Origin of the sequence: Arthrobacter sp. NPDC080073 (genome assembly GCF_040686575.1) — a bacterium.
Taxonomy (GTDB): Bacteria; Actinomycetota; Actinomycetes; order Actinomycetales; family Micrococcaceae; genus Arthrobacter.
In genome coordinates this window covers 335830-451172 of record NZ_JBFBKR010000001.1, presented here as the reverse complement: position 1 = coordinate 451172, position 115343 = coordinate 335830, and the positions used below count along the sequence as shown (strand labels likewise).

At 64.3% G+C, this 115343-nt stretch carries 92 protein-coding genes and 2 tRNA genes (2 of these 94 only partly in view); 63 read left to right on the top strand and 31 right to left on the bottom strand.

Going from position 1 to position 115343, the window contains the following annotated elements:
• The 4 genes from AB0O52_RS02060 to AB0O52_RS02045 form a co-directional block, all read left to right on the top strand.
• A protein-coding gene (locus AB0O52_RS02060; RefSeq protein ID WP_364532612.1) for a S8 family serine peptidase crosses the window boundary here: on the top strand, positions 1-672 show its final stretch. It extends 717 nt beyond the left edge of the window; 672 of the gene's 1389 nt are visible here — the last part of the coding sequence; the start codon falls outside the window, past its left edge; the stop codon is at positions 670-672.
• A gap of 71 nt (positions 673-743) precedes the next feature.
• The gene (locus AB0O52_RS02055) at positions 744-2189 is read left to right on the top strand and encodes an FAD-dependent oxidoreductase (protein ID WP_364532609.1); all 1446 of its coding nucleotides are present in this window, start codon (positions 744-746) and stop codon (positions 2187-2189) included.
• A 154-nt stretch (positions 2190-2343) separates the two neighbouring features.
• Positions 2344-3264, top strand: a complete 921-nt coding sequence (locus tag AB0O52_RS02050; RefSeq protein ID WP_364532606.1) for an N-acetyltransferase — start codon at positions 2344-2346, stop codon at positions 3262-3264.
• 42 nt (positions 3265-3306) lie between these two features.
• A tRNA-Leu gene (locus AB0O52_RS02045) sits at positions 3307-3380 on the top strand.
• Between the two features lie 181 nt (positions 3381-3561).
• Here AB0O52_RS02045 and AB0O52_RS02040 read toward each other — a convergent pair.
• From AB0O52_RS02040 to AB0O52_RS02025, 4 genes are read right to left on the bottom strand one after another with little or no spacing between them, the layout of a single operon-like run.
• A complete protein-coding gene (locus tag AB0O52_RS02040) occupies positions 3562-5106 on the bottom strand; it encodes an alpha-L-arabinofuranosidase C-terminal domain-containing protein (RefSeq protein WP_364532603.1) in 1545 nt (514 codons plus the stop codon).
• A gap of 56 nt (positions 5107-5162) precedes the next feature.
• Positions 5163-6089, bottom strand: coding sequence for a carbohydrate ABC transporter permease (locus AB0O52_RS02035; RefSeq protein ID WP_364532600.1), 927 nt, complete (start codon positions 6087-6089; stop codon positions 5163-5165).
• Positions 6086-7024, bottom strand: a complete 939-nt coding sequence (locus AB0O52_RS02030) for a sugar ABC transporter permease (protein WP_364532598.1) — start codon at positions 7022-7024, stop codon at positions 6086-6088. The genes AB0O52_RS02035 and AB0O52_RS02030 overlap by 4 nt, the downstream gene beginning before the upstream one ends.
• Positions 7025-7029: 5 nt before the next feature.
• Complete coding sequence (locus AB0O52_RS02025) at positions 7030-8376, bottom strand: extracellular solute-binding protein (RefSeq protein WP_364532595.1); 1347 nt, start codon at positions 8374-8376, stop codon at positions 7030-7032.
• 264 nt (positions 8377-8640) lie between these two features.
• Between AB0O52_RS02025 and AB0O52_RS02020 the strand changes: the two genes are divergently transcribed.
• From AB0O52_RS02020 to AB0O52_RS01970, 11 genes are all read left to right on the top strand, one after another.
• Complete coding sequence (locus tag AB0O52_RS02020; RefSeq protein ID WP_364532592.1) at positions 8641-9822, top strand: LacI family DNA-binding transcriptional regulator; 1182 nt, start codon at positions 8641-8643, stop codon at positions 9820-9822.
• Between the two features lie 450 nt (positions 9823-10272).
• Entirely contained in the window at positions 10273-11331 is a 1059-nt protein-coding gene (locus AB0O52_RS02015; RefSeq protein WP_364532589.1) for a LacI family DNA-binding transcriptional regulator, read from the top strand.
• 283 nt (positions 11332-11614) lie between these two features.
• Complete coding sequence (locus AB0O52_RS02010) at positions 11615-12436, top strand: sugar phosphate isomerase/epimerase (RefSeq protein WP_364532586.1); 822 nt, start codon at positions 11615-11617, stop codon at positions 12434-12436.
• 26 nt (positions 12437-12462) lie between these two features.
• Positions 12463-13644 carry a Gfo/Idh/MocA family oxidoreductase gene (locus AB0O52_RS02005; RefSeq protein WP_364532583.1) on the top strand — a complete coding sequence of 394 codons (1182 nt, stop codon included), beginning with the start codon at positions 12463-12465 and terminating at the stop codon, positions 13642-13644.
• Positions 13645-13712: 68 nt separating this feature from the next.
• The gene (locus AB0O52_RS02000; RefSeq protein ID WP_364532580.1) at positions 13713-14042 is read left to right on the top strand and encodes a putative quinol monooxygenase; all 330 of its coding nucleotides are present in this window, start codon (positions 13713-13715) and stop codon (positions 14040-14042) included.
• A 362-nt stretch (positions 14043-14404) separates the two neighbouring features.
• A complete protein-coding gene (locus AB0O52_RS01995; protein WP_364532577.1) occupies positions 14405-15634 on the top strand; it encodes a branched-chain amino acid ABC transporter substrate-binding protein in 1230 nt (409 codons plus the stop codon).
• 78 nt (positions 15635-15712) lie between these two features.
• Positions 15713-16732: a branched-chain amino acid ABC transporter permease gene (locus AB0O52_RS01990; protein ID WP_364532574.1), complete on the top strand. Its 1020-nt coding sequence runs from the start codon at positions 15713-15715 to the stop codon at positions 16730-16732.
• A complete protein-coding gene (locus AB0O52_RS01985; protein ID WP_364532571.1) occupies positions 16729-17940 on the top strand; it encodes a branched-chain amino acid ABC transporter permease in 1212 nt (403 codons plus the stop codon). Before AB0O52_RS01990 ends, AB0O52_RS01985 begins: the two co-directional genes overlap by 4 nt.
• On the top strand, positions 17924-18811 hold the full coding sequence (locus tag AB0O52_RS01980) for an ABC transporter ATP-binding protein (protein WP_364532568.1): 888 nt from the start codon (positions 17924-17926) through the stop codon (positions 18809-18811). The genes AB0O52_RS01985 and AB0O52_RS01980 overlap by 17 nt, the downstream gene beginning before the upstream one ends.
• Complete coding sequence (locus AB0O52_RS01975) at positions 18804-19511, top strand: ABC transporter ATP-binding protein (protein ID WP_364532704.1); 708 nt, start codon at positions 18804-18806, stop codon at positions 19509-19511. Before AB0O52_RS01980 ends, AB0O52_RS01975 begins: the two co-directional genes overlap by 8 nt.
• Before the next feature lie 131 nt (positions 19512-19642).
• Complete coding sequence (locus AB0O52_RS01970) at positions 19643-20545, top strand: Bax inhibitor-1/YccA family protein (RefSeq protein ID WP_364532565.1); 903 nt, start codon at positions 19643-19645, stop codon at positions 20543-20545.
• Between the two features lie 26 nt (positions 20546-20571).
• Here AB0O52_RS01970 and AB0O52_RS01965 read toward each other — a convergent pair whose 3' ends face one another.
• The 3 genes from AB0O52_RS01965 to galT are packed head-to-tail and all read right to left on the bottom strand — an operon-like array spanning position 20572 to position 24163.
• Complete coding sequence (locus AB0O52_RS01965; protein ID WP_364532562.1) at positions 20572-21810, bottom strand: acetyl-CoA C-acetyltransferase; 1239 nt, start codon at positions 21808-21810, stop codon at positions 20572-20574.
• Between the two features lie 53 nt (positions 21811-21863).
• On the bottom strand, positions 21864-23033 hold the full coding sequence (gene galK, locus AB0O52_RS01960) for a galactokinase (protein ID WP_364532560.1): 1170 nt from the start codon (positions 23031-23033) through the stop codon (positions 21864-21866).
• Positions 23030-24163, bottom strand: coding sequence for a galactose-1-phosphate uridylyltransferase (galT, locus tag AB0O52_RS01955; protein ID WP_364532557.1), 1134 nt, complete (start codon positions 24161-24163; stop codon positions 23030-23032). The genes galK and galT overlap by 4 nt, the downstream gene beginning before the upstream one ends.
• Positions 24164-24266: 103 nt before the next feature.
• Here galT and AB0O52_RS01950 point away from each other — a divergent pair, with 103 nt between their 5' ends.
• Genes AB0O52_RS01950 through AB0O52_RS01935 form a run of 4 tightly spaced genes read left to right on the top strand, consistent with a single transcriptional unit; the run spans position 24267 to position 28472 of the window.
• Positions 24267-25217, top strand: a complete 951-nt coding sequence (locus AB0O52_RS01950; RefSeq protein WP_364532555.1) for an aldose 1-epimerase family protein — start codon at positions 24267-24269, stop codon at positions 25215-25217.
• A gap of 41 nt (positions 25218-25258) precedes the next feature.
• A complete protein-coding gene (locus AB0O52_RS01945; protein WP_364532553.1) occupies positions 25259-26584 on the top strand; it encodes an AI-2E family transporter in 1326 nt (441 codons plus the stop codon).
• 3 nt (positions 26585-26587) lie between these two features.
• Positions 26588-27826 (top strand): threonine ammonia-lyase, encoded by a 1239-nt coding sequence (gene ilvA, locus AB0O52_RS01940; protein WP_284752474.1) that lies wholly within the window; start codon positions 26588-26590, stop codon positions 27824-27826.
• A gap of 13 nt (positions 27827-27839) precedes the next feature.
• On the top strand, positions 27840-28472 hold the full coding sequence (locus tag AB0O52_RS01935; RefSeq protein ID WP_364532549.1) for a rhomboid family intramembrane serine protease: 633 nt from the start codon (positions 27840-27842) through the stop codon (positions 28470-28472).
• 58 nt (positions 28473-28530) lie between these two features.
• Here AB0O52_RS01935 and greA read toward each other — a convergent pair whose 3' ends face one another.
• Positions 28531-29025 (bottom strand): transcription elongation factor GreA, encoded by a 495-nt coding sequence (gene greA / locus AB0O52_RS01930; protein ID WP_364532547.1) that lies wholly within the window; start codon positions 29023-29025, stop codon positions 28531-28533.
• Positions 29026-29178: 153 nt separating this feature from the next.
• A complete protein-coding gene (locus AB0O52_RS01925; protein WP_364532544.1) occupies positions 29179-29637 on the bottom strand; it encodes a DUF4307 domain-containing protein in 459 nt (152 codons plus the stop codon).
• Between the two features lie 129 nt (positions 29638-29766).
• Here AB0O52_RS01925 and mca point away from each other — a divergent pair, with 129 nt between their 5' ends.
• The 3 genes from mca to AB0O52_RS01910 all read left to right on the top strand — a co-directional run bounded on the left by mca (position 29767) and on the right by AB0O52_RS01910 (position 33203).
• Positions 29767-30672, top strand: a complete 906-nt coding sequence (gene mca, locus AB0O52_RS01920) for a mycothiol conjugate amidase Mca (RefSeq protein ID WP_364532541.1) — start codon at positions 29767-29769, stop codon at positions 30670-30672.
• A 70-nt stretch (positions 30673-30742) separates the two neighbouring features.
• Positions 30743-30997, top strand: coding sequence for a hypothetical protein (locus tag AB0O52_RS01915; protein ID WP_364532538.1), 255 nt, complete (start codon positions 30743-30745; stop codon positions 30995-30997).
• A complete protein-coding gene (locus AB0O52_RS01910; RefSeq protein ID WP_364532535.1) occupies positions 30975-33203 on the top strand; it encodes a thioredoxin domain-containing protein in 2229 nt (742 codons plus the stop codon). Before AB0O52_RS01915 ends, AB0O52_RS01910 begins: the two co-directional genes overlap by 23 nt.
• Here the strand turns inward: AB0O52_RS01910 and AB0O52_RS01905 are convergent.
• Positions 33200-33841: a hemolysin III family protein gene (locus tag AB0O52_RS01905; protein WP_284981059.1), complete on the bottom strand. Its 642-nt coding sequence runs from the start codon at positions 33839-33841 to the stop codon at positions 33200-33202. The genes AB0O52_RS01910 and AB0O52_RS01905 overlap by 4 nt on opposite strands.
• Before the next feature lie 244 nt (positions 33842-34085).
• Between AB0O52_RS01905 and AB0O52_RS01900 the strand changes: the two genes are divergently transcribed.
• The gene (locus AB0O52_RS01900) at positions 34086-34847 is read left to right on the top strand and encodes an isoprenyl transferase (RefSeq protein WP_364532701.1); all 762 of its coding nucleotides are present in this window, start codon (positions 34086-34088) and stop codon (positions 34845-34847) included.
• A 249-nt stretch (positions 34848-35096) separates the two neighbouring features.
• Positions 35097-36494, top strand: a complete 1398-nt coding sequence (locus tag AB0O52_RS01895; protein ID WP_364532530.1) for a PhoH family protein — start codon at positions 35097-35099, stop codon at positions 36492-36494.
• A gap of 351 nt (positions 36495-36845) precedes the next feature.
• On the opposite strand, the gene AB0O52_RS01890 is transcribed toward AB0O52_RS01895, so the two are convergent.
• Positions 36846-37616, bottom strand: a complete 771-nt coding sequence (locus tag AB0O52_RS01890) for a hypothetical protein (RefSeq protein WP_364532528.1) — start codon at positions 37614-37616, stop codon at positions 36846-36848.
• Between the two features lie 59 nt (positions 37617-37675).
• Between AB0O52_RS01890 and AB0O52_RS01885 the strand changes: the two genes are divergently transcribed.
• On the top strand, positions 37676-38257 hold the full coding sequence (locus tag AB0O52_RS01885; RefSeq protein ID WP_364532525.1) for an A24 family peptidase: 582 nt from the start codon (positions 37676-37678) through the stop codon (positions 38255-38257).
• A gap of 164 nt (positions 38258-38421) precedes the next feature.
• Positions 38422-38895, top strand: coding sequence for an NUDIX domain-containing protein (locus AB0O52_RS01880; protein ID WP_364532522.1), 474 nt, complete (start codon positions 38422-38424; stop codon positions 38893-38895).
• Here AB0O52_RS01880 and AB0O52_RS01875 read toward each other — a convergent pair.
• From AB0O52_RS01875 to AB0O52_RS01850, 6 genes are all read right to left on the bottom strand, one after another.
• A complete protein-coding gene (locus AB0O52_RS01875; protein WP_364532519.1) occupies positions 38883-39083 on the bottom strand; it encodes a hypothetical protein in 201 nt (66 codons plus the stop codon). The two genes, AB0O52_RS01880 and AB0O52_RS01875, sit on opposite strands and share 13 nt — an antisense overlap.
• A 465-nt stretch (positions 39084-39548) precedes the next feature.
• The gene (locus tag AB0O52_RS01870) at positions 39549-41294 is read right to left on the bottom strand and encodes an MDR family MFS transporter (RefSeq protein WP_364532516.1); all 1746 of its coding nucleotides are present in this window, start codon (positions 41292-41294) and stop codon (positions 39549-39551) included.
• Positions 41291-41959 (bottom strand): TetR/AcrR family transcriptional regulator, encoded by a 669-nt coding sequence (locus tag AB0O52_RS01865; RefSeq protein WP_364532513.1) that lies wholly within the window; start codon positions 41957-41959, stop codon positions 41291-41293. Before AB0O52_RS01865 ends, AB0O52_RS01870 begins: the two co-directional genes overlap by 4 nt.
• Before the next feature lie 132 nt (positions 41960-42091).
• On the bottom strand, positions 42092-43528 hold the full coding sequence (locus AB0O52_RS01860; protein ID WP_284981051.1) for a class II fumarate hydratase: 1437 nt from the start codon (positions 43526-43528) through the stop codon (positions 42092-42094).
• A gap of 97 nt (positions 43529-43625) precedes the next feature.
• Positions 43626-44240, bottom strand: coding sequence for a carbonic anhydrase (locus tag AB0O52_RS01855; protein WP_364532510.1), 615 nt, complete (start codon positions 44238-44240; stop codon positions 43626-43628).
• Positions 44241-44249: 9 nt separating this feature from the next.
• Complete coding sequence (locus AB0O52_RS01850; protein WP_364532507.1) at positions 44250-44969, bottom strand: DUF4245 domain-containing protein; 720 nt, start codon at positions 44967-44969, stop codon at positions 44250-44252.
• A 204-nt stretch (positions 44970-45173) separates the two neighbouring features.
• On the opposite strand from AB0O52_RS01850, the gene glpX reads away from it, so the two are divergent.
• Together glpX and AB0O52_RS01840 are read left to right on the top strand one after the other, a co-directional pair.
• Positions 45174-46193, top strand: coding sequence for a class II fructose-bisphosphatase (gene glpX / locus AB0O52_RS01845; protein WP_171983398.1), 1020 nt, complete (start codon positions 45174-45176; stop codon positions 46191-46193).
• 143 nt (positions 46194-46336) lie between these two features.
• Positions 46337-47290, top strand: a complete 954-nt coding sequence (locus AB0O52_RS01840) for a hypothetical protein (RefSeq protein ID WP_364532504.1) — start codon at positions 46337-46339, stop codon at positions 47288-47290.
• A 36-nt stretch (positions 47291-47326) separates the two neighbouring features.
• On the opposite strand, the gene AB0O52_RS01835 is transcribed toward AB0O52_RS01840, so the two are convergent.
• From AB0O52_RS01835 to AB0O52_RS01820, 4 genes are all read right to left on the bottom strand, one after another.
• On the bottom strand, positions 47327-48262 hold the full coding sequence (locus AB0O52_RS01835; protein ID WP_364532501.1) for a peptidoglycan bridge formation glycyltransferase FemA/FemB family protein: 936 nt from the start codon (positions 48260-48262) through the stop codon (positions 47327-47329).
• Positions 48263-48265: 3 nt separating this feature from the next.
• Positions 48266-49516 (bottom strand): mannose-6-phosphate isomerase, class I, encoded by a 1251-nt coding sequence (gene manA, locus AB0O52_RS01830; protein ID WP_364532498.1) that lies wholly within the window; start codon positions 49514-49516, stop codon positions 48266-48268.
• Positions 49517-49592: 76 nt separating this feature from the next.
• Positions 49593-50186, bottom strand: coding sequence for a 5-(carboxyamino)imidazole ribonucleotide mutase (purE, locus tag AB0O52_RS01825; RefSeq protein WP_364532495.1), 594 nt, complete (start codon positions 50184-50186; stop codon positions 49593-49595).
• Entirely contained in the window at positions 50183-51370 is a 1188-nt protein-coding gene (locus AB0O52_RS01820; RefSeq protein WP_364532488.1) for a 5-(carboxyamino)imidazole ribonucleotide synthase, read from the bottom strand. Before AB0O52_RS01820 ends, purE begins: the two co-directional genes overlap by 4 nt.
• Before the next feature lie 170 nt (positions 51371-51540).
• Here AB0O52_RS01820 and AB0O52_RS01815 point away from each other — a divergent pair, with 170 nt between their 5' ends.
• Entirely contained in the window at positions 51541-52113 is a 573-nt protein-coding gene (locus AB0O52_RS01815) for a GtrA family protein (protein WP_364532485.1), read from the top strand.
• Here AB0O52_RS01815 and AB0O52_RS01810 read toward each other — a convergent pair.
• Positions 52100-52798: a TIGR03089 family protein gene (locus AB0O52_RS01810; protein ID WP_364532482.1), complete on the bottom strand. Its 699-nt coding sequence runs from the start codon at positions 52796-52798 to the stop codon at positions 52100-52102. The genes AB0O52_RS01815 and AB0O52_RS01810 overlap by 14 nt on opposite strands.
• A gap of 364 nt (positions 52799-53162) precedes the next feature.
• Between AB0O52_RS01810 and AB0O52_RS01805 the strand changes: the two genes are divergently transcribed.
• Genes AB0O52_RS01805 through AB0O52_RS01795 form a run of 3 tightly spaced genes read left to right on the top strand, consistent with a single transcriptional unit; the run spans position 53163 to position 58691 of the window.
• Positions 53163-53708 carry a WhiB family transcriptional regulator gene (locus AB0O52_RS01805; protein ID WP_364532698.1) on the top strand — a complete coding sequence of 182 codons (546 nt, stop codon included), beginning with the start codon at positions 53163-53165 and terminating at the stop codon, positions 53706-53708.
• On the top strand, positions 53708-57055 hold the full coding sequence (locus AB0O52_RS01800) for a glycosyltransferase family 2 protein (RefSeq protein WP_364532695.1): 3348 nt from the start codon (positions 53708-53710) through the stop codon (positions 57053-57055). Before AB0O52_RS01805 ends, AB0O52_RS01800 begins: the two co-directional genes overlap by 1 nt.
• Positions 57048-58691, top strand: a complete 1644-nt coding sequence (locus AB0O52_RS01795) for a DUF5719 family protein (protein WP_364532479.1) — start codon at positions 57048-57050, stop codon at positions 58689-58691. The genes AB0O52_RS01800 and AB0O52_RS01795 overlap by 8 nt, the downstream gene beginning before the upstream one ends.
• Here the strand turns inward: AB0O52_RS01795 and AB0O52_RS01790 are convergent.
• Positions 58685-59203 (bottom strand): metallopeptidase family protein, encoded by a 519-nt coding sequence (locus tag AB0O52_RS01790; RefSeq protein ID WP_364532476.1) that lies wholly within the window; start codon positions 59201-59203, stop codon positions 58685-58687. The two genes, AB0O52_RS01795 and AB0O52_RS01790, sit on opposite strands and share 7 nt — an antisense overlap.
• A 97-nt stretch (positions 59204-59300) precedes the next feature.
• On the opposite strand from AB0O52_RS01790, the gene AB0O52_RS01785 reads away from it, so the two are divergent.
• From AB0O52_RS01785 to AB0O52_RS01770, 4 genes are all read left to right on the top strand, one after another.
• The gene (locus tag AB0O52_RS01785) at positions 59301-59675 is read left to right on the top strand and encodes a DUF3499 domain-containing protein (RefSeq protein WP_364532473.1); all 375 of its coding nucleotides are present in this window, start codon (positions 59301-59303) and stop codon (positions 59673-59675) included.
• A 163-nt stretch (positions 59676-59838) separates the two neighbouring features.
• Complete coding sequence (locus tag AB0O52_RS01780) at positions 59839-60063, top strand: Trm112 family protein (protein WP_364532470.1); 225 nt, start codon at positions 59839-59841, stop codon at positions 60061-60063.
• A gap of 41 nt (positions 60064-60104) precedes the next feature.
• On the top strand, positions 60105-61598 hold the full coding sequence (gene ahcY, locus AB0O52_RS01775; protein ID WP_364532467.1) for an adenosylhomocysteinase: 1494 nt from the start codon (positions 60105-60107) through the stop codon (positions 61596-61598).
• 124 nt (positions 61599-61722) lie between these two features.
• Positions 61723-63084: an Ig-like domain-containing protein gene (locus AB0O52_RS01770; RefSeq protein WP_364532465.1), complete on the top strand. Its 1362-nt coding sequence runs from the start codon at positions 61723-61725 to the stop codon at positions 63082-63084.
• Positions 63085-63140: 56 nt separating this feature from the next.
• Here the strand turns inward: AB0O52_RS01770 and AB0O52_RS01765 are convergent, their stop codons facing one another.
• Positions 63141-63941: an RDD family protein gene (locus tag AB0O52_RS01765; protein WP_364532462.1), complete on the bottom strand. Its 801-nt coding sequence runs from the start codon at positions 63939-63941 to the stop codon at positions 63141-63143.
• A gap of 140 nt (positions 63942-64081) precedes the next feature.
• On the opposite strand from AB0O52_RS01765, the gene AB0O52_RS01760 reads away from it, so the two are divergent.
• Both AB0O52_RS01760 and AB0O52_RS01755 read left to right on the top strand, forming a co-directional pair.
• A complete protein-coding gene (locus tag AB0O52_RS01760) occupies positions 64082-65074 on the top strand; it encodes a stage II sporulation protein M (protein ID WP_364532459.1) in 993 nt (330 codons plus the stop codon).
• Between the two features lie 146 nt (positions 65075-65220).
• Positions 65221-66405: a TIGR01906 family membrane protein gene (locus AB0O52_RS01755; RefSeq protein ID WP_364532456.1), complete on the top strand. Its 1185-nt coding sequence runs from the start codon at positions 65221-65223 to the stop codon at positions 66403-66405.
• Between the two features lie 66 nt (positions 66406-66471).
• Here the strand turns inward: AB0O52_RS01755 and AB0O52_RS01750 are convergent, their stop codons facing one another.
• Positions 66472-68133 (bottom strand): phospholipid carrier-dependent glycosyltransferase, encoded by a 1662-nt coding sequence (locus AB0O52_RS01750; RefSeq protein ID WP_364532453.1) that lies wholly within the window; start codon positions 68131-68133, stop codon positions 66472-66474.
• Positions 68134-68303: 170 nt separating this feature from the next.
• On the opposite strand from AB0O52_RS01750, the gene rsmI reads away from it, so the two are divergent.
• Together rsmI and AB0O52_RS01740 are read left to right on the top strand one after the other, a co-directional pair.
• Positions 68304-69146: a 16S rRNA (cytidine(1402)-2'-O)-methyltransferase gene (gene rsmI, locus AB0O52_RS01745; protein ID WP_364532692.1), complete on the top strand. Its 843-nt coding sequence runs from the start codon at positions 68304-68306 to the stop codon at positions 69144-69146.
• Positions 69147-69334: 188 nt separating this feature from the next.
• Entirely contained in the window at positions 69335-70816 is a 1482-nt protein-coding gene (locus AB0O52_RS01740; RefSeq protein ID WP_364532450.1) for an NAD-dependent succinate-semialdehyde dehydrogenase, read from the top strand.
• 96 nt (positions 70817-70912) lie between these two features.
• Here AB0O52_RS01740 and AB0O52_RS01735 read toward each other — a convergent pair whose 3' ends face one another.
• The 3 genes from AB0O52_RS01735 to AB0O52_RS01725 form a co-directional block, all read right to left on the bottom strand.
• Positions 70913-73336: a DUF3488 and transglutaminase-like domain-containing protein gene (locus tag AB0O52_RS01735; RefSeq protein WP_364532447.1), complete on the bottom strand. Its 2424-nt coding sequence runs from the start codon at positions 73334-73336 to the stop codon at positions 70913-70915.
• A gap of 170 nt (positions 73337-73506) precedes the next feature.
• Complete coding sequence (locus AB0O52_RS01730; RefSeq protein WP_364532444.1) at positions 73507-74925, bottom strand: DUF58 domain-containing protein; 1419 nt, start codon at positions 74923-74925, stop codon at positions 73507-73509.
• A gap of 19 nt (positions 74926-74944) precedes the next feature.
• Complete coding sequence (locus AB0O52_RS01725; protein ID WP_364532441.1) at positions 74945-76021, bottom strand: MoxR family ATPase; 1077 nt, start codon at positions 76019-76021, stop codon at positions 74945-74947.
• Between the two features lie 187 nt (positions 76022-76208).
• On the opposite strand from AB0O52_RS01725, the gene AB0O52_RS01720 reads away from it, so the two are divergent.
• The 5 genes from AB0O52_RS01720 to AB0O52_RS01700 all read left to right on the top strand — a co-directional run bounded on the left by AB0O52_RS01720 (position 76209) and on the right by AB0O52_RS01700 (position 82374).
• Positions 76209-77093, top strand: coding sequence for a TatD family hydrolase (locus AB0O52_RS01720; protein WP_364532438.1), 885 nt, complete (start codon positions 76209-76211; stop codon positions 77091-77093).
• Between the two features lie 266 nt (positions 77094-77359).
• A complete protein-coding gene (locus tag AB0O52_RS01715; RefSeq protein ID WP_364532435.1) occupies positions 77360-78511 on the top strand; it encodes a transglycosylase family protein in 1152 nt (383 codons plus the stop codon).
• Positions 78512-78618: 107 nt separating this feature from the next.
• Positions 78619-79500 (top strand): 16S rRNA (adenine(1518)-N(6)/adenine(1519)-N(6))-dimethyltransferase RsmA, encoded by an 882-nt coding sequence (rsmA, locus tag AB0O52_RS01710; RefSeq protein WP_364532432.1) that lies wholly within the window; start codon positions 78619-78621, stop codon positions 79498-79500.
• Complete coding sequence (locus AB0O52_RS01705; protein WP_364532429.1) at positions 79497-80474, top strand: 4-(cytidine 5'-diphospho)-2-C-methyl-D-erythritol kinase; 978 nt, start codon at positions 79497-79499, stop codon at positions 80472-80474. Before rsmA ends, AB0O52_RS01705 begins: the two co-directional genes overlap by 4 nt.
• A 52-nt stretch (positions 80475-80526) precedes the next feature.
• A complete protein-coding gene (locus AB0O52_RS01700; protein WP_364532427.1) occupies positions 80527-82374 on the top strand; it encodes an ABC-F family ATP-binding cassette domain-containing protein in 1848 nt (615 codons plus the stop codon).
• Between the two features lie 609 nt (positions 82375-82983).
• On the opposite strand, the gene AB0O52_RS01695 is transcribed toward AB0O52_RS01700, so the two are convergent.
• A complete protein-coding gene (locus AB0O52_RS01695) occupies positions 82984-83583 on the bottom strand; it encodes a TetR/AcrR family transcriptional regulator (RefSeq protein WP_364532690.1) in 600 nt (199 codons plus the stop codon).
• 274 nt (positions 83584-83857) lie between these two features.
• On the opposite strand from AB0O52_RS01695, the gene AB0O52_RS01690 reads away from it, so the two are divergent.
• From AB0O52_RS01690 to AB0O52_RS01630, 13 genes are all read left to right on the top strand, one after another.
• Positions 83858-83929: transfer RNA gene (locus AB0O52_RS01690), tRNA-Gln, on the top strand.
• 153 nt (positions 83930-84082) lie between these two features.
• Positions 84083-85591, top strand: coding sequence for a bifunctional UDP-N-acetylglucosamine diphosphorylase/glucosamine-1-phosphate N-acetyltransferase GlmU (gene glmU / locus AB0O52_RS01685; RefSeq protein WP_364532424.1), 1509 nt, complete (start codon positions 84083-84085; stop codon positions 85589-85591).
• Entirely contained in the window at positions 85588-86568 is a 981-nt protein-coding gene (locus AB0O52_RS01680) for a ribose-phosphate diphosphokinase (RefSeq protein ID WP_028266439.1), read from the top strand. The genes glmU and AB0O52_RS01680 overlap by 4 nt, the downstream gene beginning before the upstream one ends.
• Positions 86569-86882: 314 nt before the next feature.
• Complete coding sequence (locus AB0O52_RS01675; protein WP_364532421.1) at positions 86883-87455, top strand: 50S ribosomal protein L25/general stress protein Ctc; 573 nt, start codon at positions 86883-86885, stop codon at positions 87453-87455.
• Between the two features lie 135 nt (positions 87456-87590).
• Positions 87591-88175 (top strand): aminoacyl-tRNA hydrolase, encoded by a 585-nt coding sequence (gene pth, locus AB0O52_RS01670; protein ID WP_364532418.1) that lies wholly within the window; start codon positions 87591-87593, stop codon positions 88173-88175.
• Between the two features lie 176 nt (positions 88176-88351).
• Entirely contained in the window at positions 88352-91072 is a 2721-nt protein-coding gene (locus AB0O52_RS01665; protein WP_364532415.1) for a LuxR C-terminal-related transcriptional regulator, read from the top strand.
• A 76-nt stretch (positions 91073-91148) separates the two neighbouring features.
• Positions 91149-93809 carry a LuxR C-terminal-related transcriptional regulator gene (locus tag AB0O52_RS01660; RefSeq protein ID WP_364532412.1) on the top strand — a complete coding sequence of 887 codons (2661 nt, stop codon included), beginning with the start codon at positions 91149-91151 and terminating at the stop codon, positions 93807-93809.
• Positions 93810-94021: 212 nt separating this feature from the next.
• Positions 94022-96808, top strand: coding sequence for a LuxR C-terminal-related transcriptional regulator (locus AB0O52_RS01655; RefSeq protein WP_364532409.1), 2787 nt, complete (start codon positions 94022-94024; stop codon positions 96806-96808).
• On the top strand, positions 96805-99486 hold the full coding sequence (locus AB0O52_RS01650; protein ID WP_364532406.1) for a LuxR C-terminal-related transcriptional regulator: 2682 nt from the start codon (positions 96805-96807) through the stop codon (positions 99484-99486). Before AB0O52_RS01655 ends, AB0O52_RS01650 begins: the two co-directional genes overlap by 4 nt.
• A gap of 497 nt (positions 99487-99983) precedes the next feature.
• A complete protein-coding gene (locus AB0O52_RS01645; protein ID WP_364532403.1) occupies positions 99984-101366 on the top strand; it encodes a nucleotide sugar dehydrogenase in 1383 nt (460 codons plus the stop codon).
• Positions 101367-101397: 31 nt separating this feature from the next.
• The gene (locus AB0O52_RS01640) at positions 101398-102402 is read left to right on the top strand and encodes a GDP-mannose 4,6-dehydratase (RefSeq protein WP_364532400.1); all 1005 of its coding nucleotides are present in this window, start codon (positions 101398-101400) and stop codon (positions 102400-102402) included.
• Between the two features lie 188 nt (positions 102403-102590).
• The gene (locus AB0O52_RS01635) at positions 102591-104450 is read left to right on the top strand and encodes an S-layer homology domain-containing protein (RefSeq protein ID WP_364532397.1); all 1860 of its coding nucleotides are present in this window, start codon (positions 102591-102593) and stop codon (positions 104448-104450) included.
• 271 nt (positions 104451-104721) lie between these two features.
• Complete coding sequence (locus AB0O52_RS01630) at positions 104722-105342, top strand: hypothetical protein (protein WP_364532394.1); 621 nt, start codon at positions 104722-104724, stop codon at positions 105340-105342.
• Between the two features lie 190 nt (positions 105343-105532).
• Here AB0O52_RS01630 and AB0O52_RS01625 read toward each other — a convergent pair whose 3' ends face one another.
• Complete coding sequence (locus AB0O52_RS01625; protein WP_364532391.1) at positions 105533-106693, bottom strand: chitinase; 1161 nt, start codon at positions 106691-106693, stop codon at positions 105533-105535.
• 518 nt (positions 106694-107211) lie between these two features.
• Between AB0O52_RS01625 and AB0O52_RS01620 the strand changes: the two genes are divergently transcribed.
• Complete coding sequence (locus tag AB0O52_RS01620) at positions 107212-108624, top strand: polysaccharide deacetylase family protein (protein WP_364532388.1); 1413 nt, start codon at positions 107212-107214, stop codon at positions 108622-108624.
• On the top strand, positions 108621-110000 hold the full coding sequence (locus tag AB0O52_RS01615; protein ID WP_364532385.1) for a glycosyltransferase family 2 protein: 1380 nt from the start codon (positions 108621-108623) through the stop codon (positions 109998-110000). Before AB0O52_RS01620 ends, AB0O52_RS01615 begins: the two co-directional genes overlap by 4 nt.
• Before the next feature lie 138 nt (positions 110001-110138).
• Here AB0O52_RS01615 and AB0O52_RS01610 read toward each other — a convergent pair whose 3' ends face one another.
• Entirely contained in the window at positions 110139-110876 is a 738-nt protein-coding gene (locus tag AB0O52_RS01610; protein ID WP_364532382.1) for a hypothetical protein, read from the bottom strand.
• Positions 110877-110904: 28 nt separating this feature from the next.
• Here AB0O52_RS01610 and AB0O52_RS01605 point away from each other — a divergent pair, with 28 nt between their 5' ends.
• The 3 genes from AB0O52_RS01605 to AB0O52_RS01595 all read left to right on the top strand — a co-directional run.
• The gene (locus AB0O52_RS01605) at positions 110905-111132 is read left to right on the top strand and encodes a hypothetical protein (RefSeq protein WP_364532379.1); all 228 of its coding nucleotides are present in this window, start codon (positions 110905-110907) and stop codon (positions 111130-111132) included.
• A 539-nt stretch (positions 111133-111671) separates the two neighbouring features.
• Positions 111672-114326 carry a LuxR C-terminal-related transcriptional regulator gene (locus AB0O52_RS01600; RefSeq protein ID WP_364532376.1) on the top strand — a complete coding sequence of 885 codons (2655 nt, stop codon included), beginning with the start codon at positions 111672-111674 and terminating at the stop codon, positions 114324-114326.
• Between the two features lie 122 nt (positions 114327-114448).
• Positions 114449-115343 carry the 5' portion of a cysteine desulfurase gene (locus tag AB0O52_RS01595; protein ID WP_364532374.1) on the top strand. 437 nt of this gene lie beyond the right edge of the window, so only the first 895 of its 1332 coding nucleotides appear in the window; its start codon is at positions 114449-114451; its stop codon lies beyond the right edge, outside the window.

Genomic DNA, 115343 nt, shown 5'->3' with positions numbered 1-115343 from the left:
ACGATTCCGGGCGTCCTGACCGTTGCGGGACTCGACCGGAACCGTACGGCCAGCGTCGACGCCTCTTCGCAGGGAATCAGCATCGCCGTCTCGGCGCCCGCGGAAAAGCTGGTGGGTGGCTTGCCCGGGGGGAGCTATGAAGATTGGGCCGGCACGTCCGGCTCCGCACCGATAGTCTCCGGCGTCGCAGCGCTGATCCGCTCGAAATGGCCGGAGATGAGCGCCAAGCAGGTCATCAACAGGATTGTGTCCACGGCCGGGGATGCCGGCGCGCCCGGCAAGGACCCCATCTACGGTTACGGCATCCTCAATGCCGAGGCGGCCCTGAAAGCCGATGTGCCCGAAGTGGCGAGCAATCCGGTGGGATCCATTGCGGAATGGATACGGGTCCATCGGCGCGGGGACCTCAGCAACCCCACGCCTCAGCCAACGTCGAAACCGAGCATCCCCGCAGCCACCTTGCCGGATCCCACGGTTCCCGCGGCGAAGGCGCCCTCGCAAGCCGACACTGCGGTTCCGGCCGCGGTGGTCATCGGCTTTGGATTGCTTTTCGTGGCGATCGTCGCGGGCGCTTCGGTCCACTTGAGGCGCGCCTACCGGAGCTCCCCGGAACTTCCCGACGAGCCCGCGACCGGCGTGGTGGACACCGTGGATCCGAGCGGCCCGAAATAGCCTCCGGGGCTGGTGTGTAGCTTCGGGAAATAGTTAGTGAAGATTTTCACAAGGTGCTGTACTCTATTGTTATGGCAACCACCCCTGAGCTCATTGACCGTCCCCGTGTTCTCGTTGTCGGCGGCGGATACGTCGGCCTGTACGTAGCACTCAAGCTGCAGAAGAAGATCGCGAACGCCGGCGGCATCGTCACCGTCGTTGATCCCCTTCCCTACATGACCTACCAGCCCTTCCTCCCCGAAGTGGCCGGCGGCAACATCGAGGCACGCCACGCCGTCGTCTCCCACCGCCAGCACCTCAAGCAGACGGAACTCATCCAGGGCCGCGTCACCAGCATCGACCACCAGAACCGCACCGCTGTTGTTGCTCCGGCCGACGGTGGAGAGCCTTTCGAGGTCCCCTACTTCGACGTCGTGGTTGCCGCCGGCGCCATTACCCGCACCTTCCCGATCAAGGGCCTCGCTGACGAGGGCATTGGCCTGAAGACCATCGAAGAAGCGGTGGCCCTGCGAAACAAGGTCCTTGAGCGCATCGAGGTCGCCTCCACGATGACGAACGCCGCCGAGCGCGCCAAGGCCCTGACCTTCGTGGTCGTGGGTGGCGGTTTCGCCGGTATCGAGTGCATCACCGAGATGGAAGACCTCGCCCGCGCCGCCGTCAAGAACAACCCGCGCATCCGCCAGGAAGAAGTCCGCTTCGTTCTTGTCGAAGCCATGGGCCGCATCATGCCAGAGGTCACCGCAGCCCAGGCCGAGTGGGTTGTTGAACACCTTCGCAGCCGCGGCATCGAGGTCCTGCTCAACACCTCCCTCGACAACGCGGAGGGTAGCCTCAAGCTCATCAACCTGCCGGACAAGTCCCCTGCGCAGGAGTTCGAAGCCGACACCCTCGTGTGGACGGCAGGCGTGCAGGCCAACCCGATGATCCGTTCCACCGACTTCCCGCTCGAGCCGCGCGGACGTGTCCGTGTCCTCCCGGACCTGCGCATTGCAGGCGACGAAGGCATCATCGACAACGCCTGGGCGGCCGGCGATATCGCTGCCGTTCCGGACCTCACGGGCAGCGGCCTGCCGGACGGCACCTGCGTTCCCAACGCCCAGCACGCACTGCGCCAGGCCAAGCGCCTCGCCAAGAACCTGTGGGCCTCCCGCTGGGACAAGCCCATGGCCGACTACAAGCACAAGAACCTCGGTGCGGTTGCCGGCTTCGGCGAATGGAAGGGTGTTGCCAACATCAACCTCCTGGGCCGTATCGGCCTCAAGGGCGGACTCGCCTGGCTGGCCCACCGCGGTTACCACGGTTTGGCCATCCCCACCGGTGAGCGCAAGGTCCGCGTGATCTTCAACTGGCTCCTGGGCATGACCATGGGCCGCGACACCACCCAACTGCTGGACCTCGACAACCCGCGCGGAGCCTTCGTGGCCGCGGCCACCCCGGCCCCCAAGCCGGCCGCCGCACCCGCGCCGGCTGCTGAGCCCGCTGCAGCAAAGGCCCCGGTCACGGCTGACGCCAAGTAGCGAACGCCAAGTAGTACCGCCGACGGCGGCCGTCTCCCCGCGGGGAGGCGGCCGCCGTCGTCGTTTACCCGTCGTTTACCCGTCGTTGGCCCGGGTCCTGTCCTCGACGGCGGATGCCGGCAGGGTCCGCGACGGCGGGTCCTAGACTTGCAGCATGGCCGGCGAAAGCGATCTGACGACTCTCCTGACATCCATGCAGCCCGTGCTTCGAGACGGCGACTACGTGTACGCATTGTGGCCGCACGGGAAACCGCTCGAAGGCAATATCGAAGCCGCAGTCCGCGAAGCGGAAGGCCTCACCGTGGTGCTGCGCCGAGAGGAAGCCGGGCGCCTGGGACTGTCCTACGATTTCGTGGCGGCGTGGATCACCCTTCAAATCCACTCTGCGCTGGAAGCCGTGGGGCTCACCGCGGCAGTCAGCTCCGCCCTCACGGCAGCCGGTATCAGCTGCAACGTCCTGGCCGGCTTCCATCACGACCACCTTTTGGTTCCATCCGCCGAACGCGGGCACGCCATGGAAGTCCTTGGACTGCTGGGCCAAGGCGTGGTGCTTCGAACGGAGCGGCCGGCCGACCGCGAGTCCGTGCTGGCGCTCACCGCTGCCGCCTTTTCCACCAGCCCGGTCACCGGGCTGCCGGTCGAAGGAGTCCCGGCCGAAGTGACGCTGCTGCGCGAACTTTTCGACTGCGATGAGTACCTGCCGGAGTTCAGCATCGTGGCCGAGATCGCTGGTGAGATCGTAGGCCACGTCATCAGTACCCGCGGCTGGATCGGTGAGCTACGGCTTTTGGGTCTAGGGCCCGTCAGCGTCCAGCCGCACCTGCAGCGGCGCGGCATCGGATCTGCGCTCTTGCGGGAAACAGCGCGACGGGCCGACGATGCGGGAGAACCGGGCATCGCCCTGCTGGGCAGCACCGCGTACTATCCGCGCTTCGGGTTTCTGCCCGCCCGCACCCTGGGCGTGATGGCCCCCGACGCCGGGTGGGGAGACCATTTCCAGTTGTTGCCCCTCAAAGCATGGCCCGACGGCGTCGGCGGAACCTTTCGTTATGCGACGCCATTCGAACGGCTCTAGGAGACCCAGGAGGGGAGTGCCCTGGGTTACCATTATCCGGGCGCCCCAGTAGCCCAATTGGCAGAGGCAGCGGACTTAAAATCCGCGTGTTGTGGGTTCGAGTCCCACCTGGGGCACGCGCCGGCACCGCATAGACGGTGCCCTTGAGGTAGTGGTGGTGCAGCTGTGGCAGCGGGCGACACCGGGGGAGAGGGCCTACCTCAGGGCGATCTCCCCCGGCGGAGACGAACCCTCAGCTCGGGGTTCCGATGTCAGCTGACACTCCCAAGGGCGCTCCTCCCGAGGGCAGCAGATGCGTCAGGGGGTGGTGGGGCTTGCCGTCCAGACTCCCATCGCGGTGCTCCACTGGTAGGGGTTGTGATTGGCCTTGAACTCGCCGATTTCGCATATGGAGACGCTGTGGGGCGGGAGGGTGGTCACGCCGTCGCTGAAGAGGAGTTCAACCGGTTCGGGCTTGACTCTCTCCGGGCTCTCGACGTCGTTGAATGCATCTGCGTGGGGGCCGGTCAGGATGACGGCGGTTCGCGTTCCGTTGACCGACTGGCCCTGTATCCCGATCCGGACTTGAGCGTGCTCAACATCGGATTTGTTCACCAGCGCTACCTTGATTCGCCCGGTTTCGTCGGCTGTGGCGATGGCGTCCACGAGCGGGACGGCGCCGGCGGGTGTGTTGAGGCTGGAGGACGATACGGCGGAATCGACCACCCGCGGGCCGAGGAGGTTCGCGTACATGCTCATGACATGGAAGGTGGTGCGCTTGACGACACCTTCCGGGTGGACGAACAGGGGCCCGCGGGTGTTGATCGTGGGGGCGAGGTTGGCCATTCCGACGATGTCACCATTGCGTATGCAGCTGTTGAGGAAGGCCGCTGAGAAGACCGCATCGGCCATCGTGTAGGTGGCGTTGTTGTCGTTGAGGTCGCGCGCGGCGATGGCAGCGTCGTCGTTCCCCCAGGGGTGGTGCCAGCCTCTCAGGTTCCATTCGTCAAAGGCGATCTTCACGTGCCGCTGCCCGGAGGCCTCGATAAGGGCGCGTGCCATGGCAATCTGCTTCTCGGGTGCAAGGGTCAGGCCCATGCAGTCCAGGTAGGACGAGGGGTTGTTGGAGTAGGCTAGCTTGTCCCAGTATCCGTGGATGCTGATGTAGTCGAGGTACTTCCCGGCCTGCTCGAGCAGCGGGATGGCCCAGTCCGGCTTCTCGACCGCGGCCGCGAGGAGTTTGACTTCTGAATCGATGCGCCGCATGAGCTTGGCGGATTCGGTGACGAGGGACGCCCATTCCGCAGCCGATTTCGCGCCGATTTCCCAATCTCCGTAGTTTTCGTTGCCGATGCTCCAGAACGGTACAGCGAATGGTTCGCTGTGGCCGTTGTCTGCCCGCAGGTTGGCCCACTTGCTGCCCTTCTCGCGGTTCGTGTACTCGAGCCAGCTTGCCATCTCCTCGGGCGTCCCTGTGCCTGCATTCGTGCAGATGTAGGGGTCGGTTCCCAGTTCGCGGCACCATTCCACGAACTCGTCAGTGCCGAAGGTATTGGGGTCAACCACTCGCCATGCGGGGTCGTAGACTGGGGACCTGTCGGGCCCGACTCCGTCAAGCCAGTGGTAGGCGGAGACGAAGCAGCCGCCGGGCCAGCGCACGTTGGGGATCTTCAGTTCCCGGAGGGCTTCGAGGACGTCGACGCGGAATCCTCGCTCATCCGACAGGTGCGAGCCGGGATCGAAGATGCCTCCATAGATCTGGCGGTGGAAGTGTTCGATGAACTGTCCGAAGATGTGCCTGCTGTACTCGACCTGCCTGCGCTGGGGGTCGATTTCCATAGAGGCCATAGGTGTCTGATTCACGATGCTCCTTTGAAAGCGGCGTTCGCTGCCGAATGGGTGGAGGTTGGGCTGGGTTTTTATTTGAGGGCTCCGATGGCAAGTCCGCCGCGCCAGTACTTCTGGAGCGAGAGGAATGCGATCACGAGGGGGACGATCGAGATCAGGCAGCCGGCGATGATCAGTCCCCAGAGGGAGTGGCCGCCTCCGTTGTTCGCGGAGGCCTGGCCTTCCCAGAGGCCGATTCCCACGGTGATCGGGAAGAGGTTCTTATCGGAGAGCATCGCCAGCGGCAGGAAGTAGTTGTTCCAGTTCGCGACGACCGACAGCAGCAGAACGGTCACGATCGCGGGCCGCAGCAGGGGCAGTGCCACTTGCACGAAGGTCCGGAATTCGCCCGCACCATCGACCCGGGCCGCGTCGAGCAGTTCCTCCGGAACGGCGTCCGAGGAGTAGACCAGCATGAGGTAGACCCCGAACGGGTTCAGCAGGGAGGGCAGGATCACGGCCCAGATTGTGTCCGTCAACCCCAGGTCCGAGAAGAAGGTGAACGTGGGGATCACGAGGGCGGTGGTTGGGACCATCACCGAGCCGAGCAGCATAGAGAAGCTCAAGCGGCGGCCGCTGAACTTGAACTTGGCGAAGCCATAGCCTGCGAGGACGGCGAGGGCGGTTGCGCCGAGGCCGCCGACGACTGCGTAGAGCACAGAGTTCAACAGCCAGCGGATGTAAATGCCCTCGTCATAGGTGAACAGATCGGACAGGTTCGGGATCAGGTTGAAGCTCTTTCCGAACCACAGCGCGCTGGGGCTGGTGAACAGGTCCTGTGCGTCCTTGGTGCTGGCGACGAAGAGCCACCAGATGGGGATCAGGAAGTAGACGATCAGGAACCCGAGGAACAGGTATGGGAGGACGGCGCTTTGGCCGCGGAGAGCCCGGACGGTGGATTCGGTGTTGCCGCGAGGGCGGACTCCGCTTGGCCCGGGGGCGAGCTGTGGGGATTTCACGACAGGATGCTCCCTCGCTTGCGAGTGGCGAACATGAAGATGTAGATGGCGATCAGCACGACGATCCCGAGGGCGAACGACAGGGCGGAGGCGTAATTGAAGTTGGCATACGAGAACGCCTGGTTGTACGCGTAGATGTTGGGGGTCGTGTTCGGCTGGATGCTGCCGTTGGAGATCGGGGCGAGTATCTCCGGTTCGGTGAAGAACTGAAGCGTGCCGATCAAGGCGAACACGACGATCAGCACCAAGGAGGACGCTACCATCGGCACCTTGAGCCGCCACGCGATCTGCCAGCCGTTCGCGCCGTCGATCCTGGCCGCCTCATACAGGCTCTTGTCGATCCCTTGGAGGGCTGCGTAGATGATGATCATGTAGTATCCGGCCCACTGCCAGGTGACGACGTTCACGAGCGCACCGAAGATGTTCGACGGGCTGAGCAGGGCGGGCGCGTTCGCTCCGAAGATCTGCTGTAGCGGCCCGAACGAAGGGCTGTAGAGGAAGCCCCACATCAGTGCGCCGATGACGGCCGGGATGGCATAAGGCAGAAAAATCATCAGGCGCGAGAACCGCACGAAGAGCGAGCTGAATGCGTCGAGGACCAGTGCCACTGCGAGAGACACCGCCATCTGGACTGGAATCAGTACGAGTGCGAAGAGCAGGACGAAGACGACTCCGTTGAGGAAGTTCGGGTCCGTGAAGGCCTTCACATAGTTCGAGATCCCGGCGAAGGTGGTTCCGGTCGCCAATCCCTTGTTGAACAGGCTCAGGTAGAGCGCATACAGGAGGGGCGCGACGAGGAACAGCACGAAGACGATTCCGAAGGGGGCGACGAAGAGCCAGCCGACGTTGCGCCGTCGGCCCCGGCCCGAACGTCTGGGCCCCGGATCCGAAACCGGCTTTTGCCGGCTCGGGGACGCAGAGAGGGTCGTAGCCATGTTTCTTACTCCTTGACCGTGAAGCCTTGGCCCTGGGCGTACTTCACAAGAGTCTGCTGAAGCTGGTCGGCAGCCTGGTCGCCTGTCAGCTGCTGGTGGTTCATCTTCGTGAGAACGTCCTGGAACTGGGCGTAGAAGTACGTCTGGAAGGGTGCATAGTCCATGCCCTTGTAGGCGTTCTCCGCTGGGATGTATATGTCCTTATTCGAGGTCTCTCCGTTGAAGAACTGGGTCTTGTTGTTGGCGAAATCCGGTGAGTCCAGAGCCTGCTTGTTCAGGGGGAATATGACCTGGTTCGACCAGCCGTCCTTCAGCGACGCAGGATCTGCGTAGAGCTGCTCGGCGACCTTCGCTGCCAGCGCCTTGTCGCCGGCCTGGTTCGTGACCGCGAACGTCGAGCCGCCCCAGTTGACGGAGACCGGGTTGGAGGGATCCCACTGGGGCATCGGAGCGACAGCCCAGGAGCCGGATCCGCTCTTCCCGATGCCGGCACCGGTCATGTAGCCGGGCGTCCACGCGGCCGACGGGAAGGTAGCGTACTTGCCGGCGATGAGCCCCTGGACGTAATCCGTAGTGAACTGGTCTGTCGTGCCTACGAGGCCGTCCTTCACCAGGCCCGCCCAGTAGTTCAGAACCTGCTTGGACGCGTCATCGTTGACCTTGATGGTGATGGTGTTCTTGTCGGCCAGGTTGTACCGGAATGGCACCGCCCCCTTCTGGATCATCAGAGCCATGACCTGGGCGGGCGAGTTGGCGCCAAGGTCGCCGAACATCGGTCCCCCGGCGTCTTTGACCTTCTTGGCGTTCGCAGCGAACTCATCCCATGTCTTCGGGGGAGTGAGCCCGTACTTCTGGAAGATGTCCGAACGGTAGATCAGCCCCATCGGGCCGCCGTCTACGGGGATCGCATACACGGAATCTCCCTGGGACACGTCACGCCACGCGCCTGCGCTGAAGTTCGACTTCACGTCGTTGGCGCCGTACTTGCTCAGATCGACGAGGGCATTCTGGATTTCGAAAGTGGGAAGGTGGTCGGCTTCCAGCATGACCACGTCCGGGAGCCCCTTCCCGGCTGAGACGGCGGTCTGAACCTTGTTGTACTCCTCGACGCCTTCCCCAACGCTGGACCAGCACACCTGGACATCCGTGTGCTGGTTGTTGAAGTTGTCGACGACGTTCTTCATGTTCGGGTACCACGCCCAGACCGAGACCACAGGTGCGTTCTTCTGGACGATGGTGTTGCTGCAGTTGGACTTTGCGCTTGCCGATGCTCCGCCTCCGGAGCTGCAGCCGGTTAGGGCAGTTGCAGCTCCGACGACGGCGACTACAGCTGTTGCGAGCCGTCTCTTCATGGGGTTCTCCTCCTGGGTGACTTCGTTGTCGCCTTCTCGATGTATGGAAATGTGTGGCGGCACATCCGAACCTAATGCTCTGTTCTCATGGTGTCAAGAACTTGTTCTTAGCTTGTATCTGTATTTGTTCTTTTCATTGTTCATGGCAACCGACTAGGATGTTCATGCTGGCTCCGGAACTGACGGTATAGACGACCGCTGCCTCGGCCCGCCTGAGGCTCGCGCCTTGCAGCAGCCGATGACTGGCAGCAGCGGGAAGCTCGAATGTTCCGATTTGTTCAGCTACTGTTCATGGTGAAGGTCCTTGTTGGTGTCGAGATCGGAGAATGTTGGATGACCGAGGGAACGTCTTACCGTCGTGCGACCATGCGTGATGTTGCAGCCGCAGCCGGAGTGCCCCTTTCGGCGGTGCCGCTCGCGCTCAATGGCAAGCCTGGGGTGTCTCCCGAGCGGCGTGAAGCTGTCCTGCGTGCTGCGGGGGCGATCGGCTATGACCACACATCCAAAGCCCGCAAACCCCTCTATGGCCTGGTCATGGAAGAGCTGTCGCCGCAGGCCAAGGCGGACGGCTTCATAGACACCTTGCTTCAGGGCGTCTACAGGGGTGCTCGTGAGATCGGCGCCCAGGTTGTCCTCGGCCTCTACCGCTCCGGCTCTGACCCGGTCGCCGAGCTCTCCGACATCGCCTCCCGTCCACTCGATGGGCTCCTGATCGCAAACGGAGGGGACATCGATGCCGAGGCTATCGATCAGATGGCAGAGGCGAAGCTGCCCACCGTCCTGATCGAGAACCGCGTCGAGCGCGCCATTTCCTCGGTGAGCTCGGACAACTTCCGGGCAGGCCTTGAGTCAACTCGTCACCTCATCGAGCTGGGCCACAGGAGGATCGCGATCATTCCCGGATCGGAGCGATACGAGTCGCTCCATGAGCGCCATCGGGGATATGTGGTGGCGCTGGCGGAAGCAGGAATCGCTCCGGACCCGAAGCTGATGATTCCGCAGCCCGCGCATGCGGCCCGCAAGGGCTACGAGCAGGCCAAGGCCCTCCTCGATCTTCCCGAACCGCCCACGGCAATCTATGCGGTCAGCGACAAGAGCGCGATCGGGGCTGCGTCGGCTATCCGGGAGCGGGGGCTCACCGTCGGCGAGGACATCTCCCTGGTCGGCACGGACAACGTCGAGGAAAGCGCATTGCACTTGCCTCCGCTCACAACCTTCGATACCTGCTCTGCAGATCTCGGACGCGTTGCAATCGATCAGCTGGGGGCAATCATCCGCGGCTTGGACGTCGTCACCCACGCGGTCGTAGAGGGCCACCTCGTTGTCAGGTCCTCCACGTCCGTCGTTCCCACCGTGGATGGACGGAAGGGGTCGCGTCCAGAGCCGAAGTCGAGAAGCATCGGTCATGACTCCTCTGAGCCGGCCGGCGCAGTCCCCAGGCGATGAGGCGCGAGCCGTAGCCTGATTGGTATCGAAGGTGCTGGCGAGCTTAGGAATGGTCCTGCTCCCGGGTCATGCCACACGGGACTTCCGGCGTCAATTCCGGGGGAGGGGACTTAACTCCGCCTTCCCGGTTCATACGCTCGTCTCCTCTGGCTCCTCCAGCAACTTGACCGCTGCTGTCGCCTGCGCCGCTCCAACCGGGAGCCGCATGGCGACGCAGTATTCGAGTTTCATTGGCTGGTTCCCTTTACTTGAGGACCGTGAACGTTCACGGGTATATTCATCGTGAAGGCGCGCGGTGCGTTGTGTCAAGACTCACTTCGAGCGTCTGAGCACCCCGGCCTTCACCGCCGAGACTCGGTGTTGCCCTGTAGCCTGATGGTGCGCGGCTAGGCTCTGGCTGTAGGCTTGGCCCGGTTTCCCTTAGTGGGAGGTCTTCGGAGAGGAGGGCGGTTGGCACAGGAATCGTGGCGTCCGGCGGCTCCCCCGCGACGGCGCAAGCCGAGCATCAATGATGTGGCGCGGCTCGCCGGGGTCTCGTACCAGACCGTCTCTCGCGTCATCAACAATGCCCCGGATGTGAGCGCGGTGACCCGGGACCGGGTGCTGCGTGTGATTCAGGAGGTCGGCTACCGTCGCAATCGGACGGCCACCGCCCTTGTCACCAGCCGGTCGACGGTCATCGGGATCCTGACGGACGGCTCTCCGCGTTTCGGGCCGGTCGGGACGCTCATGGCCCTAGAGAATCTGGCGCGGCAGAACGGCTACGCGACGACGGTCGTGACCGTCGTTGAGCCTTACGAGGAGAGTGTGCCCAAGGCGCTCGACACTCTCGACGATGTCGGCGTCGACGGCATTATCGTCATCGCGCCGCGTCTTGCCATGGCTGCCGCAGTTTGGAACGCGGATGTCCGGGTGCCGGTCGAGATGATCGCGGCCGGGGCCTCCTCGACGCCGAACGTCTTCGCCTACTCGGAGAACCAGGAACTGGGAGCCCGAATGGCGACTCAGCACCTCATCGACCTCGGCCACACGGACATTGCCCACATTGCAGGGTCGATGGAGTGGTTCGACGGCCGTGTCCGCAAGCGGGGCTGGGAGGCGGCGATCCGCGATGCCGGGCTGGAGCCCGGGCTGTGCGTTGAGGGCGACTGGAGCCCGAAGTTCGCCTACGAGACGGGACTGCGTCTCGTATCGGAGGGAAGGGTCCCGCAGGCGATCTTCGCTGTGAGCGACCACACGGCGCTGGGCCTCATCCGCGCATTCGCCGAGAACGGTGTGCGCGTCCCGGAGGACGTGAGCATTGTCGGCTTCGACGACGTCGAGGGCTCGGACTATTTCCTCCCGCCACTGACAACCGTGCGCCAGGACTTCCCGGCGCTCGCCCAGGCCGGCATCGAGGTGCTCCTCGGGGCTGTCGAGGGGCGCGAGGTCGACAGGACCCCGAATGTCCCCACTCTCGTGGTGAGGGCGAGCGCCATCCCGGCGCGCCTTCGCCAGACCAGCCCCTGAACCGGAATTCACCAACAGAAAGTCGGAGCGGGACTCTTGACACAACGCACCGTGAACGTTCACGATAGAAAAATCGTGAACGTTCACGGAACGCGAATACTCAACGAGGAGGAGCCGCTGATCGAGCGCGACGACGTCGACGTCGTCCACGTCTGCACCCCAATTCGAACCACGCCGCGCAGCCCAGCTCACGCAGGCGCTCGTCAGCTCAGCGGGGCGGCGGATGAGTCAGCGTTCCCGCGCACGACAAGATTTCCACCAGCATCTGAAAGGGCCGCAGCCAATGAAACTCGGATATTGCACCATCACCTGGGGCGGCGTGGTAGGCCACCCGGTCGGGGTGACGAGCGTCAAAGACCTCTTCTACATGACCCACGGGTCCATGGACCGGGCAGTGAAGGACATCGCCTCCGTGGGCTACGAGGGCGTGGAGATGTTCGACGGCAACCTCGCCGAGTACGCCGACCGGCCCGGGGAGCTGCGCGGCCTCCTCGAGGAGGCGGGCGTCTCGCTCGTGAGCGTCTACACCGGGGCGAACTTCATCTACGCTGACATCCTCCCCGACGAGCTGCACCGCATCCAGCGCTCGGCGGAACTGGCGGCCACATTCGGCGCCGAACGCCTCGTCGTCGGCGGCGGGGCGCGACGCGCGGCGGGCACGACCGGCGAGGACTACCGGCGCCTCGGCGAGGCCCTCGACCGCGTCGCCGACATCGCGGAGGGCTTCGGCCTCTCGGCCAGCTACCACCCCCACCTCACCACCATCGTCGAGGGCCCCGAGGAGCTCGAGCGGCTCATGGGCCTCACCAGGATCGGTTTCTGCCCCGATACCGCGCACCTCGCCGCGGGCGGCGCCGACCCCGCGGCCCTGATCCGCAAATACCCCGAGCGCCTCCGCCACGTCCACCTGAAGGACTTCCGCCAGGATCCCTTCACCTTCCTGCCCCTGGGACAGGGCGAGCTCGACTTCCCGGACATCATCCAGGCCGTCCGCGAGAGCGGGTATGACAGCTGGCTCATGGTCGAGCTCGACGAGTACGACGGGGACCCGCGCGCTGCCGCCGAGATCAGCAAGAAGTATCTGGACGCTCTCCTTCACTCCTGATGCCCCATCGAAAGGAACCCATCATCATGAAGAACCTCAACGTCGGCCTCATCGGAGGCGGCTTCATGGGCAAGGCCCACTCGCTCGCCTACTCCGCGATGCCCATGTTCTTCTGGCCCGCCCCGGCCATGCCCATCCGCCACACGATCGCGGAGGCCAATGACCAGCTCGCCGCCGAGGCGGCCCGCCGCTTCGGCTTCGAGAACTCGACCTCCGACTGGCGCCGGATCATCGATGACCCGAGCATCGACGTCGTCGACATCGCCACTCCCAACCACCTGCACGCCGAAATCGCAATCGCCGCCGCCCAGGCCGGCAAGCACATCATCTGCGAAAAGCCGCTCGCCCGCACCGGCGAGGAGTCCAAGGCGATGTACGACGCCGTCAAGGACGCCGGCATCGTTCACATGGTCGCGTTCAACTACCGCCGCACGCCCGCCGTCGCCCTCGCCAAGAAGTACATCGAGGAAGGGGCCATAGGCCGCATCACCAACTTCCGCGGCACCTACCTCCAGGACTGGAGCGCCGACCCTAATTCCCCTCTGTCGTGGCGCTTCCAGAAGTCCATCGCCGGCTCCGGCGCGCTGGGCGACATCGCAACCCACGTCATCGACATGGCCCGCTACCTCGTCGGCGAGTTCGCCTCCGTAAACTCGATGCTCTCGACCTGGATCCCCGACCGGCCCCTGCAGTCCGGAGGTGCCGACGCGCTCGGCAACGTCCGCGGCGGCGACGGCCCCCGCGGCGAGGTCGACGTCGACGACGAGGTCATGACCATGGTGCGCTTCGCCAACGGGGCCGTCGGCTCCATCGAGGCCACCCGCAACGGCTGGGGGCGGAACAACTTCATCACCTTCGAGATCCACGGCACCGAAGGCAGCATCGTGTTCAACTACGAACGCAGGGACGAACTCCAGGTCTGCTTCGCGAACGACGGCGACGACCGCCGCGGCTTCCGGACCGTCTACACGGGGCCCGCCCACCCGTATGGAGATGGCCTGTGGCCGATCCCCGCGCTTGGCGTCGGCTACGGAGAGACGAAGATCATCGAGGCTCACGACTTCTTCAAGGCCATCGCCGAGGGCACGAGCGTGAGCCCGAACTTCGCCGACGGCTACCAGACCGCCCTCATCGACGACGCGATCCTCGCATCGGCAGAGAAGGAAGCCTGGGTCGACGTAGCCCGCGTGGCGGAGCTCGCTGACTAGGGCGCACAACCCAGGGGGTGGGGGCAGCGGTTACGCCGCCCTCACCTCTCCCGCCAACAGGAGGAAAGATGAACCCCTCACCCCCAGCAGACCGCAATCCAGCAGGACCGGAGGCCCAAGAAGCCTGGTTGATGCCGGTCTTTACCCCTAAATCAGGCCGCGGAGCTGAGCTGCGCACCACTCTCCAAGAGCTCCAGCATACGAGCCGCAAGGACCAAGGCTGCATCGAATACAGCGTCTTTGAGGTCGATGGACGATTCGTCCTCATCGAGGGCTGGGACAGCCGCGCCGACCTCGACAGCCACAACGAGCAGGCCCACGTCAAAGAATTCGTACGCGGTTCGGTGGACCTGCTCGCAGAGCCGTTCACGGTCACCCCGATCACCCCACTGGGCTGACGGCCTAACTATTCGAGGAGATCCCATGCCCCGCCCGTCGGACTCATCGTGGAGACCCCGCGACCAGCGAGAAACCACGGTCTTCAGGGCGGGGCCAGGGCTCTCAAACTCTCTACGAAGGTGCACGCGAGATGCGAACCGCGCCGCCTCCCTTGTTGCGCCGGCTGGTGCCGTGAAAGGAATTTAACCCCGCGTTCATGCGAAGGGCTCTCCGAGCAGGGTGGTGATCCACCGTTATTAGATCCTGACCTGCATATATGTGTTCCAGGACACATATTTGGTAGTACTCTCATGGAACATGTTCGAAGTGAAAGTGACTTCGGGCGAATGACCACGAATCAGACGCACCGCGGAGGCTATTTATGTACAGGAAGAAAGTCATTTCGGCGATTGCAGCAGCAGCCACCCTTGGCATGCTAGTTGCGGGCTGTGCGAATCAGTCTGCCCCTAGCGGCACGGAGACCTCGGGCGGCGGCGGCAGGATCAATATCCCTGCGATTTCCAAAGTCGACGTTCCTGCCGGAGCTGTTTTGCCTGCAGGCGATGGCAAAGCAAATTGCCCGTCTACCACCACCATTGCCTATGCCGGTGCCGAGACAGGACCCAACGCCCAGCTGGGCATCAACATCTTCAACGGCATCCAGCTGGCTATTAACCAGCACAACACCGCGAACCCCGGCTGCCAGGTCCAGTTCAAGAAATTCGATACTGAAGGCGATCCGAACAAGGCCACAGGCCCGGTGACGCAAATTGTTTCCGAGCCGGACATCATCGGAGTGGTTGGCTTGCCGTTCTCCGGAGAGTCCAAGGCAACGGGCAACATCTTCGAACAGAAGGGCTTGGTGCACATCACGCCCTCCGCAACCAACCCGAGCCTGACGAAGAACGGCTGGACCACTTTCTTCCGCGCCCTCGGCAATGACGCCGTCCAGGGTCCGGCTGCAGCAAAGTTCCTCACGGACAAGCTGCAGGCAAAGAAGGTCTACCTGGTCCAGGACGACTCTGACTACGGCATCGGTCTGGGAACCACGACGTCCCAGGCTCTTGGCTCGGCAATGATCGGGTCCGACAAGGTCGTCACCGGCCAGAAGGACTTCTCGGCCGTGATCTCCAAGATCATGAACGCCAAGGCAGACACCGTCTACTACGCCGGCTACTACGCAGAAGGTGCTCCCTTCGACCAGCAGCTGGTTGGAAAGGGATTCACCGGCTCCTTCGTGGGTCCCGATGGCGTGAAGGATGACCAGTTCATCAAGCAGGCGGGCGACGCGTCGTCCAACGCATACTTCACCTGCCCGTGCATCCCCGGCGAGCTGATCCCGAGCTTCGAGTCCGAGTACAAGAAGCTCGCCAACGCTGAGCCCGGAACCTACTCCATTGAAGGTTACGACGCAGTCACCGTCCTGCTCTCGGGTATCGACAAGGGCAAGCAGTCCCGCGCGGACCTGCTTTCCTGGGTCAAGTCCTACGACGCAGCCGGCCTGTCGAAGCACTACAAGTGGGACTCAACCGGCGAACTGGCAACGCCTGATGTTTACGGCTACAAAGTTGAGAACGGCAAGATCGTTCCCATCGGCGTCATCGGAAAATAACACCGGGCCCAGATGAATGCTGGGGGTTAGCATCCATGCCGACCCCCAGCATTTCTTTTGATTACATCAGGAAGTGCCATGATCAGTGAAGTAATTCCCAACCTGCTCCACTCTGTACCCGTGGACGACACGTGGATCACCTTCGACGTAAACTCCTTTACCCAAAACTTCTGGAGTTCAACCTTTGACGGGTTGACCTTCGGGGCAATTTACGCGTTGGTGGCCCTCGGCTATACCCTCGTCTACGGCGTTCTCAACCTCATCAACTTTGCCCACTCCGAAGTCTTCATCACGGGCTGTTACGGGGTGTTCTTTACCCTCAGTGCCCTGAATTTCGGCCCTTCTGCTCCGAGGCTGGCTTTTTGGGCCATCGTGGGAAACCTTGTCCTCGCCCTCGTGGTCGCCATTATCGCCTCCGCCTTGATGGCAGTGATTGTGGAACGGGTGGCTTATAAGCCTTTGCGCCAGCGCAAAGCGCCTCGCCTGGCATTCTTGATTACCGCCATCGGTGTGTCCTTCGCTATTCAGTACACCATCTACTGGTGGCGCGGACCGAGCCCGGAGGCAGCGCTGACGATGTTCCGGCCGCTCGCGATTTTTGACGTCTTCGGGACCATCATCGATTCGCAGCAGGTGGTTATTGTGATCGCTGCGATTATCCTCATGATCGCCACAGACCAGTTCATTCGGCGGTCCCGGACCGGCCGAGGCATCCGCGCCGTGGCGCAGGACCCGGATACCGCAACCTTGATGGGTGTCAACAAGGAAAAGATCATCGTGACCACCTTTATCATCGGCGGTATCTTGGCCGGGGCGGCAGCTTTGTTCTATGTCATGAAGATCCCGTCCGGCGTGCAATACAACGGCGGATTCATCCTTGGCGTCAAAGCCTTCGCCGCCGCCGTCCTCGGAGGCATCGGCAACGTGCGCGGCGCGTTGCTGGGCGGCCTGCTGATCGGTTTGATCGGCAACTACGGCCAGGTGCTCCTGGGCAGTTCCCAATGGACGGACGTTGTGGCGTTCGTGGTCCTGGTGTTGGTATTGATTGTGCGACCCGAAGGTGTCTTGGGTAGCTCGCTAGGAAAGAGTAAGGCATGAGCACAACAGACGGCCCCACGCTAATTCCCGATGATGCTTCAGCTCAGGAGATCGCCGACCGTGAAGCCAGGATGCGGCGCCGCAAAGGCTGGTTCCCGGGCCTCAGCGACAAATGGAATGCGCTCCCGCGCCAAACCCAATGGCTGATCCTGATCGTCGTCGTTGTCATTGCGTACTTGCTTCCCATCCTTAATCCGCCGCTGATCACGACGGAACCGGGCAACAATTGGCAAATTGCGCTCGCGCAAATGTCCGTCTATGCCCTGGTGGCTGTGGGCTTGAACGTCGTGGTGGGCTATGCGGGACTCCTTGACTTGGGCTACGTGGCATTCTTTGCCCTGGGTTCCTACACGGCAGCAATGCTTACCAGCCCGGATTCGCCGTATGTGCACATTCCCTACTTGTGGACACTTCCGGTGGCGATGGCGGTGGCCATGTTCTTTGGCGTGGTCCTGGGTGTGCCTACCCTTCGCCTCCGCGGCGACTACCTGGCTATCGTCACGCTCGGCTTCGGCGAAATCGTGCGCATCTTGGCCACCATCATTCCGGCGATGAAAGGCCAGGTAGGCTTCCAGAATGTTGGCCACCCTCCTGGAACGGATTCAAACGGCCAACCGATCTTCCTGAACTCAAGCGGAACTCCGTGGTATTGGTTGACGCTGACCATCATCATTGTGGTGCTCCTGGCCGCCGGAAACCTGGAGCGCAGCCGCGTGGGACGCGCGTGGATTGCCATCCGTGAAGACGAAGACGCCGCGGAAATCATGGGCGTCCCCACCTTCAAGTACAAGGTGTGGGCCTTCGCGATTGGTGCTTCCGTTGGCGGACTCTCGGGTGCTTTGTTCGCCGGCCAGGTTGGTTTCGTGAACAACCAGAAATTTGACATCGCCACCTCGATCCTGTTCGTCGCCGCTGTTGTCATGGGCGGCACGGGAAACAAAGTTGGTGCGCTTCTTGGCGGTGCATTGGTGGCATATATACCCCTCCGCTTTACCGCAATTGCGGAGTTCAAGTATTTGATCTTTGGTGCGGCGCTGGTGATCATCATGATTTTCCGCCCAGGCGGTCTCCTGCCGGCACGCCAGAGCCTCCTCGCCTACGGACGCTTGGCCTACAACAAGCTCAAGGGCGCCTTGAGCGACATCCCTGCTTCGGGCAAAGTCGTTTTGGAACCTGGAAAGGGGGCTGGCAATGAGCGAAGCAATTGAGCCGGATATTGATGTGGACGCACTCAAGGAACAAGGTGTGGACCTTGAGGTCGCCGAGAAGGTAGCGCCTGAAAGGGAAATCGTCACCAAGGTGGGCGAAGCCTTGGTCCAGGTCCAAAACCTGACGATAAAGTTCGGTGGCCTGACAGCCTTGGACAATGTCACTTTCGATATCAACCGAGGCGAAATCCTCGGCTTGATCGGTCCTAACGGCGCCGGCAAAACCACGTGTTTCAATGCCATGACAGGCGTGTACAAACCAACGTCGGGAAAGGTCCTGCTCGAAGGCCAGTTGCTCAACGGACTGCCGCAGCACCGGATCACCAGGCGGGGTTTGGCCCGGACCTTCCAGAACATCCGCCTTTTTGGCGAGATGACAGCTTTGGAAAACGTGGTTGTTGGTCTCGATGCGCGCCACCGCACGAGCGTCGGCGGGGCACTCCTGCGTCTGCCCACCCATGTCAGGGAAGAGAAAACCGCGATTGAACGCGGCATGGCATTGCTTGAGTTCGTGGGCATCGCTGATCATGCGCATTTCTTGTCGCGGCACCTTCCTTATGGCTACCAGCGTCGCCTGGAAATCGCGCGGGCACTGGCCACGGACCCTAAGGTCCTGTGCCTGGATGAGCCTGCGGCCGGGTTCAATCCGGCGGAAAAGGAAGAGCTCATGGCCCTGATCCGGACCATCCGTGACGACGGCTACACGGTCCTGCTCATTGAGCACGACATGAAGTTGGTCATGGGCGTGACCGACCGGATCGTGGTCCTGGAGTTCGGGAAGAAGATCGCGGATGCGTTGCCCAAAATTATCCGCGACGACCCGAAAGTTATTTCCGCCTACCTCGGGGAGCCTGAAGATGACCTTGCTTGAGCTGAAGAACGTATCCGTCCACTACGGCCGGATCCAAGCCATTTCGGACATGTCATTCAGCGTGGAAGAAGGCGAAATCGTCTCGCTCATCGGCGCGAACGGTGCCGGAAAAACCACCACCATGAGGACCATCTCCGGATTGCTGAGTCCATCGGCCGGCTCCATCACCTTCGCCGGCAAGGACATCACCAGGATGAAGGCGCACATCCGCGTCGTCCAAGGTATTTCCCAGGCGCCTGAGGGACGCGGAATCTTCCCCGGCATGACGGTGGAGGAGAACCTGGACATGGGTTCCTACGGCCGCAAGGACCGGACCAAGGTGGCAGACGATCTGGAGCGTGTCTTCGACCTGTTTCCACGGTTGAAGGAGCGTATCAAGCAGTACGGCGGCACCATGAGCGGTGGCGAACAACAGATGCTCGCGATTGGCCGGGCGCTGATGTCCAACCCCAAGCTGTTGCTTCTGGATGAACCTTCCATGGGGCTTGCTCCGCAGTTCATCCGCCAGATCTTCAAGATCGTCACCGAGATCAACAAGCAAGGCACTACGGTGCTTCTGGTGGAGCAAAACGCCAACCAGGCCCTCGCCCGTGCGCACCGTGCTTTTGTCCTGGAAACCGGGTCAATTACGCACAGGGGCACCGGCAAGGAGCTCCTCGCCAACCCGGCGGTCAAGGAAGCATACCTCGGCGTCGGATAGCCGCATGTGCCGGCACCCTCACGACAACAGGGTGCCGGCATCAGCGGCGGTGGAACTTTCGGTGCGGACCAAGCGTGGAAATTGGTAGCGTGAACTATCACTTCGCACCCACAGCAAGAAGGACACCCACCATGGCACTCGGCGGCAACCCGATCTTCAACGGAAAGAATTTCCGTGGAGCCACACAGGCTCCGCCTGTTCCCAGCTACTCCCACGGCCCGAACCGATACGGCCAGAACCAATACGGCCAGAGCCAGTACGGCCAGCCCGCCTGGGCGGCACAGCCGCCGATGACGAGCGACCAGCTGCAGCAGATGTACAACCAGCCCGCAGCCGGTCCGGCCGAAACCGGCCGTATGACTTTCGACGACGTCATCGTCAAGACCGCGGCGTGCCTTGCGGTGCTGTTGCTTGGCGCAGCCGTCACCTTGTTCGTGGCTCCCGGCACGGCAAGCCTCCTCATGATTGTCGGTGCGTTGGGCGGCTTCACCCTGGGCATGGTCAACTCCTTCAAGAAGCAGCCGTCCCCGGCGCTGATCCTGACTTACGCCGGCCTTGAGGGATTGTTCCTCGGAGGCCTGACCCGCCTCCTGGATGGCATGTTCCCGGGAGTCGGCCTGCAGGCAGTCATCGGTACCCTCGCTGTGTTCGGCGTGACGTTGGCTCTCTTCAAGAGCGGCAAGGTACGCGCCACCCCCAAGGCGATCCGCTTCTTCATGATCGCCACGCTCGGCTACCTCGTCTTCGCCGTCATCAACATGGTCATGGTGTGGACCGGCGCCGTCCAGTCGCCGTTCGGCCTGAGCAGCAGCGTGCACATCTTCGGCATCCCGTTGGGCGTTTTCATCGGCATCCTGGCTATCGGCCTGGCCGCGTTCTCCCTGGTCATGGACTTCACGAGCATCGAGCAGGGTGTCCGTCAGGGCGCTCCGGAGAAATACTCGTGGACGGCCGCTTTCGGCCTGACCGTCACGCTCGTGTGGCTTTACGTGGAGATCATCCGCCTGCTGGCGATCCTGCGCGGCAACGACTAACTAACGCGGGGTGGTCTTCGAGCGGCTTAGGACAGCCGCTCGAAGACCACGGCCATGCCTTGTCCTCCACCGACGCACAGGGTGGCCAGTCCCAAGGTGCCGTCCCGTTCGCGAAGGCCATTGAGCAAGGTGGTGGTCATCCGGGCCCCTGTCATGCCAAAGGGGTGGCCAAGGGCGATGGCGCCGCCATGAACATTGAGCTTCCCGGGGTCGATGCCTAGTTCGCGGGCGCTCGCCACTACCTGGACGGCGAAGGCCTCGTTGAGCTCCACGAGGTCGATGTCTGCCATGCTCAGCCCCGCCAGGGCCAGGGCCCGGCGGGAGGATTCCACGGGTCCCATGCCCATGAGCTCCGGGGAAAGCGCGCTGACGCCTGTGGAGACGATGCGTGCCAGCGGTTCGATGCCAAGCTCCCGCGCCCGGATATCGCTCATGACCACGACGGCGGCGGCGCCGTCGTTGAGCGGGCAGGCATTCCCCGCGGTCACGGTCCCTTCCTTCCGGAAGACCGGCTCCAAGGCGCTGACCGCTTCCAGGGTGACGCCGGCGCGTGGTGAATCGTCCCGCTCCACCACTGTGCCGTCTTTGCGCGTGTACGGCGTGATCTCCCGGGCGTAGAAACCGGAGGCAATCGCCGCCTCGGCACGGTTCTGGCTCTGGACCGCCCACATGTCCTGCTCCTCGCGGCTGATTCCGTGGCTCGTGGCGACGTTCTCGGCGGTCTGTCCCATCGCGATGTAGACGTCCGGCATCCGTCCGCCCATGCGGGGATCCGTCCACGGGGTGTTGGACGCCGCCCGGGCCGCCGTGCGGGCACGCGCAGCTTCAAACAGGGGGTTGTGCAGGCTGGTGTCCGTTTCCCCGGCCCCGACCCAGTTCTGGTAGCGGGACACCGACTCGACCCCCGCCGAGACGAAGGCATGGCCTTCCCCGGAGCGGATGGCGTGGAAGGCCATCCGCAGGGTCTGCAGGCTCGAGGCGCAGAAGCGGTTGATCGTGGCCGCGGGGACAGTGTCCATGCTGGCCAGGACGGCCACCACGCGGGCCATGTTCGAACCGGCTTCGCCACTGGGCTCGGCGCAGCCGAGGTAGAGGTCATCGAGGCCGCGGCCGTCGCTTGCTCCCGGGTCGAATGCCGGAATCTTTTCCAGTGCAGCAGTCACCATCGCCGCCGCGAGGTCATCGGGACGTTCGTCCTTGAGGGACCCTTTGAAGGCCCGTCCAATGGGGCTTCTTGCGGTGGAAACGATGACGGCCTCAGTCATGCCCCCAGCTTACGCCGGGGGCCAGCTCGCCGAAGGCTGCGCATGCACTCCAGTCAGGCGAGGCGTTTGGCCCCGGCGGCCGGGGTCACCGTGAAGATGTCCGGCGTCGTGAAACCGGCCGCCGCGAAGGCGCGTACGACGGCGTCGCGCACCTCCCGCTCGTGGCCCACAGGGGTGAGGGCGATAGCCGAGCCGCCGAAACCGCCTCCTGTCATCCGGGCGCCGATGGCGCCGTGGGCACGGGAGGTTTCCACCGCGAGGTCCAGTTCCGCGCACGAGATCTCGAAGTCGTCCCGCATGGACGCATGGCTCGCATCCAGGAGCTTGCCGATATGGGCGGGTCCGTCCGTCGTGAGTCGTTCCACGGTCTGCAACACGCGGTCGTTCTCCGTGACGATGTGCCGCACCCGTCGGAAAGTCGTGCTGTCCAGGAGGCCGCTGGCTTCCTCCAGATCGCCGATGCCGACGTCGCGGAGGGCCGGGACCCCCAGTACCTGGGCGCCCAATTCGCAGGAAGCCCGACGCGAGGCGTAGCCGCCGTCCGCATGCGAATGGGAAACCTTGGTGTCGATGACCAGCAGCACGAGCCCGGCTTCCTCGGCGTCGAAGGGGACCAGTTGTACGCTCTGGTCGCGGCAGTCCAGGAAGACCGCATGGCCCTTTGACCCGCGAAGCGACGCCGATTGGTCCATGATTCCGGTGGGGGCGCCCACGAAGTCGTTTTCGGCCTTCTGCGTTGCCAGGACCATGTCTTCGGCGGCCAGCCCCGCACCGCTCAGCTCGTTGAGCGCCGAGATGACCGCGCATTCGATGGCGTGCGAGGAGGACAGGCCCGCGCCCAGGGGGACATCTGAATCCATGAGGAGATCGAAGCCAGGGACGAGGATGCCGCGCTGTTGCAAGGCCCAGGCCACGCCGAGCGGATACTTCGTCCAGCCCCTGGCCGCTTCCGGGACCAGCATGTCGACGTCGGCTTCGGCCAGGCCCTGCCCACCGAAAGTGGACAGCAGCCGGACGCGTGAATCACGGCGGATCCGGACTGCGACCTTCGCCGTCTTGTCGATTGCGAACGGCAAAACGAAACCTTCGTTGTAGTCGGTGTGCTCGCCGATCAGGTTCACGCGTCCCGGTGCCTGCCATACGCCGTCGGGGGCTGAACCGAACGTCGACTCGAAAAGCCCGGACAGGTCGCTCAGGGCGGGGGCGTCGGGAGTGGAGGTCATGCTGGTGCCCCTTCGGGAATGGCGCGCTGCGAATCGCTGGCGACGGCGCGCAGCCGTTCTGCCACGGATTCTGGCGTTGTGTCGTTGATGAAGGCTCCCATGGCCGCCTCGGAACCGGCAAGGTACTTGAGCTTGTCGGCGGCACGACGCGGGGAGGTCAGTTGCAGGTGCAGGTGGCCGGAGGATCTCAATGAAGCGTCGAGGGGCGCCTGGTGCCACGCGGAAATGTACGGCGTGGGAGTTGGATATAGGGCGTCCATGCGCTTGAGCAACTCAAGGTAGACGTGGGCCAGTTCGTCGCGTTCTTCGCCGCTCAAGGCTGCGAGGTCCGGAACCTGGCGATGCGGGACGAGGTGGACCTCCAGCGGCCAGCGGGCGGCGAACGGCACGTAGGCACTGAAGAGTTCGCCTTCGAGCACCATGCGGCTCCCGTCCTGCCGTTCGGCCTGGAGGATCGAGGACGTCAGCGATTCCCGGCCCTTGGAGTTCTCGAAGTGCCGGCTGGCAGCGGCGCCAAGGCTTGCCGCCCGTGGCGTGACGTAGGGGTAGGCATAGATCTGTCCGTGCGGGTGGTGGAGCGTTACCCCGATGTCCGCACCCCGGTTTTCGAACGGAAACACCTGTTGGATTCCCGGGAGCGCGCTGAGCGCCTCGGTCCTGTGCGCCCAGGCCTCAATGACCGTGCGCGCCCTGGTTTCGCCGAGCTCGGCAAAAGATCCGGTGTGGCTGGGGGTGAACGAAACAACTTCGCAGCGGCCGTACGCGGGGCCCGCCGTTCCCCAGGCCGGGCTGCCCGGAATCGTCCCGACCGCCGGTCCCAGCGACGGGAAACGGTTCTCGAAAACCACGACGTCGTAGTCCGGCGCGGGAATTTCCGAAGGGTTTGCCGGCGTAGTGGGGCAGATTGGACATTGGTCCGCGGGGGGCAGGTGGGTGCGGCTCTGGCGGTGTGCCGCGACGGCGACCCATTCACCGCTCAGCGCGTCATAGCGCAGCTCGCCCGGATCAGCGCGCGGCGGCAGCTCACGGTGATCCGTCAGCGAGCCGGGGTCGCGCTCCGGTGAGCCGGCGTCGTCGAAATAGATCAGCTCCCGGCCATCGGCGAGGCGCGTGCTGGTAAGGCGAGTCATGGATTTATGGTGCCACAGAGTGATCAAAAAGGCAAAAGAACTAACAAAAGTGAACATCATGCTGGGGAGTCAAGCAACACGCGGGATGCAGTACGGTGGTGCCATGCCTTCCACCACACCGCCTTCCGCGCCGGTCGGAGAGACCGTATCCCGCCGCTTTGCCAGCGGACGCCAGTTCGAGATCCGCCGCGGTGACGCACTCGCCGTCGTCACCGAGCTTGCAGCAGGCTTGCGGTTGTTCAGCCGCGGCGGCGTCCAGCTCACCGAGAGCTACGGCGACGGGCAACTTCCGCCCGGCGCCACCGGAATTACCTTGGCCCCCTGGGCCAACCGGATCGAGGACGGGATCTGGTACCTCGACGGCAAGAAGCAGCAACTGGACATCACGGAGGTGTCCCGCAACAACGCGAGCCACGGGCTCCTGCGCAACTCGTCCTACGCCCTCGTGGCCGAAGACCAATTCTCCGTGACCCTCGAAGGCGTGATCTTCCCGCAGCACGGATATCCCTTCCTGGCCCGGCACCAGGTACGTTACGAGATCGACGAGGCGCTCGCGTTGCGGGTTTCCCAGAGTTTCATCAACGATTCGGCGGCCCGCGCTCCCTTCGTGCTCGGGGCGCACCCGTATTTGCGCGTGGGGGACGTTCCGCCGGAAGAGATGGTCCTGACGGTCCACGCCGGCACGCGGCTCGTGGCTGACGAGCGGATGATCCCGCGTGGTTCGGTGCCGGTCGACGGCGATTTCGACCTCGGCGGCGGCCGGAGGGTGGGAGGCCTGGATCTCGATGTGGCGTTCACCGATCTGGAGTTCGACGGCGGCATCGCACGCCAAACGCTGTCGGCGCCGGACGGGCGGAGCGTTTCCTTGGAGCAGGACGAAAACTGCGCCTACGTCCATGTCTTCGTCACGGATACTTTTCCGGGCCGTTCCAAGGCCGTTGCGATCGAGCCCATGACCGGCCCGGCGAACGCCTTCAACTCGGGGGAGGGCCTCCGGTGGCTTGAACCAGGCGGAACCTTCACCATGAGATGGGGAATTGTGAGCGCGCTGTAGGTGGGTTTCCCATCCGGCACTCCCTGCGGAATTATGGGTGAATGACGCCAGCACAGGACGCCACACCACCAAGTGACCCCGTTTCGACCGGGCGAAGGCCTGTGCCCGAGCGTCGCATTGCACAGGACATCCCATACGGAGTGCGGATCGCTGCCGCCTGGGCCTGGCGGGTGGGCCTCATATTGGTGGTAGTCGGAGCGCTTATTTGGCTGTTGGGGAAGGTCAGCTTCCTGATCATCCCGCTCATGGTCGCCTCGCTGCTTGCCGGCTTGCTCTATCCGGTCACGGTGTGGCTCAGGAAGCTCAGGGTGCCCCATGGTGCGGCCGTTGCCATCACGGTGGTGGGATTCCTCGGGGTCGTTGCGGGGGCCCTGGCGTTGGTGGGCCGGCAGCTGGCTGTCGGATTTGGCGAGCTGTGGCAGGAAGCGCTCACGGGCATCCAGCAAATCCAGGCGTGGCTCGCTGACGGGCCGCTGCATCTGACCGCGGATCAGATCGACACCTACATCCAGAGCGCCACCTCGGCCCTGCAGAACAACAGCAGCAGCATCCTCAGCGGCGCCCTGTCGTTCGGCAGTATTGCCGGGCACTTTGCCGCAGGCATGGTACTGGCCCTCTTCATCCTGATCTTCTTCCTTCTGGAAGGTTCCAGGATCTGGCGGTTCATCGTCGGGCTCCTGCCCAGGACCGCACGCGCAGCCGCTTACGGCGCCGGCCGGCGCGGATGGTCGTCCATGGTCAGCTACGTGCGCATCCAGATGTTCGTGGCGTTCGTCGACGCTGTGGGGATCGGCGTCGGCGCGGCGATTATCCAAGTTCCCCTAGCCCTGCCGCTGGGTGTCCTGGTGTTCATCGGTTCATTTATCCCGGTGGTCGGTGCCCTCGTGACGGGAGCCATCGCCGTGCTGCTGGCTTTGGTGGCCAACGGTCCCGTCAACGCGCTCGTCATGCTGGCCATCGTGCTCTTCGTGCAGCAGCTCGAAAGCCATATCCTCCAGCCGCTCATCATGGGCAAAGCCGTATCGCTGCACCCTGTCGCCGTGATCTTGTCCGTTGCGGCCGGTTCCTATCTCGCCGGAATCCCGGGAGCGCTCTTTGCCGTCCCGCTCCTCGCCGTAGCAAATACGGCGGTTCGCTATATTGCCGCGCGGACGTGGGAACATGATCAAGGACTGATGACGGCGTACGCCGGCGCAGGGATTGCACCACCGGACTCCGATGAGGAACCCACCATCAAGGAAATCCACGGTCCCGGCGCCAACGCGGGCGCACGGTCCAACAGCGGCGAAGGCGCCGCAGGTCAGCACGCGGCTGCGGAACGGACATTCCCCAAGGATGCCGCAGAGCACACCAACAAAGGAGAATAACCCGTGAATACCCTCGATACCCTGCCCGTCACCCTGGACGATGTCCTTAAGGCGCGGGAGCTGCTCGAGGGCATTATTACCAAGACCCCCATCGAGTCCTCGCGGGCACTGGGAGCCATGGTAGGCGGAGAGGTTTTCTTCAAATGCGAGAACCTCCAGCGGGCAGGTTCCTTCAAGGTCCGTGGTGCCTACGTCCGGATGGCGCGCCTGTCCCCGGAGGAAAAGAAGCGCGGTGTGGTCGCGGCTTCGGCAGGCAACCACGCGCAAGGCGTTGCTGTGGCGGCGAAAAGCCTGGGAATCAAGGCACGCATCTACATGCCGCTCGGTGTAGCGCTTCCGAAGCTTGCCGCGACCCGCAGCCACGGAGCCGAAGTTGTCCTGCACGGACACAACGTCGACGAGGCACTGGCCGAGGCGCAGCGCTACGCGAACGAAACAGGTGCCGTCTTCGTCCACCCCTTCGACAACGTCGACGTCGTCGCAGGGCAGGGCACCGTCGGGCTCGAAATCCTGGATCAAGTCCCCAATGTCGACACTGTCCTGATGGGCGTCGGTGGCGGTGGCCTGCTGGCTGGAGTCGCCGTCGCGATCAAAGCGAGGGCCAGGGAGCTCGGACGCGAGATCCGGATCATCGGAGTGCAGGCCGAGAATGCGGCCGCCTACCCGCCGTCGCTCGCCGCTGATGCCTTGGTGCCGCTCAAGAAGGTTTCCACGATGGCGGACGGCATCGCCGTCGGTCGCCCCGGCCAGCTGCCTTTCAGCATCATCCGCGAACTCGTGGACGATGTCGTGACCGTGAGCGAAGACTCCTTGGCCCGGGCGCTCATCTTCCTGCTCGAGCGGGCCAAGATGGTGGTCGAGCCGGCCGGTGCTGTCGGTGTCGCGGCCCTCATGGACGGCAAGATCGAAAACCCCGGAACCACTGCCGTTATCCTGTCAGGCGGCAACATCGACCCCATGCTGATGCTCAAGGTCATCCAGCGCGGCCTCTCAGCGGCCGGACGTTACATGACCGTGCGCATGATGCTGGACGACCGGCCCGGTTCTTTGGCCACCATCGCCCGCATCATTGCCGAAAACGATGCCAATGTGACCGGACTGGACCACACCCGCGTGGGCGGCGCGATCAGCATGGGCGACGTCTCCATCACCGTCAACCTGGAAACCAAAGGCCACGAGCACAGTGAGCAGGTCCTGGCGGCCCTTCGGGCCGAAGGCTTCCACCCGATCGTGGTGCACTGACGGGCTGCTGACCATGGCGCTTTACCGCAACGGGGACGGGCAGATTCCGGCCAAGGAATCACTGGCAGCCCGCGCCAAGGGCGGATTGCTGGTCATGGGTGGCTTCGTGGCGCTGTTGGCTGTGATCGAACTGGTCAACACCTTGATGTCGCATAGCCTCAACGTCATCTTCGGGCTGCGGCCGCGGAGCGTGGACGGCGTGTTCGACATCCTGACGTTCCCCTTGCTGCACGCCAATTTCGGCCATCTTCTGTCCAATGCGCTGCCGTTGGTCATCTTCGGATTCCTGGTGTTCCTGTCCGGACTCCGGGTGTTCCTGACGGCTCTTGCGTTTAGCTGGCTGGGCTCAGGCCTTGCCGTCTGGCTCATCGGCGGGGGAAGCGTGACAGTAGGCGCGTCGGGCCTGGTTTTCGGGCTCTTCGCGTTCCTGCTGGTGCGCGGCTTCTTCAACCGCAGCTGGTGGCAAATCCTGTTGTCCGTAGTGCTTTTCCTCGCGTACGGCAGCATCTTGTTCGGCTTGCTGCCGCTGGTGATGGGGTTCGTTTCCTGGCAGGCGCACCTTGGCGGGGCCATTGGGGGAGTGGTGGCCGCACTGCTGCTGCGCCCGCGTCGCCGCGCCCTGGCCCAGCCCAGTGGGGGGAACTAAGCAAAACGCCGGCCCTCCCCGCGAAGGGGTGGGCCGGCGCCGTTGTTTTGCGGAACTATCAGCCGGCGAACGGCTTGGCGGAAACAATCTCCACCGGAATTTCCTTGCCGTTGGGGGCGATGTAGCTGATCTTGTCGCCTTCCTTGTGCCCCATGATCGCTACGCCGAGCGGGGACTTCTCGCTGAAGACGTTGAGATCGGAATCGCCGGCGATTTCGCGGGATCCGAGCAGGAAGGTCTCTTCGTCGCCGGCGATGCGGGCGACGACGACCATGCCCTGCTCGACGATTCCGTCATCGGCCGGAGCTTCGCCGACCTGCGCGTCGCGCAGGAGCACGGTCAGCTGGCGGATGCGGGCCTCGATCTTGCCCTGCTCTTCCTTGGCGGCGTGGTATCCACCGTTTTCCTTGAGGTCGCCTTCCTGACGGGCGGCTTCGATCTTCTGTACGATCTCCGCACGGCCAGGGCCGGAAAGGTGGTCCAGCTCTGCCTTCAGGCGGTCAAATGCGTCCTGGGTAAGCCAAGCTGCAGGCGCGCTGTTGGTGGTCGACACGGACTTCTCCTTATGGATCTGACAAGCAAAGACCCCGCCGGTGCAGGCCACTCGTGGAACTAAGCAACCAACTCAGCGGGGTTAAGGTATTGATCCAGTGTAGTCAATCCTGTGGACAAACCCAAGCTCACTGAGTCGCGCGTCACACCTTTGCTATTTGGTGCTGCCAACAATCCAGCAGTTGTCCACGACGGCGGACACGGCTTCGGACTCGGTGCGAAGGATGGTTCTTTGGGCGGTTGTCTGGCCGCCGTCGGCGCCTGCCTTGGGGGCGTTCGGGCCGATCTCGACGACTTTCCAGCCGACCACCGCGAACTTGGAGTCCAAGGCTTTGACCGCGCATTTTGCGGTGGCATCGGGGCTCTTGGTGACCTGGAAATCGACCGAAAGCTCGGTGGCGTCGGTGGCGCTGTAGCCGATGTCCTTGAAAGACACAGACGACTGCGAGGAAGACGTGGTGACCCAAAACAGCAGCCCGATGGCCACGAGGAGGACGGCAATGACGATGCTCCGTTTGGTTTTCCCTCCGAAGGCGCGCTTTTGGCTGCCGTAGCGATTGGCTAGGCTGGTAGTTGCCGGCAGCGCCGTGCCCGAGGGGTCTTCCGAAGTCACCCATCCAGTTTAGTGGGCTTCCGGCGCCTCCCCGCACACAGCGGAGTCGCAGACGTTGGAAATGCCGGATCGGTACACAGCTGCCAGCAAACACAGAAAAGCATTACCCGGAAAGAGGAACCGTACCGGATGAGCACATCCACCAGCCCCGACACGCAGCTCCGGCTGCTCGCCGTCCATGCACATCCGGACGACGAGTCAAGCAAGGGCGCGGCAACCATGGCGATGTATGCGGCTTCCGGCGTGGAGGTCATGGTGGCTACGTGCACCGACGGTTCCCGCGGGGACATCCAGAACCCCGCCATGGAGTCGGCTCCGCACCCGAAGCGGGACATGGCAGGCGCGCGCCGCCTGGAAATGAAGCAAGCTGCCTCGGTGCTGGGAATCAAGCAGCGGTGGTTGGGTTTCGTGGATTCCGGACTGCCCGACGGCGATCCGTTGCCGCCGCTGCCTAGCGGCTGTTTTGCGCTTCAGCCCCTTGAGCGGGCAGCGGCACCCCTGGTCCGCCTGGTCCGCGACTTCAAGCCGCACGTCATGGTGAGCTACGACGAAAACGGCGGCTACCCGCATCCGGACCACATCATGGCGCACAAGGTTGCCGTCGAAGCTTTCGACGCTGCCGGTGACCCGGAGCGCTACCCCGGGACAGGCGAAGCCTGGGAGCCCATCAAGCTGTACTACGACCGCGCCTTCAGTCCCGAGCGTTTCCGGGCGTTGCATTTCGCACTCGAAGAGGCCGGCCTGCAATCGCCTTATGCCGAACGCCTGGCCGCCTGGCTTGAAGCCGATGCGGAAGGCCATACTCCGCCGAGGCCGACGCACCTGACCACCACGCAAGTGGATTGCGGTGACTACTTCGAGGCCCGTGACGACGCACTCAGGGCGCATCGGACGCAGATTGATCCGCTCGGCTTCTTCTTCGCAGTGTCGCCGGAGATGCAGCGTAGGGCCTGGCCGTGGGAGGACTACACCCTGGTCCACTCCCGCATCCCGACCGAACTGCCGGAAAAGGACCTGTTCGCAGGGCTAAGATAGGATCGCCGGCGATTTCTATCAAGCGTAGAAGTCGCCAACCGGCTGGAAACTCCCATAGAAGGTTTGAACCGTGCACCACTTTCTCATTGCCCTGGCCACGACCCCGTCGCCTACCCCGACCCCGTCGTTGCGCCCCGGCTTGTCGGAAGACCAGGTGACCCCGGGGACCTGGGGCTTCGTCCTGACTGCCTTCATCGTGGTGCTCACGACCTTCCTGATCGTCGACATGGTCCGCCGGATCCGGCGGGTCCGCTACCGCGCCCAGGTTGAAGAGGCCCTCAGCGCAGAAGACTCCGACGGCGATGCCGGCTCCGGAGCCCGCTGACCCGGGAACCACCCGGGAATGGCCGGGGGCGTCCAACGCCCTCGGCTCGGAACCGTCCGCCTATCTCCGCCAGCATGCGGACAATCCGGTGCACTGGCGGCCGTTCGGCGATGAGGCCTTTGCGTTCGCGGCGGCCCGAGACGTTCCCGTTTTTCTCTCTATCGGCTACGCCGCGTGCCACTGGTGCCACGTCATGGCCCACGAGTCCTTCGAAGACCAGGACACCGCCGATTACCTGAACGCCCACTTCGTGGCCGTCAAGGTGGACCGCGAAGAACGCCCCGACGTGGACTCGATCTACATGGCAGCCACCCAGGCGATCAGCGGCGAGGGCGGCTGGCCGATGTCCGTGTTCCTGACGCCCGACGGCTTGGCCTTCCATGCAGGCACCTATTTTCCGCCAACCCCACAGCCCGGAAGGCCGTCCTTCCGCCAGGTGCTCGAAGCGGTCCGCGAGGCGTGGCTGGAACGCCGGGACGCCGTCGAGCAGAACGCGCGGGCGCTCGCCGCCGGTATGGCCAATGCCCAGCTCGCGTCGGCGGTGTTCCTCGATAGGCCGTCCGCAAGCGTTGACATAAGCCTGCTGTCGGAAGCCGTGCGTCTTCTCGCCCGTTCCGAAGACCCCGACGACGGCGGCTTCGGCGGCGCTCCCAAGTTCCCGCCGTCGGCCGTTCTTGAGTTCCTGATTCGGCACGCTGCCGTGCCGTCGGATACCTCGGACGCCGCCCGCGACATGGCGGGCCGCACTCTTGCCGCGATGGCCCGTTCCGCGCTGTGCGACCAGCTCGACGGCGGCTTCGCCCGGTATTCCGTGACCGCGGATTGGTCCGTGCCGCATTTCGAGAAGATGCTCTACGACAATGCCCAGCTCCTGCGCGCCTACGTCCACTGGGTCCGGCTCCGGGGCGACTGGGTCCTGCCGGCCGGCGAGGCCGCGAGTGTGGCGTCCCGGGTGGCGGACTGGATGCTGGATTCGCTCGGCGTGGGCGATCCCGCAACCCCGGACGGACTCGCTTCCTCGCTTGACGCCGATACCGTGGTGGACGGAGTGCATCACGAAGGTGCGTCCTATCTGTGGACTCCGGCGGCCCTCGAGGCCGTGCTCGGCCCCGGGGATGGCGCGGCCGTGGCCCGGCTGATGAACGTGGGGCCGTCGGGAACGGTCTCGGAGCTTGGATCTCCGCTCCATCCCGGGCGTCGGCTGTCCGGCGCGGAATCGCGGTTGTGGAACCGTGTCAGGCCCGCCCTGCGCGCCGCGCGCTCGGCCCGCCCCCAGCCGGCCCGGGACGACAAAGTAGTAGCGGGCTGGAACGGCCTGGCCATCGCGGCCCTTGCCGAAGCCGGTGTGGTCCTGGACAGGCCGGAACTGGTGGCCGCGGCCGAAAGCGTGGCCGCGTACCTCATGCGCGTGCATTGGCGTCCGGCGACCGGCTCCTCAAAACCCGGCGCGGGGGTGCTGATCAGGGTCTCGCACGATGGCTTTGCGAGAGGGATCAGCGGCCTGTTGGAAGACTATGCGTTTTGCGCCGAAGGCTTCCTGGCTCTCTACGCAGTGACCGGCCGGCGGCGCTGGTACGGGTTCGCAGAGGAGCTGATCAGCGGAGCCTGCGCGCGTTTCGTGGTGGACGGCAGGCTGTCGGACTCCGTGGGGGAGTCGGCCCAGGTGTTCAACGCGCAGGGCCAGCACGCGGGCCTGGACCCCTTCGACAATGCGGCGCCGAGCGGGGCAGCGGCCTTTGCCGGAGTGTTGCTGAGCTATGCGGCTTATTCCGGTTCGCATGAGCACAGGGCCATGGCAAGCAGCATCCTGTCGCTCCTGCCGCCGATAGCCGTGCGGGCGCCCAGGGTAGCTGGATGGCTGCTTGCAACCGCCCAGGCGGCCGCCGCCGGCCCCATAGAGGCAGCCCTATCCGACCCTACAGGCCGGAAGCAGCAAGAACTCCATCGCGCCCTGTTGACCTCGCCGAGCCCGGGCATGGTAGTCGCGGTCCAGCCCGGTGTGGCTGGCGGAAAAGAGGCCGACGACGGCGCGCCGCCCGGGTCCCGCACCACGGAACCGGAGGTGCCGCTCCTTGAGGCCCGCACGGCTGCCGCGGACGGCTCGCCACAGGTGTATTTGTGCCGGGGGATGGTGTGTGACCTGCCGCTTGGCTCTGTCGAGGAACTGGTGCAGCGACTCGAAGTGATGACGGAGGCCGCCGGCTAGCTCAGCACGGCAATCATGATTGCGGCGAAATGCGCGGCGAAGGCCAGCACCGTGAGGGCGTGGAAAAGTTCATGGAAGCCGAAGTTCAACGGACTGAAGTTGGGCTTCTTGATCCCGTAGAAAACAGCGCCGGCGATGTAAAGGGCCCCTCCCACACAGATCAGGATCGCGGCGGGAACGTTCGCCGCGAAGAACTCCGGCAGGTAGAACAACGCCCCGCAGCCCAGTGCGACGTAGATGGGCACGTAGAGCCAACGTGGAGCGCCGGTCCATAGAACCCGGAACAGCACTCCCAGCAGCGCTCCGGACCAGATCACCCATAGCAGGAGCACGGCCTTGGGGCGCTCCAGGAGCGACCACGCGAGGGGTGTGTAACTGCCCGCGATCACCAACATGATGTTGGTGTGGTCCAGGCGCTTGAGGACCATCCTGGTCTTCGGCTCCCAATTGCCGCGATGGTAGACCGCGGACACGCCGAAGAGCAGCACGCCCGTCAAAGCGTAGATGGCGGAGGCGATTTTGCGATCTGTCGTCGGCGCCAGCGTCACCAGGACGATCCCTGCCGCGATGGCGAAAGGCGTGGCCACAGCATGTATCCAGCCGCGCCACCTTGGTTTGGTTGTGAGCAGCTCCGACATCGTTAAAGCGTAACCCGGGTACGGATAAGTTACTGCTGAGTAATGCGCCTTGCGCTGGTTTTCGCCCGCCCAGGTGTGCCGACTGCCGAGCTTGGGAAGGTAGCCTTGGTGGTGCGCCTACGGCAGAGGTCCGGAGGTGTCGATTGTTGTTTGACTGAAGGTCGGGCTGCCAACCAGGGCAGCCGCCGTCGTCGTTTGTTTCGCTTTTTACGTGTTGTTCAAAGGAAGTCAGGTGAGTGTCCGGATGGAGTGGCCCGGCTTCCTCTACGGCTTCTACGAGCGCAAGCTGCTCCGGTCCCTCGAGCAGGAGAAGATTCCCCGGCACATCGGCGTCATGGTGGATGGCAACCGCCGTTGGGCGCGGCAATTCAACGCCCCAACCAGCGAAGGCCACCAAGCAGGCGCGGACAAGATCCACGAGTTCCTCGGCTGGTGCCAGGAGCTTGGGGTCAAAGTCGTCACGCTGTACATGCTCTCGACGGACAACATGAGCCGCTCCGGTGAAGAGCTCGAACTGCTCATGGGAATCATCGCCAATACGCTCGACCGCTTGGATGACGACGCCAATATCTCGGTCCACGCCATGGGCGCGCCCGAACTGCTTCCGGACTACCTCGCCGAGCGGCTCAACAAGCTCACGGCCCGCACTCCGGTCCGCGAGCGGCTCCATGTGAACGTGGCCGTCGGCTACGGCGGACGGCGCGAGATCGTTGACGCTGTGCGGGAACTGCTGCACGATGCCGTCGCGCACGGCCGCAACATCACCGAGCTGGCCGATGAACTTTCAGTGGACGACATCTCGCGTTTCCTCTACACGCGGGGCCAGCCGGACCCCGACCTGGTGATCCGCACATCGGGCGAACAGCGCTTGTCCGGCTTCCTCATGTGGCAAAGCGCCTACAGCGAGTTCTACTTTTGCGAGGCACTCTGGCCCGCATTCCGCAAGGTTGATTTCCTGCGCGCCCTGCGGGACTATGCCGGCCGCCAGCGCCGCTTCGGTTCCTGACACGGCGCCTTCCCCGTGCGCTCCCGTTTACGGGAAGTTCACAATCTGTCTTCACGAATCGCCGTTTGGGCTAACCGGAAATGTAATCGCACGGGAATACGTTATTCCCATCAGTAGGCAAACCGCCTGCTGATCGGGGAGGCCAGTAGATGGAGCGAATCATCGCACCAGTTACGTGGGGGGCCGCGCCCGGCCTTCCGGCCGAGCCGCCTCACGAATAAGCCGGGTTCGCCCGGGGCTGGAGTCGATGTGGCTATTTCTGAGCAACTGCCCGTAGTCGTTTCCGACGGGGAAAGTTCAGCTACCTCTCGCACCAAGCGGGCCAACAGTGGGCGGACTGCAAAGTCCGGGACCCCGACCGGCCGGAGCTATGTGATTGACACTTCCGTTTTGCTTTCCGATCCGCACGCCCTGTTGCGCTTCGCGGAGCACGAAGTCATTGTCCCGATCGTGGTCATCACTGAATTGGAAGGCAAACGCCACGATCCCGAGTTGGGCTACTTCGCCCGCAAGGCCCTCAGGCTCCTGGATGACTTGCGCATTGAGCATGGCGGGTTGAATCAACCCATCCCGATCGGATCCGACGGCGGCACGCTGCGTGTCGAAATGAACCATGTATCCACCGAAGTGCTGCCGGCAGGATTCCGCGGCGCGGACAACGACAGCCGCATCCTGGCAGTCGCCAAGAACCTCGCAAATGAAGGCCACAACGTCACGGTGGTCTCCAAGGACGTCCCGATGCGCGTCAAGGCCTCCGCCATGGGGCTGTTCGCGGACGAATACCGCAATGAACTCGTCAAGGACTCCGGCTGGACCGGCATGGCAGAGATCGAAGCCAGCGAGGACGAAATCACCACCCTGTACGGGCACGAACCGGTGTTCATCCCGGCCGCGGCCGAGCTGCCCGTCAACACGGGCCTGGTGCTGCTCTCCAACCGGGGGTCAGCCCTCGGCCGCGTGGGCGCGGACAAACAAGTGCGGCTGGTCAAGGGCGACCGTGATGTCTTCGGACTACACGGCCGCTCGGCGGAGCAACGGCTTGCGATCGACCTGCTCATGGATCCCAGCGTCGGAATCGTCTCGATCGGCGGCCGGGCGGGCACTGGAAAGTCGGCCTTGGCCTTGTGTGCCGGACTCGAGGCCGTCCTGGAGCGCCGGGAACACCGCAAGGTGATCGTTTTCCGCCCCCTGTACGCGGTGGGTGGACAGGAACTTGGCTACCTGCCCGGTTCCGAGGCAGAGAAGATGAACCCCTGGGCGCAGGCGGTCTTCGACACCCTCGGTGCACTCGTCAGCCAGGAAGTCGTCGAAGAAGTCATGGACCGGGGGATGCTCGAAGTCATGCCGCTGACCCACATCCGCGGACGTTCGCTCCATGACGCCTTCGTGATCGTGGACGAGGCCCAGTCGCTTGAGAAGAACGTGCTCCTCACGGTCATGAGCCGTATCGGCCAGAACTCCAAGATCGTCCTGACCCACGACGTCGCCCAGCGGGACAACCTCCGTGTCGGCCGGCACGACGGCGTCGCCGCCGTCGTCGAGACCCTCAAGGGGCACCCGCTGTTCGGCCACATCACCCTGACCCGCTCCGAACGCTCGCCGATCGCGGCTCTCGTGACGGAACTGCTTGAAGGGGCGGAAATCTAGGCTGCGTTTTCGCGGAGTGCCGTGGCCGGGTTCGCCTGGCCACGGCCATCCGCTGACACTCGGGCGCCCGTCCCCGACGCTCGCTCACGTATGTCGGGTTTTTCACCGACGCCCGCTCACGTATGTCGGGTTTTTCACCGACGCCCGCTCACGTATGTCGGGTTTTTCACCGACGCCCGCTCACGTATGTCGGGTTTTTCCCCGAAGGAGTCTGAGGTGAGGCGAACGCTTTGGACTTCCACGACGTCGGTGCCTCATTGGCCGCGGTACCTGCCGTTGGCGCTTATTTGTGCGCGGGGGTTTGTCGGAAGGGGGGTATATGTGAGCGGGGGTTTGCCGGAGAGGGCGGTCTTACGAACGGGGGCCGATGTCCCAGCTGATGTGCTTCCGGACATCGGTGAGGTTCATCGATTCGGCGAGGAACAGATCGTCCAGCATGTATTCGTCCACCCCCAGGATCCGCATCCAGTGCCCCTGGCCGGAGGTATCGCCGTCGAGCGATTGGCTGGAAACGCACACGCCCGTTCCTGAGTCCACGCGCAGGAGCGTGCGTCCGGGGAAACAGAGCGGCGTTGCCGCATCCGACGGCAGGTAGCTGGATCCGGGCGTCGCGATGGTTTCGAGGGCTGGACGCCCCTCGTGATCCACTTCCCGAATGGGGCCGAACGATACCCGGTTGGACTCGGGAAACTCCATCGGCACCGGCGCGTTCCCGGCGAGCTCGACAGGATCGAGGGCCGCTGCGAGCCGACCGTTCCCAAAGGACGGTTCGCCGTAGGCCGCCTCGGGGCGCCGGCGGACCAAGCCGGCGGAGTCGTAAACGGGGGTCACCAAATGGGCCGGCAACAGCCAGGACTTGCGCTTGGAGCCAAGGTAAAGTCCGTCGCGGGAGTCGTTGATGCCCGTGGTGCTATGCAGCAACGCGCCGTCAACGGTTTCGAGCCTAAGCGCTCCCGGTCGACGCAACCAGGCGCGCACTGTGGCTCCCGTGTCGCGCGGCCGGTCCGCGTATTCGAACCTCAGGCTGGTCCATTTCCACGGGGAGGAACGGCAGAGGTTTCGGAAGGTGGAGGACATGTCGGCGTCGGGATTGCCTTGGATTTCTGCACTGTAGCGCCCCATATCCACAGTCTAAGGGTGCGTGACCGGCGCAGCTTTGAGAAAACCGATAGCATCCGAGGGTGATCCGACGACTCGGCGAATTGTGGGGGACCAGTTTCCCGGCCTTCTGGCTGCTGCTCGCTGCTTGTGTTTACTTTGCGGTCATGGCCACTCGCCTCACGGTCATCGACGTCCGCCACCACTTGCTGCCCAACCGGATCGTGTTCCCGTCCTATGCCATCGCCGGTGGGTTGCTGCTCGGCGCGGCGATAGCTGTAACCCTGGCCGGAGGAGCGGCAGCGAACCTCAGTACGGGAACGGCAGGGTCCGTGCCCGACGGCGGTGCCTCCTTCCTCGGGGTGCCCGCCTTGGGAATCGTGGCCGGGGGAGCAGTGCTGTGGGTGTTCTACTTCATCCTGCGCTTGGTGTACCCGCCCGGGATGGGCTTCGGCGACGTCAAATTGGCCGGTGTCCTCGGCCTTTACCTTGGGTATCTGGGGTGGGCGCATGTTTTCGCCGGAACGTTTGCGGCGTTCCTCTTCGGCGGCCTGTGGAGCGTTGGAGTCTTGGCTGCCCGGCGGGGAACTTTGAAATCATCAATACCATTCGGGCCGTTCATGTTGGCCGGCGCCGCTGCCGCGATGTTTGCCCTGCCCGCGTGAGGATAGCCGTGAGCAAGCGGAGCGAGAGACGGCGGTTTGAGCAGCCTTCCCCGCTGTCATTCGGGCATCGCCGGTGGGATACTCGCCCTACTGGCGGATCCGATCCGGAAACGGAGGCAGAGCTCTTGTTGGTGATGACTGATTCAACGAAAGCGGGCTAGGCTGTGGCGGTCCCGGACTTCATCCGGCAAATCCGTGAGAAGATCGGCAACGACCCGTTGTGGCTGCCCGGCGTCCGGGGCGTGGTCCTGGACGACGAGAACCGGGTCCTGCTGTGCCAACGGGCGGACAATGGCCGTTGGACCCTGATCACCGGAATGCTGGAACCAGGGGAACACCCGGCCCCCGGTTTGCTCCGCGAAATCTTCGAGGAGACTGCGGTCGTGGCGGAAACCGAGCGCATCCTGGCAGTGGGCGTGATCGGCCCGGTCACGTATCCCAACGGAGACGTGTGCGACTTCCTGGATATTGCCTTCAAATGCCGCTATGTCTCTGGGGATGCCCGCGTCAACGACGACGAGTCAATCGCCGTCGGCTGGTTTGCCCTGGGCGAGTTGCCTGACATCAGTGCCGGCCACCGCGAAACCATCCGGCTTGCCCTGGAACCGGGCTCCGCCGTCGCGTATCAGCGCGATTGACGGGCGGCGACGATCGCGCGGGCAGCGAAGAGGCATGCGGCGGCGCCGCAGACAATAGCGCCGACGATGGTCCACCATTCGCCCTTGGCGGAGGCTGTGGAGACCGCCAGAAGGCCGAAAAGGACTGCCCCTAATCCCCATCTAACTGCCGGGCTGATGTTCGCGGATTCTTCGGGCTCTGAACTCATGGGTTCCAGCCTAAGCGAGACGCCCGTATGTGGGACGCCACGGGGCACCGCAACTCCCAAAGGTTGCAACGCCGTGTTGGCCGGGAAAGCCGACGCGCAATCCGACTTTCGGCCCAGTGGACATGCCCTGTTTTGCATCCGGGCAGTGGACATATTCCTCATATGTCCACTCGTCCGAGCCAGCGGGGGGCATGTCTCGGGCTCAGCGCCGAGCATGTCCACTCGTCCGAGCCTGCGGCGGGCATGTCTCGGGCTCAGCGCCGAGCATGTCCACTCGTCCGAGCCGGCGGCGGGAAAACACAGGGGCGCCGCAACCCCCATAAGATTGCGGCGCCCATGTTGGCTCGGCCAGGCGATCATGAAATCCCACGTTCGGCCCAGTGGACATGCCCAGCCTTGCATCCGGGCACTGGACATATTCCTCATATGTCCACTCGTCCGAGCCAAGGCCGGGCATGTCCCCGCTCAGCGCCGGGCGAGCTCGCCGTCGTTGTCGCCCACCGGACCCACCGGCTCGGACTCGGGCTCGGACTCAGGCTCGACGGTCCCCTCGATAGTCCCCTCGGCGGTCCCCTCGATAGTCCCCTCGGCGGAACCCTGAGAGGATCCTCCAATGCGTTCGGCTTCAAGGCGTTCCGCCTCCTCGCCCCCGACAGCCTCGCCCCGGGCCACCATTCCGGCGGTGTCGGAGAGCGGGATCTGCTTGAGGGTGATGGCGAGCAGGAGGGCGGCCGCGATGAACGGGATCAGGTACCAGAACACCGGTGCCAGCGAATCGGCGTAGGCATTGATGATGGCGTCCTTGACCTGGACCGGCAGTTGGGCCAAGGTCTGCGGATCAAGCTTGCTGGTTGACTGTGCAGCCTGCGCAGCGGAAGCCCCGGCGCCCGTGAACGCCTTGGTGAGGGACTCGGCCAGCCGTGTGGTGAAGATCGAGCCGAAGACGGCAACGCCCAACGATGCCCCGACTTCGCGGAAGTAGTTGTTGGTGCTCGTTGCCGTGCCGATCTGCCCGGCCGGTACCGCGTTCTGGACCACCAGGACGATGACTTGCATGATCAGGCCCAGGCCTGCGCCGAAGATGAACAGCTGGACGCAGATGACCCAGATCGGAGTTGCCGCGGTGAGCGTGGTGAGCCACAGCATCGCAGCGATCGTGAGGCTCGCTCCGAGGATCGGGAACATCTTGTACTTGCCGGTCTTGGAGATGCGGATACCGGAGTAGATGGACGTACCCATGAGTCCGACCATCATGGGCAGCATGAGCAGGCCGGAGACTGCGGCTGAGGTACCGGAGGACATCTGGAGGAACGTCGGCACGAAGGCGATCGCTGCGAACATGCCCAGGCCCAGGGTGAATCCGATGGCCGTTGCGTTGATGAAAATCCGGTTCTTGAACAGGCTCAGCGGAATGATGGGGTCTTCGGCCTTGCGCTCCACGAGGGCGAAGAGGAAAGCAGCAAGCACCATGCCGGCGCCGAAGGCCCACGTGAGCGGGGAGTCCCAGCCCTGGTCCTTCTTGCCGCCGAAGTCGGTGAAGAAGATCAGGCAGGCCGTCGCGGCGGACAGCAACAGGACTCCAAGGATATCGATGCGCTTTTCGGCCTTCTTGTTCGGCAGGGTGAGGGTGAACCAGGCGATGGCGAAGGCCGCCAGGCCGACGGGGATGTTGATGTAGAAGGCCCATTCCCAGGTCAGGTGATCGACGAAGAAGCCGCCCAGGAGCGGACCGGCCACGGCGGAGAGGCCGAAGATCGCACCGAGGGGGCCCATGTACTTGCCGCGTTCCTTGGCAGGCACGATGTCCGCGATGATGGCCTGCGAGAGGATCATCAGTCCGCCGCCGCCCAGGCCCTGGATTGCGCGGAAGACCACGAAGCCCCAGAAGTCGGTGGCGAAGGCGCAGCCGATGGAGGCTGCCGTGAACAAACCGATGGCGATCAGGAACAGGTTCCGGCGTCCCAGGATGTCACCGAACTTGCCATAGATCGGCATGACGATGGTGGTGGCCAGCAGGTAGGCCGTGGTGATCCACGCTTGGTTCTCCACGCCGCCGAGCTTGCCGACGATAGTGGGCATGGCGGTGGACACGATGGTCTGGTCGAGGCTAGAGAGCAGCATTCCGGCGATGAGCGCCGAGAAGATGATCCAGATTCGTCTCTGGGTCAAGAGCAGCGGTGCTGCCGCTTTGGTTTTGAGAGTGGTACTCACGGTTGATCCTTCAGGGTTTCGGCGGGGTCGGTGTCCAGCGGTTGGGCGAAGAGCGCGCGTGCTGCGTTGAGGTTCCGATCCAGCAATTCGCGGTACGGCCGGGTGTTCTCTTCGGAAAAGAACTGTTGGCTCGTCTTCTTGGTGACCGCGCCGAAGACCGCGGCGGCCATGATGATCCCGGGGTGGTCAGCGGTGAGGCCTTCCCGGGCGGCGATGAGTTCGGCGAACTGGCGCTCGCGGACTTCGCCTTCGCGGGTCAACCGGCCCAGGAGCTGGGGCTCGGCCGTGACGGCTGCGATGAGCTGGCGGATCTCAGAAGGGCTGACGGTGGACCGCTCGAGGACCGCCAGGGTGAAATGGCGGAGCGCGGACAGCAGCGAGTCGGAGATCGCGCCGGTGCTACGGGCAGGGTTCCGGCTGAAGGCCTCCAGCGCCTCTTCGGGAAGCTCGTCGGAGAACGAGCCGATCACTGCGTCTTCCTTGGTGTGGAAGTAGTTGAAAAACGTCCGCCGCGATATTCCGGCTTCTTCGCAGGCTTCCTCGACGGTGAAGCCGCTGAGTCCGCGCTGGGCCGTCAAGGACCTTGCGACGGCGGTGATCGCCGCGCGGGTCTGTGCGCGTTTGCGCTCCCGGAGTCCGCCGTCGATAGTTGCACTATTTTCCACAGAGTGAAGTTTTGCACTTTTCCAATCAAAGTGCAAGAAACTATAGTGAATGAAAACGACGACGGCGGCCGGCACCTTCCGTGGAGAAGGTGCCGGCCGCCGTCGGGCTGGCCAGTCGGGGCTGGCGGGAAGCTAGGCCTTGTGGGCCGGGCGGGTCATGGTGGTGACGTCGAGAGCCTTGTCGAGCTGCTCTTCGCTCAGTTCGCCGCGCTCAAGATACCCGAGGGAGATCACGGCTTCGCGGATGGTCAAACCCTCGGCAACGGCCTTCTTGGCGATCTTTGCCGCTGCTTCGTAACCGATGAACTTGTTCAGCGGGGTCACGATGGACGGGGAAGCCTCGGCCAGGAAGCGGGCGCGCTCCACGTTGGCGGTGATGCCGTCGATCATCTTGTCGGCCATGACGCGGCTGGTGTTGGCCAGGAGGCGGATGGATTCAAGCAGGTTGGCAGCCATGACGGGGATGCCGACATTGAGTTCGAAAGCGCCGTTGGTACCGGACCAGGCGATGGCGGTGTCGTTGCCGATGACCTGGGCGCAGACCATGATCGATGCTTCGCAGATGACCGGGTTGACCTTGCCCGGCATGATCGACGAGCCGGGCTGGAGGTCCGGGATGGAGATTTCGCCCAGTCCCGTGTTGGGGCCGGAACCCATCCAGCGGAGGTCGTTGTTGATCTTCATGAAGGAGATCGCGATGTTGCGCAGCTGGCTGGAACCCTCGATGAGGCCGTCGCGGTTGGCTTGCGCTTCGAAGTGGTCGCGTGCCTCGGTCAGCGGCAGGCCGGTGTCGGCTGCGAGGAGCTCGATGACGCGCTCCGGGAAGCCTTCCGGGGTGTTGATGCCGGTGCCGACCGCGGTTCCGCCCAGGGGGACCTCGGCGACCCGGGGGAGGGCTGCGTTGATGCGCTCGATCCCGTAGCGGACCTGGGCGGCGTAGCCGCCGAACTCCTGGCCCAAGGTCACCGGGGTGGCGTCCATGAGGTGGGTGCGGCCGGACTTGACGACGTCCTTGAACTCCACGGCCTTGCGGTCCAGGGAAGCAGCCAGGTAGTCGAGCGCCGGGATCAGGTCGTTGATCAGGGCCGACGTCGCGGCGACGTGGACCGACGTCGGGAAGACATCGTTGGAGGACTGGGAAGCGTTGACGTGGTCGTTCGGGTGGACAACTTTGTCGCTCCCGGCGGCCGCGAGGGCCCGCGTCGCCAGCTCGGCGATGACCTCGTTGGTGTTCATGTTGGACGACGTACCCGAACCGGTCTGGAAGACGTCGATGGGGAAATCGCCGTCGTACTTTCCGGCGGCAACCTCATCGGCAGCGCTGGCAATCGCCTCGGCGAGCTCGCCGTCGAGCACTCCCAGTTCAGCGTTCGCGAGGGCCGCAGCCTTCTTGACGCGGGCCAGGGCTTCGATGTGTGCGCGCTCAAGCGTCTTGCCGGAGATCGGGAAGTTCTCCACGGCGCGCTGCGTCTGGGCGCGGTACAGGGCGTTCACAGGAACGCGAACTTCGCCCATCGTGTCATGTTCAATACGGAACTCGGCCGTGTTGGATTCTTGAGTGGAAGTCATGGGGCTAGCTTATGGCGAGCAGCCGCTTGACCGAAAACCGTGGAGCAAAGCTACGGCCGCCGGATGCCGCCCCGTCGGGGGCGGCCCGGCATCCCGCTTAGAGCTCGCCGATCCCGGAAACAAGCGCAGCGCGGCCTTCGTCCAGTTTGTAGGAAAGGCCGACGACGGCGGCCCGGCCGTCGTCGATCGCGTCGGAAATCACACGGGAACTGTCGGCCAGCCGGCGGGCTGTCTGCTTGACGTGCTCCACCACCATCTCGTTGACGTCCGTCTGCTCGTTGCGCATTGCCGTGAGGACGGAAGGCGTGATGCGCTCCACGAGGGAGCGGATGAAACCAGCTGGCATGTCCCCGGTCTCGACCGCACTCTTGGTCGCGGTCACGGCGCCGCAGCTGTCGTGGCCAAGAATCACGATGAGCGGAACGCGCAGCTGGGAGATGCTGTATTCCAGTGAACCGAGGACGGCGTCGTCGATCACCTGCCCGGCCGTACGGACCACGAAGGCATCGCCCAGGCCGAGGTCGAAGATGATCTCAGCGGCCAGGCGGGAATCCGAACAACCGAAGATCACAGCAAACGGATGCTGGTCCTCGACCAGGGAATGCCGGCGGGAAGCGTCCTGGTTGGGATGCAGGGATTCCCCGGCGACAAAGCGTTCGTTTCCTTCGCGCAGACGGCGCCAGGCAAGGGCAGGAGTCAGATAGGTAGCCACGGCGCTACTTTACGGCTTAGCGGTGGCTGGCTGCGAAACTGTGTCGCCCGGCTTCGTGCCCGTGTCCGCGGAAGCGACAGGAGCTGCGTCCATTGCCTTGACCACGGCTGCGGCCAAGGTGGAAAACTCGTCCAGTCCTGCGCTGCCGCTCAGGATGATCGTGGTGCCCCGGTAGTTCAAGACCATGCTGCGGTTGCCCTTGGCCGTGTCATGGAGCTCCCAGTCGTGGCCGCCGGCGCTACGCGTACCGGTCACGGGAGCGCTGCCGGTCTGCTGGAAAATCCAGGTCGGATTGGCCTTGCGGGCCTGGACAATTCCGATGAACGCCTGCTTGGGGGTGACGTATCCGACCTCCCACGTGGGCACGCCATCGCCGGTCCCGGATACCCAGCGGGCGTAGTTCGGACTAAATGTGTCGCCGGTATCCGGCGCCACAGGTGTGAAACCCGCCACATCTTTCGCGTTGGCTGCGGTTGCGGCCACGTCGACGTTGGGCCGGTAACCGTTGCTCTTCGGCGCCGGATTCATGAGCACGATCGGCAGGAACGCCAGCACGCAGAGGAGCAACGCGATGAGCATGCCAATGACCGAGGCGTTGGCCCTTTTGGCTGCTTTCGCCGCGATAACGGGCTTGACGGCGGGCCGACCGGCGTCGTCGGTGCCGGCTGCGCCGGTGCCTCCGTTGTCCGAGGGGGCGGCGGCAATTGCTTTGTCCTGCGTTTCACTCACGCTTCAATAGTCTCCTATCCAAGCGGCTAATACACATCGGCGGGTCCGCGCAAGGGGCGTTCCGGGAGTTGGTCATCCCATGACCATGCCGCCCCGCCCCGACTATGATCTCTTGTAGAGGAATCATTCAGGCCGCCAAGCGCAGCCATTCCTGGTCCCACGAATCGCGTCATCGAAGAAGAGGTTCACGTGTCTCCAGCGCCAATGTCCCAGAAGTATTCCACGATTTCGCCGGCGCTCGCCGTCGGGACCGATGAGCCGGACCGCAACCTGGCCCTCGAACTTGTCCGGGTTACCGAAGCTGCCGCCATTGCCGGCGGCCACTGGGTTGGTTTCGGCGATAAGAACAAGGCAGACGGCGCCGCCGTTGACGCCATGCGCTCCTTCCTCCACACCGTCCATTTCAACGGCGTCGTTGTCATTGGCGAGGGTGAAAAGGACGAAGCCCCCATGCTCTTCAATGGCGAGCACGTCGGTGACGGCACCGGACCGGAGTGCGACGTCGCCGTCGACCCCATCGATGGAACCCGCCTGACTGCCCTGGGCATCAACAACGCCCTCGCCGTGCTGGCAGTTGCCGAACGCGGCACCATGTTCGATCCCTCGGCCGTGTTCTACATGGAGAAGCTCGTCACGGGTCCCGAAGCCGCCGACATGGTGGACCTGCGCCTGCCGGTGAAGCAGAACCTGCACCTGATCGCCAAGGCCAAGGGCGTCAAGGTCAACCAGCTCAACGTCATGATCCTGGACCGCGACCGCCACCGCCCGCTCGTGGAGGAAATCCGCGAAGCCGGTGCCCGCACGAAGTTCATCATGGACGGCGACGTTGCAGGCGCCATCGCCGCCGCACGTTCCGGCACCGGCGTCGACGCCCTGATGGGCATCGGCGGCACCCCCGAAGGCATCGTCGCCGCGTGTGCCATCAAGTCCCTCGGCGGCGTCATCCAGGGCCGTCTGTGGCCCACGAGCGACGACGAGAAGCAGAAGGCCATCGACGCCGGACACGACCTCGAGCGCGTCCTCTCCACGAACGACCTCGTCACGAGCGATAACTGCTACTTCGCAGCCACCGGCATCACCGACGGCGACCTCCTCAAGGGTGTGCGCTACTCCAAGGACAAGGTCCTGACCCAGTCCATCGTGATGCGCTCCAAGTCCGGCACCATCCGCTTTGTGGACGGCGAGCACCAGGCCAGCAAGTGGGAAGGCTACGCCCGCAAGTAAGACCCACAAACCTTTCGTGCGAACTGGCAGCAAATGCCCTCTGGATCGAATTTTGGAGGCATTTGCTGCCAATTCGCGTTAATCCGCGGAATCCGTCCTGTGGATAACTCAATTTAGGACTCGAAGCCGGGCAAGAATTGAGCATGTCCCGGACTCCGATGCCCCCGCAGCTTCCAAACGGTTCCTTTCCGGCGTCGGCCGCTGGGACCCTCGGATTGAGCCAGAAGCAATTGCGCCGCGACGGCATTCTCACGTTGTCGCGTGGGATGCGCCTGCCGCTGAACAGCACGGGGACGGTGGCGGAACACTTGCGGGGTTACACCGACCTTGATTCAGAGTGCTGCCTTAGCCATGGCTCCGCGGCGCGGATCCATGGCATCAGTTTGTCCAAAGCCCTCGAAGAGGATTGGCGGATCCACTTGGCACGCCCGGGAGGGCGGTGGAAACCGCGGAGACGGAATGTAGTAGGGCACCAACTCACGTTCAAGCCCGGTGAAGTGATAGAGCTCGACGGCGTCCGGCTCACCTCGCCTGCCCGGACGTGGCTGGACTTGGCCCAATTGATGAACATCGACGACACTGTCGCGGCGGGCGACTCGATCGTCGTCGAGCACGGCGAAAACCATCCCAGGCCGCGCGAGGCCTTGGCAACCATTGACGATTTGAAGGCGATGGTCGCAGCCCACCCGGGAATGCGAGGGGTCCGCAAGGCCCGGCTGGCCCTTGATCTGGTCCGGGTCGGCGCGGATTCGCCGCAGGAAACGCAAATGCGCCTCATATTGTTGCATGCAGGTTTGCGTGAGCCCGTGCTGAACCACGTCATCTTCAACGCGTGGGGCGCTCCCGCTGTGTGGCCCGATGCCGCTTACGTCAAGGAGCGGGTCGCCCTCCAGTACGACGGGCGGCATCATGGGGAAGCTGAGCAGTACCAGAGGGACATCAGGCGCCAGTCGCTGACGGAACGGCTGGGTTGGCGCGAAGTCCGGGTCCACCATGAGGATTTGCTCGGACCCCGGCCGGAAGTGGTGGAGAAAGTCCGCCGGGCGTTACGGGCTGGCCGCGAGTTGGCAGCAGATGCCCGCAGCATCGGATTTTGAGGGCATCTGCTGCCAGTTCGCGCGTCAGAAAGAGCCTCAGCGGAGCTTCTCGCGCAGCTTCCGGGCCAGTTGGTAGGCGCCGTAGCGGAACTTGTTGACGGGAAGGTCCCATGTGCCCGGGTAGGCCATTTCGCGGCCCCCGAAGGACTTCTTGAAGGCAGTGAATCCGGCCCACTTGTGGTCAGGCTCGTCCTCCGGGGCCACGCCCCACAGGTCGACGTGCTTGAGCCCTTTCTCCTTGGCGTCCGCCATGAGCGTCACGAGCAACGGAATGCCTGCGCTGAGCTTGCGGTGCGTGTCATCAAGTGCCGCGTGGGCGTAGGTGCGCGTGTCGGCGGAGTCGTACGCCAGGGCGGCCGCTATGGGCTCGCCCTCGAGTTCGGCGATGAACAGCGTGCCGGCACCGGCCGGCATGAGGGAGCGGGCCACGGAGCGTAGATAGTCGTCGCTCTGGGGTTTGAATCCGTTGCGTGCGGCCGTCATGTGCAGGAAGTTCAGAAGCACTTCGATCTCTTCAGGATCCTGCGAGGACCGGAAGGTGACACCCTTCTTGTGGATGTTGCGGTACAGGTTCCGGTTGGTGGGCTTCATGCCCGCGAGGACGTCCTTGAAATCGCCGTCCAGATCCACAATCCAGCTCAATTCCGGCTGCTGGTTGGACGGCGCAGGCACCATGCCGCGTTCCCGCAGTACCGCGCCGGCGTCGGCGGCTTCGAACCCGGCGGTGACGGGTTCCATCCGGACAAACACCGCCTTGCTGCGGCGCGCGATCGCCACCAGTGCTGCTACGGCTTCGTCGAAGGCTTCCAGCGAATCGGCCACCGGTCCGTAAGGGGTGTAGATGACTTTGCCGGCGGGGTTCCTTTCCTCCACGGCGAGGAAACGCCATCCCGGCCCGGACTCCTCATGCACGGTACGGCCGATGGATCGCTGGAAGGACGCCCAGGCGGGCGTCTGCAGGAAGTACTCCACCGCTTAGTTCCCGAGGCCTGTTGTGACGGCAAAGGCGACGCTGGTTCCCGTCGCACCGGCAACCGGGTGCACCATGACAGGCTCTTCGGATGCCGGGATGAACGCACTCCCGCCGCGCTCCACTGCGAGCTCGCTCTTGGGGGAGTCGAGTACGACGGATCCGGAAACCACGACGACGACGGCGGGACCCGCTTGCGCCATCGGCACCGGTTCCGCTCCGGGAGCCAACTCGATGCGCTGGAGCTGGAATTCCCGGAACGGCGGCACATACAGATCCTGGCCGAATCCGGAGGTCCTGGGCTCGATGCGCGGTACGCCGAGGGAAGCGAATTCGATCGTCTTCAGGAGTTCGGGAACATCGATGTGCTTGGGGGTGAGGCCGCCACGGAGCACGTTGTCCGAAGCCGCCATCACCTCCACGCCGAGACCTTTGAGGTAGGCGTGGACGTTTCCGCCCGGAAGGTACACCGATTCGCCCGGGGACAGGAAAACAAGATTCAAGAGCAAGGAAATCAGGACACCGGGATCGCCCGGGAACTCGCTGTTGATGTCCACCAAGGTGGAGAGTTCCGCGGCGTGCTGACCCATCGGCGCGCCCGACTTCAGGATGGCAACCACCTGATCCGTCGCCGCGGAGACGGCATCCCCGCCGGTAATCAGCCGGGTGAAGGCGGCCTTGAGTGCCGAAGGCTCATCGGAGCCGGAGAGGTCCGCGATGACTCCGGTGATGACGTCAGGAACGTCGAGGGCGGCAAGGTCCAGAAGGCTCGCGAGGTGCTCGAAGACGCGCTGCGAATCGGTGGCCGGACGGAAACCGCACAGGGCGTGAAACGGGGTCAGCGCGAAGATCATCTCCGGCTTGTGGTTGTCGTCGCGGTAATTGCGCTCCGGTGCGTCCGCGGCCAGGCCTGCGGCATTTTCCTTCGCGAACCCGTCCCGGGCCTGCTGCAGGCGCGGGTGGACCTGCAAGGACAGGGGCTTGTCCGCCGCAAGGAGCTTGGTGAGGAACGGCAAGCGGGGACCGAATTCGGCCAGGCTGGCTTCACCGAGGAAGTGCTCGGGATCCAGGCTGATCAGGGCGTCCAAGGCGACGGAAGACCCGTCCGGACGGATGGCCACGGACGGCGAGTCCGGGTGCGCTCCGATCCACAACTCTGCCTCCGGACCGCCCGAGGCGGGCCTTCCCAGCAGAGTGGCGATCGCCGTCGTCGATCCCCATGCGTAGGGGCGGAGAACATTCTCAAGCTGGTACACGGCAGGGGATCCTTGTCATTGCGGGAGGGTTCATTCGGGGACGCCGGGGATGACCTCCGGGCGGCTGGCCGGTCTCCTAGCGGCTGCTGCGGGCGGAGACGTTCGCGGTGGAAAAGACTTCGGCGACCTTGTCGCGGAGCCTGGCCCCTTTCTCGGTGGCGGTGTTGTTGAGTTCCTGGGCGAATTCGATCAGCCCGCCGCGAAGCCGGACGGCCAGCTCGTCGGTTCCGGACGCCAAGATGCGCACTGCCAGGAGGCCGGCGTTGCGGGCGCCCCCGATGGAGACGGTGGCGACGGGAACGCCGGCGGGCATCTGAACGATGGACAGCAAGGAATCCATGCCATCCAGGGTCTTCAGCGGGACCGGGACGCCGATGACGGGCAGCGGGGTGACGGAAGCGAGCATGCCCGGCAAGTGGGCTGCGCCGCCTGCTCCGGCGATGATGACACGGATGCCGCGCCCATGGGCGTTCTGGCCGTAGCGGATCATTTCCGTGGGCATGCGGTGGGCGGAGACGACGTCGGCTTCGAACGGGATGCCGAATTCGGCCAGGGCGTCCGCCGCAGCCTCCATGACGGGCCAGTCGGAGTCTGAGCCCATGACGAGTCCGACGATCGGGGTTGCGTTCGCCGCACCAGCGTTTTCGGCATCCATGTTTTCTGCGCTCATGCACTCTCTCCGGAGGTGGTCTCGGCCGGCATGCGGCCGTTGCGGATGATATCGGCCACTACGGTGGCGCGGTGTCGGATCGAGTCGACGTCCGCCGTCGAGTTGCCGACGAGGTTCACGTGTCCGATCTTGCGGCCGGCCCGCACGGACTTGCCGTAGCAGTGGACCTTTGCGGCCGGTTCGTAGGCGAGGGCCTTGGGGTAGGCGCTGAAGAGATCCTCATTGTCGCCGCCCAGGAAGTTCTTCATGACAACCACCGCGCCCAGGGCGTCGGTGGCACCGAGCGGGAGGTTGAGGACTGCGCGCAAATGCTGTTCAAACTGGCTGGTGACCGAACCGTCCTGCGTCCAGTGGCCGGTGTTGTGCGGCCGCATGGCGAGTTCGTTGACCAGGAACCCGACTCCGACGCCCGGCGTTTCGAAGAGTTCCGCCGCCATGACGCCAGTGACTCCGAGTTCATTGGCGATCCGCAGCGCTGCTTCTTCGGCTGCCGCGGCGACCTCCACGGGAATGTCCTGGGCCGGCGCAATGACTTCGTCGCACACGCCGTCCACCTGCACAGTGTGGACAACAGGCCAGGCGCGGGATTCGCCGCCGGGGGTCCTCGCAACGAGCGCGGAAAGCTCGCGGCTGAAGTCAACCTTCTCTTCGGCCAACAGCGGGCTCATGGCTTCGAACCAGTCCGTGGTGCTCCGGGCGTCGTCGGCGGAATGGACGATGCGCACGCCCTTGCCGTCATAGCCGCCGCGGGGGGTCTTCAAGACGATCGGCCATCCGGTCTGCTCGCCGAAAGCCACGAGGTCTTCGACGCCGTTGACGGCAGCCCACGCCGGGTTGGGGAGCCCCAGGCGGTCGATCGCGGCGCGCATCACGAGTTTGTCCTGCGCGTGCACCAGGGCATCGGGGCCGGGCTGGACGTTGACTCCGGCCTCGATCAGCGCCCTCAGGTGCTCGGTGGGGACGTGCTCGTGGTCGAACGTCATGACGTCCAGGCCCTCCGAGAACTCAAGGAGCGCTGCGAGGTCCTTGTAGTCGCCAATGGGAGCCGTTGCCACGGCCTGGACCGCGGAAACGTCCTCACTTTCGGCAAGGACCCGGAGTTCAAAGCCAAGGGCGGTTGCGGCCGGGGCCATCATTCGTGCGAGCTGGCCGCCGCCCACCACGCCAATTACAGGAAAAGTCACAAGGTTCAGCCTACCGAACCAGCAGCTGGTTCCCAGATTCCGCCCGCCGCCGGGTCCTCGGCACCCCGTTCGAGGCCCTAGGCACGGAACAATTGGGCAAGCTCCAAGAAATCGGAGCTAAAATGGAGGCTTCGGCCCTTCGGCCCCTAGAACAACGGCCATGGAGGGTCATGATCAACACACTTGCAGATCGCATCCGCGGGCTCGCCTCGCTCTTTTGGCGCGAAGTAGCCAAGTTCGGCGCTGTCGGCGGTGTTGCGTTCGTCATAGATAACGGTTTGACCTACTATCTCATGCACGGCCCGATGTCGGACAGTGAGGCGAAGGCCCGTTTCGTCGGCGCCACCGTGGCCACGGTGTTTTCCTGGATCGCCAACCGCTTCTGGACCTTCCGCCACCGCCGCCAGGCGAACGTGGTGCGCGAGTTCGTGATGTTCATCATCATCAACGGCATTGGCATCGGCATCTCCACCGGCCTGACCGCGATTGCCAAATACGGCATGAACATCCAGGACAAGAACGTCCTGTTTGCTGCCGGAGTCGTCGGCATCCTGGTTGCCACCGTTGTGCGCTTCTTCGCCTACCGCTTCCTGGTGTTCAACCAGGAGCTCGACGAAGAGCCGGCCTTCTCGCATGACCACGAGATCATCGAAGCCCACCACAAGGCCAAGGCCAAGGCCATCCATGCCGCTAGCACCGCGGCTGACTCCGATGATGGCGAAGGCGCGGTCAAGCGCCGCTGATGCGCTCGTTGTCCAGCAGGTGCTGGGTGACGACAACGTCCGGGTGCACCAGGACTACTGATCCATCGTTGTTCCATGCGCCCAGTGCGTCCGCGAGGGCTGACTCCAAACCGTCGGCAGCGCGGATCAGAAGTCGAACGCCGGCGTCATGTTCCTTGGCGAAGCCGTCCAGCAATTCACCGTGCGAGTGTCCGGTTTCAGGGCGCCGCAGGGCCGGCATTGCCGCGTCCGGTTCGGCGTGCGCCATGAACACGTCGCCGTGGGAGCGGACTTCTGCCGCGTAGTCCACGACGCCGGGCGGCAGCTCTCCGGGCCAGCGCATCGCGAGTGCCGCGAGCGGCACGGCGACGACGGCGTCAAAGCCGGCTCCAGCGGCGACGTCGGGGGTGTCCGTGACAAGCAGGTCTGCGTTGCCGCCGTCGAGCACCAGCTCCATCCCCAGCTGCCACGCGGCAAGCGCCCACACGAGGGATTTCCAATGGGCCGGCAGGTCCAGGCGAAGGCTCATGCCGGGTTCAGCGTCGAACTCGTCCTGGAGCAGGTTGCTGGTCTTGGCCACCCAATTGTCCAGGACCCGCCCTGAGAGCTCCACCCGTTCGGCGTCCGGCCCGTACCAGATCAGGCGCGGGGAGGTGGCGTGTCCGGAACGCAGGGCTGCCATCAGGCTCATCGCGGGGGTGCTCATGGCTACATCTTGCCACGGGGCGCCCGGCCGGCGCCGGGCCGTGTGAATTGCAACACACGGTGGCAAGGGGTGGCGGCAGTGCGGCGTTCGTGGGGTCAAGTAATTTCCCTGAAATTCAATGAAAATACATCTTAAGTGAGGTGAAGCTTCCGTTTTTGCGCGGGGGCGCGCGGACGGGGCCGAAAAACCGCGGGCGTGGCGTGGCGGTAGTTAGTGCGGAAAGTTGATTATTATCCCGGCGCGGCTTGACTGCACGGTAGTTACACGCGTGTAATTAGATATCGAACGCCGCTGCGGGAGTATCGGGTACACAACCGAGTACCGAATGAGCACGGCAGCAGCTGCACACATCAGGAGGGACGCCATGGGGCAAGCGTTGCGTATCCAGGAAGATGCAGTCGTCGCGGAATATGCGTCGGTGAAGTACCGGTCGCGCGAAGTTCCGGGGGATTGGTATGTTGACCCGGCAGATCCGCAGGCGGCGGACCGCTATATAGAGACCACTAGGGAGTCGCTGGAAGACGAGGCCACGGCCTTTCTTGCTGCGCACGAGGCTCTCGTAGGAGGCACTCCGGCTGATCCGGAGGACGATCTCGACGATCCTCCCATGGAGCTGCGCCGTCCGCTCGACAACCCGGCCCAGCCGGTGTGGATCGGACTTCCGGGCCACGGGGACTTCGACGACGAAGGCGAACTTGGCTGGCAGACTGACGCTTTGTGCGCCCAGACGGACCCGGAGGCGTTCTTCCCCGAGAAGGGCGGCTCCACCCGGGATGCCAAAAAGGTTTGCGGTGCGTGCAATGTCCGTTCGCAGTGCCTTGAATACGCACTCGCCAACGATGAACGTTTTGGTATCTGGGGCGGGCTCTCCGAGCGTGAACGCCGCAGGCTGAGGAAGCGAGCGGTCTGATTCTCAAGGCAGTACACGTTACCGCCGTTGTCGTCTCGCATGACGGCGGTAACTATCTCCCCAGAACCCTGGCGGCTCTGCTGGACCAGACGCGTCCGGCAGATGCCGCCATTGGCGTTGATACGGGCTCCCGCGACAAGTCCGCCGCGTTGCTGGAGCGGGCTCTCGGCAGGGCCAATGTCACCAGCACTGGCGAACACAAAGTAGGTTTCGGTGCGGCCGTCATGGCCGGCCTGGCCCGTTCCGCTCCTTCGCAGGATCAGGGGACGGTGGAATGGATCTGGTTGTTGCACGACGACGCCGCTCCCGCCCCGGACGCACTCGCCGAGCTGCTTCAGGCAGTCGAGCGCGCTCCTTCGGTCACCGTGGCCGGCTGCAAGCAGTTGGCCTGGGATGCCGAACGCAGGCTCATCGACGCCGGGCTGTCCACGAGCCGCTGGGCCGAACGGCTGACGCTCATTGAAGCCGACGAACTCGACCAGGGCCAGTACGACGGGCGTACGGACACCTTCGCGGTGAATTCCGCAGGCATGCTGATCCGCCGCGACGCTTGGGAGCAGCTGGGCGGCTTCGACCCCGCGCTTCCGGGCGTCGGAGACGACGTTGATTTCTGCTGGCGCAACTGGCTTGCGGGCAACAGGGTAGTGGTTGTTCCGGCGGCGCGCATGTTCCATGTTGAGCACCGTCCCCACAGCCTCGCGACACCCGCGGCCGAACGCAAGAGCCAAGTCCATTTGAGGCTCACCCACGCTTCGCCGTGGAAGGTTCCGCTGCACGCGCTCGGCGCGTTGCTCGGGAGCATCGTCAGGCTCGTCTTGAGCATCCTGGTCAAAGAACCCGGTCACGGCATTACCCAGCTTGGCGCGACCGTTGCTGCGCTCGGCCGCCCCGGAGCGATCTGGCGTTCCAGGCGGAACGCGGCCCGGACGCGACGCGTGCCACGGTCAATGGTCAAGGGCCTGCAGACTCCGCGCCGCGAGGTCTGGGCCCACCGCCGCTCCCTCGTCGAGGCGATTGGCGCGGACGAATTCCAGGAGACGGATTCGCTCGCTCCGGAACCGAGCGGCGACGCCGGTGACGATTTCGCAGCCCTCGCAACGAACGAACGGGGTTGGATCGGAACGGGCGCTGTGGCCGCCGCGTTTGTTGCGCTGGCAGCTTCCATCGTGGGGCTGTCGGGGCTCCTGGGGGCAGGCACGGTGACGGGCGGAGGCCTCTTGCCGTTGTCCGCCGTGGGCGACATCTGGCGGTCCGCGTCCACTTGGTGGATTGGCTTGGGTGCAGGCTTCCCCGGCCATGGCGATCCCTTCGCCTACATCCTGTGGCTTGTGTCCTTGCTCGGGGGAGGTAACTCCAGCACGGCCATCGTGTGGCTGTTGTTGCTCGCGATGCCCCTGGCGGGCCTGGGCGCCTGGTTTGCCGCGGGCGCGATGACCACGCTGCGCCGCTACCGTTTCATTGCGGCGCTGATCTGGGCCGGAGCGCCGGCCCTCCAAGTCGCATTGAACCAGGGAAGGGCCGGCGCCCTCGTAGCCCACGTCGCGATGCCCCTGCTGGTGCTGGCCCTCCTCCGGGCCACCGGATCGGCACTCGGGCCGGGCACTACGTCGGAGCAGCAACAGAATCACCTTCGGCCCCAGGCATCCGGCTACGCCGCAGCCAAGCCGTTGACGGGCAAGCCGGGCGTCAACGGCACTCCGTCGTGGACGGCGGCCGCCGCGGCCGGCCTGGCGCTGGCCGTGGTGACGGCCTCTGCACCCTCCCTGCTGCCTCCCTTTGCAGTCCTCATTGTCTTTTGCGGCATCGCCTTGGGGCGGCGCGGGCGGACCATCTGGTGGTCACTCCTTCCGAGCGCCGCGCTTTTTGCACCGTACGTCCTCTCGGTCCTTGAACGGCCCCGCAGCCTGCTCGCCGATCCCGGCCTCCCGCTGGGATTCGAAGCCGCACCGTTATGGCAGCAATTGCTTGGCCAACCCTTGAAATTCGACGTCAACGGCGGTTTGGCCGGCTTGGGACTATTCGGTCCGTCGGGTATTCCGTGGGCGCTGGCGCTTGCCCTGCTGCTCGGTGCCCCGCTCCTGCTACTGTCAATTGCCGCGCTCTTTGTGCCCGGACGGCGATCGCGCGTCACGCGTTTCCTCTGGGCCGGGGCCCTTTTGCACCTCGCATGGGCATGGCTCGCCGGACACGTGGCAACCGGTGTCGACGGCAACCTGCTCGTCGCCCCTTTCACGGGGCCGGCAGTTTCCGCCGCCGGGTTCGCGTTCCTGGGAGCGGCGCTGATCGGCGCCGACAACCTCTTCCAGCTGAAAACCACGGCAGAGCACGGCCGCCCGGTCCGGCGCGCGGCAGTGCGGATCGTCTCCGCTGCAGCAACGCTTCTGCTCATTGCCGGCCCCCTGGCCAGCATGGGCCTGTGGGCAACCCAGAACGTGCTGGGCAGCGCAGGCACCTCGGCTTCGGCCAGCGGGGCACTTGGCACGCCGCGCCTGGTCCAGCCCGCAGGGCAGGGCACCTTGCCGGCCACCGCCGTCGACCACGGCCAGGGCCCGGCACAGACCCGTACGCTGGTCATCACCGCCGGTGAGAACGGTGGCTACACGTCATCCCTCATGCGCGGAGCCGGCACCACATTGGACTCGCTCTCGACTATTGCTGCGGGTCGCTTCATCGTGGGATCACCCGGACAGGAACGCCTCGTAGCCGACGACGACGCTACCGCGTCCATCCGGAACGCCGTTGCCACGATTGTCGCGGGAACAGGCGTAGACCCCCGGCCCGCCCTTGAGCAGCTCGGTGCCGGATTCGTGGTCCTGAAATCAGCCGACACCGCTGCCCAGCTGATGGCCAACCGGATCGATTCCGTTCCCGGCCTGGTGGCTGTGGGCAAAACCGATTCGGGGTGGCTGTGGCGGGTCACGCCGCTCAACCAGGCCGCCGCAGCCGACGCCGAGACGGCGCACCGCGTCAGGGTGGTGGATGCCAAGGGTGCCGTTGTTGCGCTCCTGCCCTCCTTCGGAACCTCTGCCGCCGGCAACATCCCGGCCGGCGGGGACGGACGCCTGCTGGTGCTCGCTGAGCGGTCAGACGCCGGTTGGAGCGCTTGGCTGGATGGCCGCCGACTGAGCCCGACGACGTCCGGATGGGCCCAAGCATTCACCTTGCCGACTACAGGCGGCCAGATCGAGATCCGCTACACCACCGTTTGGGAGCCTTGGCTCAGCATTCTTCAGGCCGTAGTGATTGGATTGACCGTCCTGCTGGCCATCCCCATGCCTGCCCGCAGGCCGCAGGCCAGTCTCCTGAAGGAACAAAACTCCCTCCGTAAGGAGTACAGCAGTGTCTGACAACCAAGGCCCGGCACCCGAGGCCAGAGCGGGGTCGGGGAAGCGCAGCCAGCGCAAAGCCGGGAACAAGAACAAGGCCGTGGTGTTGGGAGCGCTTTCGGCGACTTTGCTCCTTGCTGCAGGCGCCGGGATGGTGTCGGCGGCATCCATCCTGCCGGCCCCGTCGGGAAGCAAAACGCTGGACATGTCCCTCGCGGATGTCCCGGCGGGCGGGACAACCGCAGTGTGTCCGGCACCTCCCCGGCTCCCCGAGGGAACCGCCGCAGGCACCGACAGCCAATTCAGCCCTGTTTCGCGTTCGGCGAAGAGCTTCCTGGATGCGGTGGTGCTCAGTGACGCCTCCGGATCCGTTCCCGGGAGCAACCTCGCCGCGCTCGGAGGCTCGGCGATCGCGGAGATTGCCAAGCCCCCGGCCCCCGCCCAGCCCTCGGCGTCGGGGCCTCCGGTGCTGAACGCCGGCGTCGTTGCCCAGAGGCCCACGGGCGACGTCACCGTGGTGGGCGCCGATCCAGTCAGCGGCCAGAAGGCCGCGGTGGCGGGTTTGATGAGCTACACCGCGGGCGACGGCGACCTCCGCGGGATGGCTGCGGCGCCCTGCCAGCAGCCGGTCAACGATGCCTGGCTCCTGGGTGCAAACACCGCCCTGGGGCGAACAGCGGTTTTGACAATCAGCAACGCTTCGGGCACACCGGCTACCGTCAATCTCGAGCTGTTCGGACCCCGTGGACAGATCCAAGCCCCGGACAGCCGCGGCTTGCTGGTCTCGCCGGGCGCTACCCGGTCCATCAACTTGGCCGGACTGGCCCCGAACGAGGGCCAGCTCTCGGTGCATCTGCGCAGCAACGGCGGCCCGGTCTCGGCAACCATCCAGCAGAGCGTTCTCCGGGGCCTCACCGCCGGTGGTGTCGAGCTCATTACGCCCGGTGCCGGAGCAGCCGACACCCAGGTCATGACCGGGGTGGACGTCCAGGACCCGGCCGCCGTGAAGTCACTCGCGGACAAGCCCGGCTTTGCCGACGTCGTACCGGCCCTGCAGATCACCGTCCCCGGTCCTGTGGACGCCGTCGTGGACGTGCGTTTGTTCGGACCGAACGGCCAGCGCGCTTTGCCAGGCGGGGGAGCGGTGACCGCCAAAGCGGGTTCGGTTACAGAAGTGCCGCTCACGGGCGTTCCGGCCGGCATGTATACCGTCAGCGCTACTTCGGATATTTCCTTCGCAGCGTCCTCCCGCGTAACGCGGGGGCTCAAAGCCGAGGATCCCGTCGATTTCGCCTGGTCTCCGGCCGCGGTCCGTTTGGGTAGCCAGCACGTGATCGCGGTGCCCCAAGGCGGAAGCCGCTTCCTAAGCTTCGGCGTGCCGACGGGCCGGGCCACGGTCAGCTACACGCCGGTCACCTCGGACGGCAAGGTACACAAGGCGCAAACGGTCGATATCGCAGGGGGAACCACCGCGGTGATCGGCGTTCCGGACAAGTCCGACGGCGCCGCGGTCTCGGGGTATATCGTCTCGGCGGCAGGTGACGCGGCCTACGGCGCGCTGGTGCTTGGCCAGGGCGAGCAGGCCGGCGTTTCGGTCGTGGCCATCCAGGATGGCGCTGCGGGCCACGAAAAAGTACAGGTTACGCTGGGTTACTGATACCGACGGCGGTAAACGGGGTCCAGGGTCTCCGGCGGCACCCCGAGCATCTCGGCGGTGTACTCGACGACCACGTCGTGCACCAGGTCCTGGAGGTCCTCGCGGCCGCCGGTCGTGTGCTCGACGACGCGCCGATAGATGGTGATGACGGGTCCTGCGCCGTGGGCCGCCGGGGTGTAAGAACCCAGCGGTGCCGCGGCTCCCTCGGCCACCAGTTGCTCAAGGTTCGGCGGGATCTCGTCGACGGCGAACGCGACGCCGTCCAGCCGTTTGCCCCACATGTCCTGCAGCCGTTCGGCGGAATCGAGCACGAGATCATCGAACCTTTCGGCCCGCGTCCGGTAGCCGGGAAGGTTGGGAAGGATGATTTCCCCGCGCAGCCCCCGCCCGTGGCGGTTCCGTCGGCGCTCCCTGAAGCCGCGTGCGGGCGTGCCCGCCGTTGGGGTTTCCTGGCTGTCCCCGGTGTCGGACAGATGGACTGTGAAGCCCGGAACGTGGTGCTGTGACTGCATATATCGACTTTAGACCTGTGGTTCCACCAACGCGACATAATGCACGCAAAGCGGCAATGCGCCGCGCCGCGGGGAAGTGCGGCTAATCTGGGATGTTGTGGGTGCAATTCGTCAGTGTTCCAGATCAGCCTGCCGCCAATCCGCGGTGGCTACTTTGACGTACGTCTACGCCGAGTCCACGGCGGTGCTGGGTCCGTTGGCCACCTATGCCGAGCCGCATTCCTACGATCTGTGCGCGCAGCATGCCGAATCGCTGACTGTGCCGAGGGGTTGGGAAGTCATGCGGCTCGCGATGCCGTCCTCCCCGCCCCAGCCCGGGCCGGACGATCTCCTTGCCCTGGCGAACGCCGTGCGCGAAGCCGCATCCGCGCCGGCCGCGCCGGAACAGCGCACAGTCCGGGCCCCGTTCGACGGACCTGTCCCTGCAGAGGGAACAAGGCGGCACCTGCGCATCCTGCGCGATCCTTCCTGAACCCCCGGACACCAGGAACCGCGCGTCTTGTGGCCCTATATGTCGCCGCTCCCTGTGTGACAAGCTTCGTGACACCGTGCGCTGCGCCCCCGGGTTGTAGTCTGGAAGCTGCCATATCTGTCCAAAGCGGCGTCCGCGAGATGCCATCCAGGGAGCTTCAACCATGCCAAAGGTCAGTCCTGATTTGTTGTCCATCCTGCGGTGCCCTGTCACCGGGTCCCCGCTGGAGCAGGACGGCGAGGAGCTTGTCTCAACGACGGCGGACGCCTCGGGTGAGAAGCTCCGCTATGCCATCCAGGACGGAATCCCCTTGCTGCTGCCCCCGGAGCTGCTCGCCGCCGCCAACGGTGCGGCCTCAGACCAGCATGACGGCCCCCGCGACGCCTGAGCCCCCCTCACTTGACCATTCGGTACTTCCAAAGGACTTCCATGACTTTCGACTACAAGGTTGCAGACATCTCGCTGGCTGAAGCCGGACGCCACCAGATCCGCCTGGCCGAGCACGAAATGCCGGGCCTCATGTCGCTGCGCGCCGAATTCGGTCCGAGCCAGCCGCTCAAGGGCGCACGCATTGCGGGATCCCTGCACATGACCGTGCAGACCGCGGTGCTCATCGAGACGCTGACGGCCCTTGGCGCCGAGGTCCGCTGGGCTTCGTGCAACATCTTCTCCACGCAGGACGAGGCCGCTGCCGCCGTCGTGGTCGGCACGGGAACCGTCGAGGATCCCCAGGGTGTTCCCGTGTTCGCCTGGAAGGGCGAGACCCTCGAGGAATACTGGTGGACCGCGGAGCAGATCCTCAGCTGGCCGGGCGCGGACGCCAACCCGGAACTGGGCCCCAACATGATCCTCGACGACGGCGGCGACGCCACGTTGCTGGTCCACAAGGGCGTCGAGTTCGAAGCTGCGGGTGCGGTGCCGACCGCCACGGAAAGCGATCCGGAAGAGTATGCACTCGTCCTTGACGTGCTGCGGAAGAGCCTTGCCGCCGACCCGAAGAAGTGGACCCGCATCGCGGCCGGCATCCGCGGCGTGAGCGAGGAAACCACCACGGGCGTGCACCGCCTCTACCAGCTCGCCGAACAGGGCAAGCTCCTCTTCCCGGCCATCAACGTCAACGACTCGGTGACCAAGAGCAAATTCGACAACAAGTACGGCATCCGCCACTCCCTGCCGGACGGCCTGAACCGCGCCACGGATGTCCTCATGGGCGGCAAGGTCGCCGTCGTCTGCGGCTATGGCGACGTCGGAAAGGGCGCCGCCGAGGCGCTCCGCGGCCAGGGTTCGCGCGTGATCGTGACGGAGATCGACCCCATCTGCGCGCTCCAGGCAGCCATGGACGGCTACCAGGTGGCCAAGCTGGATTCGGTGGTGGAACACGGCGACATCTTCATCACGACTACCGGCAACAAGGACGTCATCATGGCCTCCGACATGCTCCGCATGAAGAACAAGGCGATCGTGGGCAACATCGGCCACTTCGACAACGAGATCGACATGGCCGGACTGGCAAAGGTCCCCGGCGTCCGGAAAGTGGAAATCAAGCCGCAGGTCCACGAGTGGGTGTTCGCTGCAGCCGACGGACGCGAAGAGCGATCCATCATCGTGCTTTCCGAAGGCCGCCTCCTGAACCTGGGCAACGCCACCGGCCACCCCTCGTTCGTCATGAGCAACTCCTTCGCAAACCAGACCATCGCCCAGATCGAGTTGTGGACCAAGAAGGACCAGACTGGCTCTGGCCCAGGGGCCACGCGCGAATACTCGAACCAGGTCTACGTGCTGCCTAAGATCCTCGACGAGAAGGTCGCCCGCCTGCACCTGGATGCTTTGGGCGTGGAATTGACCGAGCTAAGCAAGGAACAGGCTGAATACCTGGACCTTGACGTTGCAGGGCCGTACAAGCCGGAACACTACCGGTACTGAGGACATTGACATTGGCTGGGAGCACGCCGGCAGGCGCGCTCCCAGCCAATGTCAAGCCGCGCCCTTTAGGATGCGGAAGTGGGGCGTGAGGTTTTTGGGGGGCGTGAGTTTGGAGAAAACAGGAATGGGTCTTAATCCCGACGACGAGCAAGCGGACACTTTCGAGCATGTGGACGCTGCGCGGCTCTTCGACACCGAGCAGGACAGCGGCAGTGCCCGGCACTTGGACACCGGGCATTTTGACACCGCTCATTTGGACACCGCGCAGCCGAAGCGAAGCAGGTTCCGCAAGGTCGCCTGGATCGTGGTTGTCTGCCTCATTGCCGCGCTCAGTGGCACGTTTGCCGCAGTGGCGCCGCGTGCGGCCAGTGCGGCAATCGAGTCCGAGGGATCATCAGGTGAACGCAGCGAGGCGGCGGCAGTGCTGCCCGTCGTGAAGCCTGCCACGGTGCTCGCCTCGCCTGCGAGCGGTGCCAAGCAAGTGAACCCGGCTGCGCCTGTCACGATCAGCGTCAAGGACGGAACCCTGGACAGGGTCTCCCTGACGAGTTCCCGGGGAAAGGCCGTTGACGGGGCGTTGACCCCGGATGGACTGAGCTGGACCGCATCCACGCCCCTGGAATTCAACTCCTCCTACACGTTCAATTACACCGTTGCGGATGCTGCCGGCCGCGCAACGTCGAAGACCGGATCCTTCACGACGGTTTCCACGCAGAACGAGGCCGATGCCGCCATGTACCCCCTGGACGGGGCGAAGGTAGGTGTGGCGCAGCCGCTCCAGCTCACGTTCAGTGAACCCGTGGTCAACAAGGCCGCCGTCGAGAAGGCCATCAAGGTCACCTCCACGTCAGGGCAGGTCGGGGCCTTCCATTGGTTCAGCGACACCATGGTGCGCTACCGTCCTGAGAACTTCTGGGCTGCGAACAGCACCGTCACGGTGGACCTCAAGCTGTTCGGGGTGGACTTCGGCAACGGCCAGATCGGCAACTTCAACAAGACGAACACCTTTAAGATCGGCGATAAGAAGGTGGCCATTGCCGACGCGGTTGCCCACACGTTCACGGTCAGTGTCAACGACCAGCAAGTGGGCCAGTGGCCGGACACCATGGGCGACACCAGGTTCCCTTCCGCGCGCGGCTACTTGGTGCTTATGGAAAAGTACCGGGTGGAGCACATGGATGCCTCCACCATCGGCCTCAAGCCGGGGGATCCGGCGTACTACGGACAGCTTGACGTCAACTACGCCACGCGCCTGACGCCAAGCGGCGAGTTCATCCACCAGGCCACCGACGCGGCCTTGCCGTACGTCGGGGTCACGAACCTCTCCCACGGCTGCATCGGACTCGGACCTGACGGCGCGAAATGGGTCTTCGACAACATGACCACGGGAGACGTCGTCCAGGTGGTCAATACGCAGGGCGATTACGCCAATTTCGACGACGGCTTTGGCGACTGGAACATCCCCTGGGCCCAATACGCCAACTGACCAATACGCCAACTGACAGGGCGCGCCCAGCACTGTCCGGGCTGCCATGCGCTTGGCTAGCGCACGAACGGCAGCCTATTGAGTCGATCCCCGACAATGGCGCTGCGTTGTTCTGCGCGGCGCAACCGTTCCAGGTCCCGGTTCCGCCGCTCGCCCAACACGGCGTGCAGGTAGGCTTCCGGCGTCGTTCCGGGCGGCGGCGGTGGGGCGACATAAGCTGCCAGTTCGTTTGCGAGGGCCGCGGCCAGGCGGGCGCGTGATTCCGGCGCCATCCGCGGGGCCTGCTGGATGAACTGTGATGCCCGCCGTGCCGTGCCGTCCGGAACCCTGCCGATATCCGCGAGTCCCACCCAAGCCTGCAGGTACGGAGGGGCATAGGGGAGGATTTTCGGTTCAGCGGGAACGCGCTGCCTGAGCGAATAGGTTCCGGCCACGACGTCGCCGAGCCTCTTCGATTTGTCGTTGAAAAGCGCCACGGCGATGGCCAATCCGCCGAATGTAGCGTAGATCTCCAGGAAGCCGATCAACCCGCGGATCACCGCGTGCCGGAAGCGGATGGATCCGCCGTCGTCACGCACGATCCTGAGCCCGGTAGCCAGCTTGCCCAGCGAGCGGCCCCGGCTCAGCGTTTCCACCGCCACGGGGACGACCACGAGGCACAGGACCACGCTGGCCAGGGCCATCGCGCGGCCCGCGGCCGCGTCCACATCCGGCGCAGCCATGCTGAGCAGGAACAACAGACCCAACAACAACACAACGTGAACCACGACGTCGAGCATGAGCCCCAGGGCCCTCGCCCCGAACGATGCCGGCCGCAGTTCAAGGACTACGGCCTCGCCGGTGATGATCGAACTCAAGCCCGCCCCCAAGCATTGCCACGCTGTCTGCAGGACCGGACGGCCCCCGCTGGATCGAGTCTAACCGCGGCCACGGAGGCGGAGGAGGGGTTTGCTTGGATGTAGGACTGTTTGGGGAGGGTTGGGATTAGGGTAGAGCCGTGGACATGGATGCCTTCTCCGTCGTGAACGGGACAAAATGGTCCCGCTTGCACGAGCTCGCGCACAAACGACGCCTCGACGGCGGTGAAGCCGACGAGCTTCTGCGTTTGTACCAAGTGGTCTCCTCACACCTTTCCCTCATCCGGTCCCTGGCCCCGGAGAGCGCACTCTCCGCCTCTTTGTCGGCGGCCCTCGCCCAGGCCCGTACCCGCTTCACCGGGGCGCGGTCGAATTTCATGGAAGACCTCGCCCGGTTTTTCGTGGCGTCCCTGCCCGCCGCGTTCTACCGCTTGCGCTGGCTCACGGTCTGTTGCGGGGTTTTCTTCTGCCTTGTGGCTGCCGCATACACGCTCTGGATCGGAACGTCCCCGGACGCCTTGAGGGCCCTCGGGAGCAGCAACGCCGTGAAGCAATACGTCGACCATGACTTCGTTGACTACTACTCCGAGAACCCTGCTGCGTCCTTCGCCGGCGCCGTCTGGACCAACAATGCCTGGATCGGGGCACAGGCGGTGGCCCTGGGCATCACTGGGTTCTGGGTGCCCTACATGTTGTTCTCGAATGCGCAGGGCGTGGGAGTCGCCGCGGGCGTGTTTGCAGCCACGGGCAAGATGGACGTGTTTTTCAGCTACATCCTTCCGCACGGCCTCATGGAGCTGACGGCCGTATTTATCGCCTCAGCGGGCGGTCTCCGCATTTTCTGGGCCATGGTTTCCCCGGGCCCGCGGCGCAGGATGCAGGCAGTGGCTGAAGAGGGCCGTTCCCTGATCACGGTGGCCCTGGGCCTCGTTTTGGTCCTGTTCGTTTCCGGACTCGTCGAGGCCTTTGTGACGCCCAGTCCGCTTCCCGTGTGGGCCAAGATCCTTATCGGTTCGCTCGTTCTCGCGGCATACTGGGTCTATGCCTTGGTGCTGGGCGGGCGGGCATTCCGTGCCGGCGCCACGGGCGACCTGGACGCAAACGATGCCGGCTACCGGGAGATAGCCGCCTGACGGAGCCCGGGTCCGGCCGCAATCCGACGTTCGCCGGGGTGGCTCACCGCCTCTGCGCAAAGGCTGACGGTAGGCTCGAAGGCAGAGAAGATTGCCAGCAGACCGTTCCTGCTTCGGCATGTGAATCCTACGGAAGTGAAATCGAAGTGACCGAGAAGAGCCCGATCCCCCAAGACCCGGACGCGGATATCCACGACGACGGCGATGAGCCGGCCTTCGAATGGATGAAGCCCGCCCCCAAGGCCGCGGCCGCTGACGCACGCCCGGCAAGGGCCGCTGACGGAGCGCGGGACTCTTCGATGAAGCGGGTGCCCGAAGAGGGCAAACCGGGAGCCGGGCCCGCGCCGGGGGCAGCTGCAGGCGAAGCGGCACGGCCGCCCGCCGGACGGCCGCCCGCCGAACGGCCCGTCGCAGGACAACAGCCGGAGAGCCGGGCAGACCGCAAAGCCGCCGAGGCTGCGGAGGCCGGGCCGGAACCGGCCCTCTTCGCAGAGCCTCTGCCGACGTCGGCCCTTCAGGTCCGGCCACCGGAGGCCGAGGTGGAACGCCGCAACCACGAGCGGGAGCAGGCTGCAAAGGCCAAGCCGCTGGCGCCGCGCATCTTCCAGGTCCTCCTTGCCGTCTTCTACCCGGTAGTTCTCCTGGTGCTGGCAATCCGCGCGGTGGCGAGTCCGCTGTTCCTGTGGGTGGAGTACTACCGGCCCGGATTCCCCGGCGACGGCTATGGCTTCAACGCCGATGACCGGATGACCTATGGTTCCTATGCACTGGACTACCTCAGCAACTGGTCCGGGCCGCGCTACCTGGGCGAACTTGTCAACCAGAACGGCGAGAAGCTCTTCAAGGAGGGCGAAGTCTCCCACATGGCCGACGTCAAGACCGTGATGCTCTCCGCATTCGGTGCCGGCGCCCTCATGATCATCATCGGCATCATCGCCATGATGTATCTGCGCAAGCGAAGCACGGGCGGAATCCGCCGGGGATTGTTTGCCGGTTCGATCGTCACCTTGGTGCTCATCCTGGGACTGGGCACGCTTGCTGCACTCGGCTGGCAGCAGTTCTTCACGGACTTCCACCACATCTTCTTCGCCAACGGCACCTGGACATTTGCGCTCGACGACACGTTGATCCGCTTGTTCCCGGGGCAGTACTGGATGGACTCCGGAATCGCGATCGGCGCCTTGGTCTTCATCACTGCCCTGCTGACCCTCATCTTCACCTGGCCTACCCGCCGTCGTCGCGGACTGCCTCCCAAGAACGCAGCCGCTGCGGAAGAGAGCGTAGACACCGACCCCGAGGCCCTCACGGAGGCCGGAGCGCCGGAGAAGTAGCGCCAGCGAGAACCGGCCCTTCCAGTTTCAAAAAGGGTCACGACGGTAGGGGCAGCGAAAAACGCCTTAGATCCAGGACGGCATCCACATACGCATGCGCCAGTCCTGGTAGCTGATCACTTCCGCCGTCCACACCGGATAGAAGAACGCCGACAGAAGCACTGCAAGGACCAGCACCAGGCCAACCACGTACAGGCCGGAGCGGCGACGCCACGGAGGAGCCCCGCTCCTGCCCAGCACCAGTCCCAATCCATACACGAGAGCCAGCACGAGGAAGGGCTCGAAGGAAAGCGCGTAGAAGTAGAACATGGTGCGCTCCGGATACATGAACCACGGCAAATACCCGGCGGCGACGCCGGCCAGGATGGCCCCCGCCCTCCAGTCGCGCCGGCCCGCCCACCAGAACAGCACAACGAAGAGCGCGATCGTGGCACCCCACCAGATCACCGGGTTGCCGACGGACAGGATCGCCGAAGTGCAGTTAGGCAGATCGCAGCCAGGGGTTCCCTGCTTGGGGGACTCGTAGTAGAACGACGTGGGCCGCCCCATGACGAGCCAGGTCCACGGACTCGCGGAATACGGGTGCGGCGAGCTGAGGCCCTGATGGAAGTTGTAAGCCTCCATGTGGTAGTACGCCAGGGAGCGCAGCGGCCCGGGAATCCATCCCCACGTGTCGGAGGGATTCGCGTCCGCCCAGTGCCGGTAGTAGGCGTCCTTGGAAAGGAACCAGCCGGTCCACGTCGACAGGTACACGGCTCCGGCCACGGGGATCATGGTGAAGAACGCCGGAATTCCGTCCTTGACGATCCCGGCGCTGGGCCAGCTCCTGATGCCCGCAATGCGCCGCGCGCTCATGTCCCAGAACACGGTCAACAGGCCGAAAGCAACCACGAAGAACAGTGCCGACCACTTGGTGCCGACCGCCAGTCCGAGGCAGACACCGGCCGCCAGCCGCCACCACCGGAATCCGAGCCACGGCCCTGAGGCGAGGTGCAACGCCGTCGGCCGGCCGTCCTTGGAAGAGCCCGCCAGCGCGGCAAGCCGTGCCGCCAGCCGGCGCCGTCCGTCGTCGCGATCCATCAGCAGGGCGCCAAAGGCGGCGAGCAGCCAAAACATCAGGAAGATGTCCAGCAGGGACGTCCGCGACATGACCAGGTGGTGGCCGTCGACGGCGAGCAGCAGCCCGGCGGCCGCGCCGAGGATGTGGGAACGGAACAGCTTCAGGGCGATCAGGGCGATCAAGGCGATGGAGAGGGTGCCCGTCAGGGCCGCGGAAAACCTCCAGCCGAAGGAGTTGTCCGAACCGAAGAGCCACATCCCGAAGGCGATCATCCATTTCCCTACCGGCGGATGTACCACGTACTCGGGGGAGTTGAGCAGGACGTTGGGATTGCCTGCATTGAAGGCGTCGTTGGCTTTGTCCGGCCAGCTTCGCTCGTATCCGCTGACCAGGAACGAGTAGGCGTCCTTCACATAGTAGGTCTCGTCGAAGACGAGGCTGTGCGGTGCGTCGAGGCGGACAAAACGCAGGATCCCGCCGATCACGGCCGTGATGGCGGGGATCAGCCAGAACCACAGTCTCAAGGACGGCGGATAATCCCGCCAGCTTTGGATGCTGCCAATGAGCCGCGTCCGCAGGGCCTCGGCTGTGAAGGCGTCCTCCGGCCGGGTCAACCAGCGCCGTATCAACCAGGTTTGCGGGGCAGGGCGCACGGAGGTATCGGTCACTTAGCCCATGCTACCTTTTGCCTCCGGCAGCTCCCTGAAAGCGGCAGCCGGGGCATTAGGCTTGTTGGGTGACTGAACAGCTGAGCTCCCCGGATGAAACCACCGTTCCCGACTCGGCGGAGTCCCTTGAGGCCGACGCGGGGCCTTTTGAAGCGCAGGCGCTTCCCGCCCTGCCCGACGGGGTAGGCCGGATCGTGCTGGCTGCCACTCCCATCGGCAACGTCGGCGATGCCTCCAGCCGGCTCATCGAGCTGTTGCAGACGGCAGACATCGTCGCCGCTGAGGATACCCGGCGCCTGCATCGCCTGGTCCAGTCGCTCGGCATCACCGTGTCCGGCCGGGTCATCAGCTACCACGAGCACAACGAGGCCGTCAAGACCGAAGAACTGCTGGATCACGTCCGGGCGGGCAAGACCATCATCATGGTGAGCGACGCCGGTATGCCCGCGGTGTCCGACCCCGGCTTCCGCCTCGTGGAGGGAGCCGTGGCAGCAGGGCTCTTCGTCACCGCCTTCCCCGGCCCGTCTGCAGTGTTGGCAGCCCTGGCGCTATCAGGGCTGCCCACGGACCGGTTCTGCTTTGAGGGATTCCTGCCCCGCAAAGCCGGCGAACGCAGCTCCCGGCTTGCGGACCTCGCCAACGAACGCCGGACCATGGTGTTCTTCGAGGCACCGCACCGGCTCGAGCCAATGCTCCGTGCCCTTCACGAGCGGTTCGGTTCGGACCGCCGCATCGCAGTGTGCCGCGAATTGACGAAGACCTACGAGGAAGTCATCCGGGGAACCGTCCGGGAACTGCTCGAATGGGCTGAAAACAACGACGTCCGCGGCGAGATTGCCGTCGTCGTGGCCGGCGCCCCCGAACAAGCGCCGGGCAAGCCTGAGGACCATGTTGCCGCGGTCAATGAACTCATTGCCAAGGGCGTCAGGCTCAAGGAAGCGGTGGCCGCAGTGGCCGAGGACGCCCGCATCAGCAAGCGAGAGCTGTACTCTGCCGTGCTCGCGGCGCGGTAGGGGCCGTGCTCGCGGCGCGGTAGCTCGGGCTCAACCCGGCGCTGTGCAACTGCACAAACCGGTGCTCCCGCGGCAGTGCGCGAAGGCGTAGACACTGCTTCGCGGCGGGCAGTACCGTGACAGTAATTCCACAAAAATCAAGTGTTGGTGCACCCCTACAGGGTGCGCCGACTGACGAAGGAGTCACTGTGACTGTTACCGCCGATCGCGAAAGCGAACTTCTCGCCTCCGTTCCCACGGGTCTGCTCATCAACGGCCAGTGGCTGCCTGCCGCATCCGGCAAGACATTCGACGTCGAGGACCCCGCCACCGGCAAGGTGCTCGTGAGCATCTCCGACGCCGGAGCGGAGGACGGCGCCGCGGCGCTGGACGCTGCTGCAGGGGCCCAGGCCTCCTGGGCCCGTACCGCTCCCCGCGAGCGTGGCGAAATCCTCCGCCGCGCGTTCGAGCTGGTCACGGCACGCGCCGAAGACTTCGCGCTGCTCATGACCCTGGAAATGGGCAAGCCCTTGGCCGAAGCCCGCGGCGAAGTAGCCTATGGCGCTGAGTTCCTGCGCTGGTTCTCCGAGGAAGCCGTCCGCGTCAGCGGGCGCTACTCCGCGGCCCCGGACGGCAAGAACCGCATCCTGGTCCAGAAGAAGCCGGTTGGTCCCTGCTTGCTGATCACCCCGTGGAACTTCCCGCTGGCAATGGCTACCCGCAAGATTGCCCCCGCGGTTGCCGCCGGCTGCACCATGGTGCTCAAGCCCGCCAACCTGACCCCGCTGACCAGCCTGCTCTTCGCGCAGGTCATGCAGGAAGCAGGCCTCCCCGCAGGCGTGCTCAACGTCATCCAGACCTCCACGGCAGGCGCGGTCACCGGGCCGCTCATCAAGGACGACCGCCTGCGCAAGATCTCCTTCACCGGTTCCACCGCCGTCGGGCAGTCCCTCATGCGCGAAGCCGCGGACAAAGTCCTGCGCAGCTCCATGGAACTGGGCGGCAACGCCCCGTTCGTGGTCTTCGAGGACGCCGACCTGGACAAGGCCGTTGAAGGCGCGGTCGCGGCCAAGATGCGCAACATGGGCGAGGCCTGCACCGCAGCCAACCGCTTCATTGTGCACGACTCCATCGCCGACGCCTTCGCCGACAAGTTCGCTGCCAAGATCTCGGCGCTGAACACTGTCCGCGGTACCGAGCCGGACTCCACGGTCGGCCCGCTGATCGACGGCAAGGCCCGCAACGGCGTGCACGCCCTCGTGTCCGACGCCGTTGCCAACGGCGCGGTCGCCGTGACGGGCGGTGCCCCGGTGGACGGCCCGGGCTACTTCTACCAGCCCACCGTGCTCAAGAACGTGTCCGCCGACGCCCGCATCCTGAAGGAAGAAATCTTCGGACCGGTGGCCCCGATCATCACCTTCAAGAGCGAAGACGAAGCCATCAAGCTGGCCAACAACACCGAATACGGCCTGGTCGCCTACGTCTACACCAAGGACCTCAACCGGGGCCTGCGGGTCAGCGAACGGATCGAGACCGGCATGCTCGGCCTCAACGCCGGCGTCATCTCCAACGCCGCGGCACCCTTCGGCGGCGTGAAGCAGTCCGGCCTGGGCCGTGAAGGCGGCTTCGAAGGCATCGAAGAATACCTCACCACGCAGTACGTCGGCATCGCGGATCCTTACGCCGACTAGTAGAACTTCGGCGGACCTCTCGCAACGGGGAACTGCCGTTGAATGAAGGCAGGGCACTGGACCATCGGGTTCCAGTGCCCTGCCTTTGCCGTTTCGTCAGCGCCGCCAGCGGATGGCTTCGAACAGTCTCGCCACGGAGGCTGCCGCCCGGCGGGCCGCCGCCGCGGAAATGCCGCCCAGCCAGCGGAAGGGCGACGACAGGAGCTGGAACCACCTGGACATCAAGGACGGCGGGAACCAATCCGCGCGGAAGACCGCGAACCAGGAGGCATTGCGCCGGAACGCGGCACGGACTGCCGCGATCCGGACCGCCGCTGCGCTCGCCTGGTCCGCTGCGGTATTCGCAGGGGTCGGGGGACCGTAACGCTGCCGTTCGAAGTCGCCGGTGAGCGATGCGACCGCACGCTGCCCGGCGTCGTCGTCGGTTCCCGACGGCGATGCTGCCGCCGTCGGCGCTCCGAGTGCAGCCGAGTTGCTCAATCGGGCCGCGAAATGCCGCGGCGTTTCGCTGGGCACGGGCGGTACGCCGTAATCCGTCGCGAGGTCCTGAAGCTCAGTCCATGCCAGAACCGGACCATCCGGGGGCGGGGCCGGGCCGGCCGCGCCACCCGCGCCGGTCTGCCTGGTCCGTGCCGGCCTCAGGCGCCGCGCCCGGATGCCGGAGCGGACCAGCCGCGGGGACGCCGCCAACACCGCCACAAGAAGCGCTGCGGCGGTGACATAAAGAACGGACGCGGAACCGGTGGCTGCGCCCGGTCCACCCCCGGGCCCCGCAACGGGCGGTACAGCAGCCGTGCTCGGCGGGGGAGTCGGGGAACCCTGGGCCAGGTTCTCGTCGTGCAGGTTGGTGCTGGGGCCGCCCGGGGCCACAGGCTCGCTTGCATAGGGCGGGACGACGCCGCGGGACGGGGTTGGCTCGAAGGCGACCCAACCGACGCCCTCGAAATAGAGCTCGGGCCAGGCATGGGCATCACGGGCATCCACCTCGTACTCCGGCAGGGGTTCCTGTCCCGCCACGGCAACTGTGGCTCCTGTAGCGTGGCCCGGCGCGTAGCCCACGGCGATGCGGCTCGGGATTCCCTCGAGCCTCGCCATCACGGCCATGGCAGAGGCGAAATGGACGCAATAGCCGCTCTTCTGCTGCAGGAAATCGGCCAGCACGGACATGCCGTTGCCGTCATAGCCGCCTTGGACCGGGGCCTGCAGGGAGTAGCTGAACTGGGATGAACGCAGATAGTCCTGGATCGCCATCGCCTTGGCATAGTTGCCGTTGGCGCCGGCCGTCACTGTCTTGGCTGTGTTCTTCACAATGTCCGGGACATTGCCTGGAAGCTGGATGAAATCCTGCGAAATGGAGGTGGGCTTGGCGTTGTCCTGGCTCAACGTTGCGGACGTCAGGGCCGGCAGCGCCGAATACACCGTGTACTGCTGGTTCCTCGTCGTGCCGTCCTCGCCTCGGATACTGAGCGTTGCGGGGTCCCACGACCAGCGGCCGCTCAGACCGTTGACGGCTGTCGGGGCATAGGGGACCGGCAGATACGGACTGGTGAATTGTCCGGCATCGACCACCGTCACTTGGCGGACCAGATCGGAGGGAAGCGGGTAGTCCGGGGCCATACGGCCCGGTCCGATGCGCCGGGAGGCTTCGCGGTCGTCCGGTGCCCAGGTATCGCCGTCGAACTTGTCGATGGTGACGGAGCGCAAGTACACGGGGGCCGTGGAACTCGTTGCATAGGTGATGCTGCCGTCGCCGCTTGGATTCCGCAGGCTGTTTCCGAGCGTGATCATGGGGTTCAGGCCGTTCGAGACTCCCCACGGATTCAGCCGCGAACCGACGGGAAACGTCCCGCGTTCGAAGCCCGGAACCGCCAACGGCAACAGGAGCCCCAGCACCAGGGCCACTCCACCGATCACTATGGAGCGTTTGAGCTGCCCTGTGCCATGGGCGTTGTCGGTCTGCAGCCGCGAGTCCGGTGCGAACCACTGGCTGCAACCCAGGATCAGGATGAAGCCGACGGCGGCGGCGAGGAATCCGGGCAGCCCGCCGCCTTGCGGCTTGATGATCGCCGGGAACACGAGGACAGCCAGCAGGCCCAAGCCACTCGTTGCAGGCATGCCGAGCGGGACTGCCAGGGCATCGATCAGGACAGCCACCAAGCCCAGGGCCGCACAGGCCACGAACACTATCCCGGCGTTCGGGGAGACCGGCGCAGTCTCCGAGACGACCGTTTCGCCGGCCCGTTTCAGGAATTGGCCCAGCGTGTCAAGGGTCGCGCCGGAAGGAATGAAACCGGCGATGCTTTCCGGCCGGAAGAACGTGAAGTCGAGGATGAACAACAAGGCCAGCACGCCGCCCAACGTGGTGAGCACCGGGTGGACCCTCAAGGCACGCAGCACAGCCAGGGTCAATCCGACGACACACACCGTAGTGATGGCAGGAACCAGCCACGCCCAGCCCCTGAACACCCCGTTGAGCGACAGCGAGGCACCGAGCACAGCGAAAGCGATGGCCGCCGACATAGCCCATGGGTAGGCTCCGGGTCCTGGCGTTCGCGGGCGGGCCGCCCTTCCCTGGCCGGGAGAGCCGCCTGGACCGCGGGCCCGCCCCGGACCACGCCCCGAGGGGTCACCTGTCCCTGCCGGCTCCGGGCCGGGGGAGCGTCCCGGAGGGCCGTTCCTAGAGGTGGTGGTCATCGTGGCACCGCCGCGCCACGGCGGACGTCCATCGCTGCGGCAGCAGCCGCGAGGATCTCTCCTTGGTCGAAACCTGCCCATGCAGCCGGCAGGTCCGTTCTCGAACTCACGGCGACGGCACGCCAGCCGCCCAGCTTCAGGGCTTCAATGACGGGCTGGATATGGTGCGGGTGGTCGGTGACCACGAGGGCAAAAGCGTTGGCCCCGTAGCCGGCGGCCGGCGCCAACGCGCGGGCCTCGGAGAGCGGCATGTTGCCAAGCAGCGCGATAACGGGGCCGCGCAGGCGGTGTGCCGCCAGCTTGTCCATCAGGTGGTCCTCGAAGGGCGCCTCTGCACCCTCGACGGCGGCCGCTTCTGCGCGGCCGCGCTCGCCGTGGACGTGCCGTGGGCCGCTGAGCTGGATGGCGGCGAGGCTGTCGGCAATGGATTGCAGGCCTCCCAAACCGCTGAATTCCTCGGTCTCGGGATACGGGGCGGAGCGGGATGCGCGAAATGCGGGGTGTCCGGCAGCATCGAGGAATCGCAGCGAATAGTTGCGGTCGGCAAGGTGGGCACTGATCGACATCGCTGCCGTCACGATCCATTCGAAGTTCTCGTTGCTCACCAGCTCAAAAGCGTCCTCGTGGGCCGGGCCGAAGACCGCGGCCGAGGCCGACACGAAAGCGGAATAGCGCTGGTCCATGATGATGGTCGCCTCCGGCGTCGTGACGGATTCCTCCTGCCGCACCATGAGTTCGCCGTGCCTCGCCGTCGCGGCCCAGTGGACGCGTCGCATGGGGTCGCCGTGCCTGTATTCGCGTGTCATCACGTCGTCGTCGCTGGGATTGGCGCGGATCCGGGTGGCCGTCACGCCGTCGTTTCCGCGTGCGCCGGCGAGGCCGGTGGCGGGGAGTTCGACGGCGGCAGGCGTCACGGTGAGGATGTCGCCGTCGTCGATCTGGTGCCGGTGCAAAGACAAACCGAACGGATCGCAGAACTCGGCAGTGACCGGACCGATCCTGAACTGGCCGCGCTTGCCGGACCGCAAATGGTATTCATAGCGGCTGGTGCCGCCGGAAGCGCCTCGGGCAGGAAAGCGAAAAGCCGGAGGTTCGCCGAAGCGCGGCGGCAATTGCTCCTCCATGATCACCGGCCCGGCGGCCGCCCCGGTCCGGGCCACCGCCAAGCGCACCGTGGCCGTGGAGGACGTCTCCACGGAAGAGGGGTGGAATTCGCGGAACACCTGGAACCGCGGTTTGAGGATACGGACCCCGGCAAGCGATACCAGCGGCAGCACCAGCAGCAGGATCCCGAGGGCCAACAGATCCCGCCGGCCCATGATCTGGGCAAGCAGCAAGGAACCCACACCGCTGGCCAGCAAGCCCCAACCACGGGAAGTGAACAGATGCTTCGGAAGTAGATCGATCAGAGCCACGCCTGCCCCTCCTTCGCCCCTAGCTGCCGCGGCGTTCCGCGCCAGTGTCCTGGCTTACAGGGAGGTTGGCCAGGATGGCCCGGATAACGCTCTGCGGAGTATCACCGGAACTCGCGGCCTTGCGGTCAAGGATGATGCGGTGTGCCAGAACCGACTCGGCTACGGAAATGACGTCGTCGGGCAGGACGAAATCCCTTGCGTCAAGGGCTGCGGTCGCTTTCGCCGCGCGCAGTAGTTGCAGCAGGGAACGCGGGCTGGCCCCGAGACGCAGTCGGGCGCTGTCCCGGGTGGCCCTGCCCAAGGCAACCGTGTACTCCTTGACCGATTGGGAAACGTAGACCTGCTGCACCGTGGCGATCATCGCGGCGACGTCCCCGGAAGTGACCACCGGGGTGACTTTGGCGAGGGGTGAAACCGCCTGATGCGTCTCGAGCATCTCGATCTCCGAGAGCTTGTCCGGGTAGCCCATCGAGATGCGGGCCATGAAACGGTCCCGCTGCGCCTCCGGCAGCGGATACGTTCCTTCCATTTCGATGGGATTCTGCGTCGCGACAACCATGAACGGCTCGCTCAGCTGGTAAGAATGGCCGTCCACCGTGACCTGGTGTTCCTCCATGCATTCGAGGAGGGCGGACTGCGTCTTGGCGGAGGCGCGGTTTATTTCGTCTCCGATCACGATGTTGGCGAACACCGCACCCATCCGGAACTCGAACTGCCGCGAGGACTGGTTGTAGATGGAGACGCCCGTGACATCGGAAGGAAGCAGGTCCGGGGTGAACTGGATACGGCTGACCTTGCAATCGATGGTGCGGGCGAGGGTCTTGGCAAGCAAGGTCTTGCCTACGCCCGGCACGTCCTCCACCAGCAGGTGGCCCTGGGCGAGGAGCACGGTGAGGGCAAGCTTGGCGGCCTCGGCTTTGCCGTCGATGACCTTGTTGATGGCCTTCAGGATCTTCTCGCTGGCAGCATGGAATTGCTCAGGATCCATGACCGACGGCTTGTGCCCGTTGAGGGACTCGCGCTCAGGCGGCAAGGCAACCACGGCCTCGTCCGGCAGCAATTGTTCATCAACGGTGCCGTGTCGCTTTGAGTCCATGGACAATCCCCTCAGCCATGACAGAACCTCAGCCGGGCAGCGGTGCCCTGGCCGGGATATACCGCCTTTTGTACCAGACTACCCAGCCTAGGCCCGCCGCAGACAGAGGCAGCCTCCCGAGGGAGGAACAGTGAAGGGATGCAGGAGTGACCAGGAAGGCGCCGGCAGGGAAAGATAGGGTGGATTCATGTGCAATTCCCTCCCCCCGGCTACCTACCGCGCGTCTGAAACCGGCGATTCCCGCAAGGAATACCCGCCTGCTCCCGAGCCCCTGCCGGTCCCCGTGATGGACAACCACACGCACCTCGACTTCCGCCACGGCCTGCTGGAAGTCGCCGTGGCGGATGCCCTCGACGCGGCCGAGGCCGTAGGTGTCCAGGGGGCGGTGCAGGTAGGGTGCGACCTTGAGTCATCGCGGTTCACGGTCCAGGCGGTTGACGCGGACCGGCGGCTCCTGGGAGCGGTCGCCATCCACCCCAACGATGCCCCCGTCTACGCGGGCCGCGGAGAGCTGGAATCGGCGCTCGCGGAAATCGAGGAGCTGGCGGCCCACCCGAGGGTCCGTGCGATCGGCGAGACCGGACTTGATTTCTTCCGCACCCATGGCGACGGCCTGGCGCACCAGCGCCAATCCTTCCGCCGCCACATCGACATCGCGAAGAGGCTGGACCTCACGCTCCAAATCCACGACCGTGACGCCCATGACGACGTCGTCCAGGTTCTCCGGGAGGAGGGGGCCCCTGAGCGGGTGGTGTTCCATTGCTTCTCGGGCGATGAAGAATTGGCGCGGATCTGTAACACGAACGGCTGGTACATGTCCTTTGCGGGCACCATGACGTTCAAGAACGCCGCAAACCTGAGGGACGCGCTAGCCATCGCGGATCCGGAACTCGTGCTCGTCGAAACCGACTCCCCGTTCCTCACGCCGCACCCCTACCGGGGCCGTCCGAACGCGAGTTACATGGTGCCGTACACCGTTCGTTCCATGGCTGAAGTGACCGGAACAGAGCTTTCCACGCTGTGCTCGCAACTGGCTCAAAACACCGTGGCGAGCTATGGGTCCTGGGACTGAACAGAACCGGCGTTGCATACCCGGTATGTAAAAATCTTGGCCACTTTATAACGCTTCGGTTACAGTGGGTAACCAGTAGCCGGGGTCGGGGAAGGCCTTCGGACAACTAACTCCGTTCGCAATTGGTGTTTTCAGTTGAATTGAGTGTGGCGGCGCACAACTCCGCTGCAGTCCTCACGCATGCTTCGGCCTGCATCCGGGACCGCGGCAGGAGGCCCCTGTGCGCTTTTCCCCGTGCCCGGATGGTCTAAAAGTTACGGGCAAACATGGTTAAGTTCTTCACCACGGACGGCAAGTTCAGTTTCGTCAAGGTCGGTGCGCAGCTGCTGGTGCTTTTGGCACTGGTACTGGGAGTCGTTGCTTTTACCGGCAACAACAAATCAGTCACCCTCAACGTCGACGGCAAAGTGAGTTCCGTCCAGACCTTCGGCAACACCGTTGACCAAGTGGTCAAGGCAGCCAAGGTTGATCTGAAGGCTGAAGACCGGGTTTCCCCGGCCTTGGACGCCTCGGTGCAGAACGGCTCCATCATCAACGTCAACCTCGCCAAGGCCGTCACCGTCAGCCTTGATGGCGCCCAGCGCACGGTCAACACCACGGCCCCGAACGTCGAAGGCCTCGTCTCCGAACTCGGCGTCGCGAGCGCGTCCGCTGTCTCCCAACCCAAAGACACGCAGCTGGCCGTCTCCGGATCCTACGTTTCGATCCTGACCCCCAAGACGATCAGCCTGATCGTGGACGGACAGAGCTCTTCGAAAACCACGACGGCGGCAGACGTGGGAACGGTCCTCAGCGACGCCGGCGTCTCGCTCGGCGCGAACGACAGGGTTTCGCAGCCCAACTCGGCTCCCGTTGTCCAGAACATGGTGATCAAGGTTTCCCGGGTGGACACCAGCAAGACCGCCACCGAAACGGAGAACGTCCCCTTCGACACGGTCACCACTGAAGACGCCACCCAGTTCAGCGACCAGAAGACCGTAACCCAGGAAGGGGTCCTCGGCCTGCTCAGCAAGACCTTCAAGCTCGTGCTGGTGGATGGTCGTGAAGCTTCCCGGACTTTGGTCTCCTCTGACGTCACCGTCAAGCCGGTCTCCGCGAAGGTGACGGTCGGAACCAAGGAACGCCCCAAGCCTGCCCCCGCCGCGGCTGTTGCCTCCGGACCGACTGGCGCACCGAACGAGGCAATGTGGGACAAGATCGCACAGTGTGAGTCCGGCGGGAACTGGGCCATCAACACCGGCAACGGTTACTACGGTGGCCTGCAGTTCGACATCCAGACCTGGATCGGTTCCGGCGGTGGCGCCTACGCCCCCAACGCCGCCGCCGCCAGCAAGGCCCAGCAGATCGACATCGCCAACCGCGTCTACGCGCAGCGCGGCCTGTCGCCCTGGGGCTGCGGATGGGCAGCTTCGAGCTAAGCGAAATGAAATCGGCCGGGTCCGGAATCTTCCGGGCCCGGCCTTTTCGCGTGCTGAAGATGGAGGGCGGGCGTCCCCGCGAGGCGCTCAGACGATACGATACCTAGGTGATTGAACCGAATTCCGAACCCGCCGCCGTCGCACCCCTTCTGGGAGCTGCGGACATCCGACGGCTCGCCGAGGAAATCGGTGTCCGCCCGACAAAGACCCTGGGCCAGAACTTCGTCATCGACGGCAACACGATCCGCAGGATCGTCTCTGCCGCCGGTATCGATCCCGATGAAACCGTGCTGGAGGTCGGGCCGGGGCTGGGTTCCTTGACGCTCGGCCTGCTCGACGCCGCCAAAACAGTCGTCGCCGTTGAAATCGATCCCGTACTGGCCGGCAAGTTGCCGGACACCGTGCGCACCTGGCGCCCCGAGGCCGTGGACGACTTCCATCTCGTCCTCTCCGATGCCATGAAGGTCACCGAACTTCCAGTACAGCCCACCGCCCTCGTGGCCAACCTGCCGTACAACGTGGCGGTCCCGGTGGTCCTGCACCTGCTCCAACATTTCCCGAGCCTGCAGCACGGGCTGGTCATGGTCCAGGACGAGGTGGCGGACCGGCTGGCCGCAGGTCCCGGCTCCAAGATCTACGGAGTGCCCTCGGTCAAGGCCGCCTGGTACGGCCACATGCGCAAGGCCGGCGTGATCGGCATGAATGTCTTCTGGCCCGCGCCCAAAATCCACTCCGGGCTCGTGTCCTTCACGCGCGGCGCGCCGCCGGCGACGCACGCCACGCGCGAACAGGTCTTCGCGGTCATCGACGCCGCATTCGCCCAGCGCCGCAAGACGCTCCGCGCGGCACTGGCAACGTGGGCCGGGAGCGCGGCGGAGGCCGAACGTTTCATCGTGGCTGCCGGCGTTGATCCGACGGCCCGCGGAGAAGTCCTCGATATCAACGCGTTTGTCCGGATCGCCGAGGCACGCCACCCCCTGGACGCATGAATCCGGCAATCAGCGGTGCGAACCGCGGGCGCTTCGTCGCACGGACCGTACGCGTCCGGGCGCCGGGCAAGGTGAACGTGTCCCTCAACGTCGGTCCCTTGCGGCCCGACGGCTACCACTCGGTGGCCAGCGTGTATCTCGCGGTGTCCCTGTACGAGGAGGTCGCCGCCACGAGCACTGAGGAGCCCGGTATCACGGTCAGCGTCGGTCCCTCGAGCACGTTGGACCTCGACGGCGTGGACATCCCCCTGGACGAGCGGAACCTGGCCTACAAGGCCGCCGCCATCATGAGGGATGTCTCGGAGAACGCCACGGGCGTGCACTTGGAAATCACCAAGCGCGTTCCCGTTGCCGGAGGGATGGGCGGGGGCTCGGCCGATGCCGCGGCGACACTCCTGGCCTGTGATGCGCTCTGGAACAGTGGTTTGTCCCGCGAAGAACTGGCCCACCTTGCAGCCGAGTTGGGCGCGGACGTGCCGTTCTCGCTCCTTGGAGGCACCGCCGTCGGGCTTGGCGTCGGCGACGAACTCTCACCCGCCCTGGCCAAAGCGCAAATGGACTGGGTCCTGGTCTGCGCCGACTACGGACTCTCCACCCCCGAGGTCTTCCGCACCTTGGACAGGCTTCGGAACATGGAGGGACTCGACATCCCTGAACCGCTTGAAGTGGACGCCAAGATCCTCCAGGCGCTGCGCGACGGGAATCCCGACGCCCTGAGCAAAGTCCTTATCAACGACCTCCAGCGCGCCTCGATCGAGCTGGCTCCGCAATTGCGGGACACCATCGGATTAGGGGAGTCTAACGGTGCCCTCGCCGGGATTGTTTCCGGTTCCGGCCCCACCGTGGCTTTGCTCGCCCAGAACCCCCGGGCGGCGGAGGGGCTCGCCGAGGACCTTCGGCACCTGGGTCACAACGCCCTTGCCGTGCACGGCCCGGTTCCCGGTGCCAGGATCATCTCCGATACCCTCCTTTGACGAGTCGCCAGTAGCGACTCTCCTGACTATCCACACCAGAAAGTAGTACCCATTGGCCCACCTGCTCGGCGGTGAAAACCTCACCGTTTCGTTCGCAACCCGCACCATCCTCGACGGCGTAACCCTTGGTTTGGAGGACGGCGACAGGATCGGCATGGTCGGGCGCAACGGCGACGGTAAATCCACGCTAATGCGCTTGCTGGCATTGCGCTCGACCCCCGACTCCGGCCGTGTCACCAAACGCGGCGACGTCAATATCGGCTACCTCGACCAGTCCGACGTGCTCGACAACGACCTCACAGTGGGGGCCGCGATCGTCGGCGACCAAGCCGACCACGAGTGGGCTGCGAACCCCAAGATCCGGGAGATCATGGGCGGCCTCGTGGCCGACGTCGATTGGCACGCCAACGTCCATGCCCTTTCCGGCGGACAAAAACGCAGGGTCGCCCTGGCCAAGCTCCTCATCGAGGACCACGATGTGATCATGCTCGACGAGCCCACCAACCACCTCGACGTGGAAGGGGTCGCCTGGCTCTCCCGGCACTTGAAGACCCGCTGGCGGGCCAACCAGGGCGCGTTCCTTGTGGTGACCCACGACCGTTGGTTCCTGGACGAAGTCTGCAACCGGACGTGGGAAGTGCACGACGCCATGGTTGACCCGTTCGACGGCGGCTACGCGGCCTACGTGTTGGCCCGCGCCGAGCGCGACCGCACCGCATCCGTCGTCGAGAGCAAGCGGCAACAGCTGGTCAAGAAGGAATTGGCGTGGCTGCGCCGGGGCGCCCCGGCCCGCACCTCGAAGCCGAAGTTCCGCATCGAAGCCGCCAACGAGCTGATCGCCGATGTTCCTGATCCGCGCGACTCCGTGGCCCTGAGCAAGATGGCAACCGCACGTCTCGGCAAGGACGTGCTGGACCTTGAAGGCGTCTCCCTGGACTTCAAGGGCGACGACTCTGCCAGCGGCACAAAGCGGAAGCTGTTCGACGACGTCACCTTGCGCTTGGCGCCCGGGCAGCGGCTCGGGCTGGTGGGCGTCAACGGCGCCGGGAAGTCCACGCTGCTGAGGCTCCTCAACGGCGAGATCACGCCGAGTTCCGGAAAGGTCAAGCGCGGAAAGACCGTTGTCACCGCGGTGCTCAGCCAAGACGTCAAGGAGCTCGACGACGTGTCCGACCTTCGCGTGATCGAGGTCATCGAACGTGAGAAGCGCTCCTTCAGCGTTGGAGGCAAGGAATTCACGGCCGGCCAGCTCGTGGAGCAGCTCGGGTTCACGAAGGAAAAGCAGTGGACGCCCGTCACCGACCTTTCCGGTGGCGAACGGCGCCGCCTGCAGCTTTTGCGCCTGTTGGTGGGCGAACCGAACGTCCTGATGCTCGACGAACCCACCAACGACCTCGATACCGACACCCTGGCTGCCGTCGAAGACGTCCTGGACGGCTGGCCCGGCACGCTGGTCGTTGTCAGCCACGACCGCTACCTGCTGGAACGAGTCACGGATTCCCAAATGGCGCTCCTGGGCGACGGCAAGCTGCGCGGACTTCCGGGCGGCGTGGACCAGTACCTGGAATTGCGCGAAGCCGCGTTGGCGAGCGGCGCGGTGACCGGCGGCGCATCGAGCGGGAGCGCCAGGCCGACGGCGGCAAGCGGCTCAAGTGCCGCCGCTTCCGGGCCGAGCGAAGCAGAGAAGCGTGAAGCCCGGAAGGACCTGAACAGGATCGACAGGCAGCTGGGCAAGATCGCGCAACAAGAAGAGAAGCTCCACGTCCAAATGGCGGCCAAGTCCCAATCCGGCGATTTCGACGCCCTCGGCGAACTGAACACCAAGCTGCAGGAGCTCCTCGAAGAAAAAGAAGGCCTGGAGCTCGAATGGCTCGAGGCGGCGGAGATCCTGGGGGAGTAGGCGGGGTGGGACGTCGCGCCTGCTTCCGGATTCCCGCGGTCACTTTGGGTGCCGGAGGCGGCCCTTCCGCGTCGCTTAGACACGGCCCATGTGTGGGCTTGCGGTCGCTGAGCGACCTCCGGCCCACTATGCGCCGCGATGCGCTCCTTTCGGAAGAACCGCCCCCGGCGAGGAAGGTCACCTCGCGGGGGTGGACTGCCGGCGCCGTCCGCTGAGGTGCAATGGTACGGGGGCCGTGGAACTCGAGGCATGGTGGAATTTTGCGCGTCGAGGGAATCCCAAACGGAAGATTGGCAGGAGCGGCGCTGCGGGCCTTCGGGTAGGAGCGCATCGCGGCGCATCGGGTTTGGAGGTCGCTCAGCGACCGCAGGTGCCCCTATGCGTCGAAGCGGCGTTCCGAGGGCCCCGAAGCGAGCTTGCGAGCTTTGGGAAGGAACATCCGCGCTAAGCGACGGCGAAGGGCCGTTGCGCTGCGGAGGTGACCACGGACAGGCGCGAAGGGCCGTTGCGCTGCGTAGGTGCCCACGGAAACCCGGAGGCGACCACAGAAACGCAACCATGGACACGACCATGGGACGCAACCCCGGGAACAAAACCCACCCAGCCGCCCTAGCCCTCGCTCCGCAGTTCGGGCTCTTTTTGCAGGCCTGTCAGGCCGTTCCATGCCAGGTTGACCAAGTGGGCTGCTACTGCGCGTTTGTCGGGCTCGCGGTGGTCCAACCACCATTGGCCGGTCATGGCCACCATGCCTACCAGCATCTGGGCATACACGGCGCCGTCGGCTGCGCTGAATCCGCGCCGGGAGAATTCGTCGGCGAGCAGGTTTTCCACGCGATCCGCCACGTCGGAGAGCAGGGTGGAGAAGGCGCCCTCGGGCTGGGAGGGCGGGGCGTCCCGCGTGAGGATCCGAAAGCCATCGCTCCGCTCTTCGATGTAGCCAAGCAAGGCAAGGGCCGCCTGTTCAACGAGGACGCGTGGTTTGGCCTCGGCGGCGAGGGACTCGTTGATGGCGTCGAGCAGGATCCGGAATTCGAACTCCACAACCTGCGTGTAGAGGCCTTCCTTCGAGCCGAAGTGCTCGTAAATCACGGGTTTGGACACGCCCGCGGCGGCTGCGATTTCGTCAATGGTCGTGGCGTCCAGGCCGCGGGCGGCGAAGAGGCCCCGGCCAATATCGATGAGCTGGGAGCGGCGCTGGGAGCCTGTCATCCGGGCACGCGCAACCTGGCCAGCGGGTGCGTGGTTGATCACCGAACCCGTGGATTGCCGGGGAATCCCTGTGCTGTTGCTCACGCATCCATCATGCCTCATGTCAAGCGTGAAGCGGCCTCGGGAGCGCCTGCAAGTACCGCTGAAAAAGAATCAGGAATGCACCAAGTCGCGAACACCGCAATCCTCATGGCAAACTAGATTCTTGTGTGTGCGACCCGGTCAATCGGGAACCCCCGCGGACCCTGCGTCCGCAAGGGCCACGTGCACACGGTCCGCTCTGGTGTAATGGCAGCACCCCGGCCTTTGGAGCCGTGGAGTATAGGTTCGAATCCTATGGGCGGAACTTGTCGGTGTCTGCCGGCACCGCCTCTCAAGGCACCGTCTCTCCCGAAGCTGTCCACTGGCTGCGCGGAAGGCTGTGAACCGGCGAGAGTACGATAGAGCAGATGCCGCAGCCGGGTTCGCCCGGACTTAACCGAGCAAGGAGAGCGACTTCGTGAGCCCCGACCCTACTGGTCCCGCCGCTGTAATTGTCCTAGCCGCCGGAGCCGGTACGAGGATGAAGTCGCGGACTCCCAAGATCCTTCACGAAATCGGCGGACGCTCCATGGTGGCGCACGCCATCCTCGCGGCCCGCTCCATCGATCCCCAGCGGCTGGCCTTGGTGGTCCGCCACGAGCGGGACCTCGTCGCCGCGCACGTCGGACTGATCGATCCCGACGCCGTCATCGTGGACCAGGACGATGTTCCGGGAACCGGGCGGGCAGTGGAAGTAGCGCTCGACGCCTTGGACGCGAGGGGCGAACTCAATGGCACCGTGGTGGTCACATATGGCGATGTGCCCTTGCTGACCGGTTCCCTTCTCTCCGAACTTGTCGCCACGCATGAATCCGAGGGCAACGCGGTGACGGTCCTGACGGCGATCCTCGACGACGCCAACGGTTATGGCCGGATCCTTCGTGCCGAGGACGGCACCGTGCTGGGCATACGCGAACACAAGGACGCCAGCGACGCTGAACGCTCCATCCGCGAGGTCAACTCCGGCATCTACGCTTTTGACGCAAAAGTGCTTCGCGAGCAGCTGCACAAGGTGACAACTGACAACATCCAGCGCGAAAAGTACCTCACCGACGTGCTCGAATTGGCGCGCGACGCCGGAGGCCGGGTTTCCGCCGTCGTCACCGAAGACCGTTGGCAGGTAGAAGGCGCAAACGACCGGGTCCAACTTGCCGCACTCGGCGCCGAGCACAACCGCCGCATCGTCGAGGCCTGGATGCGTGCCGGCGTCACGGTCGTTGACCCGGCCACCACCTGGATCGATTCCACCGTCACTTTGGACGAAGACGTCCGCCTCCTGCCGAACACGCAGCTCCACGGGACCACCACCGTGGCGCGCGACGCCGTCGTCGGCCCCGACACGACCCTCACCGACGTTTCGGTGGGCGAAGGCGCGAAGGTGACCCGCACCCACGGCTCAGGATCCACTATCGGTGCCGGCGCCAGCGTCGGTCCGTTCACCTACCTGCGCCCCGGCACTGTCCTTGGGGAGACCGGCAAGATCGGCGCCTTCTACGAAACCAAGAACGTGACGATCGGCCGCGGTTCGAAGCTGTCCCACCTCGGCTACGCCGGCGACGCCGAGATCGGCGAGGACACCAACATCGGCTGCGGCAACATCACGGCCAACTACGACGGCGAGAAGAAGCACCGCACGGTGATCGGCTCCGGTGTGCGGACCGGTTCCAACACCGTTTTCGTGGCCCCCGTAACGATTGGCGACGGCGCGTACACCGGTGCCGGCGCCATCATCCGCAAAGACGTTCCTGCCGGAGCCCTCACCCTGAGCGTCGCTCCCCAGCGAAACGCCGAGGGCTGGGTCATCGCCAACCGGCAGGGCAGCAACTCGGCCCAACGGGCGCAGGCTGCGCAAGCCGCGCATGGCTCCACTGCCACCCCCGATTCCTCAAGTACTCCGGCAACCACAGAAGAGGGCACACAGGCATGAGCGAAATTACCGCACACGGCGAGAAGAAACTAGTTCTCGCCGCCGGACGGGCGCACCCCGAGCTGGCGCAGGAAATCGCCAAGGAGTTGGAAACAGAACTCCTGCCTATCGACGCTTACGACTTCGCGAACGGGGAGATCTATGTGCGCTCAGCGGAGAGCGTCCGTGGCACCGATGCCTTCGTCATCCAGGCGCACCCGGCCCCGCTGAACAACTGGCTCATGGAGCAGTTGATCATGATCGATTCCCTGAAGCGCGCTTCGGCGAAGCGGATCACGGTTGTTTCGCCGTTCTACCCGTATGCCCGGCAGGACAAGAAGGGCCGCGGCCGCGAGCCGATCTCCGCCCGTTTGGTGGCTGACCTCTACAAGACCGCCGGCGCGGACCGCATCATGTCCGTTGACCTGCACACTTCCCAGATCCAGGGGTTCTTTGACGGCCCCGTGGACCACCTGATGGCCATTCCGTTGCTTGCCGACTACATCCGCACCAGGGTCGAAGCGGACAACATCACCGTTGTCTCGCCGGACACCGGCCGTGTCCGCGTTGCGGAGCAGTGGGCCGAGCGCCTGGGCGGCGCGCCGTTGGCGTTCGTCCACAAGAGCCGCGACCTCACGGTGCCGAACCAGGCTGTCTCCAAGACCGTCGTCGGGCAGATCGAAGGCCGCACGTGCGTCCTGATCGACGACATGATCGACACCGGTGGAACGATCTCCGGCGCTGTCCAGGTCCTCAAGAACGCCGGCGCCAAGGACGTCATCATCGCATGCACCCACGCCGTGTTTTCCGAGCCGGCGGCCCAGCGCCTGGCCGATTCCGGTGCCCGCGAAGTCGTCGTCACGAACACCCTGCCGATTCCGGCCGACAAGCGCTTCCCGCAGCTCACGGTGCTGTCGATCGCACCCTTGATTGCGCGCGCCATCCGCGAAGTGTTCGACGACGGCTCCGTCACCAGCCTCTTCGACGGCAACGCCTAGCTCAACTCATATCAGCTGGCCGGCTGAGTAGTCCCCACCCGGACAATTGGTCCCCGGCCGGGGCCGTTTTCCCTTTGGCGGGACGCGGCTGCTAAACTCTTGGGGATACCTTGGCGAGGGAGAGCACATCCGGGTTAGTTCCGGATTGCGGGTCTCCGTTATCGACTGGGTCTGAATCTCCTTCAACGAAGGCGGACTGAACCTGCTGCTGAGCGGCTGGCATTCCGCCGGGCGTGGAAGGTCACCACAGACCTCCGCCCTTGCTGATCGACTTGCCGGCAATTTGCCGGCGCCACAGTAATCAAGGAGTACACATGTCTGAGCAGAAGCTCGCAGCAGAACTGCGCACCGAATTCGGCAAGGGTTTCGCCCGCCGCGCCCGTGCAGCCGGCCAGATCCCGGCCGTCATCTACGGCCACGGCGCTGAGCCCATCCACATCAACCTCCCGGGCCGCGCCACCACCCTGGCCGTCCGCGTTTCCAACGCCCTGCTGTCCCTCGACGTCAACGGCGAAGAGCACCTGGCACTCGTGAAGGACATCCAGCGCGACCCGATCAAGCAGATCATCGAGCACATCGACCTCCTGACCGTCCGCAAGGGCGAGAAGGTCACCGTTGACGTGGCCGTCCACGTTATCGGTGAAGCTGCCATTGGCGCAGTCGCCAACCAGGAAGCCACCACGGTTTCCCTCGAAGCCGAGGCCACGCACCTGCCGACCTTCGTCGAAATCAGCATTGAAGGCCGCAAGGCCGGCGAGCACGTCCACGCTTCGGACATCGTCCTGCCGAGCGGCTCGGAACTGCTTACCGATCCCGAGACCCTCATCATCAACATCTCGGAGGCCACTTCGGAGGCTGAAGAAGAGGCAGCTCCTGCCGCTGAGTAGTCTTTCTCTTTATTAGTCGTTCGGTTGAGTAGTCGTTCCGACTAATCGAGGCGTTTGCCTTTGCGAGTGGCCGGGTCCTGAGGGGCCCGGCCACTTCTTTTTCATTCCACCCTCTTGATTCCCTAGGATGACTCCATGACAGACACTTGGCTGATCGTAGGCCTTGGCAATCCCGGCGCTGAATACAGCCACAACCGCCACAACGTCGGCCAAATGGTCCTGGACGAGCTTGCCTCGCGCATGGGCGGAAGCTTCAAGGCCCACAAGGCCCGGGCCCAGGTGGTCGAGGGCAGGCTCGGGATCGGGGGGCCTCGGGTGGTACTGGCGAAACCGATGAGTTATATGAATGTCTCCGGGGGACCTGTTTCCGGCCTTGCCAGGTTCTTCGATATCGCTCCGGATCACGTCATTGCCGTCCACGACGAAATTGATATTCCCTTCAACACCGTTAAATTGAAGATCGGTGGCGGGGAAGGCGGGCACAACGGCCTGCGGGATATTTCCAAGGCTTTGGCGACAAAGGACTACTTCCGGGTTCGCGTGGGGGTGGGCAGGCCACCCGGGAGGATGGACACCGCGGATTATGTCCTCAGGGATTTTGGCGCCTCCGAGAAGAAGGAGCTTCCCTTCCTCCTGGATGAAGCGGCGGATGCTGTGGAGGTATTGATGACCGAAGGTTTGCTTGCCGCCCAGCAGAAGTTCCACCCCGTCAAGGCCTAGCCCGCTGACTCAATTCAGTGGTTAACAAGTACCCTGATCGTTCGTCCGCGACTAATTGATTCGCGCCGATCGCTATGATACTTTGCAAATCACTCTGGGGGTGAAGAGGAAATACAAAAGCAAACGACCCGCTGAACGTCACGTCCGCCAGAGCTGCGAAGGTAGCGTGATCTAAATTGCGAGCAACATCGGAATCTGAAACAGAGCGGCACGCGACGGAGCGGCAAGCCCTGGGCGCTGCAGAACGTCGAAAATGGTCGTCGCTGGTCCGGCAGGATCTCCAGAACAAGGTTATCGAAGCGCTCGGCGACCCGTCGTTGTACGGAGTGGTGGTGGTTGGCGCGCCGGGCGTCGGCAAGGCGACTTTTGCCCGTTCAGTAGAGGCCCGGCTCACTCCAAGGACCCACGTACTGCACCTCCACGGCTCCACGGACGTCACTACTCCGTTTGGCGCGGTGGCCCATCTGGTCGCCCGGCTGCCCGCCGACGCCGCGGATTCTCCTGCCGCGATCATTTACGGCATCTCGCATTTGATATGTTCGGACGCCGCGGGACGCGAAGTGCTTTTGGTCCTGTCGGAACTTCCGGCTTTGGACAGCATGAGCACGGCCCTTTTGGTGCACTTGTTAATCAGTGGGACTGCAAAAGTCCTCGTCACTGTCCGCCAAGCCACAGACATGCCGGAAGACCTGGTCAGGCTATTGAAAGACGGCCTCCTGGAGGAGGTCCAACTTCAGGTTTTTTCCCGCGCGGAAGTTGCCAAACTGCTCAGCGGCGTCCTTGGAAAACGAGTGACCGCTACGGCTGCAAGCGCCTTGCACGCCTCCAGCGGTGGAAACCCCCTGGTACTCCAAGCCATCGTGACTGAACAGCTCCGCTCAGGCAACCTGCATCTGGCCGGGCAGGTTTGGGCAATGAAGGGCGAAATCCACCTTTCTTCCGCGGAAATCCTGACCGACCTGGTCCGCTCGCGCCTGGCCCGGGAGAGCCCTGCGGTCCAGGAAGCGCTGGAGCTGCTCGCCCTCATTCGAACCGCCCCTCTGGCCGTGCTGTTGGACGTCCTGGAAGCTGACGTGGTCGCCGAGATGGAGTGGTCCGGATACCTGCGCATCGAACCGTCAGGCGCCCGCAGGGTGGCGCTGCGCGACGAGTACATGGGTGAGGTCATTCGGGGCTGGATGGACCTGCCGCGGCGGAATGAACTGCGGCGGCTCGCCGCCGGGGTGATCGGCAGCATTACCTGGGACCTGGATGCCGAGGCACTCCTGGGCTTTGCCTCCTCGACGCTGAACGTCCGCGAAACCCTTGAACCCGGAGTCGCCCTGGCGGCTGCGACGGCAGCGAACAGGCAGTTCGATCCTTGGTTCGCCTTGGAATGCGCCCGGCAGATCGGGCGCGAGGACAAGGAATGGGTGGCTGCCGCACAGCAACGCTGTGTTTCCCACGTCATTCTGGCCGAGCACGAGGCCGCGGTGGCAGCTTTGAAGGATGTGACGCCCGAGCAGCTTCGGCGCCTCCCGGCATATGACTATGCGGACTATGTCCAGGAGCTCTGCAGTGCGCTGTTGTGGATTCCGGGTGGGCACCTCCAGATACCCGGCCTGATCGCCGAGGCCGCGGAGGACCTTTCCCGCCGGTCGCAAGAGGTCGGAGCGGATGCCACGGAAATTGAACGGGCACGCGGCATGCTCAGGCTCGCGAGTTTCGAGCTCCAGGTCCATCAGGGCGAATATGCCGAGGTCGCAGAGGCCTTGGAGCAGGAGTACCGGGATGGGAATGATCTTCAACAAAGGTTGAGCTGCGGGAGCCTGCTGACCATGGCCTGGGCAGTGCTCGGCAGGGAAATGGAAGCCATCGAGCTGGCGCGCGAGTTGAAGCACAAGATACAGCGCGCAAAGGCGCGGCCGCGCTTGCACAACTGGTTGTCAGAAGGCTTGTTTGCCGCACTCCTTTGCAGCGGACAGTGGGAAGAACTGGCCCGGATGCTGACGGCGACCCTCGATCAGCAACCAAAGAACATCCACTACCTTGGCGGTGCCGCCGAACTGGCCCTGGGCGTTTCCTACACCTATGCCGGACGGGCTTCAGTCGCGATCGACACCCTGCTGGGGGCCCAGGCGCAGCTGGAGATCAGGCGCAACTACTACGGACCAGCCTTGGCCTACTCCGCGCTCGCTTTTGCCTACGCCCAGGCCGGCGACGTGAAGGAATCCCGGACTTTCCTCGAACTGGCTGAGAATGGACAAGGGGAAACGGCGTGGTTTCCCGCCTGGATGGCCGAATTCTGCGTCAAGATGGCAAGGCGCTGGCTGAAGGATCCCGGGGCGAAACAGAGTCTCATCGAGTCGGCCAACCGGGATTTGGCGAAGGGACGGATCACCACGGCATCGATCAGCCTTTTCGGCGCGACCGTCCACGGCACCGAAGAGGAGCTGTTGCTCCTGGAGCAGGTCTCATCCCGTCGCCAGGGCAAGATGGCCGCAGTGAACCGGATGGTCGCGGAGGGAACACGCAAGAAGGACCCGAAGACGCTGCTTCTTGCCGCTTCGGTCGCTCAGGAACTGAAGTTGGACGCCGTGGAGTCGCGCTGTGCCGTTCTGGCCTTGGACATCGCCCGGGAAGCCGGCGATTCCGGGTCCGCCAGGCTGGCCCAGCAACGGCTGGACCGCCTGATCGGTACCGTGCCGGTACTGCCCTTGACACCGCACACTTTCGGACCGGAACTGACGGAAAGGGAGCGTCAGGTTGCAAAGATGGCCAGTCAAGGGTTGAGTAACAAAGAGGTAGCCAACCAGTTGCAAGTTTCGGTTCGCACAGTCGAAGGCCACCTCTACCAAATCTTCACGAAAATGGGAATCTCATCGAGGAGCGAGCTTGAAGGAACCGCGCAGTCATGACAACGCTGCGATGGTGCACGGTCATGTCGGAGAAAGCGGTACTAGGCCGCCTGAACCCTGGCTCGATTTTGGGCACTTGCTTCCTGGAATTACAGCCGCCATCCGTACCGATGATTGTTCGGCAGTCTTCATCGTGGGCGATTCCGGACTCGGCGCGTCATCTCTCCTGGCCCAGCTGGGCAGCGTCTTTGCCGGCGAACTTGCGGTCGTTCCGATTCACGGAAGTCCGTCACTGACTGCTGTCCCGTATGGGGTGCTGGCGCCATTTCTTTCCCATCTTTCACTTGCTGACATATCCTCCCGGGTCGCTGTGCTTCGCTCACTCTGGGATCACCTCGAGGCCATCCGGGTAGGTACCGGACCGGCTTTGCTGCTTGTCGATGACGCGCACTACCTGGACGATGCCACGTGCGCGATGCTGACCGAGCTTGTCCAGGCCGGATGGGCCAAAATCGTGGCCGCCTGCGTTCCACGGCCGGGAGTTCCCGGGACGCTCTTGCGGTTGTGGCACGAGGGAACCGCAGAGTGGTTTGACCTGGAGCCATTGACTGCTGAACAAGGCCACGAACTGTGCGAGGCACTGCTCGGGGGGATCGTCCTGAACAGCACGAGCCATGGGTTCTGGACCGAAGCAGGAGGCAACACCCTTCTTCTGAAGACCCTTGTCCGCGAAGCCGAGAGCTCGGGTACCCTCGTTCAGAGACACGGTGTTTGGCTCAAGACGACCGCAACACCGGTCCACACGGTGAAGCTGGAGGCCGCCGTCAAACTTCAGCTGATGCGTATTTCGGCCGCGGCCAGGGAAGCCTTGAGCTTGATTGCATTGGCGGAACCGGTGGACGAGACGTTGATCAATGTTGTGGCCGGAGAAGCGGCCGTCCAGGAGCTGATGGACCAGCATTTGATCAAGCCTGCGGGCAATGGGTTGCCAACCCTCCGGCTCGTCAATCCAGTCTACGGAGAGGTGCTCAGAAGCATCGTTCCGGCCGCGCAGAGCCTCCAACTGCATCGGCAACTGATCTCCCGGATGGATGTATTGGAGGACAACCCGGATTCCTTGTTGCGGATGGTGACATGGTCACTTGACTGCGGGGCGGACGTACCAGACCGACTTTTGATCCGGGCGGCGGTCCTCTCGGCGAGGCTACTGCAGAGCGAGACGGCATTGCGCATGGCGGCCGCGGTGCGCGACACGCAATGGCAATCGGTTGCTCAGGCGGTTATGGCCCGGTCATACTTCAATCTCGGACGCCGGGACGAGGCCGCGGCAGTCTTGGCCCAGGAAACGTTGGATGGCGACGCCGGACCCTCCCAGGTTGTATCCGCCAGCCTTCTGCGCGCGGTCACGCGTGCCGCCGTCGGGCAGTCCGCTTCCTTGATCCGGGCGGAAGCCGAACGACTCCGCGAATGGGGCGAACAGCAGCCTGGCCTCGAGGGGCAGCGGACGCCGGACGCGAAAGCCGCGGTACCGCTCGCCGTCACCATGATCGGGCTTCTTGCCGGCTCCGTGGACGGCGACTACGGGAGGATGGGCCCCGAACTGGAGCGCGTGCTTCTTCAGTCGGGAACAGTGGAAGGCTCTTTGGCCCCCCTCTGCAGGGCCCTCGCGTTGGCCCTGAAATCAGAAATGCTGTGCGCCCTCGGCCGCGGGCACCAGGCAAGGCTGTTGGTTCTCGAGGCTGCCGCCCTGGCTCAGCCCCAAGAGAACGATGTCTTCTTCATCCCGGACTTCATTTCCGCCCGCCTCGTCATTTGCGCATTGGCCGTAGGTGACTGGACCGACGCACAAAAGCTCCTCGACAGCTATTACGAATCGTCGGGTGTCTTGATGGCATCTTTCGGCGGGGCGGCCTACGTGGTGGCCGGGTACATCGCCATCAGGCAGGGAAAATCCGGCGACGCCTTGCCGTTGCTGACTGCCGGACTGGAAGCATTGAGGGACAGCGACCCGCAGAATCTCTTCGGACTGTGTGCTGCCATGGCCTTCTATGCCGCAGCCAGCGCCGGGTTGCCTGAAGCCGAACGGTTCCGGGCTGACTATAAGGCCTGGGAACAACACAGCACCCACCTTCTCGCGTCACAGGCAAACAGTTTCTTCGACGCCGCACTGGAACTCCTCAACGCCGACGGCTCCGGCCTGGAGGCGTTGCACCGCAACGCTGACAACGCGGCGAAGGAAAACGCCACGTACCTTGAACTTCATGCGCTGGAGCTTGCGCTTGGCCTGGGGGACATCAGCAGGCTGGACCGGTTCTGTGAAACCGCGGCTGCGACGGAGGGGGAATGGGCGCAAGCGCTCGCCGAATACGGGCGGGCACTTGAACTCGGGGGCGCTGCCCGGTATCTATCCGCAGGAGAGAAACTACAGGCGGCCACCGTCTACCATTTAGCCGCGAAGGCGTATGGCCTCGCGCTGGCGGCACCGGATCGCGGCAGCACCAAAGAGCTCAGTGCCGTTGCGCGCGCGGGGCTGGCGCGCTGCAACGAAGAACTGGGCAAGGGCGGCGAGGAAACACACAACGAGTCCGTGGTTCCGAAGCTGACCAAGAGGGAATGGGACATCGTCAATCTTGCGGTCCAGGGCCTCAGCGACCGGCAGATTGCAGACACGCTGCTTATCTCGGTCCGGACCGTTGAAGGGCATCTCTACCGGTGCTATTCGAAATTGGGGATCACCGGCCGGGACGAACTTGCAGGGGCCGCCGCCGTCGCACAGGGAGCACCGAGTACAAGCTGAAGCCGGGAATGGCCGCAAGGCAGTAGTAGTGCACTCTCGATTCGACCGCCGGCCACTGCCCGCGACGAGTACCAGCAGCCCGGGGCAAAGGTACTCACACCCGCATACGAGTATGCGGGTGAATGAAAGTCGAGTACTCACTACTGGTGTGGGCCTGACGGCCAGCTGGTTAATTGGGGGGTGTCACCACTCGATCACTGGGGGTCTCGCTCATGTTGACAGCAGGCAGTGCATCTACGGTCCACGCCGTTCGATCCGGGACCCGGTCCAGGTACCAGGCATTCGCCGGATCTTCGACTCCGTCCTCGCCTGATGGAACCGAAGGCAAATCGGCAATTTCGACGGCGTGGCCGCCGATTGGACCCAGAGCCGCTGTCGAGGACATCGCGCTTGCGCTAGCAGCTTCCAAGGGTGGCGTCCTTGTTACGGGGCCGTCGGGGAGCGGCAAGAGCTACTTGACTACGCGCGCCGTGAACGAACTACGCGGGCACTCGTTCGTCGTCGTCATCCGCGGCAGCGCAGCGTTGGCGAGATCACCGTACGGCGCCCTCAATATCCTTTTGAGCGATCTTGACCCGGGATACCTGGCCCATCCCGTCCTGGTGTTGTCTGCGCTCACCAATTTGCTCCGTGAGCGTTCCGAGGGAAAGCCGGTGTACCTGGTCATTGAAAACGCGGCCGAGCTTGATGAGTTGGCGGCGATGACGGTGGCCCAGCTCGCGAGGAACGGCACGGCGCAGCTTGTCCTCACCTGCACAGACCCGCAGCGGCTCGGCGGGGAGATCACCCGGCTTTGCGGCGATGGGTTCTTGCACCGCATAGACCTCAAACCACTGACTTTCCATGAATCGCACGCCTGGCTCGAGGCCGGGCTGGGAGCACAGGTCTCTCCGTCCGGCGCCCATGCCCTGTGGACAGCCAGCGGGGGCAACCCCCACTACCTCAAGATGCTCGCCGCGGAGCTCGCCGAATCGGGTTCGCTCCTGAAAAGCGACGGCGTCTGGGTCCTGACATCCCGGAGCGAACAGCACGGCAGGGCAATCACCGACCTCATCACCACGCGGCTCGGGCGGATGGGCGATGGTGAGCGCAAAGTCCTGGAGGTCCTTTCACTGGCGAGGGCCGTGCCCCTGGAATCCCTGCTGGCACTGGCATCGGCGGACGATGTGGATTCCCTAGAGAAAAGGGGCGTCCTCGTCGTCGACGATTCGCTGCCCAGGATGGCTCGGCTCCAAAGCCAGCTGGTGGGTGACGTGGTCCGGGCGAACGTTCCCCCCGGCCGCAGCAACGAACTCCGGCGCCTGCTCCTCAAGTCGATGGATCCGGCCCTGGGCCAACGCTCGATGTTGCTGTCCATGGCCGCCTGGGCATTAGACTGCGGAGCCAAGCTGGGACGGGAAGAAACGCTGGAAGCGGCCGCGGCGGCGAACCGGCAACTTGAGGCCCGGCTGGCCCTGCGCTTGGTCCGGTCCATCCCGGGCCACTCCACGGTGCCCGGGGCAGTAGCCGAGGAAGCCCGCGCGATGATGACACTCGGTGATCTCGCCGGGGCCAGGGACCTGCTGAATCTTCAGCCGCATGAACCCGGGGATGGCGTCACCCTTGCCGAATGGGTCCGGCTCAAGCTGGCCGAGGCGGCGATCCTTCTGGCCCTTCCCGAAACCACGGCCCAAGCTTCCGAGACGCTGGCACACGTCCGTCGGCGGCTCGAGGACGAAACGATCACGGCCGGCGAAGGGCAGGACATCGCCACCTTGCGGGAGGAGCTTGTCCTGGCCGAATCGCAGGCAGCCAGCTATTCGGGTTCCTACGCTGAGATGGCAGCAAGACTGGAGGAGGTCCTTCAAGACTTTGAATCGCACGGCACCGAGTTCCGCCTCCTTGCCGGAAGCTGGCTGTGCGAGGCATGGGCCCTGACGGGACGGCAATCCGAGGCGGCGGACATGGCGGAACAGCTGGCGGCTGACTGCCATGATCCCGCTGTTTCGGTCGCCGCAGCCCGACGCGCCACATCGCGGCTGCGGTTCGCCTTCGTACTTGCCGGACGGTGGGACAAGGAGGCGGAGATGGTCCAACCCGGCGATGACCTCTTGGCCTCAGCGGCCGAGGCGCTGCCCACGGCGATCGATCTTCCCAAAGCGATCTTCCGGTGCCTCCAGGGGCGGGGCCAGGACGGTCTGGAAGCCCTCATTCCGGTGATAAGCCAGTTGCGGGTCCAGGACAACGAAGGCATGCTGGATGTCGCCTGCACGGCAGCGGCCTACGCCTCGGCCTTGCAAGGCGACCATGACCAGGCCGTGCGCTACCTGAAGGAAGCTTCCACCCAGCTGCGCCGGCCGACGTGGCGGAAAGAGCGGACGAAGAGATACCTCGCGGCGTTGACCCGGGAACGCGTCAACGGCCCGGAGGCCGCCGTCGAGGAGCTCTTCAACCTGGCCGACGCCGACCGGGACGAGGGTGCCCCCGGTCACGAGATCTTCTGCCTCAGTTCAGCCGTCCGGCTCGGCGCGGCGGCATCCGCTCCACGGCTGTTGGACTCGGCCCTCCGCTGCCAGGGACGATTCGCCGAACTGTGCGTTGCGTACGCACGGGCGACGATGTCCGGAAGCGCGGAGCTTCTTCTTGAGGCAGCACGGTTGGCAGAAGACATGCAGAACGACAGGTTCGCCTTCGATATCGCCGAAACCGTCCTGCACATGGACCAGGTCCAGTCGGACAAGACGGCCCTCCGGAAGGCACGCCAGCTCGCGGAGACGTGCCGGCAGCGCTTGCGCACCCCGCAAAGCGGCAACCAGGAGGGCTTGAAGCTGACGGCCCGCGAGATGGAGATCGCCAGGCTGGCGGCGAACCGGGAGAGCAACAAAGGTATCGCCGCGAAGCTCCATGTTTCAGTACGCACGGTGGAGGGGCACCTGTACCAGATCTTCGGCAAGCTGAAAATCGTGGAACGCTCCGAGCTGAGCTTCGCGCTTGGCAACGTCGAAGGTGGTGCGAAATGACTGAAGTGGTTTCGGCCGATGCGCTCATAGGGCGATTCAACGTGATGGCAGCCGTTGTCGACTGCCTTCTCGATGTCAATGGCCCCGGGGTCCTGCTCTTTGGCGACGCAGGCATCGGCAAGACGGCACTGATTAACGAAGTGGTCCAGGAATTGGGGCAACGTGTCCGCCCGTTCCGGGTCTTTGCCGGTCCCACCCTCGCCTCGGTACCGTTTGCCGCCCTGGCACCGCTGCTGACAGCCTTGACCCCGAGCCAGATCAATGAACCGTTGTCGGTCCTGAGGGCCGTCGTCGCGGCGTTGAACCCGGCAGGCCAGCCGCATCCGGCACCAGCCGTCCTGATCGTCGAGGACGCACATCACATCGATGACAGCAGCGTGGCTGTCCTGGCACAGTTGGCTGCTGCGGAAGCCGCCAAAGTCGTGTTCCTGTGCCGCCCGTATCCCGCACCGCCTGCAGAGGTTTTCTCGATGTGGTCCGAGGGGCTCGTGGACCGATTCGACCTGCAGCCACTCAACGAGCAGGAAGTCAACCAACTCTGCGCCCAGGCCTTGGATGCGCCCGTCGTCCAAGGGACCAGCGCCGTCCTTGGCAAGTACTCCGGCGGAAACCCGATGTTCCTGCTGGAACTCATTGAGCACGCCAAGTCCTCGGGCCAGTTGGTCTGCCGCAACGACGCCTGGATGCTTTCGGGCGAGCTCCGGGGCACCAGCGTGCGTTTGATGGACCTTGTCCGCAACCAGATCCTGATGCTGGGCGCCGCACAGCGGGAGACCCTGGAGACCGTGGCGCTGGCGGAGCCCGTCCCGCTCAACGTCGTGCAACAGGCCAGCGACTCCAGCGCCGTGGACGAACTGCAGGAGCTGCATTTCATCGAGATCGCGTCCGACCCCGCCCGGCATGTCCGGCTGGCCCAGCCGCTGGTTGGCGAAGTGATCCGCCAGCTGGTCCCGACCGCCCACAGCATGACCATCCGGCGGCGCATCGTGAACCTCATGGAGTCCAAGCCGCAGACCATGGACGGACTGCTGCGCTTCGTCTCCTGGGGATTGGAATCGGGCACCGAGGTTCCGGACTCCGAGATCCTGGAAGCGGCCCAGCTGGCCAACCGCTTGTTCATCCCCAGCTACGTGGAACGGGTAGCCGGCGCAATCAAGGATCCGTCCCTGAGACTGGCAGCGCAGGTGGAGGTGGCACGCGCCAAATGGTACCGGGGCGACATCAGGGGTGCGGTGTCCTCGCTTGCCGGGGTCGTGGACCGGACCAATGATCCGCGGACAGTCCGTCAGGCATCGATGTTGGCAGCCCAGCTTTCCGGGCGACAAGGCGTCGGGCCGAACGCCATCAAACAGGCAGCGTACGAATGGGAGGCGGCCCTGGCCAGGCTCGCCGAATCCCGCCAGGGCATCGACCCTGGTGAGCTGGAACGCGGGAAGCTGGGGAGCAGGCTCCTCTCGCTGGAGGGCCTCCAAGCCGAAGGCCACCACATCGAGACGGAGCGGGAACTCCGCCAGATCTGGAAAGAAGCGGACGACGACGAGTCCCGCCTCGTGGCGGGCACCCTCCTCGCAGAGGCCATGGCGGTCACGGGACGGCCGGTTTCCGCCATCCAGATCCTGATGGAGATCCAGGAGATGGTCGCCACGAGCGGCGACTGGAGCCTCCAGTACGCCGGAATGGTGATGCGCCGCTACATCCTGGCCTTGCAACAGGCAGGCGAGTTCGGTGTTCTTGAAACGTTCCTCCAGAACCATGTTTCCCAAGCACCGAACTCCCTGATCTATTCAGGCGGGATGTTCCACCTGGCGGCCGGGATGGTGGACCTGCGCCGCGGAGACCTCGGGGTGGCGCTGCCACGGCTCCGCCAGGCGGTCAGCATGCTGCGGGTCTCCGACATGGGAAGCGACCTGCCCGACGCCGTTGCTGCCGCCGCGTACGCGGCGTCGATCCTGAAACGCCGTGACACCGCCATGACGTACTCAAGCGAATACGACGCATTGATCCGGGAAGGCGTTCACCCGTCGCTGCTGGCACAAGGGCATGCGGCAGTGGCGCGAGCCGAGCATACCGGAACGCAAACGGCGATCGCGAGACTCATGTCCCTGGCCGATTCCGCGGCCGCGGACGGAGCTATCGGTGCTGAGATCGACATCCTGATGCTGGTCCTGAGGCTGGGTGACCCCGGTGTGGCGCGTCGGCTGATGGCAGTGGCCGAGGGGAGCGAAGGCCGGACTGCGGAGTTCGCCTTGAGCGTCGGGATCGCCCTCGCGCACAAGGACGCGGATCGCCTCATTGAGCTGAGTGATTCGGCAGCCAGGGACGGACTGGAGCTTGCCGCCGCCGACTGCGCCAGCCACGCCCTGAGGATCCTGGAAAGCAGGGGGGACAAGGCGCGCCAGCTCGAAGGACAGCGGCTCCTCAAGCGCCGCACAGCTGCTCTCGACAAGGCCGGCCCGGCGGTTGAAGGCGGCTCCCCGGATCTCCAGAAGCTGACCAGGCGCGAACAGGAAATCGCAACGCTTGTGCAGTCGGGATCGAGCAACAAGGACATTGCGCTCAGCTTGGGCCTGTCATTGCGCACCGTCGAAGGTCACTTGTACCGAATGTTCGCCAAGCTTGGCATCAGCCACCGGGAAGACCTGATGAACGGTGCGCACGGCACGCAGGGCGTGGGCTAGCCGCCCGCGGGCCCGCTTGCCCACTGCGATCGGGCGACCATTTTTCCCGAAGCCGCCTTCCGCCGTCGTGCTCTCCAATAGGGGGCACGACGGCGGGCGCGCGAGAGCCTAAAACGAGTACTGAATCGAGTGGTTAAAAGTGCTCGGACGGGTAGTCAGTGGCCTCGGAACGGACCGCGCATCCAAAGACGGGTAGAGCCCACTCGCGCCCGCCCCGGAGGTTCGTTAATACGCTTTTCCTGATGGCAACCGCCACTCATTTGGGGATAAGTGGGTCTCGAGATGAAACGCAGGAAGAATTCTTTGCTCCAGGAAAACCACCCGGTAATCCGGCGAGAAGTCAACTCCAATGCAACCGGTCTCCCGCATTCGGCGGGAACCCCCACAAACGAGCCGGCGGCAGGCGGTCATGTGCCCTCTGAGACCGGGGCACGTCCCGTTTCGTCGCCGGCTTTCTTTCACACTGGAGACAACAGGCACCGGGAGGTCGACTGACCATGACACCGAACACGAAGGTAAAGACCCTCAAGGCAGAGCACAGCGGGAACGCGCAGTCCTTGCACACGCAGGCCCCAGCTTGGCCGGAGGGCGCGGGAACACGGATAGCCACGCAGGACCAGGCTTTTACTTTCGACGTGGCGATCGTAGGCATGGGCTATGTCGGCCTGCCCACGGCCCTGGCGATCAACGCATCGGGTCGGCGTGTTCTCGGCCTTGACGTGTCCGACGCCCGCCTGGCCGTGATCCGGGAGCAACGGGCAGATCTCCTGGACTCCGACAGGGAGCGGCTCAGCAACGCGCTGCTGGACCCGACCTTCATGCTGAGCAGCGATTTGTCGTTGCTTGCCCACGCGGCGGCCGTGGTTGTGTGCGTTCCCACCCCCGTCGACGAGTACCTGGTTCCGGACCTCTCGATTCTCCGGGCGGCGTGTGCCTCGGTGGTCGATTTCGCCACCCCTGGCCAGTTGCTGATGCTGACCTCTACAACGTACGTCGGATCCACGCGCGACCTCCTGGCGTTGCCCTTGGCTGCCAAGGGACTTATTCCAGGCCGTGACGTGTTCGTGGCCTTCTCGCCCGAGCGCATCAACCCTGGCGTGGATTCCTTCTCGCACGAAGACGTCCCCCGGGTAGTTGGCGGAGTGACCCCGGCCTGCGGCGAAGTTGCCGAACGGCTTCTGAGCGCCAGCACCAAGCTGGTTCACGTTGTGCCGTCGGCGGATGTCGCCGAAATGACCAAGCTCGTGGAGAACACCTTCAGGGCCGTCAACATCGCCTTGGCTAACGAATTCGCTGATATCTGCCACGAACTCAACATGGAAGTCATGGACGTTATCGATGCGGCTTCCACCAAGCCGTATGGATTCATGGCGTTCACCCCCGGTCCTGGAGTCGGCGGACACTGCATACCGTGCGACCCCCACTACCTGCTGTGGCAATTGCGCAAGGCCCGCTTGACGGCGCCGGTCATCGAGCAAGCGATGGCCGGGATTGCAGGCAGGCCGCACAAGGTGGTGGAGAAGGCCCGGCGTATCCTCTCGGACCGCAACCACGGTGTTGCCGGTGCCCGCGTCATGGTGCTCGGGGTCGCGTACAAACCCGACGTCGAAGACCTCCGGGAATCCCCGGCCCTGGAAATCATTGCCGCCTTGATTGCCGACGGGGCGGAAGTGGCATTCTCCGATCCTTGGTGCCAGACGGCGCCCGATGGGCACGGCGGAACACTCCAGTCCGAGCAATCGCCTGCTGACTGGGGTGCGGATCTGGTGATCCTGCACACGAGGCACAGCCAGATGGAACTTGACTGGTTGGCCGGAGCACCAGCAGTCCTGGACACGACGTACCGCTTGCCCAAGGCCGAGAACGTAACCCGGCTCTAGATCCACCAGGTTTTCGACGGAAGCAGGAGTAATGAAAACAGCAATAACCGGCGGTGCCGGCTTCATAGGAAGCCACCTTGTTGAGTACTTGTTGGCGGCGGGGGACGAAGTCGCCGTGCTGGACAACTTGTCGACCGGACGCTTGGAGAATCTCAAAGGCGTCATCGGCCACAGGAACTTCCACTTCGTCGAGGGCACCATTCTCGACCGTGACGCCGTGGACAAGGTGGTGGCAGGCGCCGACCGGGTCTTCCACCTGGCCGCCGCCGTCGGCGTGAATCTGATTGTTGACCACCCCTTGGAGAGCCTCCGCACGAATATCCATGGCACCGAAGTGGTCCTGGACTCGGTCCTGCAATCAGGTGCCTCGCTGCTGCTGGCATCCACAAGCGAGATCTACGGCAAGAACACCTCGGACAGCCTCTCGGAGGAAGCGGACCGCATCCTGGGATCTGCGCTCAAATCCCGGTGGACCTACGCCGCCGCCAAGGGTATTGACGAGGCCTTTGCCCATGCATACTGGCGCCAATTCGGGTTGCCGGTTGCCATCGTACGGCTCTTCAACACGGTCGGTCCGCGGCAGACAGGTCGCTATGGAATGGTTGTTCCGCGACTTGTGCGGCAGGCGCTCGTCGGTGAGCCCCTGACCGTATATGGAGACGGCCACCAGACGAGGTGCTTCTCCTACGTCGGCGACATAGTTCCCGCCATCGTCCGCATTTCCGAGGAACCGCTTGCCTACGGTAATGCGTACAACCTCGGCGGCAGCTACGAGATTTCCATCCTGACGTTGGCCGAAAGGATTGTTGAACTCCTTGGGAGCTCCAGCGCCATCACCTTGGTGCCTTATGAGCAGGCGTACTCGGAAGGCTACGAGGACATGCGCCGGCGGGTTCCGGACAACAGCAAGTCCTTCGGGCTGGTTGGCTTCGAGCCGAAGACCACGTTGGATGAAATCATCCTCAACGTCGCGGCCGACTACAAGCCGGCAAAAGTCCTGGATCCCTCGGGTTGGAAGATCACCCTCGCATCTTGAACCGCGGCCAAACGAAACCGAATCCACTAAAGCGGCGTCGTTCAACTGAAGTCCTTGAACTGAAGAAGTACCTTGAAGAGAAAGGCTGCGTCCGTATGGACCGGATCTGGGGGGCGTCTATGTCTCAACCTCGCCACAAGGCCGAACGCTTGAGCCCTCCGGGAAGATCTCGTTGGCTCGCAGGCGTTTTGAGCGTCCTGATGTCGACGTCGGTTTTTGGGATAGCAGCACCGGCCGCGCACGCAGCGCCGAACACCATCATTACCCTGACCTTTGACGACGCCAACGCAGATCAGATCCCCGCCGCAGCTATCCTCAAAAGCAACGGGCTCAAGGGCACCTTCTTTACGCCGTCGGGCTTCCTCAACGCTCCGAACTACATGACAACCCAGCAAGCACTGGCGTTGCAGGCGGACGGAAACGAGATCGGCGGTCACACGGTGACGCACCCGGACTTGGCCCAGATGGGTGCGGACGAGGTCAAACGCCAGGTCTGCAACGACCGCGTCAATCTCACCAACATGGGATTGACCATCACCAACTTCGCGTACCCCTTCGCGTCGCTCACCCCGGCGGTGGAGAGCACGGTTGCGGCTTGCGGATATAACAGCGCCCGCGGACTCGGAGACCTTGAAAGCGTTGTGCCTGGAAGCGCAGGACTTGGATTCGCTGAGACCCTTCCTCCTCCCGATCCATATAAAACGAAGGCCCCGGACGAAGTGGACAACACTTGGACCTTGACTGACCTGCAGAACCTGGTGTCCAAGGCCGAGCCCGGCGGTGGCTGGGTTCAGGTGACATTCCACCACATCGGCACGGGTATCGATCCAACTTCAGGAATCGCGGACCCCCTGACGGTTTCCACAGCGCTTTTCACCCAATATGTACAGTGGCTCGCCGCGGAGAAGGCCGCCGGGCGGATCGCGGTCCAAACGGTCCAGGAAACGCTCGGCGGAGCGGTCAAACCCGTTGTCGCCGGACCGGCTGCACCCCCTCCGGTCACCGCGGGGAACCTCGTCAAGAACGCCAGCTTGGAAACCGCCGGTCCGGTAGCTTCGGGACTGCCGCAGTGCTGGGCCCAGGGCAGTTACGGTAGCCACACTTCGGCCTTCACTACGGTAACCCCCGGGCACGGGGGCACCACCGGGACCCATGCTGAACAGCTCGTGATGTCCGCCCACGTCAGCGGAGACGCCAAGCTAGTGCCAACCCTCGACTTGGGCGAGTGCGCGCCAAGTGCAACTCCTGGCCACACCTATGAGATGAAAGCTTGGTATACCTCGACGACGACGACTCAATACGAACTGTATTACCGCACGGGGCTGGGCACCTGGACGTATTGGACCGCTAGCCCGTATTTCCCGGCGTCTACCACATGGGCCCACGCGACGTGGACGTCGCCCGCCCTTCCAGCCGGTGCTTCGGCCATCAGTTTGGGCCTGAACCTGCTCGGCAATGGCACCTTGACCACGGATGACTTTGAACTCTATGACAGTGCAGGCATCAGGCACTTCACAGACGTCACTCCTACCTCGGCGTTCTATGACGAAATCAGTTGGCTGTCCAACAACTTGATTTCGCAAGGTTGGCCTGACAACACCTACCGTCCTCTCACGTCAATCACCCGTGAGGCCATGGCAGCGTTCCTCTACCGGTTCTCCGGAAGTCCTGCGGTGCCGGCGAACGCACCGACTTTCTCCGATGTGCCAGCCGGTGCTCCGTTCTACAACGAGATCCGGTGGCTGGCTTCCACCAGGACCACGACAGGGTACCCGGACGGAACCTTCCACCCGGGTGAGGCCGTGAGCCGGGCCGCAATGGCCGCATTCCTTTATCGTCTCAAGGGCAGTCCCGCTGTGCCGGCGAACGCACCGACCTTCTCCGATGTGCCAGCCGGTGCTCCGTTCTACAACGAGATCCGTTGGTTGGCATCCACAGGCATCACTACGGGCTTCCCCGACGGCACCTATAGGCCAACCACCGCCATCAACCGCGACGCCATGGCTGCCTTCTTGTACCGCTACAACATTGATTTCCCGAAAGGCTGACGGCAGCTCGTCCTGACGGCCAGGCGGGCGGGATTTCCCAGGAAATTTCCTGAGTTTTCCCGCCCAAGGCCACGTACACTGCGGTAAGCACCTAAGACAGGTCCCAAGGGAGTGAATCGTGAATCCGGCGAAATCGAGGGTGAATCGGTGGAACCGCCCAGCCGTCTGCTTTGCATTTTGCCTGACCCTGCTGACGGCGGCGTGCGGTGGACCGGGCCCGAGCCCGAGTCCAACCCAATCAGCCGGCCGGTATCCCTGGCACACCGGGATCGTGTCCACGACCTTCTGGGTGGGCGAGATCTTTGACCCCAACGCGGCAGATGGCAGCCAAGTGACGTCCACTTACGACTCCCAATGGATGCAGAGCTACGGAGGCTGTGACGGCGTCGTGACGAACGGCTGCAAGACAGAGGCGAGAACGCAGGCCAAAGGCTACGCGCCGAGCAGCATGACTCCAAAGGAGAACCCGTTCTACCTCGATCTCCCTTTCGATGATGTCAACGATCCCACCGCCTTCGCGGAACGGGCGAGCGTCATCCCGTGGGCCAACGATCCGGGTTTCGCAGGCAACGCCCAGAACCGATCCTTCAGCTACATGAAGAACCAGTGGGTCCGGATCCGGATGGGCAACCGCGAATGCTACGGGCAGATTGAAGATGCCGGTCCGGGCCAGTATCACGACAAGGACTACGTTTTCGGTTCCAACGATGCACGTCCTGCCAACAAGAAGTTCAATGGAGCCGGAATGGACGTCTCGCCGGCGCTCAACGGATGCCTTGGGTTCTCCGAGCTCGATGGCGAGTCGGACAAAGTCGACTGGCAGTTCGTCCCACGGGACCAGGTTCCCGCGGGTCCGTGGCTGAACATCGTCACAGTCAGCCAAGTGAAGTAGCACCGGCCGCCGGGGCCGTCCAAGCAATCCGGTACACGCAGTCCCTCGAAAACTGGAGGCATCCATGCAGTGGCTCAAGAAACTGTTTCAGCACGGCAACGGCAGGCACCTCGCCCGCCCGGCCGAAGTCAAGAACCAGAACAGGGCGGAACATCCAAGCCAGACATGATCCTGCCGTTGACCGGCGGGATCAAGGCAGTTTGGCGTGGAATCCTGCACTCAACAAATCGGAGAAGCGCTGAGTTCCTTGATCGATCCCGCTACACACGTGGCTGGCCGGATCCTCCGGAGTGTCCTGCGGGCACGACTCATCCCGATTCAAGGACCACATGGACACCCGTTGAACCCCCTTGCTGATGGCGAAGGAGTTGAATCCGCGAGCCGCATCAAGGTCAAATACCTCGCCCGGGAGGTCGTTCCGGCCGATCATGGGGGTCAACCCCATCTTTCTCCAGATCTGCCCGCTATTGAGGGGACTTCCTGCACGCTGATAGATGATGCTGAGCTGATCGTGGGTGGACTGGGCCGCTGACGTTCCGGCATCGAGCATGCTTTGCGATGCGCTCCGGCTTGAACCGTAGTTCATCGTCATGATGTTGACCCCCGCAAGCTGGACACCGGCGGCGAGCATCTGGTCCACAGCGGAGGTTCCGGCGTCGGTCAGTCCTTGCGGGGTCACCGGAAGGGTCAGCCAGATTGAGAGGGCGTGCCCTTCCGTGCTCCGCTCCTTCTGGAGGGCAGCGATAGCTGCGGCGCGGCGCTGCCAGGCTGCACTGTCCGCGAGGTTGTCGCCCTCGATGTCAAAGTCGATGGTCTCGGGGTTGTAGCGCTCCAGGACGGCCCGGTAGGCCCTTTCCAGGTCGGCTGCATCCTGGCAGGAGTTTGCGAGCTCACTGTTCACTGAGCCGCCGAAAGACACAGCGAACGCGCCGCCGTTCGAGCGCAGCTTGGCGATGCGCTCCTCGAGCTTGAGCGAATTTTTCGCGGCATCGAGGCTGTAGGTGCTGCCCCAGCTGGGTGTGCAGGGCTGTCCCGCCATTGCCACCACGAACGCCAGTGTGACGTTCTTGGTGCCCTCGCCCACCGGTGTTTCGAAAGCGTACTGAGGGACCACGGTGACGTCGACGTAGCCGGAAAACCAAGGTGGTTCGAGAGAGCCGTTTGCCTCCGAAGTCAACCGCCACACGAGCACGCCTCCGATCCCCACCACCAAGGCTGCGGCGATGCAAGCCTTGGCGAAGGCTGACAGCCGGCGGCGGGGGCCATTGGCGGGGGACGGCGGGCGGCGAATGTCCCGCGCACTGCCTTCCCTCGGCGCAACGGGAGTGCCGCTTCCCTGTTTCCTGGACACTCTCTTCCGCCATCCTTAAACTCCGACTGCCCTGATTGCACCATTTGACCACGAACGGATCGGATTCGCCGCGGTCCGCGTCCCGGGGTTTGATCCTGGCGTTTCGCGCGTAGCGCACGAGTAGTGACGCTGTCCGCACGTCAAGGTTGAGTGTAAAAGACGGGTAGATCCTACTCGTGTCCGTCGTCGCCTTGATTCATACGCTGATGGTGTCAGTTGGATGATGGCAACGGGGGAAAGACAGGTCTCGCAATGGAAACGGACGCTCTGGTCCGGGCGGTATCAGGACGCAGCGGATTCATCCTGGAAGGTGTTTGCCTGGAGTCCGAGCCTGCTCTTGGGGGATACAACACGGTACCTCCCGTGGAGCCGGCGCCGATCGACCGTGCTGCCGAACGGCAGCGCGCCCTCGCAGAGAGGGCCCCTGAGCGGGGGCCGGTGGTGAATAAGCCTTTGAGACCGAGGCTTCCCCCAGTCGCCACCGGCCCCTTCAGGAACCTCGGCAGCGCGGGTTGGCAATGAGTCCCCTGGGGAAGGGCCCCGCATCCGACCCGGTCCGCGCATCGAGGAAACGGGCAGGGCTGTGGGCTGCCTCGTGCGTGTCGGTGCTGCTCCTGGTGACCGGCGCCACATCGCTGATCAACGGAAGTCAAGCTCCAGTAAGCGGGTCCGGGAGCAACACCCCCACACCTTCTGTCGCTCCGCTCTCATCTGTCAGCCTGACGTTCGATGAGGGCCGGGCAAGCCAGATGGAGGCGGCCCGGATCTTGAAGGCTCACGGACTCAGGGGCACCTTCTTCATAGACTCGGGCTTTGTAGGCGCACCTGAATACATGACAATGGACAATCTCCACAGCCTGTCCGCGGACCAGAACGAAATCGGTGGCCATACGGTCACCCTTGCCGATGTGACTTCGGTAGAACCGGACGAGGCGTCGAGGCAGATCTGCAACGACCGGGCGAACCTCACGGACTGGGGCTTCAAGGTGACCTCCTTTGCCTATCCGTTCGCGGCGTCAACGCCGAAGTCGGAAGAGTTGGTCGCTGGTTGCGGCTACAACAGCGCCCGTGGCCTCGGCGAGATAACCACCCCCGTTGATTGCGCGGGCTGTGCGGCTGCGGAAGCTGTGCGCCCCGCCGACCTGTTCCGGACACGGGCGACATCGGAAGTCGGCAGCAAGTGGACGCTGGCCGACCTCGAGGCGACGGTGGAGCAGGCCGAAAAGGCCGGGGGCTGGTTACAGCTGACCTTCTACGACATTGACAACAGCGGCAATCCCCGCTCCGTCAGCCCCGCGTTGTTCGAACAATTCGCCACATGGCTGGCCGCCAAGACCCAACCAGGGACCATGGGCGTGCGCACGGTACATGACGTGATCGGCGGCGTGGCGAAACCCGTGGTGAACGGTCCCGCGGCGCCGCCGGCAGCAGCGGGTCAGAACGCTATTCGGAATCCGGGGTTGGAAACCGCCGGAAAGTACGGCTTGCCGCAATGCTGGCAGGTGGCGTCCTACGGCAAGAATGCCGTAGTCCTGAGCACCTTGAGCCCGGGACACAGTGGTGCGGTGGCCCGTCGCCTGGACCTGAGCGAATATTCGTCCGGTGATGCCAAACTGCTTCCCGTCCTCGATCTGGGAGCATGCGCTCCGAGCGTGAGTACCGGCCACAGCTACTCGCTGAGGGCGTGGTACCAGTCCACCGCCAAGACGCAGTTCGAAGTGTATTACCGCAACAAGCTGGGCACGTGGACCTACTGGACAGCCAGTCCCTGGTTCGCGGCCAACACCAGTTACGAGCAGGCGATCTGGGATACGCCGCCCGTTCCGGCAGGAGCCGAGGCCATCAGCTTTGGAATGAACCTTTTCAGCGATGGCCAGCTTGCTACCGATGATTACGAAATGTACGACACAGTGGGAGCTCCGTCGCCGTGATAGTTCTTTCGATCTTTTTGGTTCTGGGGGTAAGCACGATCTTTTGGTCCATTGCCGGGCTGGTCCGCCTGGCCGGCGAGGAGTCGTGGCGGGCCCGGGAATTGTCATCGAGGGTCCGCAGGTGGATCGCCTTGCTGCGCGGCGGCAATGCGCCGGTCCCTCGACATCAGCGGGGCCGCCATCGTTCAAAGGGAGGGCGCATCTACCCGGCGAATGTCGCGGTCCTCATTGCCGCCCACAACGAGGCCCTCGTCATCAGGGAGACCATCCTCGCGGCCTCCGCTTTGGTCCCTCGACGCAACATCCACGTCGTTTCGGACATGTCGACTGATGACACCGCAGCTATTGCACGGGATGCAGGGGTGAAGGTCCTTGACCTTGAACCGAACCGTGGCAAGGCAGGCGCACTCGCCGCGGGCATCGCCCATTTCGATCTGTGCAAGCGGTTCAAGGTGGTCATGCTCCTGGACGCAGACACCCGCCCGACGCCGGACTACCTCGAAACCGGGCTTCCTTTGTTTGATGATCCCACGGTGGTCGCCGTCGCGGGACGCGCCAAGTCGATCATGAACCCGGCACCTCCGACGGCGATCGGCCGCTTCCTCGTGGCCTACCGGGAGCGCTTGTACATCGCGGTCCAACTGCTCCTCAAGTACGGTCAGGCAGCGCAGGGCGCCAATGTCGTCTCCATCGTGCCTGGCTTTGCCAGCATGTACAGAACCAGCGCGCTCGCAAAAATAGAGGTCTTTGCGCCCGGACTGGTGATCGAAGACTTCAACATGACGTTTGAAATCCATGCGAAGAAGCTGGGACGGATCGCATTCCATCCCTCCGCGGCTGTTGCGTACACCCAGGATCCGGACAACCTGACGGACTATATCAAGCAGGTGCGTCGGTGGATACTTGGTTTCTGGCAGACCGTCAGGCGGCACGGCCTGCAGTTCAGCAGATTCTGGTTTGTCCTGGGGCTGTACATTGTTGAGCTCGTAGCCAGCTGCCTCTTCTTCGTGCTTCTGGTCCCGGCATTCCTGCTATCGTCCCTCGCGGCGGTCGAAGTGTGGATTTTTGGCAATCGATCGGAAGTCTTCATCTTCCTGTCGGGCGTCCTGCGGCCTCAGGACGTCCTCATCGGAGTTTTCCTGCCGGACCTCTTCTTGACTGTCCTTGCCGCTGTTTCGATGCGCAGCCCGCGCTTTCTGTTGATGGCTCCCTTCTTTCCGCTGATGCGGATCCTGGACGCAGTCATCTGCCTCCAGGTCTTGCCCAGGGCGTACTCGGCGCATTCGTCGGGAGTTTGGGTCAGCCCCGTCCGGCGGATCCAACGCCAACCTCAGGAAATCGCGACGCCGGGTCCTTCCGTGGTGCGGACCGGCTAGGACGCAGTCGCACGGACAGCCGCCGGCCTGGTAAACGGACACGCGGACGCCCATGCCACGCAGCCATTGCAGCTGTGTGGCATGGGCGTCCGGCACTCCCCGAGTGCGTGGTGTCATGCTGATCCGGGTTCCGGGATGTTAGTTGGTGACTCCCGAAGTGGTGACGACGTTCAACCACGGACCAGGCGGCACGCTGGCGCGGTCAACGAAACGCCACGATACGTGGTCATTGTCGCCGTTCAGCTCAGCGAAGCCCAGGCAGCCGTTCAGGGCAGGGGATACATCCATGCCCGCACCCTGGCTCGGGTCGCCGGAGAACTGCTTGTTGGCAGGACGGGCGTTGTTCGCGCCGAACACGTAGGCGGAATCGTGGTAGAGGGAACCGCTCGAGGGGCCGGCATCTTCAACTTGTCCGTAGCACACGCCGCCATTGGGTCCGGTGATCTGGACCCATGCGTTCTTCATGTAGCTGTAGCTTGAGTCCGCGCAATGGTTGACGCCGGTTTTGGCGTTGTCCGCTGCGGCCCACGGAATCACCTTGCAACGCTCAGCGAAAGCGACGCTGTCATTGACGTCGTCGTAAGGCAGATCCAAATAGAACGGGTTCTGCAAGGGCTTGGGCTGGTGCAGCGGGAAGTACCCGTTGCTGGCTACGCGCTTTTCCGTGGCGCACTGGAAGCTCGTGCCGGTGCCGGAACTGACTCCGTCACAACCGCCGTAAGTGCTGCCGGGGCAACCGCTCGCGCTGGACGGAGTCGCCCCCATGTTGACGCCAGTGTGCTGCAGGGCCCATTGACCGTTGTAGGTGGAGCAGACTTGGGAGCCGTCCGAGAGGCTGGCATTGAAAATCTCGCCTACCCAGAAGGTGGTGCTCACAATGTTGGTGTGCAGCGGGTAGGTTCCCGTGACAGGCAGGGGCGCTGCTGTTGGCGCGGGCGCGCCGGCGGCTGTTGCGGCTGGAGCGGGGGCGGCCGCAGCGGGCGTGCTCGACGGCGCCGCGGCCGGAACGCTGCTCGACGTCGGCGTCGGCGTCGGCGTCGGCGTCGGCGCCGGCGTTGCGGTGCGGGTTGGCGCGGATGAAGCGGAATGCGACGAGCTCGGCCGCGAATATGAACCGTGGTCGCCGGCCTGATAGGAGGATTTGTGCGATGACTGGACAGCGGAGATGGTGGCGAACCCGCCGAAGGCAAGGAGCGCCACGGCAACGAGTGCTGTGAACAGGTGTTTCATATTTGGGTGACATATCTGTTGGGGACATAGACATACGAGACCTGGGCAATGGATAAGGCGAGCTGCAGCCGAACACGCCGCAGCGTCGTACACGGCCAAATGGTGTGTCACGACAGAGTTGTTACGAAAATCGGCTGCGCTTCAACTCCCCAGAAGTAGCCAGCCGGAACTTACTCTTGCGGCACCAGCTTACACAGTCAGATCACAGGGTGGTAACGGAGGATGCAAATCCGGCGGGAAAACCCGGCTGGAAACGACGCCGTGATGCCTCGCGAGGGGGCTCCGTGGAGCGGTGATGTTTCGTGCAAGTAGCCCCGGAAATTCAAGTAGTTACCACTCAATCCAGGACTGAAACCCCGAAGGTAACGTTTGGAAATGACACCGGTCCGTGCCACAGCCGTCAGGAACGTGTGTCCGGCGGCCCGAAGATTAGACAGGACCATGGACGATACCGAAGGGACCCACACCTCGCCCCCGATCATTCGGGCAGCGGAGCTCCAGGAGATTGTTATTGCCTTGTCGGGGCCCGAACCGGCCGGGATAGTCATCTCGGGGCCGGGGGGCTCCGGAATGACCACCCTCCTGGACGCGGCGGCTTCAGTCCTGAGCGGTTCATTCAGCGTAATCGCCCACAACGTCTCGGAGTCATTCGCGGACATTCCGTTTGGAATCGCCATGGCACTTGTTCCGGACCTGCCGGGAAGGGCCAAGGTGTGGCCGGGTTCCATCGTGGCGGCTTGCCGCAAAGCGGTGCGTGGCGCGGCGACACCCGGGTCGGCTGCGTTGCTGGTGCTGGACAACATCGATTTCCTGGATGACATGTCTCTTTGGCTCCTGAGCCAGCTGCTTGTTGAACCGGACATCCGCCTGATTGCCACCCACCGCTCGGACCGGCCGTTGAGAATGGAACTCATGGAATCCGTGGTTTCGCGGCAGCTTTCCGTTGTGACCCTGGACGATCTCACGCAGGAGCAGCTTCAAGAATTCCTTGATGATCGCCTCGGCGGACGCGCGGCCCGAAGCCTGGTCCGGGACATCCATGCCCTCACCGGAGGAAACCTGCAGACCGCGAAGTTGTTGCTGGATGAAGCTGCGGCGCGCGGCGAGATCGTGGAACACGCTGATTCGTGGATGTTGTCCGGACCGATCCGTTTGGACGGTTCGCAAGCGCTCGAGCTGACCCGCCACCGGCTTGAGGGCTATTCCGTGCCGCAGCGGCAGGTGGTGGATATTCTGGCAGTGGGGGAGCCGATACCGCTGGCCGTCCTTGAACAACTTGGCCAAAAGCGGGCGATCGAAGCGCTTCGGGCCGACGGAACGATCCGGGTCCTGAAAGACCGTCAGGAGACAGCAACGCTCAGCCACGCCATTGAAGCGAGGCTGGCCCGGCAGCAGCTGGGACCTGAACGGATCCTCGAGCTGCGACGGAAAATCTACGCGACGTCCTCACCCGTTGCCGATGACTCGCTCTGGACGCTGTTCCGTCGCGTGGACCTCGAGCAGGCAAGCGGCTTGCCGGTGCCCGACGCTGATCTTTTGGCCGTGGCCATTGCCGCAAACGACATTCACGACAATCGGAGGGCCCGTCGGGCAGCGGAAGCAGTGCGCGCGCCGGAACTCGGACTGGTTGCCGGCGTGGAACTGGCAAGGGCGCTCTATCAAACAAGGGATTTCCCCGGGGCTGTGACGATCTTGAAGGGTCTGGTGGCAAACACCCCTGACGTCCTGACTGTGGATTTCGCCCATGCCGTGTGGCTTCTGCTGCATGCGCTGTTGCCGACATCGCCCGGAGCCAACGTGCTGCAGGGGGTGCTCCAGGATGCCCGACGGCGGTTGGAGGCTGCCGCCGTCGGCCTCCAACCGGGCGAGCCAGCCCGTCTTGAGGAGTCTGCCGTCCGGGATGAATTGGATGTTCTCCAGCTGTATCTGGATGCCCAGAACGGTAGCTGGCCTTCAGCCAACAGTGAGCTGTTCCAAAGGCTTTGCCACAGCCAATTGGTCGATCCTGGATTGCGCACGGAGCGCCATCCGCCAGCGCCTACCCAGGCCAGCGTGCTATTGATGGCGCTTGTCTCCCAAGGGCTGGCTGTCAGCGGACGGTTCGCCGACGCCGTCGCTCTTTCGAAGCTGGCCCTCGAAGCCGTGGGGCGGCTGCCACGGTGCCCCGTGGACTTCCACTCCACTGTGCTGACCATCCACGGGTCCAATCTGATCTGGCGCGGGCAATGGGGTGGCCCCGAAATGTTCTGCGCCGGCAGTTCAAGCTTCAGCAACCGGATGAGCTATTTCGGCGGGTCTGCGCATCTCTACCGGGCACTCGTACTTGCCAGGCAGGGGAGCCTGGAACTGGCGTGTGAACAATTCCGCCAAGCCAAGGCACGGCTGGATGAAGCCGACCCGGAGGGGCTCCTGCCGCCGGCCCTCGGCGGACTTGCCGCGGCTGCGTGGTTGCTGGGCGATGTCAACCAGGTCCGTCGCGCACTGGCGGCCTACGACTCGCGGGCCAGCGGGGGGAACTATCTTGCCTCGCAGCTCGCCGAAAGCTATTCGTCCGCCGCCCGGTCAGTGCTGATTGGCGCAGAACACTCGCACCGGAAACTGCTGCAACTTGCCGGTTCTGCCGCCAAGAAGGGACACCGGGCGCTCGAAATGTTGAATCTCGGCCTGGCCGCCCGTACCGGCAGCCGGGGAGACCGGCAGCTGGGGGCCGCAGTGTCCGAGCTGGTGTGGAGTGTCGAGTCCGGGATGCCCTCGGGACAGGAAGCGGGACAGGAAATGGGAACAGGACAGCTAAGCATAGGCGAACCCCAGCAGGCGTCAGACCAGGAGGAGGCTTTCGTTTTTGACGAGCCTCACCCGGCCAGTCCGGAGGCCGGGTCCTCGGTCCTTCCCGGCGCCGTCAAGCTTTCCCAACGTGAACGGGAAGTGACTGCGTTGGTGGCATCCGGACTGAGCAGCGCGGAGGTGGCTGCCCGGTTGGGTATCGCCGTCAACACGGTCAACGCCCACCTGCAGCGGGTTTACGGCAAGCTCGGAGTGTCCCGCAGGCAGAAGCTTTCCGAACTGTGGGACGAGTTGGCGAAGCCGGAGGAGTAGGGTCAATGCTCCCCGGATGAAGGCAGTGAAGCCGATTGGTGGGACAATTACTAGGTGACGCCGCCACTCCTGGCGGTCAGCCGCTGGCGATTGCCACGTAGTCCTAACAAGGAGCACCGGTTTTGACAATGGTTTCCACCCCCGCGTGGGGAGATGCCCAGGTTTCCGCACTCGATGACGATGAAGTCCGTCGCATCCGCAACGACTTCCCCGTTCTTGAGCAGGAGATCAACGGCAAACCGCTGGTCTACCTGGATTCGGGGGCTACCTCGCAGAACCCCCGGAGCGTGCTGGAGGCTGAGCAGGAATTCTACGAACAGCGCAACTCGGCCGTCCACCGCGGCGCGCACCACCTCGCTGTAGAGGCCACGGACGCCTTTGAAGACGCGCGTGCCACCGTGGCACGATTTGTGGGCGTGCAGGACGATGAGCTGATCTGGACCGCCAACGCCACCGCGGGGCTGAACCTCCTGGCCTATTCGTTTTCGAACGCCAGCGTAGGCAGGGCGGGTGGGGAAGCCGTGCGCTTTGCCCTCAAACCGGGCGACGAAGTGCTTGTCACCGAAATGGAACACCACGCCAACCTGATCCCGTGGCAGGAACTGTGCCGGCGGACCGGAGCGAGCCTCCGCTACATTCCCCTCGACGACGCCGGTGCGCTGCGTCTTGACGAAGCAGCACGCCTCATGAGCGCGCGCACCAGGATCCTGGCGTTCACCCACACTTCCAACGTGCTCGGCAATATCAATCCCGTGGAAGTGTTGGTCGCAATGGCACGGGAAGTGGGCGCCCTGGTGGTCCTGGACGCCTGCCAGTCCGCGCCGCACCTGCCCTTGGACTTCAAGGCCCTGGACGTGGACTTCGCCGTATTCTCCGGGCACAAGATGCTTGGCCCCACGGGAATCGGCGCGGTCTATGGCCGCAGCGAATTGCTCAATGCCATGCCGCCGTTCCTGACCGGCGGTTCCATGATCACGACGGTGACCATGGAAGAAGCCCAATACCTGCCCGCCCCCC

Coding starts and splice junctions, on each gene's coding strand:
- AB0O52_RS01840 (WP_364532504.1), top strand. CDS start 46,337: ATGTCCCGGACTCCGATGCCCCCGCAGCTTCCAAACGGTTCCTTTCCG.
- AB0O52_RS01695 (WP_364532690.1), bottom strand. CDS start 83,583: ATGACAGGCTCCCAGCGCCGCTCCCAGCTCATCGATATTGGCCGGGGC.
- AB0O52_RS02020 (WP_364532592.1), top strand. CDS start 8,641: ATGTTCCGATTTGTTCAGCTACTGTTCATGGTGAAGGTCCTTGTTGGT.
- AB0O52_RS01810 (WP_364532482.1), bottom strand. CDS start 52,798: ATGAGCACCCCCGCGATGAGCCTGATGGCAGCCCTGCGTTCCGGACAC.
- AB0O52_RS01990 (WP_364532574.1), top strand. CDS start 15,713: ATGATCAGTGAAGTAATTCCCAACCTGCTCCACTCTGTACCCGTGGAC.
- galK (WP_364532560.1), bottom strand. CDS start 23,033: ATGACCTCCACTCCCGACGCCCCCGCCCTGAGCGACCTGTCCGGGCTT.
- AB0O52_RS01780 (WP_364532470.1), top strand. CDS start 59,839: ATGCCAAAGGTCAGTCCTGATTTGTTGTCCATCCTGCGGTGCCCTGTC.
- AB0O52_RS01720 (WP_364532438.1), top strand. CDS start 76,209: ATGTGCAATTCCCTCCCCCCGGCTACCTACCGCGCGTCTGAAACCGGC.
- AB0O52_RS01945 (WP_364532553.1), top strand. CDS start 25,259: ATGACGCCAGCACAGGACGCCACACCACCAAGTGACCCCGTTTCGACC.
- AB0O52_RS01980 (WP_364532568.1), top strand. CDS start 17,924: ATGAGCGAAGCAATTGAGCCGGATATTGATGTGGACGCACTCAAGGAA.
- AB0O52_RS01655 (WP_364532409.1), top strand. CDS start 94,022: ATGTTGACAGCAGGCAGTGCATCTACGGTCCACGCCGTTCGATCCGGG.
- AB0O52_RS01985 (WP_364532571.1), top strand. CDS start 16,729: ATGAGCACAACAGACGGCCCCACGCTAATTCCCGATGATGCTTCAGCT.
- AB0O52_RS01640 (WP_364532400.1), top strand. CDS start 101,398: ATGAAAACAGCAATAACCGGCGGTGCCGGCTTCATAGGAAGCCACCTT.
- AB0O52_RS01970 (WP_364532565.1), top strand. CDS start 19,643: ATGGCACTCGGCGGCAACCCGATCTTCAACGGAAAGAATTTCCGTGGA.
- AB0O52_RS01725 (WP_364532441.1), bottom strand. CDS start 76,021: ATGGACTCAAAGCGACACGGCACCGTTGATGAACAATTGCTGCCGGAC.
- AB0O52_RS01935 (WP_364532549.1), top strand. CDS start 27,840: ATGGCGCTTTACCGCAACGGGGACGGGCAGATTCCGGCCAAGGAATCA.
- AB0O52_RS01910 (WP_364532535.1), top strand. CDS start 30,975: ATGCCGGCTCCGGAGCCCGCTGACCCGGGAACCACCCGGGAATGGCCG.
- AB0O52_RS02050 (WP_364532606.1), top strand. CDS start 2,344: ATGGCCGGCGAAAGCGATCTGACGACTCTCCTGACATCCATGCAGCCC.
- AB0O52_RS01600 (WP_364532376.1), top strand. CDS start 111,672: ATGGACGATACCGAAGGGACCCACACCTCGCCCCCGATCATTCGGGCA.
- purE (WP_364532495.1), bottom strand. CDS start 50,186: ATGAGCGCAGAAAACATGGATGCCGAAAACGCTGGTGCGGCGAACGCA.
- AB0O52_RS02010 (WP_364532586.1), top strand. CDS start 11,615: ATGAAACTCGGATATTGCACCATCACCTGGGGCGGCGTGGTAGGCCAC.
- AB0O52_RS01805 (WP_364532698.1), top strand. CDS start 53,163: ATGGGGCAAGCGTTGCGTATCCAGGAAGATGCAGTCGTCGCGGAATAT.
- AB0O52_RS01965 (WP_364532562.1), bottom strand. CDS start 21,810: ATGACTGAGGCCGTCATCGTTTCCACCGCAAGAAGCCCCATTGGACGG.
- AB0O52_RS01680 (WP_028266439.1), top strand. CDS start 85,588: ATGAGCGAAATTACCGCACACGGCGAGAAGAAACTAGTTCTCGCCGCC.
- galT (WP_364532557.1), bottom strand. CDS start 24,163: ATGACTCGCCTTACCAGCACGCGCCTCGCCGATGGCCGGGAGCTGATC.
- AB0O52_RS01675 (WP_364532421.1), top strand. CDS start 86,883: ATGTCTGAGCAGAAGCTCGCAGCAGAACTGCGCACCGAATTCGGCAAG.
- AB0O52_RS01705 (WP_364532429.1), top strand. CDS start 79,497: ATGAATCCGGCAATCAGCGGTGCGAACCGCGGGCGCTTCGTCGCACGG.
- AB0O52_RS01950 (WP_364532555.1), top strand. CDS start 24,267: ATGCCTTCCACCACACCGCCTTCCGCGCCGGTCGGAGAGACCGTATCC.
- AB0O52_RS01715 (WP_364532435.1), top strand. CDS start 77,360: ATGGTTAAGTTCTTCACCACGGACGGCAAGTTCAGTTTCGTCAAGGTC.
- AB0O52_RS01735 (WP_364532447.1), bottom strand. CDS start 73,336: ATGTCGGCGGCCATCGCTTTCGCTGTGCTCGGTGCCTCGCTGTCGCTC.
- AB0O52_RS01620 (WP_364532388.1), top strand. CDS start 107,212: ATGAGTCCCCTGGGGAAGGGCCCCGCATCCGACCCGGTCCGCGCATCG.
- pth (WP_364532418.1), top strand. CDS start 87,591: ATGACAGACACTTGGCTGATCGTAGGCCTTGGCAATCCCGGCGCTGAA.
- AB0O52_RS01790 (WP_364532476.1), bottom strand. CDS start 59,203: ATGCAGTCACAGCACCACGTTCCGGGCTTCACAGTCCATCTGTCCGAC.
- AB0O52_RS01875 (WP_364532519.1), bottom strand. CDS start 39,083: ATGAGTTCAGAGCCCGAAGAATCCGCGAACATCAGCCCGGCAGTTAGA.
- AB0O52_RS01890 (WP_364532528.1), bottom strand. CDS start 37,616: ATGGGGCGCTACAGTGCAGAAATCCAAGGCAATCCCGACGCCGACATG.
- AB0O52_RS01900 (WP_364532701.1), top strand. CDS start 34,086: ATGGAGTGGCCCGGCTTCCTCTACGGCTTCTACGAGCGCAAGCTGCTC.
- AB0O52_RS02025 (WP_364532595.1), bottom strand. CDS start 8,376: ATGAAGAGACGGCTCGCAACAGCTGTAGTCGCCGTCGTCGGAGCTGCA.
- AB0O52_RS02005 (WP_364532583.1), top strand. CDS start 12,463: ATGAAGAACCTCAACGTCGGCCTCATCGGAGGCGGCTTCATGGGCAAG.
- AB0O52_RS01995 (WP_364532577.1), top strand. CDS start 14,405: ATGTACAGGAAGAAAGTCATTTCGGCGATTGCAGCAGCAGCCACCCTT.
- AB0O52_RS02030 (WP_364532598.1), bottom strand. CDS start 7,024: ATGGCTACGACCCTCTCTGCGTCCCCGAGCCGGCAAAAGCCGGTTTCG.
- mca (WP_364532541.1), top strand. CDS start 29,767: ATGAGCACATCCACCAGCCCCGACACGCAGCTCCGGCTGCTCGCCGTC.
- AB0O52_RS01905 (WP_284981059.1), bottom strand. CDS start 33,841: ATGTCGGAGCTGCTCACAACCAAACCAAGGTGGCGCGGCTGGATACAT.
- glpX (WP_171983398.1), top strand. CDS start 45,174: ATGTCCCAGAAGTATTCCACGATTTCGCCGGCGCTCGCCGTCGGGACC.
- AB0O52_RS01645 (WP_364532403.1), top strand. CDS start 99,984: ATGACACCGAACACGAAGGTAAAGACCCTCAAGGCAGAGCACAGCGGG.
- AB0O52_RS01650 (WP_364532406.1), top strand. CDS start 96,805: ATGACTGAAGTGGTTTCGGCCGATGCGCTCATAGGGCGATTCAACGTG.
- AB0O52_RS02000 (WP_364532580.1), top strand. CDS start 13,713: ATGAACCCCTCACCCCCAGCAGACCGCAATCCAGCAGGACCGGAGGCC.
- ahcY (WP_364532467.1), top strand. CDS start 60,105: ATGACTTTCGACTACAAGGTTGCAGACATCTCGCTGGCTGAAGCCGGA.
- AB0O52_RS01815 (WP_364532485.1), top strand. CDS start 51,541: ATGATCAACACACTTGCAGATCGCATCCGCGGGCTCGCCTCGCTCTTT.
- AB0O52_RS01770 (WP_364532465.1), top strand. CDS start 61,723: ATGGGTCTTAATCCCGACGACGAGCAAGCGGACACTTTCGAGCATGTG.
- AB0O52_RS01860 (WP_284981051.1), bottom strand. CDS start 43,528: ATGACTTCCACTCAAGAATCCAACACGGCCGAGTTCCGTATTGAACAT.
- AB0O52_RS02055 (WP_364532609.1), top strand. CDS start 744: ATGGCAACCACCCCTGAGCTCATTGACCGTCCCCGTGTTCTCGTTGTC.